At 62.4% G+C, this 111,466-nt stretch carries 115 protein-coding genes, 10 pseudogenes and 1 riboswitch (2 of these 126 running past the window's edge); of the genes and pseudogenes, 74 read left to right on the top strand and 51 right to left on the bottom strand.

All coding sequences use genetic code 11. The features are described 5' to 3' along the window. Together H8F26_RS12255 and H8F26_RS12250 are read right to left on the bottom strand one after the other, a co-directional pair. On the bottom strand, nt 1-76 hold the start of the coding sequence (locus H8F26_RS12255; protein ID WP_197154248.1) for a PilW family protein. 251 nt of this gene lie to the left of the window's left edge; the window shows 76 of its 327 coding nt (coding positions 1-76); its start codon is at nt 74-76; its stop codon lies beyond the left edge, outside the window. A 23-nt stretch (nt 77-99) separates the two neighbouring features. Further along, entirely contained in the window at nt 100-636 is a 537-nt protein-coding gene (locus H8F26_RS12250) for a hypothetical protein (protein ID WP_197154246.1), read from the bottom strand. 362 nt (nt 637-998) lie between these two features. Here H8F26_RS12250 and H8F26_RS12245 point away from each other — a divergent pair, with 362 nt between their 5' ends. After that, entirely contained in the window at nt 999-2,033 is a 1,035-nt protein-coding gene (locus tag H8F26_RS12245) for an IS5 family transposase (protein WP_197154244.1), read from the top strand. A gap of 278 nt (nt 2,034-2,311) precedes the next feature. Next, a complete protein-coding gene (locus tag H8F26_RS12240; protein ID WP_197154243.1) occupies nt 2,312-3,166 on the top strand; it encodes a DUF6444 domain-containing protein in 855 nt (284 codons plus the stop codon). 202 nt (nt 3,167-3,368) lie between these two features. Here the strand turns inward: H8F26_RS12240 and istB (H8F26_RS12235) are convergent, their stop codons facing one another. Further along, the gene (gene istB, locus H8F26_RS12235) at nt 3,369-4,136 is read right to left on the bottom strand and encodes an IS21-like element helper ATPase IstB (protein ID WP_231598236.1); all 768 of its coding nucleotides are present in this window, start codon (nt 4,134-4,136) and stop codon (nt 3,369-3,371) included. Beyond that, nucleotides 4,051-5,646 (bottom strand): IS21 family transposase, encoded by a 1,596-nt coding sequence (istA, locus tag H8F26_RS19465; RefSeq protein ID WP_231605172.1) that lies wholly within the window; start codon nt 5,644-5,646, stop codon nt 4,051-4,053. The genes istB (H8F26_RS12235) and istA (H8F26_RS19465) overlap by 86 nt, the downstream gene beginning before the upstream one ends. A 106-nt stretch (nt 5,647-5,752) precedes the next feature. Here istA (H8F26_RS19465) and H8F26_RS12230 point away from each other — a divergent pair, with 106 nt between their 5' ends. Further along, a complete protein-coding gene (locus H8F26_RS12230; protein ID WP_197154233.1) occupies nt 5,753-6,436 on the top strand; it encodes a transposase in 684 nt (227 codons plus the stop codon). An 877-nt stretch (nt 6,437-7,313) separates the two neighbouring features. Here H8F26_RS12230 and H8F26_RS12225 read toward each other — a convergent pair. The 3 genes from H8F26_RS12225 to H8F26_RS12215 form a co-directional block, all read right to left on the bottom strand. After that, nucleotides 7,314-8,828 carry an IS66 family transposase gene (locus H8F26_RS12225; RefSeq protein ID WP_197154224.1) on the bottom strand — a complete coding sequence of 505 codons (1,515 nt, stop codon included), beginning with the start codon at nt 8,826-8,828 and terminating at the stop codon, nt 7,314-7,316. Nucleotides 8,829-9,154: 326 nt separating this feature from the next. Next, nucleotides 9,155-9,517: a PilZ domain-containing protein gene (locus H8F26_RS12220; RefSeq protein ID WP_197154216.1), complete on the bottom strand. Its 363-nt coding sequence runs from the start codon at nt 9,515-9,517 to the stop codon at nt 9,155-9,157. Nucleotides 9,518-9,591: 74 nt separating this feature from the next. Continuing rightward, nucleotides 9,592-10,260 carry an SOS response-associated peptidase gene (locus H8F26_RS12215; RefSeq protein WP_197154214.1) on the bottom strand — a complete coding sequence of 223 codons (669 nt, stop codon included), beginning with the start codon at nt 10,258-10,260 and terminating at the stop codon, nt 9,592-9,594. A 90-nt stretch (nt 10,261-10,350) separates the two neighbouring features. Here H8F26_RS12215 and H8F26_RS12210 point away from each other — a divergent pair, with 90 nt between their 5' ends. Then, nucleotides 10,351-11,307 carry a class I SAM-dependent methyltransferase gene (locus tag H8F26_RS12210; protein ID WP_197154212.1) on the top strand — a complete coding sequence of 319 codons (957 nt, stop codon included), beginning with the start codon at nt 10,351-10,353 and terminating at the stop codon, nt 11,305-11,307. Nucleotides 11,308-11,490: 183 nt separating this feature from the next. Here H8F26_RS12210 and ltrA (H8F26_RS12205) read toward each other — a convergent pair whose 3' ends face one another. After that, a complete protein-coding gene (gene ltrA, locus H8F26_RS12205; RefSeq protein ID WP_231597922.1) occupies nt 11,491-12,741 on the bottom strand; it encodes a group II intron reverse transcriptase/maturase in 1,251 nt (416 codons plus the stop codon). Between the two features lie 286 nt (nt 12,742-13,027). On the opposite strand from ltrA (H8F26_RS12205), the gene H8F26_RS12200 reads away from it, so the two are divergent. Then, complete coding sequence (locus H8F26_RS12200) at nt 13,028-14,164, top strand: IS5 family transposase (protein ID WP_197153730.1); 1,137 nt, start codon at nt 13,028-13,030, stop codon at nt 14,162-14,164. A 34-nt stretch (nt 14,165-14,198) separates the two neighbouring features. On the opposite strand, the gene H8F26_RS12195 is transcribed toward H8F26_RS12200, so the two are convergent. Then, a complete protein-coding gene (locus H8F26_RS12195) occupies nt 14,199-14,636 on the bottom strand; it encodes a hypothetical protein (RefSeq protein ID WP_197154210.1) in 438 nt (145 codons plus the stop codon). 119 nt (nt 14,637-14,755) lie between these two features. On the opposite strand from H8F26_RS12195, the pseudogene H8F26_RS12190 reads away from it, so the two are divergent. Both H8F26_RS12190 and H8F26_RS12185 read left to right on the top strand, forming a co-directional pair. Then, a pseudogene (locus H8F26_RS12190) lies at nt 14,756-15,931 on the top strand (IS256 family transposase). A gap of 300 nt (nt 15,932-16,231) precedes the next feature. Beyond that, nucleotides 16,232-16,879, top strand: coding sequence for a hypothetical protein (locus tag H8F26_RS12185; RefSeq protein WP_197154208.1), 648 nt, complete (start codon nt 16,232-16,234; stop codon nt 16,877-16,879). Nucleotides 16,880-16,884: 5 nt separating this feature from the next. Here the strand turns inward: H8F26_RS12185 and H8F26_RS12180 are convergent, their stop codons facing one another. Beyond that, nucleotides 16,885-17,571, bottom strand: a complete 687-nt coding sequence (locus tag H8F26_RS12180; RefSeq protein WP_197154206.1) for an ATP-binding cassette domain-containing protein — start codon at nt 17,569-17,571, stop codon at nt 16,885-16,887. 14 nt (nt 17,572-17,585) lie between these two features. Here H8F26_RS12180 and H8F26_RS12175 point away from each other — a divergent pair, with 14 nt between their 5' ends. Further along, nucleotides 17,586-18,722 (top strand): IS5 family transposase, encoded by a 1,137-nt coding sequence (locus H8F26_RS12175; protein WP_197153730.1) that lies wholly within the window; start codon nt 17,586-17,588, stop codon nt 18,720-18,722. 34 nt (nt 18,723-18,756) lie between these two features. Here the strand turns inward: H8F26_RS12175 and H8F26_RS12170 are convergent, their stop codons facing one another. Genes H8F26_RS12170 through H8F26_RS12160 form a run of 3 tightly spaced genes read right to left on the bottom strand, consistent with a single transcriptional unit; the run spans nt 18,757 to nt 21,184 of the window. Beyond that, entirely contained in the window at nt 18,757-18,930 is a 174-nt protein-coding gene (locus H8F26_RS12170; RefSeq protein ID WP_197154197.1) for a hypothetical protein, read from the bottom strand. Between the two features lie 14 nt (nt 18,931-18,944). Next, nucleotides 18,945-20,093, bottom strand: coding sequence for an ABC transporter permease DevC (gene devC / locus H8F26_RS12165; RefSeq protein ID WP_197154195.1), 1,149 nt, complete (start codon nt 20,091-20,093; stop codon nt 18,945-18,947). After that, nucleotides 20,090-21,184, bottom strand: coding sequence for an HlyD family efflux transporter periplasmic adaptor subunit (locus H8F26_RS12160; protein ID WP_231605170.1), 1,095 nt, complete (start codon nt 21,182-21,184; stop codon nt 20,090-20,092). Before H8F26_RS12160 ends, devC begins: the two co-directional genes overlap by 4 nt. Before the next feature lie 44 nt (nt 21,185-21,228). On the opposite strand from H8F26_RS12160, the gene H8F26_RS12155 reads away from it, so the two are divergent. Together H8F26_RS12155 and H8F26_RS12150 are read left to right on the top strand one after the other, a co-directional pair. Continuing rightward, entirely contained in the window at nt 21,229-21,900 is a 672-nt protein-coding gene (locus tag H8F26_RS12155) for a TetR/AcrR family transcriptional regulator (protein WP_304623223.1), read from the top strand. A gap of 101 nt (nt 21,901-22,001) precedes the next feature. After that, nucleotides 22,002-22,385 carry a hypothetical protein gene (locus H8F26_RS12150; protein ID WP_197154191.1) on the top strand — a complete coding sequence of 128 codons (384 nt, stop codon included), beginning with the start codon at nt 22,002-22,004 and terminating at the stop codon, nt 22,383-22,385. A 96-nt stretch (nt 22,386-22,481) separates the two neighbouring features. Here H8F26_RS12150 and H8F26_RS12145 read toward each other — a convergent pair whose 3' ends face one another. The 4 genes and pseudogenes from H8F26_RS12145 to H8F26_RS12130 form a co-directional block, all read right to left on the bottom strand. Beyond that, complete coding sequence (locus tag H8F26_RS12145; protein WP_231597808.1) at nt 22,482-22,688, bottom strand: hypothetical protein; 207 nt, start codon at nt 22,686-22,688, stop codon at nt 22,482-22,484. A 16-nt stretch (nt 22,689-22,704) separates the two neighbouring features. After that, the gene (locus H8F26_RS12140) at nt 22,705-22,974 is read right to left on the bottom strand and encodes a high light inducible protein (RefSeq protein ID WP_197154189.1); all 270 of its coding nucleotides are present in this window, start codon (nt 22,972-22,974) and stop codon (nt 22,705-22,707) included. Between the two features lie 96 nt (nt 22,975-23,070). Next, the gene (locus H8F26_RS12135) at nt 23,071-23,724 is read right to left on the bottom strand and encodes a class I SAM-dependent methyltransferase (RefSeq protein ID WP_197154187.1); all 654 of its coding nucleotides are present in this window, start codon (nt 23,722-23,724) and stop codon (nt 23,071-23,073) included. Between the two features lie 3 nt (nt 23,725-23,727). Then, nucleotides 23,728-25,039, bottom strand: a pseudogene (locus H8F26_RS12130) (cytochrome P450). 320 nt (nt 25,040-25,359) lie between these two features. Here H8F26_RS12130 and H8F26_RS12125 point away from each other — a divergent pair. Continuing rightward, complete coding sequence (locus H8F26_RS12125) at nt 25,360-26,064, top strand: peroxiredoxin-like family protein (protein ID WP_197159183.1); 705 nt, start codon at nt 25,360-25,362, stop codon at nt 26,062-26,064. A gap of 40 nt (nt 26,065-26,104) precedes the next feature. Here H8F26_RS12125 and H8F26_RS19455 read toward each other — a convergent pair whose 3' ends face one another. After that, nucleotides 26,105-27,316, bottom strand: coding sequence for an SHOCT domain-containing protein (locus H8F26_RS19455; protein WP_231605168.1), 1,212 nt, complete (start codon nt 27,314-27,316; stop codon nt 26,105-26,107). Between the two features lie 452 nt (nt 27,317-27,768). Then, nucleotides 27,769-27,936: a hypothetical protein gene (locus tag H8F26_RS12115; protein WP_197154185.1), complete on the bottom strand. Its 168-nt coding sequence runs from the start codon at nt 27,934-27,936 to the stop codon at nt 27,769-27,771. Between the two features lie 573 nt (nt 27,937-28,509). Here H8F26_RS12115 and H8F26_RS12110 point away from each other — a divergent pair. Next, nucleotides 28,510-30,000, top strand: coding sequence for an IS66 family transposase (locus H8F26_RS12110; RefSeq protein WP_197153750.1), 1,491 nt, complete (start codon nt 28,510-28,512; stop codon nt 29,998-30,000). Between the two features lie 178 nt (nt 30,001-30,178). Here H8F26_RS12110 and H8F26_RS12105 read toward each other — a convergent pair whose 3' ends face one another. From H8F26_RS12105 to H8F26_RS12095, 3 genes are all read right to left on the bottom strand, one after another. Next, nucleotides 30,179-30,679 carry a linear amide C-N hydrolase gene (locus H8F26_RS12105; protein WP_231597806.1) on the bottom strand — a complete coding sequence of 167 codons (501 nt, stop codon included), beginning with the start codon at nt 30,677-30,679 and terminating at the stop codon, nt 30,179-30,181. A 184-nt stretch (nt 30,680-30,863) separates the two neighbouring features. After that, the gene (locus H8F26_RS12100; protein WP_197154183.1) at nt 30,864-31,400 is read right to left on the bottom strand and encodes an isoprenylcysteine carboxylmethyltransferase family protein; all 537 of its coding nucleotides are present in this window, start codon (nt 31,398-31,400) and stop codon (nt 30,864-30,866) included. Continuing rightward, complete coding sequence (locus H8F26_RS12095) at nt 31,394-32,065, bottom strand: methyltransferase domain-containing protein (RefSeq protein ID WP_197154181.1); 672 nt, start codon at nt 32,063-32,065, stop codon at nt 31,394-31,396. Before H8F26_RS12095 ends, H8F26_RS12100 begins: the two co-directional genes overlap by 7 nt. Before the next feature lie 204 nt (nt 32,066-32,269). Here H8F26_RS12095 and H8F26_RS20185 point away from each other — a divergent pair, with 204 nt between their 5' ends. The 6 genes from H8F26_RS20185 (at nt 32,270) to H8F26_RS12065 (ending at nt 37,078) form a co-directional block, all read left to right on the top strand. Further along, nucleotides 32,270-32,596 carry a hypothetical protein gene (locus H8F26_RS20185; protein ID WP_370594619.1) on the top strand — a complete coding sequence of 109 codons (327 nt, stop codon included), beginning with the start codon at nt 32,270-32,272 and terminating at the stop codon, nt 32,594-32,596. Nucleotides 32,597-32,686: 90 nt separating this feature from the next. Next, nucleotides 32,687-33,391 (top strand): HD domain-containing protein, encoded by a 705-nt coding sequence (locus H8F26_RS12085; RefSeq protein WP_197154179.1) that lies wholly within the window; start codon nt 32,687-32,689, stop codon nt 33,389-33,391. 100 nt (nt 33,392-33,491) lie between these two features. Continuing rightward, nucleotides 33,492-34,205: a superoxide dismutase gene (locus H8F26_RS12080; RefSeq protein ID WP_197154177.1), complete on the top strand. Its 714-nt coding sequence runs from the start codon at nt 33,492-33,494 to the stop codon at nt 34,203-34,205. Between the two features lie 559 nt (nt 34,206-34,764). Further along, entirely contained in the window at nt 34,765-35,016 is a 252-nt protein-coding gene (locus H8F26_RS12075; RefSeq protein ID WP_197154175.1) for a hypothetical protein, read from the top strand. Between the two features lie 84 nt (nt 35,017-35,100). After that, nucleotides 35,101-36,246, top strand: a complete 1,146-nt coding sequence (locus H8F26_RS12070; RefSeq protein WP_197154173.1) for an HlyD family secretion protein — start codon at nt 35,101-35,103, stop codon at nt 36,244-36,246. After that, the gene (locus tag H8F26_RS12065; RefSeq protein ID WP_197154171.1) at nt 36,239-37,078 is read left to right on the top strand and encodes a class II glutamine amidotransferase; all 840 of its coding nucleotides are present in this window, start codon (nt 36,239-36,241) and stop codon (nt 37,076-37,078) included. The genes H8F26_RS12070 and H8F26_RS12065 overlap by 8 nt, the downstream gene beginning before the upstream one ends. 610 nt (nt 37,079-37,688) lie before the next feature. On the opposite strand, the gene H8F26_RS12060 is transcribed toward H8F26_RS12065, so the two are convergent. Together H8F26_RS12060 and H8F26_RS12055 are read right to left on the bottom strand one after the other, a co-directional pair. After that, entirely contained in the window at nt 37,689-38,069 is a 381-nt protein-coding gene (locus H8F26_RS12060) for a VOC family protein (RefSeq protein ID WP_231597805.1), read from the bottom strand. Then, nucleotides 38,066-38,332 (bottom strand): CDGSH iron-sulfur domain-containing protein, encoded by a 267-nt coding sequence (locus tag H8F26_RS12055; RefSeq protein ID WP_197154167.1) that lies wholly within the window; start codon nt 38,330-38,332, stop codon nt 38,066-38,068. Before H8F26_RS12055 ends, H8F26_RS12060 begins: the two co-directional genes overlap by 4 nt. A 161-nt stretch (nt 38,333-38,493) precedes the next feature. Between H8F26_RS12055 and H8F26_RS12050 the strand changes: the two genes are divergently transcribed. The 3 genes from H8F26_RS12050 to H8F26_RS12040 all read left to right on the top strand — a co-directional run bounded on the left by H8F26_RS12050 (nt 38,494) and on the right by H8F26_RS12040 (nt 39,915). Beyond that, on the top strand, nt 38,494-39,099 hold the full coding sequence (locus H8F26_RS12050; RefSeq protein WP_197154165.1) for a HupE/UreJ family protein: 606 nt from the start codon (nt 38,494-38,496) through the stop codon (nt 39,097-39,099). 130 nt (nt 39,100-39,229) lie between these two features. After that, entirely contained in the window at nt 39,230-39,514 is a 285-nt protein-coding gene (locus tag H8F26_RS12045; protein ID WP_197154163.1) for a hypothetical protein, read from the top strand. Then, complete coding sequence (locus tag H8F26_RS12040; RefSeq protein ID WP_197154162.1) at nt 39,511-39,915, top strand: PPC domain-containing DNA-binding protein; 405 nt, start codon at nt 39,511-39,513, stop codon at nt 39,913-39,915. Before H8F26_RS12045 ends, H8F26_RS12040 begins: the two co-directional genes overlap by 4 nt. Here the strand turns inward: H8F26_RS12040 and H8F26_RS12035 are convergent. From H8F26_RS12035 to H8F26_RS12025, 3 genes are all read right to left on the bottom strand, one after another. Next, nucleotides 39,893-40,081: a hypothetical protein gene (locus tag H8F26_RS12035; RefSeq protein WP_197154160.1), complete on the bottom strand. Its 189-nt coding sequence runs from the start codon at nt 40,079-40,081 to the stop codon at nt 39,893-39,895. The genes H8F26_RS12040 and H8F26_RS12035 overlap by 23 nt on opposite strands. A 120-nt stretch (nt 40,082-40,201) precedes the next feature. Next, on the bottom strand, nt 40,202-40,567 hold the full coding sequence (locus tag H8F26_RS20180) for a cation:proton antiporter (protein WP_197154158.1): 366 nt from the start codon (nt 40,565-40,567) through the stop codon (nt 40,202-40,204). Continuing rightward, nucleotides 40,564-40,725: a hypothetical protein gene (locus H8F26_RS12025; RefSeq protein WP_197154150.1), complete on the bottom strand. Its 162-nt coding sequence runs from the start codon at nt 40,723-40,725 to the stop codon at nt 40,564-40,566. The genes H8F26_RS20180 and H8F26_RS12025 overlap by 4 nt, the downstream gene beginning before the upstream one ends. A 74-nt stretch (nt 40,726-40,799) precedes the next feature. On the opposite strand from H8F26_RS12025, the gene H8F26_RS12020 reads away from it, so the two are divergent. The 4 genes from H8F26_RS12020 (at nt 40,800) to arsJ (ending at nt 46,069) form a co-directional block, all read left to right on the top strand. After that, nucleotides 40,800-43,475, top strand: coding sequence for an HAD-IC family P-type ATPase (locus H8F26_RS12020; protein WP_197154148.1), 2,676 nt, complete (start codon nt 40,800-40,802; stop codon nt 43,473-43,475). A 35-nt stretch (nt 43,476-43,510) separates the two neighbouring features. Continuing rightward, complete coding sequence (locus H8F26_RS12015; protein WP_197154146.1) at nt 43,511-43,714, top strand: hypothetical protein; 204 nt, start codon at nt 43,511-43,513, stop codon at nt 43,712-43,714. 79 nt (nt 43,715-43,793) lie between these two features. Continuing rightward, the gene (locus tag H8F26_RS12010) at nt 43,794-44,819 is read left to right on the top strand and encodes an ArsJ-associated glyceraldehyde-3-phosphate dehydrogenase (protein ID WP_197154144.1); all 1,026 of its coding nucleotides are present in this window, start codon (nt 43,794-43,796) and stop codon (nt 44,817-44,819) included. Continuing rightward, complete coding sequence (gene arsJ, locus H8F26_RS12005; protein ID WP_197154142.1) at nt 44,819-46,069, top strand: organoarsenical effux MFS transporter ArsJ; 1,251 nt, start codon at nt 44,819-44,821, stop codon at nt 46,067-46,069. Before H8F26_RS12010 ends, arsJ begins: the two co-directional genes overlap by 1 nt. A 1,657-nt stretch (nt 46,070-47,726) precedes the next feature. Here the strand turns inward: arsJ and H8F26_RS12000 are convergent. Then, the gene (locus H8F26_RS12000; RefSeq protein WP_231605167.1) at nt 47,727-48,158 is read right to left on the bottom strand and encodes a MerR family transcriptional regulator; all 432 of its coding nucleotides are present in this window, start codon (nt 48,156-48,158) and stop codon (nt 47,727-47,729) included. A gap of 130 nt (nt 48,159-48,288) precedes the next feature. On the opposite strand from H8F26_RS12000, the gene H8F26_RS11995 reads away from it, so the two are divergent. The 7 genes and pseudogenes from H8F26_RS11995 to H8F26_RS19915 all read left to right on the top strand — a co-directional run bounded on the left by H8F26_RS11995 (nt 48,289) and on the right by H8F26_RS19915 (nt 51,755). Beyond that, the gene (locus H8F26_RS11995; protein ID WP_197154140.1) at nt 48,289-48,540 is read left to right on the top strand and encodes a DUF3721 domain-containing protein; all 252 of its coding nucleotides are present in this window, start codon (nt 48,289-48,291) and stop codon (nt 48,538-48,540) included. 14 nt (nt 48,541-48,554) lie between these two features. Then, nucleotides 48,555-48,980: a hypothetical protein gene (locus H8F26_RS11990; protein ID WP_197159179.1), complete on the top strand. Its 426-nt coding sequence runs from the start codon at nt 48,555-48,557 to the stop codon at nt 48,978-48,980. A 33-nt stretch (nt 48,981-49,013) separates the two neighbouring features. Continuing rightward, nucleotides 49,014-49,636 (top strand): annotated as a pseudogene (locus H8F26_RS20175) (HupE/UreJ family protein). Beyond that, the gene (locus H8F26_RS11980) at nt 49,633-50,184 is read left to right on the top strand and encodes a phosphoglycerate kinase (protein ID WP_197154138.1); all 552 of its coding nucleotides are present in this window, start codon (nt 49,633-49,635) and stop codon (nt 50,182-50,184) included. The pseudogene H8F26_RS20175 and the gene H8F26_RS11980 overlap by 4 nt, the downstream one beginning before the upstream one ends. A 19-nt stretch (nt 50,185-50,203) precedes the next feature. Further along, nucleotides 50,204-50,368, top strand: a riboswitch (cobalamin riboswitch). A gap of 23 nt (nt 50,369-50,391) precedes the next feature. Then, nucleotides 50,392-50,997, top strand: coding sequence for a HupE/UreJ family protein (locus H8F26_RS11975; protein WP_197154137.1), 606 nt, complete (start codon nt 50,392-50,394; stop codon nt 50,995-50,997). Between the two features lie 13 nt (nt 50,998-51,010). Further along, the gene (locus H8F26_RS11970; RefSeq protein WP_231597802.1) at nt 51,011-51,589 is read left to right on the top strand and encodes a GNAT family N-acetyltransferase; all 579 of its coding nucleotides are present in this window, start codon (nt 51,011-51,013) and stop codon (nt 51,587-51,589) included. Nucleotides 51,590-51,620: 31 nt separating this feature from the next. Beyond that, complete coding sequence (locus H8F26_RS19915; RefSeq protein ID WP_255518569.1) at nt 51,621-51,755, top strand: hypothetical protein; 135 nt, start codon at nt 51,621-51,623, stop codon at nt 51,753-51,755. A gap of 82 nt (nt 51,756-51,837) precedes the next feature. Here H8F26_RS19915 and H8F26_RS11965 read toward each other — a convergent pair whose 3' ends face one another. Next, the gene (locus tag H8F26_RS11965) at nt 51,838-52,335 is read right to left on the bottom strand and encodes a hypothetical protein (protein WP_197154135.1); all 498 of its coding nucleotides are present in this window, start codon (nt 52,333-52,335) and stop codon (nt 51,838-51,840) included. After that, the gene (locus H8F26_RS11960; RefSeq protein ID WP_197154133.1) at nt 52,319-52,921 is read right to left on the bottom strand and encodes a hypothetical protein; all 603 of its coding nucleotides are present in this window, start codon (nt 52,919-52,921) and stop codon (nt 52,319-52,321) included. The genes H8F26_RS11965 and H8F26_RS11960 overlap by 17 nt, the downstream gene beginning before the upstream one ends. A gap of 359 nt (nt 52,922-53,280) precedes the next feature. Between H8F26_RS11960 and H8F26_RS11955 the strand changes: the two genes are divergently transcribed. After that, nucleotides 53,281-53,526, top strand: coding sequence for a hypothetical protein (locus H8F26_RS11955; protein ID WP_231605164.1), 246 nt, complete (start codon nt 53,281-53,283; stop codon nt 53,524-53,526). Nucleotides 53,527-53,576: 50 nt separating this feature from the next. Here the strand turns inward: H8F26_RS11955 and H8F26_RS11950 are convergent, their stop codons facing one another. Beyond that, nucleotides 53,577-54,029: a hypothetical protein gene (locus H8F26_RS11950; RefSeq protein ID WP_197154129.1), complete on the bottom strand. Its 453-nt coding sequence runs from the start codon at nt 54,027-54,029 to the stop codon at nt 53,577-53,579. Between H8F26_RS11950 and H8F26_RS11945 the strand changes: the two genes are divergently transcribed. The 5 genes from H8F26_RS11945 (at nt 54,003) to H8F26_RS11925 (ending at nt 56,916) form a co-directional block, all read left to right on the top strand. Beyond that, nucleotides 54,003-54,287, top strand: coding sequence for a hypothetical protein (locus H8F26_RS11945; protein ID WP_197154128.1), 285 nt, complete (start codon nt 54,003-54,005; stop codon nt 54,285-54,287). The two genes, H8F26_RS11950 and H8F26_RS11945, sit on opposite strands and share 27 nt — an antisense overlap. Beyond that, complete coding sequence (locus tag H8F26_RS11940; RefSeq protein WP_197154126.1) at nt 54,284-54,721, top strand: hypothetical protein; 438 nt, start codon at nt 54,284-54,286, stop codon at nt 54,719-54,721. Before H8F26_RS11945 ends, H8F26_RS11940 begins: the two co-directional genes overlap by 4 nt. Nucleotides 54,722-55,182: 461 nt before the next feature. Continuing rightward, nucleotides 55,183-56,118, top strand: coding sequence for an ArdC family protein (locus H8F26_RS11935; RefSeq protein ID WP_197154124.1), 936 nt, complete (start codon nt 55,183-55,185; stop codon nt 56,116-56,118). A 202-nt stretch (nt 56,119-56,320) separates the two neighbouring features. Continuing rightward, nucleotides 56,321-56,554, top strand: a complete 234-nt coding sequence (locus H8F26_RS11930) for a hypothetical protein (RefSeq protein ID WP_197154122.1) — start codon at nt 56,321-56,323, stop codon at nt 56,552-56,554. Between the two features lie 110 nt (nt 56,555-56,664). Next, the gene (locus H8F26_RS11925; RefSeq protein ID WP_197154120.1) at nt 56,665-56,916 is read left to right on the top strand and encodes a hypothetical protein; all 252 of its coding nucleotides are present in this window, start codon (nt 56,665-56,667) and stop codon (nt 56,914-56,916) included. 64 nt (nt 56,917-56,980) lie between these two features. Here H8F26_RS11925 and H8F26_RS11920 read toward each other — a convergent pair whose 3' ends face one another. Continuing rightward, a complete protein-coding gene (locus tag H8F26_RS11920; RefSeq protein WP_197154118.1) occupies nt 56,981-58,168 on the bottom strand; it encodes an FAD/NAD(P)-binding protein in 1,188 nt (395 codons plus the stop codon). Further along, the gene (locus H8F26_RS11915; RefSeq protein ID WP_197154109.1) at nt 58,153-58,386 is read right to left on the bottom strand and encodes a hypothetical protein; all 234 of its coding nucleotides are present in this window, start codon (nt 58,384-58,386) and stop codon (nt 58,153-58,155) included. Before H8F26_RS11915 ends, H8F26_RS11920 begins: the two co-directional genes overlap by 16 nt. A gap of 159 nt (nt 58,387-58,545) precedes the next feature. Here H8F26_RS11915 and H8F26_RS11910 point away from each other — a divergent pair, with 159 nt between their 5' ends. After that, nucleotides 58,546-59,529: a GTP-binding protein gene (locus H8F26_RS11910; protein WP_197154107.1), complete on the top strand. Its 984-nt coding sequence runs from the start codon at nt 58,546-58,548 to the stop codon at nt 59,527-59,529. A 7-nt stretch (nt 59,530-59,536) separates the two neighbouring features. Continuing rightward, nucleotides 59,537-60,487, top strand: coding sequence for a WD40 repeat domain-containing protein (locus tag H8F26_RS11905; RefSeq protein ID WP_197154105.1), 951 nt, complete (start codon nt 59,537-59,539; stop codon nt 60,485-60,487). 165 nt (nt 60,488-60,652) lie between these two features. On the opposite strand, the gene H8F26_RS11900 is transcribed toward H8F26_RS11905, so the two are convergent. Next, nucleotides 60,653-61,789, bottom strand: a complete 1,137-nt coding sequence (locus tag H8F26_RS11900; protein ID WP_197153730.1) for an IS5 family transposase — start codon at nt 61,787-61,789, stop codon at nt 60,653-60,655. Nucleotides 61,790-62,263: 474 nt separating this feature from the next. Between H8F26_RS11900 and H8F26_RS11895 the strand changes: the two genes are divergently transcribed. The 7 genes and pseudogenes from H8F26_RS11895 (at nt 62,264) to H8F26_RS11870 (ending at nt 67,064) form a co-directional block, all read left to right on the top strand. Continuing rightward, nucleotides 62,264-62,710, top strand: a complete 447-nt coding sequence (locus H8F26_RS11895; protein ID WP_197154103.1) for a hypothetical protein — start codon at nt 62,264-62,266, stop codon at nt 62,708-62,710. Between the two features lie 168 nt (nt 62,711-62,878). Next, a pseudogene (locus H8F26_RS20170) lies at nt 62,879-62,962 on the top strand (hypothetical protein); the annotation flags it as partial. 485 nt (nt 62,963-63,447) lie between these two features. Continuing rightward, nucleotides 63,448-63,669, top strand: a complete 222-nt coding sequence (locus tag H8F26_RS11890) for a WD40 repeat domain-containing protein (RefSeq protein WP_197159367.1) — start codon at nt 63,448-63,450, stop codon at nt 63,667-63,669. After that, a complete protein-coding gene (hisI, locus tag H8F26_RS20165) occupies nt 63,666-64,295 on the top strand; it encodes a phosphoribosyl-AMP cyclohydrolase (protein ID WP_197154101.1) in 630 nt (209 codons plus the stop codon). The genes H8F26_RS11890 and hisI overlap by 4 nt, the downstream gene beginning before the upstream one ends. Before the next feature lie 67 nt (nt 64,296-64,362). Further along, on the top strand, nt 64,363-65,370 hold the full coding sequence (locus H8F26_RS11880; protein ID WP_197154099.1) for a metal ABC transporter solute-binding protein, Zn/Mn family: 1,008 nt from the start codon (nt 64,363-64,365) through the stop codon (nt 65,368-65,370). Between the two features lie 6 nt (nt 65,371-65,376). Beyond that, nucleotides 65,377-66,174: a metal ABC transporter ATP-binding protein gene (locus H8F26_RS11875; protein WP_197154091.1), complete on the top strand. Its 798-nt coding sequence runs from the start codon at nt 65,377-65,379 to the stop codon at nt 66,172-66,174. Then, nucleotides 66,171-67,064: a metal ABC transporter permease gene (locus H8F26_RS11870; protein ID WP_231605163.1), complete on the top strand. Its 894-nt coding sequence runs from the start codon at nt 66,171-66,173 to the stop codon at nt 67,062-67,064. Before H8F26_RS11875 ends, H8F26_RS11870 begins: the two co-directional genes overlap by 4 nt. Here the strand turns inward: H8F26_RS11870 and H8F26_RS11865 are convergent. From H8F26_RS11865 to H8F26_RS11840, 6 genes are read right to left on the bottom strand one after another with little or no spacing between them, the layout of a single operon-like run. Then, the gene (locus H8F26_RS11865; RefSeq protein WP_197154089.1) at nt 66,973-67,326 is read right to left on the bottom strand and encodes a hypothetical protein; all 354 of its coding nucleotides are present in this window, start codon (nt 67,324-67,326) and stop codon (nt 66,973-66,975) included. The two genes, H8F26_RS11870 and H8F26_RS11865, sit on opposite strands and share 92 nt — an antisense overlap. Before the next feature lie 50 nt (nt 67,327-67,376). Next, nucleotides 67,377-67,736 (bottom strand): alpha/beta fold hydrolase, encoded by a 360-nt coding sequence (locus H8F26_RS11860; protein ID WP_197154087.1) that lies wholly within the window; start codon nt 67,734-67,736, stop codon nt 67,377-67,379. Continuing rightward, nucleotides 67,733-68,443, bottom strand: coding sequence for a phosphoesterase (locus H8F26_RS11855; RefSeq protein WP_197154085.1), 711 nt, complete (start codon nt 68,441-68,443; stop codon nt 67,733-67,735). Before H8F26_RS11855 ends, H8F26_RS11860 begins: the two co-directional genes overlap by 4 nt. After that, nucleotides 68,443-69,261: a metallophosphoesterase gene (locus H8F26_RS11850; protein ID WP_197154083.1), complete on the bottom strand. Its 819-nt coding sequence runs from the start codon at nt 69,259-69,261 to the stop codon at nt 68,443-68,445. The genes H8F26_RS11855 and H8F26_RS11850 overlap by 1 nt, the downstream gene beginning before the upstream one ends. A gap of 5 nt (nt 69,262-69,266) precedes the next feature. Next, nucleotides 69,267-70,052 (bottom strand): GTP-binding protein, encoded by a 786-nt coding sequence (locus H8F26_RS11845; protein ID WP_197154081.1) that lies wholly within the window; start codon nt 70,050-70,052, stop codon nt 69,267-69,269. Then, nucleotides 70,049-71,161, bottom strand: coding sequence for a GTP-binding protein (locus H8F26_RS11840; RefSeq protein ID WP_231605162.1), 1,113 nt, complete (start codon nt 71,159-71,161; stop codon nt 70,049-70,051). Before H8F26_RS11840 ends, H8F26_RS11845 begins: the two co-directional genes overlap by 4 nt. A 164-nt stretch (nt 71,162-71,325) precedes the next feature. On the opposite strand from H8F26_RS11840, the gene H8F26_RS11835 reads away from it, so the two are divergent. From H8F26_RS11835 to H8F26_RS11825, 4 genes are all read left to right on the top strand, one after another. Next, nucleotides 71,326-71,523 carry a hypothetical protein gene (locus tag H8F26_RS11835; RefSeq protein WP_197159366.1) on the top strand — a complete coding sequence of 66 codons (198 nt, stop codon included), beginning with the start codon at nt 71,326-71,328 and terminating at the stop codon, nt 71,521-71,523. A 94-nt stretch (nt 71,524-71,617) separates the two neighbouring features. Then, nucleotides 71,618-71,743 carry a hypothetical protein gene (locus H8F26_RS19910; protein ID WP_255518568.1) on the top strand — a complete coding sequence of 42 codons (126 nt, stop codon included), beginning with the start codon at nt 71,618-71,620 and terminating at the stop codon, nt 71,741-71,743. A gap of 113 nt (nt 71,744-71,856) precedes the next feature. After that, nucleotides 71,857-72,168 (top strand): DUF1778 domain-containing protein, encoded by a 312-nt coding sequence (locus tag H8F26_RS11830; protein WP_197154079.1) that lies wholly within the window; start codon nt 71,857-71,859, stop codon nt 72,166-72,168. Nucleotides 72,169-72,249: 81 nt separating this feature from the next. After that, entirely contained in the window at nt 72,250-72,462 is a 213-nt protein-coding gene (locus tag H8F26_RS11825; protein ID WP_197159365.1) for a hypothetical protein, read from the top strand. Here H8F26_RS11825 and H8F26_RS11820 read toward each other — a convergent pair. After that, nucleotides 72,435-73,364 (bottom strand): DMT family transporter, encoded by a 930-nt coding sequence (locus H8F26_RS11820; RefSeq protein ID WP_197154072.1) that lies wholly within the window; start codon nt 73,362-73,364, stop codon nt 72,435-72,437. The two genes, H8F26_RS11825 and H8F26_RS11820, sit on opposite strands and share 28 nt — an antisense overlap. A 64-nt stretch (nt 73,365-73,428) precedes the next feature. On the opposite strand from H8F26_RS11820, the pseudogene H8F26_RS11815 reads away from it, so the two are divergent. Then, nucleotides 73,429-73,941, top strand: a pseudogene (locus H8F26_RS11815) (CHC2 zinc finger domain-containing protein); the annotation flags it as partial. A gap of 283 nt (nt 73,942-74,224) precedes the next feature. On the opposite strand, the gene H8F26_RS11810 reads toward H8F26_RS11815, so the two are convergent. Continuing rightward, nucleotides 74,225-75,460, bottom strand: coding sequence for an IS256 family transposase (locus H8F26_RS11810; RefSeq protein WP_197154071.1), 1,236 nt, complete (start codon nt 75,458-75,460; stop codon nt 74,225-74,227). A gap of 158 nt (nt 75,461-75,618) precedes the next feature. Between H8F26_RS11810 and H8F26_RS11805 the strand changes: the two are divergent. Beyond that, nucleotides 75,619-76,905 (top strand): annotated as a pseudogene (locus H8F26_RS11805) (DNA primase); the annotation flags it as partial. A 232-nt stretch (nt 76,906-77,137) separates the two neighbouring features. Here the strand turns inward: H8F26_RS11805 and ltrA (H8F26_RS11800) are convergent. Then, entirely contained in the window at nt 77,138-78,388 is a 1,251-nt protein-coding gene (gene ltrA, locus H8F26_RS11800) for a group II intron reverse transcriptase/maturase (RefSeq protein ID WP_231597922.1), read from the bottom strand. A gap of 562 nt (nt 78,389-78,950) precedes the next feature. Here ltrA (H8F26_RS11800) and H8F26_RS11795 point away from each other — a divergent pair. The 4 genes and pseudogenes from H8F26_RS11795 to H8F26_RS11780 all read left to right on the top strand — a co-directional run bounded on the left by H8F26_RS11795 (nt 78,951) and on the right by H8F26_RS11780 (nt 82,725). Continuing rightward, a complete protein-coding gene (locus H8F26_RS11795) occupies nt 78,951-80,162 on the top strand; it encodes an IS256 family transposase (RefSeq protein WP_197158927.1) in 1,212 nt (403 codons plus the stop codon). Between the two features lie 284 nt (nt 80,163-80,446). Continuing rightward, a pseudogene (locus H8F26_RS11790) lies at nt 80,447-80,743 on the top strand (DNA primase); the annotation flags it as partial. Next, complete coding sequence (locus H8F26_RS11785; protein WP_231605161.1) at nt 80,743-81,480, top strand: arsenic resistance protein; 738 nt, start codon at nt 80,743-80,745, stop codon at nt 81,478-81,480. The pseudogene H8F26_RS11790 and the gene H8F26_RS11785, both read left to right, overlap by 1 nt. A gap of 147 nt (nt 81,481-81,627) precedes the next feature. After that, entirely contained in the window at nt 81,628-82,725 is a 1,098-nt protein-coding gene (locus H8F26_RS11780) for a transposase (RefSeq protein WP_197154070.1), read from the top strand. A 50-nt stretch (nt 82,726-82,775) separates the two neighbouring features. Here the strand turns inward: H8F26_RS11780 and H8F26_RS11775 are convergent, their stop codons facing one another. Beyond that, a complete protein-coding gene (locus tag H8F26_RS11775) occupies nt 82,776-84,266 on the bottom strand; it encodes an IS66 family transposase (protein WP_197153750.1) in 1,491 nt (496 codons plus the stop codon). 121 nt (nt 84,267-84,387) lie between these two features. On the opposite strand from H8F26_RS11775, the gene H8F26_RS11770 reads away from it, so the two are divergent. The 8 genes and pseudogenes from H8F26_RS11770 to H8F26_RS11735 all read left to right on the top strand — a co-directional run bounded on the left by H8F26_RS11770 (nt 84,388) and on the right by H8F26_RS11735 (nt 94,787). Beyond that, complete coding sequence (locus tag H8F26_RS11770; RefSeq protein WP_197154069.1) at nt 84,388-84,879, top strand: transposase; 492 nt, start codon at nt 84,388-84,390, stop codon at nt 84,877-84,879. A 101-nt stretch (nt 84,880-84,980) separates the two neighbouring features. After that, nucleotides 84,981-85,235, top strand: a pseudogene (locus tag H8F26_RS11765) (arsenic resistance protein); the annotation flags it as partial. Next, entirely contained in the window at nt 85,228-85,485 is a 258-nt protein-coding gene (locus tag H8F26_RS11760) for a hypothetical protein (RefSeq protein ID WP_197154068.1), read from the top strand. The pseudogene H8F26_RS11765 and the gene H8F26_RS11760, both read left to right, overlap by 8 nt. A gap of 330 nt (nt 85,486-85,815) precedes the next feature. Continuing rightward, nucleotides 85,816-87,825 (top strand): hypothetical protein, encoded by a 2,010-nt coding sequence (locus H8F26_RS11755; RefSeq protein ID WP_197154067.1) that lies wholly within the window; start codon nt 85,816-85,818, stop codon nt 87,823-87,825. Nucleotides 87,826-87,923: 98 nt separating this feature from the next. Further along, the gene (locus H8F26_RS11750) at nt 87,924-88,298 is read left to right on the top strand and encodes a hypothetical protein (RefSeq protein ID WP_197159175.1); all 375 of its coding nucleotides are present in this window, start codon (nt 87,924-87,926) and stop codon (nt 88,296-88,298) included. Between the two features lie 181 nt (nt 88,299-88,479). Further along, the gene (locus H8F26_RS11745) at nt 88,480-89,226 is read left to right on the top strand and encodes a response regulator transcription factor (protein ID WP_197154066.1); all 747 of its coding nucleotides are present in this window, start codon (nt 88,480-88,482) and stop codon (nt 89,224-89,226) included. A gap of 98 nt (nt 89,227-89,324) precedes the next feature. After that, complete coding sequence (locus H8F26_RS11740; protein WP_197154065.1) at nt 89,325-93,212, top strand: DUF1996 domain-containing protein; 3,888 nt, start codon at nt 89,325-89,327, stop codon at nt 93,210-93,212. Nucleotides 93,213-93,650: 438 nt separating this feature from the next. After that, entirely contained in the window at nt 93,651-94,787 is a 1,137-nt protein-coding gene (locus H8F26_RS11735; protein WP_197153730.1) for an IS5 family transposase, read from the top strand. Nucleotides 94,788-95,248: 461 nt separating this feature from the next. Here the strand turns inward: H8F26_RS11735 and H8F26_RS11730 are convergent, their stop codons facing one another. The 5 genes and pseudogenes from H8F26_RS11730 to H8F26_RS11710 form a co-directional block, all read right to left on the bottom strand. Continuing rightward, a complete protein-coding gene (locus H8F26_RS11730; protein ID WP_197159364.1) occupies nt 95,249-95,473 on the bottom strand; it encodes a hypothetical protein in 225 nt (74 codons plus the stop codon). Next, nucleotides 95,470-95,958 (bottom strand): annotated as a pseudogene (locus tag H8F26_RS11725) (recombinase family protein); the annotation flags it as partial. The gene H8F26_RS11730 and the pseudogene H8F26_RS11725, both read right to left, overlap by 4 nt. Nucleotides 95,959-95,994: 36 nt before the next feature. After that, the gene (locus tag H8F26_RS11720; protein ID WP_197154063.1) at nt 95,995-97,053 is read right to left on the bottom strand and encodes a transposase; all 1,059 of its coding nucleotides are present in this window, start codon (nt 97,051-97,053) and stop codon (nt 95,995-95,997) included. Between the two features lie 268 nt (nt 97,054-97,321). Further along, entirely contained in the window at nt 97,322-97,423 is a 102-nt protein-coding gene (locus tag H8F26_RS11715) for a recombinase family protein (protein WP_231605160.1), read from the bottom strand. Nucleotides 97,424-97,842: 419 nt separating this feature from the next. Next, nucleotides 97,843-99,054 carry an IS256 family transposase gene (locus tag H8F26_RS11710; RefSeq protein ID WP_197158913.1) on the bottom strand — a complete coding sequence of 404 codons (1,212 nt, stop codon included), beginning with the start codon at nt 99,052-99,054 and terminating at the stop codon, nt 97,843-97,845. A gap of 580 nt (nt 99,055-99,634) precedes the next feature. On the opposite strand from H8F26_RS11710, the gene ltrA (H8F26_RS11705) reads away from it, so the two are divergent. The 7 genes from ltrA (H8F26_RS11705) (at nt 99,635) to H8F26_RS11680 (ending at nt 106,365) form a co-directional block, all read left to right on the top strand. After that, the gene (gene ltrA, locus H8F26_RS11705; protein WP_231597922.1) at nt 99,635-100,885 is read left to right on the top strand and encodes a group II intron reverse transcriptase/maturase; all 1,251 of its coding nucleotides are present in this window, start codon (nt 99,635-99,637) and stop codon (nt 100,883-100,885) included. 668 nt (nt 100,886-101,553) lie between these two features. Continuing rightward, nucleotides 101,554-101,841 (top strand): transposase, encoded by a 288-nt coding sequence (locus tag H8F26_RS19435; protein ID WP_231597691.1) that lies wholly within the window; start codon nt 101,554-101,556, stop codon nt 101,839-101,841. Nucleotides 101,842-101,851: 10 nt separating this feature from the next. Further along, entirely contained in the window at nt 101,852-102,724 is an 873-nt protein-coding gene (locus tag H8F26_RS11700) for an IS3 family transposase (RefSeq protein ID WP_231598222.1), read from the top strand. Between the two features lie 154 nt (nt 102,725-102,878). Beyond that, complete coding sequence (locus H8F26_RS11695; RefSeq protein WP_197159174.1) at nt 102,879-104,732, top strand: carbamoyltransferase; 1,854 nt, start codon at nt 102,879-102,881, stop codon at nt 104,730-104,732. Nucleotides 104,733-104,734: 2 nt separating this feature from the next. Beyond that, nucleotides 104,735-105,127, top strand: coding sequence for an SxtJ family membrane protein (locus H8F26_RS11690; protein WP_197154062.1), 393 nt, complete (start codon nt 104,735-104,737; stop codon nt 105,125-105,127). Between the two features lie 3 nt (nt 105,128-105,130). After that, complete coding sequence (locus H8F26_RS11685; protein WP_197154061.1) at nt 105,131-105,292, top strand: DUF5989 family protein; 162 nt, start codon at nt 105,131-105,133, stop codon at nt 105,290-105,292. Then, complete coding sequence (locus tag H8F26_RS11680) at nt 105,292-106,365, top strand: hypothetical protein (RefSeq protein WP_197154060.1); 1,074 nt, start codon at nt 105,292-105,294, stop codon at nt 106,363-106,365. The genes H8F26_RS11685 and H8F26_RS11680 overlap by 1 nt, the downstream gene beginning before the upstream one ends. A 650-nt stretch (nt 106,366-107,015) precedes the next feature. Here the strand turns inward: H8F26_RS11680 and H8F26_RS11675 are convergent. Continuing rightward, on the bottom strand, nt 107,016-108,041 hold the full coding sequence (locus H8F26_RS11675) for an IS256 family transposase (RefSeq protein WP_231605159.1): 1,026 nt from the start codon (nt 108,039-108,041) through the stop codon (nt 107,016-107,018). 125 nt (nt 108,042-108,166) lie between these two features. Here H8F26_RS11675 and istA (H8F26_RS19430) point away from each other — a divergent pair. Together istA (H8F26_RS19430) and istB (H8F26_RS11665) are read left to right on the top strand one after the other, a co-directional pair. Continuing rightward, nucleotides 108,167-109,045, top strand: a pseudogene (gene istA, locus H8F26_RS19430) (IS21 family transposase); the annotation flags it as partial. Between the two features lie 622 nt (nt 109,046-109,667). After that, nucleotides 109,668-110,462: an IS21-like element helper ATPase IstB gene (gene istB / locus H8F26_RS11665; RefSeq protein WP_231597868.1), complete on the top strand. Its 795-nt coding sequence runs from the start codon at nt 109,668-109,670 to the stop codon at nt 110,460-110,462. A gap of 213 nt (nt 110,463-110,675) precedes the next feature. Here the strand turns inward: istB (H8F26_RS11665) and H8F26_RS11660 are convergent, their stop codons facing one another. Further along, a protein-coding gene (locus H8F26_RS11660; RefSeq protein WP_231598221.1) for an IS3 family transposase crosses the window boundary here: on the bottom strand, nt 110,676-111,466 show its 3' portion. It continues 43 nt past the right edge of the window; 791 of the gene's 834 nt are visible here — the last part of the coding sequence; the start codon falls outside the window, past its right edge; its stop codon occupies nt 110,676-110,678.

The raw sequence follows: 111,466 nt of genomic DNA, 5'->3' as shown, positions 1-111,466 counted from the left end.
CCGATTCAACTGGTTGAACTTTTTGGTCATAAGCAAAAGCATCTGTTCGACGGCTTAGAGAGTGCAATGTTGCCATAGATGTATTCTGAATGTGATAATCTAATAGTTTGAAGAGTATCGAATACCTCGGGCTACCCAATCGTACGCTTCGACTGGGAAGCTGCCAAAACCATTGCCAATAGCATTGGAAGAAGAATTAGGAACTCTTATGGTAACATTGCCATTGGCCCTGAAATTGTTTGATTGAGTGACTCCTAAAAATGTTGAATTTCCAAGAATCTCAACAGTACCTGCTGGAGCCAGAATTCCCATGGACAAGCCTCCTGTTCCTTTAATGTTAACTGTCTTATTTCCGGTCGCGAAAAGAAGTAACTTGTCGAAGTTTGCTAATGTGGCATTCGTTCCACATGCCCCCCCGTTATCAGCCAGTGGAGCAGTACATCTGACATGCTGAATTGTGCCGTTGCCACCTAAGTCAATTACGTCTCCAGTATTTGTGTCGTCAAAGTAAAATCTAATGCCGCCTGGAGAATTTGTACTGTCAATAATTAAGTCCTTATTGCTATTATCAATCTCGCGTAGTCGGCACCAATGACTGACAACAGACGTAACAGCGTCAGTGACCTGTTCGCACATGGTTAGGCTTGAGCAGTTTGTAGCGTTGCTTTGGCAGATTTGAACAGTCCCAGACGTGTTGACACGAATATATCTAGAATTATTTGATGTTGTAATTGTTCCCTTGGTTGTGATTGACCCTGGGTAGGTTGGAACAGCCGGTGCTGGGTCTAGAGCCACGGGGACGATGTCTACATTTCTTCCAATATTTCCAAGAGTATCATTATCACATGCCGATGTTCCTTGGAGGCAAAGAGCGGTTGTTACATTGTTACCGGATTCGTCTCTGATGTCTAAGACATTAGGGCACCTCGAAAAATCAGCAAGCTGGTTGATTACGATGAAATAGCGATAGAATCAGGAAGTCAGACTGTATGCCAGCGGTGGGCCAAAGAGGTTTTTGGGACGAACAGCAAAGGGTCGCAAAGCTCCAGGAGAAGAAGCCGGTTCTCAAGCGGCTGTCTGATTCGATCCCATGGGATAAATTCCAGCCGATACTTGACCAAGGATACGCGCAGGATCGCAAGAGCAATGCAGGGCGTAAGCGGATTGATCCGCTGATCCTTTTCAAGATGCTTGTTCTCCAGCAGCTATTTAACCTCAGCGATGACGAGCTTGAGTTCCAGGTGAATGACAGGCGTTCCTTTGAGGAGTTTGTGGGACTGGGTGTGATGAACAACATTCCTGACGCAACCACAGTCGCCTTGTTCAGGGAGAGGCTGCGCAAAGCAGGAGTGATTGGGGAGCTCTTCGAGATGTTCGAGGCATACCTCCGCTCACAGGGACTCCAAGCCCGTGGTGGTCAGATTATTGATGCGACTCTCGTACCTGTTCCCAAACAGCGCAACACCCGTGACGAGAACAAGGAAATCAAAGCTGGTAGGCTGCCGGAAGGCTGGGAAGAAAACCCAGATCGCCTGCGGCAGAAGGATCTAGACGCTCGCTGGGTTAAAAAGAACGGCATCAACTACTTCGGTTACAAGAACAGCATCTGCATTGACGTCGACCATGGCTTTATCCGCCGATATGCTATTACACCTGCCAATATTCATGACAGTCAGATGCTTCCACGGCTGCTGGATCCGGAGAATGAACATGATTATGTCTGGGCAGACTCAGCTTATTCAGGTGAGTGCTTTGAAGATCTGCTGAGCTTGGGGCGCTTCGAAAGCTTGATCCACGATAAGGGCGCTCGCAATCACCCGCTCAGCGCCGCCGCCAAGGACCTTAATCGCGTCAAGTCAGCCATTAGAGCTTGTGTGGAGCATGTCTTCGGCTGCATGACAATGTCAATGGGTGGGAAGCTGACGCGAAAGATTGGGCTGGCAAGGAACGAGGCATGGTGGGGGCTCAAGAATCTGGCCTTCAACTTCCTTCGCTATCTTCAGCGCATCAGCCATGCACCAGTGGTGGCATGAATCCTCGAAGGAGTATCCGATAGCGCAGTAAAAAGCTCAGTCGCCGATACAAAATTCTGCTGCCTGCCGCCATTGGCGGCTTTTTGCATGCCTGCAGAACACTGGGAAACAGCTAATTTTTCGAGGTGCCCATTATTACTAGTATTGATTGTTGGATTTGAGCCAAGGCCAACTGTATCCGTTCAGGGGGCGTGACAGCTCGCGGCGAACATCGGCCCTGCTGAACCCTTGACGACAGCTTGATTTCCGGTTGCATCTCAGGTAGAGACCCGCCTGTGATGACCGCACATCCGGCTGGAATTCCAGAAGCCGACTGGCTGGAAACTCCCGCCAGCGTCAGAGCGCTGATCAACGCCCAGCAGCAGGAGATCGAGCTGTTGCGCGGCCAACTCACCTCCTTGGCCACCGAGTTGGCAAACCTGCGTGAGCGGATCGGACGCAGCTCTCGCAACTCATCCAAACCTCCCTCCAGTGATGGTCTGGGTTTTAAGCCGCCAGAACGGCGCAAGGGCAGTGGCCGCAAGCGGGGCGGCCAGCAGGGCCATCCCGGATCCGGACCAGAGCTGCTGTCGATCGAGCGGGTGGATCAGGTGGTGGATCACCACCCTGATGCCTGCCGCCGCTGTGGCACCTTGCTCCAGGGAGAGGATCTCGATCCCCTGCGCCATCAGGTGATCGAGATCCCGCCGATTACCCCGCTGGTGATCGAGCACCGGCTGCATCGCCTGGTCTGCCCCTGCTGTTCCACCAGCACCTGCGCCTCGTTGCCGGCGGATGTGGAGGCCAGTCACTACGGCCCAAGGCTCAGTGCACTGGTGGGCCTGCTGGGCAGTGCCTTTCCGTTGAGTTTCAGCAAGACCCAGGCCCTGCTCCAGCAGCTGGTAGGAGTGGAGATGAGCCGCGGCGCGATTGCACGGGTCCGCCAGCGCTTGAGTGCAGCACTGGAGCAGCCCATGCAGGAGGCCCTTGCTTTTGCCCGCGTGCAGCCGGTGGCCTACGTAGATGAAACTGGCGCCCCCACCGGCAATGCCGACGGCAACAATCCCACTGGAAAGCGGGGCTGGCAGTGGGTCATGGTCACCTGTCCCGTGTCAATCAGGTTGATGGCTTGTGCCAATCAGGTTGACCGGTGAGCCGGTTGAATTTTGCTGCGGCACCAGGCCTGAAATCCTGATGGGGCCTCGATCGTGCCCATGGCTGTCGTGGCGCGTCAATCAAGTTGTGGTTCTGGCCTCAATCTCATGGCGAGAGGGCCAGTTTTCGTGTCGCCGCCTTGGTTTTGCCGGGCTGGGCCGGTGTTGCCGTTGATCGTGGCGGCCATGACGTCCGCGTCAATTACGTTGGCGGGTTGCTGGAATCCTTGGAAACCCTTGCGGCAGCTGCCTTCTGCCGGTAGCTCTCGCCCTTGATCCCGATGATGTGGCAGTGGTGCACCAACCGGTCCACCGCGGCCACGGTCATCGATCCGCTCGGGAAGATGTCGTCCCACTCCCGGAACGGCTGGTTGCTGGTCACCAGCAGGGATTTCCGCTCGTAGCGGTGGCAGATCAGCTCAAACAGCACCGAGGTCTCCAGTTCGCTGCGGCGCACGTAGGAGATGTCGTCGATCACCAGCAGGGCATAGCGATCGAGCTTCTGGAGCATCGCCGGCAGGTCGTAGGCCGCCTTGGCCTTCTGCAGCAGCTGCACCAGCGTGGTGGCCGGGAAGAAGCGGCAGGCCTGGTCCTGCGCCGCCATTGCCATCGTGATGGCAATGGCCAGGTGGGTCTTGCCCACACCGCTGGGACCAAACAGCAGCAGGTTCTCCGCCTGCAGGAGCCAAGTGGTCTGCCGCGTCAGGCCTTGGAGCTCCTGCCAGTGGTGGGGCTCGAGGTGCTGGTGGTCAAAGCCATCGAGACCTTTCTGCCACGGGAGATGGGCACCGCGCAGCAGGCGTTGCTGGCGGGCAATCTGCCGTTGTTCCAGTTCCTGCTCACAGAGGGCGTAGAGGAACTGGCCCGGGCTCCAGCCCTGGGCATCAGCCTGATCGGCCAGCGGCTGCCAGTGACTGCGGAAGCGCGCCAGTTTCAGCTGTTTGAGCAGGAGCGGCAGCGCCGCTTCCACCGCCGCAGAGCGCGGGCATGGGGACGAGGTGGTCATAGGTAGCCAGCAGGTGTTGGGGGATGGCGGGATCGGGGAGGCTCTGGCAACGGGGAGGAACGCGGAATCGCTGCTGCAGAGCCGACAGCGAAAGGGTCTGGCGGCGTTGGGCCTGCTCCAGGAAGGCGAGCACCAGCGCATAGGAGGCCACCCGCACCGCCACATACAGGGCCTCGACCATCAGCCGGGCAGCGGCGTCACGGTCACCGCCGACCAGGAGTTGCTGCCAGAAGTCCCACCAGCGGGAATCAGGGAAGAGGTAGCGCTGGTAGCGGCAATGGAGCAGGGCCCGGGGCTTGGCCCGCAGGGCATCGATCAGGTGCTCCAGATCGATGCACCAGGCCCGCTTGCCACCAGAGGCGCCATAGAGGCGGGGGAGCTGGCAGACCCAGTCGCTGCCCAGGAACACCACCAGCCGGTCGTGGTGCAGCCGCACCATGACCTGGCGGCCGATCAGGGTGGGCGGCACTGAGTAGATCACCTGCCGCACCTCGATCGTGCTGGTGCTGCGCACCCGCACTGTGAGCAGCTCGTAGTCGGCAAAGCGGAAGGCCGGCAGGGGCCCCAGGTGCTCCAGCTCCTGCTCGTAACGCTGCTGCCGGGGGGCGTTGAGGGCACAGAACACCTCAGCGAGCAGCTGGGCGTATTCGGCGGGCTCCTCGAAATCGCAGCTGCCCCGCAGGATCAGCTTCTGCTCCAGCCGACGTTTCACATGGCCATGGGGAGCCTCGATGATGCCGTTCTCGTGAGCCACGCCGCGGTTATTGCGGCTGGCACTGAGGCCGTAGTGGGCGCAGAGCGCCTGGTGGCGGGGGGTGATGTCGAGGGCGTAGCTGCCATCCCGATTGCGGCTGGCGGCCGACAGTCGATCGGTGCGCAGCTCCTTGGGCACCCCACCGCAGGCGGCCAGGGCGTTCTGCAGCCCTTCTGAAAGGGCGACAAAGCTCTCGCCACCATGGATGAGTTGCCCATAAGCCCAGCCGCTCCAGGCCAGGCGGTAGTGGAACAGCAGGTGGGGAAATGGTTCGCCGCGCAGGGTGATCGTCACCCGTTTCAGCCGGGTGAAATCGCAGAAGCCGATCTCTCCAGGCTGGTAGGCCAGCGGGAACATCACCTCCGGCGCTGGACCGTGCAAGGCCTTCCACTGCTGCACCCGCCGCTGCAGGGTGCGTTTGAGCGAACTCCAGTCTTGATCTGGCTTCTGCTCCTGCAGGTGCTCCAGCAGGGTGGTGGGCGTCAGGGCTGGATGGCGCTCCAGAAGCGGCAGCAACAGGGGCTCCCAGACCTCAGCCAATGGATCGGGCCGCCGCCGGCCACGGGGCTTGGCGGCTTTGGGTTGGAGGCGGCCAGCATCAATGCGGTGGGCACTGCTCACCGAAATGCCCGCCGCTGCGGCAGCCACCTCCTGGCGGCTGCCGGCTCGTCGTTTGGACATGTACAGCGCAATCTGTTGAGCGGTGAGGGGAGCAGGCATGAGCCGGTGCCCTGCGCATGGCAACCGGATTCAGCAGAGCCCCTCAGGAGCGGTCAACCTGTTTGGCGCGACCCCTCAACCAGATTGTCGCCGGATAGTCACCGCCGTGGTGACGGTATTTGTGCAAGGGCTGAGTCGATCGACGACCGCTGCCATCGAGCTGCTGGGGAACGCCTTTGGCGGGATTGTGGTGAGCGATCGCTTCTCGGCCTACAACCACCTGCCCACCAAGCAGCGCCAGCTGTGCTGGGCGCACCTGATCCGCGACCTGACGGCCATCGCCGAACGCCCGGGCGCCAGCGCTGAATTCGGAGCCCAGCTGCTGGGCCTGCAGCAGCAGCTGTTTGGCCACTGGCACCGCTACAAGGAGGGAAAGATTGACTGGCCCGCCTTGCAGCAAAGCTGCCGGCCGATCCGCCAGACCTTTGAGACCACGCTGCAGCGGGTAGTAGAGCTCGGCTACCAGCGCGGCGAGCGAACGCCTTGGGCCAGCACAGTGCGCACGTGCCAGCAGCTCCAGAAGGTGACAGGTGGGTTGTGGACCTTCCTGGAGAACGAGGGAATAGAGCCCACCAACAACGCCGCAGAACGTGCCCTGCGCCAATCGGTGATTCAGCGCAAGATCAGTCAAGGAGTCCAATCCCGCCAAGGTGCGATCTGCCGGAGCCGCCTGCTCACGGTCACCACTACCCTCAGGCAACAGGGGCGGGATGTCTGGGAGTTCCTGGAGCAGGCCTGGATCGCCCATCACCGCGATGGGGTGATGCCGTCACTGCTGAGCGATCCCTGAAGGCAGAAGAAAGGACAAGGAAGAGTCTCTGATCGCTCAGCGGTGAGCGATCAGGCTTGCATTCGTGCGGTGGGGCGTCCCGACCCCTGAACGCATACGGCCAACTAAAATGCCAATTGTTCCTCCGCCACCCGTAGACAAGCAAGGCCTCGTATCCCTTCCCCAGTCTTTGCCAGTTGTATTGCTAAAAGATCGCTTACAGCACTTAGGGACAATCTCAAAGTCTCTTGTTATTGTTGCTCTCGAAACAACATCGCCAGAGGCATTTAGTGCTAGCCCCTCAACGGACAAGCGAAGTAAACCTTTTTGATTCCCTTTCCTTGTGTTCTCTAGGCTTCCGCTTGGACCGGTAGTGTAGGGAGAGCGAGACAAATCGGTATATGATATATTGGTTATTCTGAACTGTCTTGAGTTGTCAATTGTCACCGGATTGGATGTGCTTGTGAAAGTCGAGATAGCTCTCGAAGTTGGCGACAGGGCAGGATTACCTGTTAATGTACCATTAGCATTGTACAAGGTGCATCCATTGGTGTCGGATGAACTCCAGCTTGTATATGCTTTGTTGGCAATTAAGAGGGCGCGATTCTGTTCTTTGTTCAATTCTGAAATTATCTCGGTCATCCCAGTCTCGGCTGCTTCGCGAGCATCTCGATTCTTGGAGGAAAGAGCAATCCCCAGCAAGCCTGATGTGCTGCGGCTAGCAATGGCAACCGAACCTAGGATAACGGTAAGTACTAGGATCAATACCATAGCCATAGAATAGCCATCTTCACTCTTGGTAGTATCCGTTCAGGGGCCGTGACGCAGCAGCGCAGCATTCCACCCCTGATCGTTGATCAACGAGCAACCACAGACACCACGATCGATGACGGCCGGCTCAGGGATTCGGCAACAGCGATGGCATCTCACCGCCGCGATGATGGGCGATCAAGGCCTGCTCCAGGAACTGCCAGATATCACGGCCCTGTTGCCGCAGGCTGGTGGTGACCGTGAGCAACCTGCTGCGGCAGATTGCACCCTGGCGGGATTGGACGCCATGGCTGATCTTGCGCTGAATCACCGAATGGCGCAGGGCACGCTCGGCTGCGTTGTTGGTGGGCTCGATCCCTTCAATCTCCAGGAAGGTCCAGAGGCCATCGCTCACTTGCAGCAACTGATGGCAGGTACGCACCGTCTTGGCCCACGGCGTTCGCTCGCCGCGCTGGCAGCCCAGCTCCACAACCCGCTGCAGCGTGCCCACAAACGCCTGGCGGATCGGCCGACAGCCCTGCTGCAACGTGGACCAGTCGATCGTTCCGTCTTTGTAGCGGTGCCACTGGGCAAACAGCTGCTGCTGCAGGCCCAGCAGCTCCGCTCCAATCTCACCGCTGGCGCCCTGACGGTCAGCGATGGCGGTGAGATCGCGGATCACGTGCGCCCAGCACAGCTGGCGCTGCTCCAGCGGGAGATGGTTGTAGGCGGAGAAGCGATCGCTCACCACAATTCCGCCAAAGGCATTCCCGAGCAGGTCGATCGCGGCGGCAGCCGAGCGGCTCAGGCTCTGCAAGAACACTGTCACCCCCATGGCGGTCACCATGACCCACTCCCAGCCGCGCCGGCCATCGGGGTTGCCCCCATCGGCATTACCGGTGGGGGCACCGGTTTCATCGACATAGACCACCGACTGCTGACGGGCAAACGCAAGGGCCTCCTGCATGGGCTGCTCCAGTGCTGCACTCAAGCGCTGGCGGATAGTGGCCATCGCTCCCCGGCTGATCTGTACCCCCAGCAGCTGATCCAGCAGCGCCTGGGTCTTGCTGAAACTCAACGGGAAGGCACTACCCAGCAGACCCACCAGAGCACTGAGCCGGGGACCGTAATGGCTTACTTCCACCTCCGCCGGTAACGAGGCACAGGTGCTGGTGGAACAGCAGGGGCAGACCAGGCGGTGCAGCCGGTGCTCGATCACCAGAGGCGTGATCGGTGGAATCTCGATCACCTGGTGCCTCAAGGGCTCGGGATCCTGACCCTGTAGCAACGTGCCGCAGCGGCGGCAGGCCTGGGGGTGGTGCTCGACCACCTCATCCACCCGCTCGATCGGCAGCAGCTCCGGCCCAGATCCGGGATGGCCCGGCTGGCCGCCGCGCTTGCGGCCACTGCCCTTGCGTCGTTCGGGCGGCTTAAACCCCTGGCCATCACTGGAGGGAGGCTTGGAAGAATTGCGGGAGCTGCGGCCGATCCGCTCGCGCAGATGGGCCAGTTCGGTCGCCAGGGCGGTGAGCTGGATGCGGAGCTGCTCGATCTCCTGTTGCTGCCTCTGGCACTGACTGACCAGCTCAAGAAATCCAGCCTTCACTCCCACCGGGGTGGCGGCCCAATCGGCTTCTGAAATCCCGGCCGGTGGGGTGGTCATCGCAAGGAGTCTCTTACTGAGATGCAACCAGGAATCAAGCCACCGTCAAGGGTTCAGCAAGCCCGATGTTCGTTGCGAGCTGTCCCGACTCCTGAACGGGTACTCTTGGTAAGAGGCTGAGAAAGCCGAAGAGAACTCTGGATCAAACCGGTTCTCTGCCTTGCCTTTATCAATGGGTTAATGGCGAACTTCATGTAACCACTGCCTGCTTTTTCTATGCATTTTTACATCTAGCCTGAGCCAGGGACTTGCGTCTCCCTAAATCAGACGATAAGACCACTCCTATGCCTATTTTAGCGCGAGACGGATAACACTGTAAGATTTATTCATCTCTTCTGCTCATATACCGACAAAAACGTCCCCTTCAGCTCAATCGGCTTGTCATATTTGCAGCCGACAAAATACGCTGATCCCACATGATCCATCCACATCACGGTAGCGTTGCTCACCAGAGGATCACCCGGACTGGGATTGCGGATGAGCACCTGGCCATGATCCCCGGGCACAGGGGATCCCTCCTTGTCAGGAATGGCGATGCAGCAGCCTGAAAGGCTGACATCCCATAGGCGAGCTTTGTACTGCTGGCCATCGATCTCTAAAATCGCAGCAATCTGAACCGAGAACGCCGGCACACTGAAGCGGGGCTCCTTGCGTGGGGAAAAACCTTTCTTTTCGCTCCTGTTGGCCACGCCCGATCCTCTTGATTCAGCGCTCCTCCACATTGGCATTTCGCTGGTATCCCCCATCACGCTAGCGGGTTACCTCAGAGATGGAAGAGGGTCATCTGCTGATCCGGTCCAAGCGCCCGGCCCCTGGCAGGTCCAGGGTCCGCCTGCCACGAGTCGCCCTGCTCCACGGGCTCCAGAAGGGGTTCGAGGGCCCGCAGGGCAGCTCCATTCGCCGGCTGCAGCCAGGCGTCTTCCAGTCCGTCCGGCAGGATCACCGGCATGCGGGGGTGGAACGGAGCCACCAAGGCATTGGCGCGGGTGGTGAGCACGCAGCAACTCTCCACCTCACTGCCATCCGGGCCGATCCAGCGGTCCCACAGACCCGCCAGCCAGAAGGGCTGCCGGTCGCGGCGGCTCACCCACACACAGCGTGATCCGCGACCTTCGCGATAGGCAGTCGCCGGCAGCAGGCAGCGGCGATGGCGCCAGGCGCCTCGGAAACTCGCCTTCTCGGCCACGGTTTCACTGCGGGCATTGATCGGCCGGGGGGTAACCAGCGGTTGTTTCTGCCATTCCGGCAGCAGGCCCCACAGGGCCAGCCCCACCTGCAGCTGGCCATGCTCCTGCCGCTGAATCAGCACCGGCTCCCCTGCCACAATCTCCTGCCGCGGTGCGTAGTGGGCCGCCAGGCCTTGCGGCAGCGGACCCTGCAGACGCAGCAGCAGCTGGTCGATGGGGCTGGTGAGAGAATAACGACCACACATCGGTCAACTGTGGCAGTCAGCGTCGCCGGCAGCCGCTGGATCTCCCATTCTGGTGCGATTCTCCAAGCGGTAGCAGGTATCTCCTGAGTCATGGATTACCGCCAGGACCGACTGTACCCAGCTTTTGTGCACCGGGAACTGGCCGTCTCCTGGCTGGCAATCGCCAGCCTGCTTGGCGGTCGCCATCGCTGGGATCTGCGGCAGGGGCGTTTCACCGTTCTTGAGTTCGGCTGCGGCCACGGTCTGAACCTGATCTTCAACGCCGCCGCCCATCCCGATGCCCAGTTCTTCGGCATCGATTTCCATCCCAGCCATGTGGCGCGGGCCACCACACAGGCCAGGGAGCTGGGTCTGAGCAATGTGCAGTTCGCCGTGGCGGATCTGCGGGATTTCACCGAAGGACCGCCGGATCGCGGCCCCTGTCGCCTCTGGCCCGAGGCCTACGACCTGGTGCTGGCCCATGGCATTGCCTGCTGGGTGGACGCGGACACCCGCCAGGCCTTGCTGGAGGCGGCAAGCCACAACCTGCAGCCGGGTGGACTCTTCTACTGCTCCTACAACACCTATCCAGGTTGGTTGTCACGCAGCCCTCTGCAGATGCTGGCTCTGGAGCTGGGTCTGCTGAGTGGTCACAACACCAGCGAGGCCTCACTGCAGCAGGCCACGGCCTGGCTTCAAGAGCTGCTCGGGGATGGGGACACCCACACATCGCCCCTCGGCAGGTTCCATCCGGAATTACGCACTGCTCTGCAGGCGTTGAGCAAGGCACCGGGCACCTACCTGCTGGGGGAGTACCAAGCCACCCATGAACCGCTCTATGTGGGGCCCATGCATCGAGCCTGCGCTCAAGCAGGCCTGACCCACGTGGGCTCGGCCACCTTGCCGGAACTCTTCCCGCAGATGCTCGATCCGATCCGGACCGCCTGGGTCGCACAGGCCCGACATCCAGCACTGCAGGAGATCCTCTTCGACCTGGCCATCAGTCAATCGTTTCGCTGGCGTCCCAAGGCTTGGTGTAAATCCCCCGGCACCCCCACCCCGGCGTAGCCGGGGTGGGCCGCGCACCTCAGGTGGCTGGCCCAGCGGCTGGCGTTGCAAGGGGTGGGCAGGCCCGTTTCCCTGGTTCGAGAACCACCTCAACCAGACGAACCATGTCGAGTCACCCCGGGGAACTTCCCCCCGAGGTGCTCACAGAACCGTACGTGACACTCTCGCGTCATACGGCTCCCATCATCCACATGCCACTTCACTGACTCGACGCCAGTGCGCGAACAGATCACGATGTCCAGACCTGATCCTGGCAAGTACTCGCCAGCTTTGGAGCCGACGACCCCGCAGCCTTTTGTACTTCTGCCGTAACCAGGCTGCAATTCTGTCATCCAGGTAGCGATACAACTTCCTGATCAGTTCTGTCCTATAGAAACGACCGTAGTACTGAATCCAGCCACGAATCACTGGATTCAGCACTTTAGCGATCTCCTCAAGCGACAGATACACGAGCGATGGAAGCCCTATCGACCTAATCCTCTCCCGCATACGCTGGAGAGCCTGCGGACTCACTGCCGGCAAAAAGCCTGTGTAGATGACTCCGCGAGAATTGCGAGACACACGTGGCCGAAACGCGAAACCAAGAAACGTGAACGTGACATCAGCAAACGGTGCCCGGCGGTTGCTATCCCTGCAGTAGACCACCTGGGTCTTCTGGGGATGAAGCTGGAGGCCACAGGACGCAAAGCGATCCTGCAATGCCTCCAGCAACCGCCGAGCTTCCTTCTCGCTGTGGCAATGACAGATCACATCATCTGCATAGCGCTCAAAGGCAATGGCCGGGTGGCTCCGGCGCATCCACACATCAAACGCATAGTGCAGGAACAGATTGGCCAGCAGTGGACTGATGACACCACCTTGCGGTGTGCCCCGGTCCCTGGGATGGAGCGTGCCATCCGGCAACAGAACCGGTGCCTGCAGCCATCGTTGCAGGTAGAGCACCACCCAGCGCTCGGAGGTATGGGCCTTGATCGCGCGCATCAACAGGTCGTGATCGATAGCATCGAAAAACCCCTTGATGTCGAGATCGAGAACCCAGTTGGACCTCCAGCAGCGCTGACGGCAGACCTCTACTGCCTGATGCGCTGACTTGCCCGGTCTGTAGCCGTAGGAATCCTGATCAAAGATCAGCTCCAGCTCTGGCTCCAGCACCTGCTTGACCACCATCTGTGCGATGCGATCAGCAACCGTCGGGATACCCAGCGGCCTGACGCCTCCACCGGATTTGGGAATCTCCACACGCCGAACTGGTGGCGGAAGATAACTTCCTGATGCCATCCGATTCCAGAGTTTGTAGAGATTATTCTCCAGATCCTTGTTGAAGTCGTCCAGGCTTTGGCCATCCACACCGGCCGCCTGTCCGTTCCGTTTCACCTGTTGATAGGCCTTCCAGACCATCACCTTGGTAATCGGTAGCGGCTTGTCTGTTGTCATCCCATTCCTCCTGCCGTAGGCAGTTGATGGGAGACTCCAAACGGGATGATGCAACCCCTTGGCTCCGAGTCCGTTACAGACCCATCATCGCTACTACGGGTTGCTCCGCCCCTGCCACAGACATCGGTATTGACCCTCATGGTGGTGACCACTTGGGATGTTCCCTTGGCATTCCATGGCAGGTTCTCACGTTCCGCATCAGGGCCTGCGATGAGCTCGTGCCGTCTATGAGTTTGCTGAAAAACCCCGCCGCCTCTGCGAAAATAGGGCAACTGCCCCAGGTTTGATGCGAGGTCAGCAGGAGCGCAGCGGCTCCTTGTTCTCCTACGTCTCGATCGAGGAGCGGATCCCGACCAGCCATCCACTCAGGCGGATTCGCAAGCTGGCGGATCAGGCCCTCGATCGACTCAATCCCACCTTCTGCAGGTTGTATGCCTCAGAAGGGAGACCATCGGTGCCGCCAGAGCAGCTGCTGCTGGCCTCGTTGTTGCAGGCGTTCTACGGCATCCGCTCCGAGAGGCTGCTGCTGGAGCAGGTCCACTACAACCTGCTGTTCCGCTGGTTTGTGGGCTTGAGCCCTGACGATGCGATCTGGCATCCGACCACATTCACCAAGAATCGTGATCGGCTCCTCACTGACGACGTCATGGGGCTGTTCCTGGAGAAGCTGATGGGAGCACCCGAGGTCAAACCGCTGCTCAGTGACGAGCACTTTTCGGTGGACGGCACGTTGCTCCAGGCCTGGGCGTCACACGCTTCCTTGGAGCGGATCGATGGCCAGGAGGATCCTCCGCCTCCGCCCACAGGTCCTGGCGAAGGATTCGGTGCTCCCAAAGAGGGAAAGAAGCGCGCCAAAGGGGACTTTCGCGGCATCAAGCTCAGCAACGAGACCCACCGCTCCAGCACCGATCCTGAGGCACGGCTGGCCCGGAAATCGAATGCCCATCCAGCGCAGCTGAGCTATCGGGGCCATGTCCTCATGGACAACCGCCACGACCTGATCGTCGATTGCCGCGTCACCCAGGCCACGGGCACCGGTGAGCGGGATGCCGCCAAAGAGATGGCAGCAGACCTCACCGGTGCCCACCAGAAGACCGTCGGCGCCGACAAGAACTACGACACCAAAGGGTTTGTCGCTGAGATGCGGCGGATCGGTGTCACGCCCCACGTGGCCCAGAACACGGCCCGCAGCGGTGGCTCAGCCATTGATGGCCGCACCACCCGTCACGTGGGCTACTCCAAATCGATCAACGCCCGCCGGGGGATCGAAAAGGTGTTTGGTTGGATCAAGGCGTTCGGAGGGCTGCGCCAGTTCAAACTGCGCGGTACCGAGAAGGTCGGCGCCGTGTTTGGCCTGCATGTGATCGCCTACAACCTGATCCGCCTGGGCAACCTGCTCAAGCCCGCGATGGAGGCGGCATGAACAGCCCGTTGTCCAGAGGTGTGCCCAATAGGCCTCAACCAATGCCTTGCAGAGAGGCCAACGATGCCGAAATCGGGCTGTTTGCGGCTCTGATAGCCGCCGATCCGTCTTTTTGAGCCGGAAATCCACTGATGCCTGTGGAAAACTGGCTCGTGGGTTGGTTTTTCAGCAAACTCCTATACGCCGGCTGCCGTGTGGTCCATAGACAGGCTCTGTCCACACTGATCCAGGAGATTTGGGCCGCCTCCCGTTTTGGCAGCGTCTGAAATAGATATCGGCGCGTCATCAACGGTTCGCTTGCGCTCACCTTCTCGTCGCACACCTGACGGATCCAGTCCGCCGTTTCCCCGTCGCTCACCACCACGTCTTTTGAACGCAGCAGCACGGGGTGGTTTGGTACCAGCCCCTGCAGGCCGATCCCGGGAGGCCACACTCCCATCCCCGATGCAGTTTCATCAGCCTTGGCTTTCACCTGCTGACTCGTGACACACGCCCAAGACCCATCGTGCCGCAGTTGACCTGGCGCCGCTACTGGATGGCAGCAGTGCCGGCGAGCTGATCCCGGAGCTGGCCCGCCACGGCCTGCAGCAGCTGATCGAGCTGGAGGTTGCCGCCGTTCTGGGTGCCGACCGCCATGAGCGCAGCGAGGAACGGCTCGGCTACCGCAACGGCTACCGGCCCCGCAGCCTCACCACCCAGGTGGGCGACATCGACCTGCTGATCCCCAAACTGCGGGCCGGCAGCTTCCTGCCCTCGATCCTTGAGCCCCGCCGCCGGGTGGATCAGGCCCTCTATGCCGTGATCATGGAGGCCTACATCGGCGGCGTCTCCACCCGCAAGGTCGATGCCCTGGTGGGGGCCCTGGGATCGCAGAGCGGCATCTCCAAATCCCAGGTCAGTCGCATCTGCCAGGAGATCGACCAGCAGGTGCAGGCGTTCCTGAGCCGGCCCCTGCAGGAGTCCGGCTACGCCTACGTCTACCTGGATGCCACCTACCTCAAGGGCAGGCTGGGCAAGGCCCTGCAGGTCTGCTCACGGGCTGTCGTCGTCGCCATGGGGGTGAACGCGGACGGCCGCCGGGAGTTGCTGGGTCTCAAGGTGGGCGACAGCGAAACCGAGGGCTTCTGGAGCGAGTTCATTGCCTCGCTCTAGCCGAAGGCTTCTGCGAAGCAGTAGGAGCGCGGCCTCACTGGCGTCAAGCTGGTGATCAGCGACGCCCACGTGGGCCTCACCAAGGCCATCAGGCGCCAGCTGCAGGGCTGTGTGTGGCAGCGCTGCCGCGTCCACTTCGCCCGCAACCTTCTCCAGCGCGTCCCCAAAGCCCACCAGGGCATGGTCACCGCCGCCCTGCGCTCGGTGTTCGCTCAGGAGGATGCCGGAGAGATCCTCAGCCGATGGGATGACCTGGCCGCCTCGCTGGCGGAGCGCTTCCCCAAGGCCACCGAGCTCATGAACGAGGCCAGAGAGGACGTGCTGGCCTTCCGTCACTTCCCGCAGCCTCACTGGAAGAAGGTCTGGAGCACCAACCTGCTGGAGCGGGTCAACGAGGAGATCAAGCGCCGCACCAGGGTGGTCGGCATCTTCCCTAACGACGCGTCGATCACCCGCCTGGTGGGCGCGGTATTGCTGGAGCAGCACGAGCACTGGCAGCTGGAGGGACGCCGCATGTTCTCAGCCGAGAGCATGGCCGCCATCCCGGAGCTGGAGGATCTGCCGGCCCTGCTCAGCGCCGCCGCCGCAGAGGTGCAAGACGCAGGCCCCAGGTGATTGAGGTGGCAGCGCCCCCACAGGGCGCAGCGGCCTCAATCGCCGCCCGGGGGCCGGCGCTGTAACCCCTGGGCTGCATAGAAGACCCCTGCCGCTCACAACACAGCCGCGATCAGACGAGAGACTTGACAAGTCAATCGCCTCATTTCATCGTGGAAAAACGAGGTGCATCTGCGCCTCAGGAATGACAGCCCGTCATTCCACCCTGTTCACCCTCTGAGTCAGGGCATTCGGGCCTCGGGTTTTACACCACGCAAAGGGACGCGGCCATCGTTTCGGCGCGATCTCTTTGCCCGTGGGGTGGTTCCTCCCAATTCCTCCGACACCCAGGTCGAACTGGCTTCCCTGCCTCTGATCCTGCGACAGGATTCCCTGAAAGCCCGCCAGGGATTCCCCACCAGCATGGGAACCATGGCCATCAATGCCGCCATTCTCCAGACTGTGGATCGGGTCCTGGCTGATGGGCCCCGCAGCCTGGGTGAACTGGCCCAGGAGTTGGGGAAGGCACCCCGCGATCTCTTGCCCCAGCTGGCACTGCTGCTGGATCAGAATCGGGTGGGCACCGATCCATTCGCAGCCCTGGCCGCAGGTTCCCAGCCAGGCCTCAAGGCGGCCGAGCCGGCCGAAATCACAGCCTTCAACCAGAAGCTGGTCGAGCTGGCATCTCGGGGGAAGGGGGCCGGTGGACTGCTGGCACCGGATCTGCGACTTCCCATCCCTCTGGGAGACGCCCAGATCCTGCTGACCCAGGTGGAGGGGCTCGGACTCAAGGATGCCGATCGGGTGCAGATGGTGGCAATGGGAATACTGAGGGCTGGCCTCACCCTGCACGATCAGAAGGGTCAGGCCGTTCGTAACAAGCAGGGGATTTCCGATCTGTTGGCACAACTCTGGCAAGAGTTACAGGGAGCAGGGATGGAAGATCTCAGGCGGCTGGGGCTGTTCTGATCCGCTCAACGCAGCCGGCCGTCTTCCATCGACACGGTGCGATCGGCCACGTCGAGGATGCGGCTGTCGTGGGTCACCAGCAGGATCGTGCAGCCCTGCTCGCGGGCCAGCCGCTGCATCAACGTCACCACCTCGCGGCCGGAGCGGCTGTCGAGGGCGGCCGTGGGTTCATCGGCCAGCAGCAGCGGCGGCTCGCCCACCAGTGCCCGGGCCACCGCCACCCGTTGCTTCTGGCCGCCCGAGAGCTGGTCGGGTTTCATCTCCAGGTGATCGCCCAGCCCCACGCTCTCCAGGATCCGGCGGGCGCGGCGGTCCATCTCGGCGGTGCTCAGGGTGCCGCGCATCTCCAGCGCCATGCGCACGTTCTGGGTGGCGGTGAGGCTGCGGTGCAGGTTATGGGCCTGGAAGATGTAGCCGTGTTCGCGCCGCGCCAGGGTGAGGGCCCGGTCCGATCCGCCCATCAGCTCGCGGCCCAGCACCCGTAACGAGCCGCTCTGGGCCGCGCGCAGCCCGCCGATCAGGGTGAGCAGCGTCGTTTTGCCCGAACCGGAGGGTCCGGTGAGCAGCACGATCTCGCCCTTCTCCACCTCCAGCGCCACATCGAACAGCACCTGGCGCCGCACCGCTCCGCGGCCGAAGCTGTGGTTAAGAGTTTGCTGAAAAACCCCGCCGCCTCTGCGAAAATAGGGCAACTGCCCCAGGTTTGATGCGAGGTCAGCAGGAGCGCAGCGGCTCCTTGTTCTCCTACGTCTCGATCGAGGAGCGGATCCCGACCAGCCATCCACTCAGGCGGATTCGCAAGCTGGCGGATCAGGCCCTCGATCGACTCAATCCCACCTTCTGCAGGTTGTATGCCTCAGAAGGGAGACCATCGGTGCCGCCAGAGCAGCTGCTGCTGGCCTCGTTGTTGCAGGCGTTCTACGGCATCCGCTCCGAGAGGCTGCTGCTGGAGCAGGTCCACTACAACCTGCTGTTCCGCTGGTTTGTGGGCTTGAGCCCTGACGATGCGATCTGGCATCCGACCACATTCACCAAGAATCGTGATCGGCTCCTCACTGACGACGTCATGGGGCTGTTCCTGGAGAAGCTGATGGGAGCACCCGAGGTCAAACCGCTGCTCAGTGACGAGCACTTTTCGGTGGACGGCACGTTGCTCCAGGCCTGGGCGTCACACGCTTCCTTGGAGCGGATCGATGGCCAGGAGGATCCTCCGCCTCCGCCCACAGGTCCTGGCGAAGGATTCGGTGCTCCCAAAGAGGGAAAGAAGCGCGCCAAAGGGGACTTTCGCGGCATCAAGCTCAGCAACGAGACCCACCGCTCCAGCACCGATCCTGAGGCACGGCTGGCCCGGAAATCGAATGCCCATCCAGCGCAGCTGAGCTATCGGGGCCATGTCCTCATGGACAACCGCCACGACCTGATCGTCGATTGCCGCGTCACCCAGGCCACGGGCACCGGTGAGCGGGATGCCGCCAAAGAGATGGCAGCAGACCTCACCGGTGCCCACCAGAAGACCGTCGGCGCCGACAAGAACTACGACACCAAAGGGTTTGTCGCTGAGATGCGGCGGATCGGTGTCACGCCCCACGTGGCCCAGAACACGGCCCGCAGCGGTGGCTCAGCCATTGATGGCCGCACCACCCGTCACGTGGGCTACTCCAAATCGATCAACGCCCGCCGGGGGATCGAAAAGGTGTTTGGTTGGATCAAGGCGTTCGGAGGGCTGCGCCAGTTCAAACTGCGCGGTACCGAGAAGGTCGGCGCCGTGTTTGGCCTGCATGTGATCGCCTACAACCTGATCCGCCTGGGCAACCTGCTCAAGCCCGCGATGGAGGCGGCATGAACAGCCCGTTGTCCAGAGGTGTGCCCAATAGGCCTCAACCAATGCCTTGCAGAGAGGCCAACGATGCCGAAATCGGGCTGTTTGCGGCTCTGATAGCCGCCGATCCGTCTTTTTGAGCCGGAAATCCACTGATGCCTGTGGAAAACTGGCTCGTGGGTTGGTTTTTCAGCAAACTCTTAAGCCCCTGAATCGAGATCGCGCTGGCCATGGCGGGGCTCCTGCTCAGAACAACTCAGCCGGGTCGGCCGCCTGCAAGCGCCGCGTCGCGATCGCCCCCGAGGCCAGACACATCACCAGCGTCAGCACAAACACCGTGATCGCCCGTTCAACGGTCATGGCGATCGGCAGGCGCGTGGCATTGGCGGCCAGCGCATACAGCCCCACCGGCATCACCGCCCCGGGGATGAAACCGAGCGCCGCCAGGATCAGGGCCTGCTCCATCACCACCAGCAGCAGATAGCGGTTGCGGAAGCCCATCGCCTTGAAGGTGGCGTATTCGCGCAGGTGGGCATTCACATCCGTCGACAGCACCTGATACACGATCACCACCCCCACCACAAACGCCATGGCCGTGCCCAACCCGAAGATGAAGCCCACCGGGCTGGCCACCCGCCAGTAGTTCTCCTCGAACTGGATGAAATCGGCGTCGCTGAGCACCTTCACATCATCGGGAAGATGGCGTTTCAGGGCCTCCACCACCGCGGCGGTGTCCTGATCCGGCGCCAGGGTGAGCAGCCCCACGCTCACACTGCCGGCGCTCACCCGCGGAAACATCCGCAGGAAGGTCTGGTCGCTGGCCATCAAGGTGCCATCGGCACCAAACGAGGCCCCCAGCCGGAACAGACCCGCCACCGTGATCGTGCGCCGCTCGATCTCCGTGGTGACCCGCTCACCCCGATCGATCCGATCGATCACCTCGGCGTACTGGCCCCGTGCGCCCCGGTCGAACAACACCGTATCGGGCAGTTTCAGCGCATCGGCCTGGGCCATCACCTCCGGCAGCCGCAGCACAGCAGCGTCGGGATTGAAGCCCAGCACCTGCACCGTGGCGCTGCGCAGGGTCTGGGGATTGCGCCAGGTCACGGTGCGGATGTACAGCCCCTGGGCATCCACCACCCCGGGCACATCCAGGGCCTGAAACAGGCGGCGGCGGGGAAAGGTGGAGAGGTTCTGCAGGTTCAGCGCCTTGGGGCTGATCAGCACCACATCGGCGTTGAAGGAACGATCCAGCCGGGTGTTGCTGTCGTACAGCGCCGCCTGGAAGCCCAGCTGCATGAACATCAGCAGATCGGCGAAGGCGATGCCGGCCAGCGCCACGATGAAGCGGCCCCGTTCGTGGCGCAGCTGCAGCCAGCCGAGGGGGGTTCTCATGGGCCGATCACCGCGCGCACCTGCAGGTTGGTGAGGCCCGAGGCCCGCAGGTTGCTCTCCGGCGTCAGCGGCGCCCGCACCTCCACCACCCGGCTGTCGCTGTTGGCGCTGGGGTCGGTGTTGATCACGCTCTGGCGCAGCACGATCGCGCCGATCAGACCGACCCGCCCCTCCAGCGGACGCGGCAGGGCCGGGCTGCTGATCCGCACCGGCTGGCCCGGCTTCACCCGCGGCAGGTCGCTTTCATACACCTCCGCCACCACCTGCATGCGCCGGGTCTGGCCGATCTGAAGGATCCCGGCGTTGCCGGGCGATTCGCCGGCGCGGGCGAACACCCGCAGCACGCTGCCATCGATCGGGGAGCGGATCAGGTTGTCGTCGCGCGCGGCCTCAGCCTGTTGCAGGTTGGCCTGGGCCTGTTCGAGGCCGCGCTGGGCCGCTTCCACATCGAGATCGGTGCCGCCGGAGCCCGCCGTGCTGCGGGCCCGCTGCCGCTCCAGCAGCACCCGGGCTTCCTGCAGCGAGGCGCTCACGGTGTCGAGGGTGAGCTGGCGCGCGTCGCGCTCCTCGGCCGACACCGCCCCGCTGGCGAACAGGGCCTGGTACCGGCGGGCTTCTGTGGCCGCCGTCCGTTGCTGGGCCTCAAGCGAGCGCACCTTGGCCAGCTGGCTGGCTTCGCCGCTGCCGGCATCGGCGCGGGCGATGGCCAGCCGCGAGCGCAGCAGGTTCACCTCCGCCCAGGCGGCGGCCACGGACGCCTCGAGCTGGGCCTGGTTGTCGAGCACCGCCAGCAGCTGACCGGCCTTCACCCCATCCCCCTGATCCACCAACAGCCGCTGCAGCCGGGGCTGGGCGCCGCTGGCCGTGGGCGGGGCAATCGTGCGCACCTCACCGATCGGCTCGAGCCGGCCGAGGGCCGTCACGGTGCGGATGGGTGGCTCGGCGGCAACCGGTGGGGGAGGCGCCGCCCGCCGCACCAGCGCCTGCCGCCCCACCAGCACCGCCGCCAGGAGGCACGCCCCACCGCCGAGGAGCAGCAACTGGCCGCGGCGCGTGCGGAGCCAGGTGGCCTGCATGGATCCGTCGTCCAACTTCTATTACTATACGGTTTAGTTCAGTTTTTGGTTCTGGATTGGTGCCGTCTCCTCCCGCCAGTTCCGCCCGGCGTCAGCGCTCCCTGCGCAAGCGTGACGCCATCCTCGAGGGGGCCCGCGGCGAGTTCCTGCGCCACGGCTATGCCGCCGCCTCCATGGACCGGATCGCAGCAGCGGCAGCCGTGTCCAAGGCCACCGTCTACAGCTATTTCCTAGACAAAGAAGCCCTCTTCCGTGCCCTCACCGAGCAGATGGTGGGCCATCGCCTCTCCGGCCTGTTCGGCGCTTCACCCCAGCAGGCCCTGCCCGCCGAGCCCGCCGCCGCCCTGCGCGAACTGGCCAACCGCTGCCTCGCCAGCCGCCATACCCATCCGGAGTTCCTCTCCTTCCTGCGCCTGGTGATCGGCGAATCGGAGCGGTTTCCCGAGCTGGCCAAGACCTTCGTGAGCCAGCTGGAACGCACCGGCGTGGGTCAGGTGGTGCAGTTGTTTTCTGCCACGCCCACCAGCCAGCCCGACCTGCGCGCCCGCATCTTCATGGGTGCCCTTGTGCATCTGATCCTCATGCAAGACCTCCTGCATGGCAGCGAGGTTGCCCCCGTCGACCGGGATCAGTTCGCCGACCTGCTGGTGCATCTGATGAGCGCGTCGGTCGGTGGAGAGGCCACGGCGGAGGGCACAGCAGAGGTCGATCGGATGGCCAACGAGTGCTGAATGGAGCGACAAGCGCCTCGGCACATCGGTTGCTCAAGCCCAGGGCAACCTCACGAGCAGCAAGGGGATTGCGTCATCCTGGCGATCAATGCACCGGTGCCGTGACTCAGCTTCTGGCCCTGCTCCTGGCGGTGTTGCTCGCCGTGCCGGGCGCCCATGCCGCCGAACAGTTCAGCTGCGCAGGTGATCCGCTCAGCGCGGAGGTCTTTCAAGGAGCCGTGGATGCCACAGGCATCCCCAACAGCAATGGCGGCACTGTGCCTGGTGCGTTCATCGTGATCCGGTGGCGGGGCGTCAGCCTGCAGCTGCCACGCACCAATAACGCCGGTCCCCTCAGTTACACCGACGGGCGCTGGTGGTGGCAGGCGCTCGATCCCGACCGGCCTGAGTTCTCACAACGACGTGGAGACCTGGAGCGCTACAGCTGCGAGCGGCTGCCTCAGGCCATGGGCGCTGGCACGGGTGACGATGCTGAGGCTGTGTGAAATCGTGACCTCTGGCCCGAGATTGGACCTGTGTGTTCAAGAGAGAGCCGAACAACAGGGATCTGTCCAGCGATGGTGGCGACGGACCCAGAATGTTCAGGGCCTGGGGATACCGAGCAATTCAGCCCCATACTGCTCACTGAACATGGCCTGAAGCTGCCATGCTCTCAGCAGTGACTTGGAAACCCTGCGGAGGTCTTCCAGTTCGGTGCAGCTGTCGATGGCTCGTGAATGAGCCTCGACAAAGAACTCTCTGTTGATGGAAAGAGACTCAGTCATGGCAATGGCGATGGGGTTGGGCAACCGAATCGGCTCAGCGTCAACCGATGCCCAGCAGGCCGCGGGTGAAGGCTTCGCCTCCCAGGGCGAATTCGGTGGCCAGCAGGGCGATGAAGCCGAGCATGGCCATACGGCCATTCAGCTTTTCGGCGCGCTCGTGGAAGCCCCAGCCGCGCTCGGCGCTCACCACTTCCATGCGGGGTTCCGTGGCGAAGGCATTGAGGCGACCACCGTCTTCGGTGGTGACAGTGGCACCGCGGATGGCGGCGCGATCAAGGGCGTTGGGAGCAGAGAGAGTGGCCTGGGTCATGGGTGGAGCGATCTGAATGAGAGAACTGTAACAGATTATTACGGGTTCCCATCGATCTGCCGTTTCGCGGGCGTCTGCTCGATCAGCGACAAGCCGCTAAGCGCTCGGCTTCTCGGCGACCACCGCAAAGAACGGATCCCCCTTGCCGCCCAGCCAGCCCAGCGGTCCTGCCGCCCGGGTGGCTTCGGCGATCAGCTTCGGCATGGGCCAGCCCTGCGCCACCAGCACCCGGGCGACGATCTCGAGATGGTCCCGGTCGTCGCCATCGGTCCAGATCCGCGTGGCCTTCTGAGCGAACATGCGGTTCGAGAAGGACACGATCAGCTGGCCGCCGGCTCGCACCACCCGCAGCAGTTCGGCCGCCACCTGCTCGGGCTGCTGCAGGTATTGCCAGCCGGCCACGATCAGGGCCGCATCAACGCTGCCTGACTCCAGGGGCAGGCGCTGATCGACGTTGAGGTTCTGCACCCAATGGCGGCTCAGCCGTGGGTTGGCCTCCAGCTCCCTGGCATTGAGGCCATGACCGATCACCTCGACGGCGCTCAGGGTTTCGGGCAGATGGCTGACCCAGCTGCTCATCAGATCCAGCACCACCGCCCCCGGCGGGATCCTCTCCTGGTAGAGCGCCGTGAGCCGGCTGCGAAACGCCCCATCGAGATGGTGCACAAAGCGGGGTTCGGCATAAAACAGGCCGTCATCGGAGCGATCCTGTTTCCAGCGGTCCTGCGCGCTCAGCACGGGATTGGCCATGGTTCACTCCACTCCAACGGGATCGGTACTGCAGGCCCTGGGACGCGGACAGACCAGCAGGCCGTCCTTGGGCGAGGGGCTGGGGATGATCGCCAGCGTCAGGTTCTGATCCGGCTCCAGCGCCAAGGTCAGCGGCTTCAGCAGCCCCACGATCAGCAGCCGGATCTCCAGCTCCGCCAGCGCCTTGCCGAGGCATACCCGCTCACCACCGCCAAACGGCAGCAGGGTGGCCGTGCAGGTTCCATCCAGATGCCGCTGCGGCCGGAAGACCTCCAGATCCTCCGTGGCGGAGCCGTGGCGATGGCTGGCGACGATGCTCACCTGCACCACCCGATCCGCCGGCACCAGCACCCCATCCAGGGCAATGGGCTGCCGGGTCAGGCGAAAGAAGCCCCCCACCGGCGGGGTGAGCCGCATCACCTCCTGCACCACCGCATCGAGCCACGGAGCCCGAAGGGCGTCGTAGGCGGTGGTGGCCTCCCCCGGTGGAGGGGGCCAGGGCAAGCTGTCGAGCTCCTGCTGCAGCCAGGCCAGCTCCGCTGGATGTTGCAGCAGGGTCAGCACCAGGCAACTCAACGCCGAGGCGGTGGTTTCGTAGCCGGCGAACAGCAGCAGGAGCAGCTGCTCCGCCACGTCGTCGTCGCCCAGGGGCAGGCCGGCCTCATCCAGACCTCCGGCCAGCAGATCGAGTCCGCCGGCAGCGAGGGGCGCTCCGGAGGCAGCGGCGGCCTGCGCCTTGTCGAGCACCGCGCCCAGGCGCCGCAGCAGCCGCTGCCGGGCCTGGCGGGCCCGGGCAAAGGGGCTGCCGGGCAGGGCGAACGGCAGAGAGAAGAGGCCCTGGCACCAGGTTTCGAAATCGACGAAGGGCATCGCGATCGTTCGGATCGAGCCCCAGCACCGTGCTGGCGATCACATGGAAGGCAAACCGCCGCAGCCTGGGCACCAGGGCCAAGGGTGCTTCGGCGCTGAGCAGCTCCTGGCTGAGCGCATCGACCAGGGCCACGATCGCGGGGCTGTAGCGCTTCAGGGCCGCGGAGGCGAACAGCTGACCCACCACCCGACGGCGGGCCTTGTGATCGGCCCCGTTGCGGTTGGCCAGCGACAGGGGCCCCAGCAGCTGCCGCACACTGTCCGGCCACCAGCCCTCGATGGATTCGCTCTGGGCGAACAGGTCGCTGATCGCCCGTTCCCCCCGGATGAAGACGGTGCGCTGCCCCAACAGGGTGGTTTCGTGGACATCGCCATAGCGCTCGAAGTTCGAGCGGGCGAAATCAGGGTCGCGAAAGAAGGCCAGGGTCTCCAGCACTCCGCTCACCGCTGGCGTGCGGGGCAGGGGCCGAAGGGTGTCGGGATCGGGGGGCAACCAGCGTCATCCGCAGTGGTTCCCAGGCTGGCAGCCAGCAGAGGGCATCGCGACGCCGGGGCCTGCAGACCAGGGGTTGATCGCTGGCACGGAAGCCTGTCAGGAACGCGCCACGATGGTCACTCCGTGATTGCGCTGTGACCTTGCCCGGCCCTGATCCCTCCACCACCGATTCCGCTGGCCCTGATCCAGTCGGCGCTGCTCCAGCTGGCAGCGAGGCGCGAGAGGCTGCACCCGCTGCCCTGCTCGAGCGGCTGGTGGGGGTGGCCGGAATGGAACGGGGACACCGCCGACTGGTGCTGCTGCTGCCCCAACTGGGGGATTTCGACAGCCTCGAATACGCCCAGGCCGTGGTGGCGGCCCTGCCGCAGCTGGAGTCTGCCGGCATCGCCGTCCTGGCGATCGGCATCGGCCATGAGGACAGCCGCCAGCGGTTCTGCTCCTTCACGGGGTTTCCGCTCGAACGACTCCAGGTCGATCCGGATCCCCAGCTGCATCGGGCCCTGGGGCTCTATGGGGGCTTACGGGGGATCGGCGGGCCCTGGCCGAACCTGCTGCTGATGTGCGCCGGCATCGGTTCGCCCGGCACCCTGGCCGAGGTGCTGCGCGGCTACACGGGCGATCGAGGAGCTCCCCAGCGGATCGCCGACGACGAGACGATCCGGGCAGGTCTTTTGCCGCCGATCAAGGGGTCGTTCTTTGCCAGAGCTGGTGGAACGGGATTCCAGCGACCCTTCGAGCTGGCCACGGTGCGCCTGCGCAACATGACCGAAGTGCTGGGCCACTGGCGCACCTACGTGCCCTCCGACGACCACCTGACCCAGAGGGGCGGCACCTTCCTGCTGGAGGCCGACGACACCCTGCTCTACAGCTACCGGGATCGCGGCATCCTTGGCTTCTCGGCAACCATGGCCAGGCCGCTCAGCTTCCTGGATCCTTTCCTCACGCCATCAGGCGGAGAACCTCAGCAGCCGTGAGATCCTGCGCGGCCCGAGGCGGTTCATCCCCTGCGAGGGATCAGAGCCGTGCCAGCAACTCGGCCTTCTTGCTGCTGAATTCCTCTTCGGTGAGGATTCCCTTGGCCTTGAGATCCCCGAGGCGCTCCAGGGCAGCGTAGGGATCATCAGAGCCGCCGGTTGTCGCGGTCGCGGCAGGGGCGGTGGCGTTGGCGGGGGCAGTCGCGGCGGTGGTGTTGGGGTCCGTCGCGGCAGTGGCGGTGGTCTGCGCCGGGCCTTCGGGGGCCAGTTCGCTTGCCAGGCTGATCTCCGGGAACTGGGACAGGGGCCGATCGCCCTCCGGTGTGGAGAGGATCAGATCACCGGTGCCGCTCTGAAGGGAGACGCCGCGGATCGCCTGGCCGCCCACATCAAACACCCTGCAGTGGCCGCTGTGCTCCACCGCCAGCCGACCTGCAGCGGGGAACACGGCGTAGCGCAGCTCGTTCTGGGCACCGCTCGAAGCAGGAACGCCGAGCTCAGCCGGCCACCAGCTCGGCTGCTGCTGCATCATCGCCATCGGCTCCATGGAACCCATGGGCTGCATGGGGCTCATGGGTTGCATGGGGCTCATCGGTTGCATCTGCATGGGAGCCATCACCGCGGCCTGATGCTGTGAGCCCGAGCCACTGCTGCTCTGCTGTTGAAGGCCGCCAGCGTGGCTCTGCTGCTGCTGGCTGAAGCCGCCGGCGGGCGAGAAGCTGCTGAGACTGACGCTCCCAGCCGGGGTGGAAAACACCATCCCACCGCCACCTTGCTGCTGGGAGAAACCAGCGATCTGGTGGCTGCCGGTGTCGTAGACGCTGACCTGACCGTTGACGTCCACCGCAAGCCGCCCCGCACTGGGGAAGACGGCATAGCGTACGCTGTTCTGCTCACCGGTGGCTGAAGGGGCACCAAGCTCGGCGGGCCACCAGGACTCGCGGGGGTCGGGAACGAACAGTGGTGCTGCCGATGCCGCCGCTATGGGTTGAGACGCAATGGCCGCCGACACATCACGGCAGAGGCCATCAACCCGGGCCTTGAGTGCGTTGTTGAACATGTCGCCGATCATCAACATGCCACCTGGCATCCACTGACCGGAGCCACCGAACTCGGGGTGGTTGAACTGAGCCATGCCACCACGACTGCGGAGCATGGCCTGCATCATGTGGACGACGGCGGCATCGCTGAAGCCGTGACGCTCGCCGAGTCCCCGGGCGACCTGGACGCCTTCCTGGGTGATTTGTTCCATGGTGAACTTATTTGAGCCTCAATGTTCAGTGGTCGAGCCTCTGGTGCCAGAACTCTCTGCTGCCAGAACCCTGGATCGCCAGGGGGAAGTGCCAGGGAGTTGTGTCAGGGGCAGGAATGGCTGTCAGATCACCTTATGCAACCAGCGGCTTGGCCCTGCCAAGCCTGACCCGGTGCTGACTGACTGACATATCGGCGAGAACCTCTGCACCAGAAAGACTTTCAGCTCATGCCCCGGGCCAGAGGGGCTCCCGGAAGGGTCCGCGAATCCCATCCAATCGGGCAGGCATCCCAGGGCCCCGCTCCTTGCCGAGCGGCTCAGCCGGCTGCTCCCTGGCTGCGCGTCCAGCCATCTGCTGGTCTTGCCCTCATGGTCGCCATCGGCGTGCTGGTGGACAGACCCTGCCCGGGAGCCGGGTGCCGATGGGAGACGCGACAGCCGAAACAGCAAGATCAGGTGGCAATGGTGACCAACTGATAGATGGCAGCGTCGAGCTCTGGCGAGACAATCGTACCGTCATAAAGCTGAACAGATCCAATATAGGCCTCGCCATACACTGCTTTTTCGCCGGAGTCGTAAGACTTTTTTATGACTTTGAGAGTGCCGATATCCAGCGACATGAACGTCCAGTATCCACGGCTTAGCTTATCCTTGGAAATTTCTGTGCCGGTGATTTCGTCCAGCTTGGCGATGAAATCATGATTGCTGCTTGCTTGGTCAGCACTGGATTCCTCGTCAGGGAATCATGTCTCCCCCTTTCAGATTGCTTGACCAGCAGCAGCACCCAAAGGGTCTGCCTCAGAGATAAAGCAGATCGTATCCGACGTGTGAGCTGGCAGGGCCTGGATCGCTGCTGGCCGCCATGGGGATCCTGAGTGATGTCCAGAGCAAGCGCTGGGAGCCTGGACAGGTCTCGCCCATGGTTCTGATCAACAGTACGCACAGTCCGCCCCGAACCCTTGCAGCACTGGGCCTTTCAGCAAGCCAAGCAACTCGCAGTGCACAGTCATGCGACGATCACCGGGCTGCGATTTCTTTCAGCGCCCGATAGATTGCCGAGTAGGCAACAGCATGGGACGCGCCTTCAAGGTATCCGTTCAGGGGGCGTGACAGCTCGCGGCGAACATCGGCCCTGCTGAACCCTTGACGACAGCTTGATTTCCGGTTGCATCTCAGGTAGAGACCCGCCTGTGATGACCGCACATCCGGCTGGAATTCCAGAAGCCGACTGGCTGGAAACTCCCGCCAGCGTCAGAGCGCTGATCAACGCCCAGCAGCAGGAGATCGAGCTGTTGCGCGGCCAACTCACCTCCTTGGCCACCGAGTTGGCAAACCTGCGTGAGCGGATCGGACGCAGCTCTCGCAACTCATCCAAACCTCCCTCCAGTGATGGTCTGGGTTTTAAGCCGCCAGAACGGCGCAAGGGCAGTGGCCGCAAGCGGGGCGGCCAGCAGGGCCATCCCGGATCCGGACCAGAGCTGCTGTCGATCGAGCGGGTGGATCAGGTGGTGGATCACCACCCTGATGCCTGCCGCCGCTGTGGCACCTTGCTCCAGGGAGAGGATCTCGATCCCCTGCGCCATCAGGTGATCGAGATCCCGCCGATTACCCCGCTGGTGATCGAGCACCGGCTGCATCGCCTGGTCTGCCCCTGCTGTTCCACCAGCACCTGCGCCTCGTTGCCGGCGGATGTGGAGGCCAGTCACTACGGCCCAAGGCTCAGTGCACTGGTGGGCCTGCTGGGCAGTGCCTTTCCGTTGAGTTTCAGCAAGACCCAGGCCCTGCTCCAGCAGCTGGTAGGAGTGGAGATGAGCCGCGGCGCGATTGCACGGGTCCGCCAGCGCTTGAGTGCAGCACTGGAGCAGCCCATGCAGGAGGCCCTTGCTTTTGCCCGCGTGCAGCCGGTGGCCTACGTAGATGAAACTGGCGCCCCCACCGGCAATGCCGACGGCAACAATCCCACTGGAAAGCGGGGCTGGCAGTGGGTCATGGTCACCGCCGTGGTGACGGTATTTGTGCAAGGGCTGAGTCGATCGACGACCGCTGCCATCGAGCTGCTGGGGAACGCCTTTGGCGGGATTGTGGTGAGCGATCGCTTCTCGGCCTACAACCACCTGCCCACCAAGCAGCGCCAGCTGTGCTGGGCGCACCTGATCCGCGACCTGACGGCCATCGCCGAACGCCCGGGCGCCAGCGCTGAATTCGGAGCCCAGCTGCTGGGCCTGCAGCAGCAGCTGTTTGGCCACTGGCACCGCTACAAGGAGGGAAAGATTGACTGGCCCGCCTTGCAGCAAAGCTGCCGGCCGATCCGCCAGACCTTTGAGACCACGCTGCAGCGGGTAGTAGAGCTCGGCTACCAGCGCGGCGAGCGAACGCCTTGGGCCAGCACAGTGCGCACGTGCCAGCAGCTCCAGAAGGTGACAGGTGGGTTGTGGACCTTCCTGGAGAACGAGGGAATAGAGCCCACCAACAACGCCGCAGAACGTGCCCTGCGCCAATCGGTGATTCAGCGCAAGATCAGTCAAGGAGTCCAATCCCGCCAAGGTGCGATCTGCCGGAGCCGCCTGCTCACGGTCACCACTACCCTCAGGCAACAGGGGCGGGATGTCTGGGAGTTCCTGGAGCAGGCCTGGATCGCCCATCACCGCGATGGGGTGATGCCGTCACTGCTGAGCGATCCCTGAAGGCAGAAGAAAGGACAAGGAAGAGTCTCTGATCGCTCAGCGGTGAGCGATCAGGCTTGCATTCGTGCGGTGGGGCGTCCCGACCCCTGAACGCATACCCTTCAAGATAGGTAAGATCGAGTTTATCGCCACCGATTCTCCTTGCGACCATCATGCCATGGTCATGGACTTCCACCAATCACAGTGTCTTATCGTCCGCCGAGAGTACACCGATGAGCGGCTCGGAAGCCTGAAGCACGCTCTCATCTTCGACATAACCGGGATTATCGGTCTTCGCTTTCCAGACATTGGAACCTTGAACGACCGAGCCCTGGACTGAATCGATGACGACCGAAAGGGAGCGCGGCACCTTGACGATCTTGCCATCCGACTCCAGGATGATCGTGGCCTGACCCGGCGGCAGGTTCTGAAATCTGGCGCAGCCTGCGAAAGACAAAAGCCCACCAGCCAGGCCCATTTCATTCATGCCATCAGGAACGACATCCTTCAGACCCAGGGCATTCAGTCCCACCACGCCATAGCGACTGGTCCACTGCAGGCCACCACCGGACTTGCCATCGGGACCATTGCCCTGGATCGCCGTCCCCCGCTGAATCAGTACCGCATTGCTGTTCAGCGGCTGACCGAACTCCATCGTGCGGCCATCAAGGCGACCGCCATCGTTTCCCTGCAGGGTCAACAGGCAACGCTCTCCCTGATTAGCTCAGGAGGAATTGGCAGAACCAATCAGAATCACGATGCAACAGAGGAAACGCATGAATCGAGGGATCTGCCCAACAGAGAAGAGCAGAGCGCGATCCCATTGCATCAAAACTGCATCAATGACCATTCTCAGCGCAATGTCCAACCATGAGAGCCATGGGCTACCGCCAGTCGAGACCTGGCAGAAAGGGAACAATCGCCGGGGTGGACGTCATGTAATCGGCGTAGCCACTGTGCATGGAACACAGACGCTGCTCTTCTCGCCGGGCCTTGAGGCTGAGCACGGTCGCCAGCGCCAGCAGCAGGCCCAGGTGCAGCAGGCTGCCGAGGGCCAGGGTCACCCCCAGGGAACAGAGCAGCAGCGACTGGTAGAGAGGATGGCGGCAACGGCCGTAAGCGCCCTCGGTGACCAGAGGCGCTCCGGCAATCGGCTCCGGCAGCGGACTGAGACTGTCCCCGAGGTTCAGGACTCCCTGGCCGCCGATGATCAGGCCGATCAGGACGATCAGCCCTCCGATCAGGCGCAGGATCAGAGGCCAGTGAATCCCCAGGTCCAAGGGGGCCGGCGTTGGTGGCAGCCAGTGGGCGGCGATCAGGCTCATCTGCGCCAGGACCCACCACTCCCCATGGCGGTTGTCCCGCAGCCCCTCCCAGGAGAAGCCCCACTTCTGCATGCGTTCGTTCAGTTGGCTCAGCATGATCCGATCTCTACAGGTGCAGGGGGTTGGCCTGGCTGGCGCCACAGGCCCAGCCATTCGTCGTTGCGCTTGTCCACCGAACCAGTGGCCGGCTGCCAGATTTCCGCCACCAGGCCCGCCTGGCGCAGCAGCGCTTCCACCAGCTGCGGGTCACTGCCCCAGGGAGGACCGCCTTGCCGGCCGTGGCACCAGAACAGGCCCAGCAGCCAGCCTCCAGGGGCCAGCAGTCGGCAGACGGTGGCGATGTAGTCCTGCCGCAGGCCGGGATCGATGGCGCAGAAGCAGGTGTGCTCCACGATCCCGCTGAGGCTGCCGGGAGCCAGGCCCGCCTCCGTCAGGGCCTGTTGGTCGAACAGATCGGCCTGCAGCCACTGCAACGTGGCCCGGGCCTCGCCATGGAGCCTGCGGGCCTCGCGCAAGGCCTCGCCACTGAAATCCAGGCCGATGGCGGCGAAACCGAGGTCTTCGAGCAGGGCGGCCTCATGGCCACGGCCGCAGCCGGGCACCAGCACCCTGCCCGGTGACTGGGGCGCCAACGGATGGGTTCTCAGGAACTGGGCCAGCGGTGGGGCGGCCTGACCCAGTTCCCAGCCGTCACCGCCCTCTCGGTAGCGCTGATCCCAGCGGCTCGGATCAGCGATGGGGGCCGGCCTGGGGATGCTCATGATTCAAGTCTGCCTCGCCCAATCACGGCATGCGGTTAAGGGCATGGAGGCATTGCCGTACCTTGACCTTCTCACGCCCTGGTTCGCTGGGGGGCAGGGGTTTCCTGTTCCCCATCGCGAGACGGTATCGGAGCGATCGCTTCCGTCACCGCAGGCGTGGCTGTGGCTCAGGTGGGGCCCTGGGGGTTGATGCCTGAGCAGGGGATGGGCCAGTCCAGCTCGGCTCCGACAGACGATCCCGGCGTTCTGAAGAATCGGGTCTCCTGGCAGTGCGAGAGGCACCGCCAGGATGGATGGATGAACAACGAGGCCCCTGGCACCGCACCGCAGTTGATTGACGGTCCCGACGTGGCGGCAGCCACCGTGCTCCTGGCCGATCTGCACCCCCCCACCCTGATCCTGCAGGGGGAGCGCGACACGTTCGGCCGCCCGGAAGAGGTGGCGACCACAGCTTCAAGCCCACCCGCAGCTCCGGCCTCAGCGAGGAGCAGAACCTGGCCACGGCGGTGGCCTGTAGCCACGCCTTCCTGAGTGAGCGACTGGAGCGCCTCAGCCAGGCAGCCGATTGATGCCACTGCGTCACAACCCATCAGCACCGGATCCACCCATCCGGATCCACCCATGACGCATCAACCCCCAGCCCACAGCGAGCGCTACGACGAGGCCCTGCTCTGGGCCGCGCAGCTGCACCGCAACCAGACCCGTAAAGGCAAGGGGGTGCCCTACATCTCCCACCTGATCGCGGTGAGCAGCCTGGTCTGGGAAGACGGGGGCAGCGAAAACGAGGCGATCGCCGGCCTGCTGCACGACGCGATCGAAGACGCGGGCCAGACCCACGGCTCGATCGCCGAGCGCTTTGGCGAGGAGGTGGCCGGGATCGTGCGCGACTGCACCGACACCCAGTGGCCAGTGGCGCAAGGTGCCCCAAAGGAACCCTGGCTCTTGCGCAAGACCCGCTATGTGGCGGGCCTGGAGCACAAGAGCGATGGCTCCCTGCGGGTGACGGCGGCCGACAAGGCCCACAACGCCCGCGACATGGTGCTCGATGCCCGCCTCGATCCCCACAGCTGGGAACGTTTCAATGCCGGCCTCGATGGCAGTGCCTGGTATCTGCTGCGGATCCACCAGACCCTGAGCCACCGCCTGCCCGGCAGCCGCTCCAATGAACTGCTCGGGGAAGCGGTGAAGGAGATCCTGGCCAGCGAGGCCTACCGACGGCTGGTGCCGGCCGGCATTGCCCCGGCGGTGTGGGCAGCGGGGTATGAGGAAAGGGTGAAACGGCCATCCTTGGAGCCAACGGCACCCATTCCGGCGTCGGATTCCTGAACCGGAGAGCAGCCAACTCCCGGCTATGGCGATTTCCTTCCGGAAGGGCCTACGCCAAATCCGTCAGGCTGACCGCCTCGCCAGACACGTCTCGAATTCCATGCTCCCTCAGTTCCTGGGCCAGGCCCTGCTGGCCTGCCTGACACCACTTCTCCTGCTGCTGGGATTCGTGGCCCCTGCCTGGGCTGCGTTCTCACTGCCGTCGCTCCCCTATCCCGTGGATGCCCTGGAGCCGGCGATCGACGCGACCACCATGACCATCCACCACGACCGCCATCACGCCGGATATGTGACCAACCTGAACGCGCAGATCAAGGCCAATCCGGCTCTGGCCAACCTCAGCCTGGATGAGCTGCAGGGGCAGATCTCGCGCTTTCCCGAGGCGGTGCGCAACAACGGCGGTGGGCACTGGAACCACAGCCTGTTCTGGGCCGTGATGGCACCGGAGGGCCAGGGAGGAGAGCCATCCGAGCAGCTGCTGACAGCGATCCAGGCCGGTTTCGGGTCGCTGGAGACCATGCAGGCCCAGTTCAACCAGGCGGCAGCAGGGCGCTTCGGCTCGGGCTGGGCCTGGTTGATCCGCAGGCCCGATGGCCGCCTGGCGATCACCAGCACCCCGAACCAGGACAACCCGTTGATGGATCTGCCCGGCATCGAACAGGGAACACCGTTGCTGGGGCTGGATGTGTGGGAGCACGCCTACTACCTCCACTATCAGAACCGCCGGCCCGACTACATCAAGGCCTGGTGGTCGCGGCTGAACTGGTCTGAGGTGAACCGCCGCTACGAAGAAGTATCGGCAGCCGGCCTGTGATCCTGCCTCCAGGCACGTTTCCAGGCCTCCACGACCTCACATTCATGACCGGCAATCTGCGGGCGGTCGGCACCATGGCAGCGTCCCATGGGCTGCTGGGTCTCGGCCAGTTCGCGGCCAGGGCGACACCACCTTGATGCTCACCCCTCGGGGCATCCCCAGCGCTGCGGCCCGCGTGAACGCGTCGAGGCCGGCGTTGACCATGCTGATCAAGCAGCTGTCTGGAACTGGATTCCGAACCAGCACACCGCTTGTCAGTGTGAGCGAGCCTGCATCTGAGAGCAAAGCCAGACCCAGACGGAGGAGATGGACCTGCCCCATCGACTTGCTGGTGAGAGCCAGTTGAAGGTCGTCATCGGACCAGTCTGCGAGCGTCGAACGTCGCCACCGCTTCGAACAACGCTCAGATGGAATCCGGCTGGGACCCATCCCCCTGACGATCACCGTTGGTTTGCCCGACGCCGGCGCGGCAGGGCGTCAGCATGAGCGGGTTCACCCGAGGCAGCTTCTCACCAGCCTCCAGCTAGGGATGGTGTTGCTCAGGGATGGCAGGACATGCGTGATCGACAGGCCGCCGGGCATCGGCCAGCGGCTCGCCTTCCATGGCTTCAGCGGCAACATCCCGGGCTTCCTCAGGGCTCTGATTGCTTGTGCCAACAAGTCGTTCACCACCCAGGTGGTGGTTCACCGCCTCTTCGAGGTGCTCGATGGCACGCTGAAAGTCCCAGCGCCGACGACGAGCCCTGGGTGGCTCTGCCGCCAGGGTGGAGCGGCTGGCTGGGGCACCGTGCCGGCTTCACCACGATCATGATCAGCCACAGGCCCATGTGACATTGCAGGACCCGACCTCGGATCTGATCCACACAGAAACCCTGGCTTCCGACTTCTTGCCGGCATGAGCGAACCCTTGAAACTGCCGGAGTCACCCCTGCCTGGAACAACGCCCCTGCCGGAGTTGCCGGTTGTGGCCACACGCCGCGGCGGCCTGGCGTCGCGGCCGCTGGATGCTGGCCTGGTGCTGCGGCAGACCACCAGCGAGGAGTTTCTGCCTTCGGTGCGGCCCTGGGTGCGCAGTGCCGGCCTGGTCATGCTGGGCAGTTTCGCTGCCGGTGTGGCCTTGATGGCCGTCTGGCCCTACCGGGTTGTGGTGCGCGGTAGCGGTGTGGTGCGGCCCAGCGGTGAAACCAGCGTGATCAACGCCCCCTTTGCTGCGCGGGTGCGTCGGGTGCTGGTGCAGCCCAACGAGCGGGTGCAAACCGGCCAGGTGTTGGCGTTGCTCGATCCCACGGATCTGGAGGGCAAGCAGCAGCAGCTCAGCCAGAGCCGAAGGGCCCTGGCCCAGCAGAGCCAGGCACTGGTGAACCAGGGGCTGGCGGCCCTGCAGGCGGCCGAGCTGGAAGTGGAGAAATCCGAGGCAGGGCTGCGCTTTGCGGAAGCCGAATATCGCCGCTTCCAGCAGCTGGGCGGCACCGGCTCCATCACCGTCACCCAACTGGAGGAGAAGGAGGAGAGCTACAACGTGGCCCGCGCCCAGCTGGCCAAAGCCAGGCAGGCGGTGGCGGAGCAGCGCTCCCGCAACAGCAGTGATCAGGCGCAGCTGAAGAGGGAGCTGGTCACCAACAGCGCCGACAAGAGCCAGATTGCTCGGGATCTGGCCCAGACGTCGCTCACCGCACCGGTACCAGGGGTGCTGTTCTCACTCAAACTGCGCAATCCCGGCCAGATGCTGGCTGCCGGCGAGGAGCTGGCCCGCATTTCCCCCAGCCAGGCCGGTCTGCTGGTGAAGGTGCTGGTGCCCTCCGAGAACATCACCAAGGTGGAAGTGGATCAGCGAGCCGACCTGCGCATCACCGGCTGCCCCTATCCCGACTACGGCACGCTCAAGGCGAGGGTGGTGTCGATCGCGCCGGAAGCCAGCCTGCCTGGTTCAGCTGATCCTGAGGCGGGCCGAAACGGCACGGCACAGCCGGCCCCCATCCCTGGTGGGTATTACGAGGTGACGCTGCAACCCCCTCCCCCCTGCGCGGTCCTTCATGTGTGAGCTGCTCGCCCTCAACGCCAACACGCCCACCGACATGGGGTTTTCCTTTCGGGGCCTCAGTCGCCGCGGTGGTGCGACCGGCGAGCACGCCGATGGCTGGGGGCTGGCCAGCTTCACCCCCGGTGGCCATGGCCTCACCCTGCTGCGGGAGGAGGCTCCAGCGGCCTTTTCCGTCCTCGCCGATCAGCTGGCGGAGCGCTCACCCAAGGCGCTGGTGAGCATCGCCCATATCCGCAAAGCCACCCGCGGCGTGGTGGCGCTGGAGAACTGCCATCCCTTCTCCCGCTGCTGGGGCGGGCAGACCTGGGTGTTTGCCCACAACGGCGACCTCCAGGGCGCCATTCCTCTGGGGGATCACCACCGGCCATTCGGCAGCACCGACAGTGAAACGGCCTTCTGCTGGATTCTCGAGCAGCTGGAACAAGCTGGGGTGAATCCGCAGAATCCTGGCGCGCTGTTTGATCAGCTGCACCATTGCGCTGCCCAACTGGCGGAGCGGGGCACCTTCAATGCCCTGATCAGCAACGGCCAGTGGCTGTTTGCCACCGCCACCAGCAAGCTGCACTGGCTCACACGCCGGGCCCCCTTCTGCAAGGCCACCCTGGCTGATCTGCCGTTGCAGGTGGATTTCTCCGCACTCACCACCGCAAACGATGTGGTGACCATCCTCAGTACCGAGCCGCTCACCACCGACGAGCACTGGCAACCGTTCCAGGCCGGTGAATCGCTGCTCTTTTGCGGGGGGCAGGTGATTCACCGCAGCCGTCATGGGGTCAGGCCAGTCCCAATCCCGGCGCGTTCCCAACCAGCACCAGCGCACGAAGTCCCCTGAAGTGAACCGGATGCAGGCCGCCTATCCCTCGCCCGTGTCAACTGGGAGGCCCAGCTCCGTGAGCCTCGCTGAAGCCTCCTGCTCCCGGCTGCAGCGGGGTCTGGTGGAGCGGCGGCGTTGGAGCCTTCTGCCGCACAACAAAGCCCGGAGCCTGGGCCCCGGGCTTTTGTCTGCTCAGCCGTGGTGCCGACCCGAGGGGGTGGGGCGCAGCTGCGCGAGTTTTTTGCTTGGCAATCGCCGTGATCGTTGTCAGATCAGGGTGTTTTCAGTTGTGGTCGGAGCTGCGGGCGCTGGCACCTGGGGCCAGGTGTCGATCGGGACGTTCCGTTGGGTCCGGGGCACCTGAGGCGGTGCAATGGACGGCGCCAGGGTTGTTTCAGCAAAACAGCCGCGACACGCCAGGAACGTCAGTGATCCATTGAGAGTGTTGGAGCAGGGGCCGGATCGTCAGCGCACTCCTGACGGTTGCTCAGGTGGGGTGTCTTCCATGTGCTGGAGCCTCCCGGGTGTCGATGCAGTCACGATCGGACGGCTGGCGGCTCAGGACAAGAGCTGGAGCGCGAACGAAACCGCTCTTCACCAAGGGCAATGGGGCTTCATGAAGGGGACTTCACGCTGCTGGCATCACCAGCAACAGCAACCGGTTGCCCTCCGGATCCAGCAGCCAGGCTTCTGCGCCAAAGGGTTCCAGGCGTGGCGGTTCCTGCAGCGAGGCGCCCAGGCCCAGCACCGCGGTGATCCAGGTGTTGAGCATGGCAACGGCGCCTGTGCCATCCGACTGGCGTTGCAGGCACAGAGCCAGCCGTGCCAGCTGCTGCGGCTGGGGACGGCTGCGCGATGGCGCGTAGATCTCCAGCCAACCTCCGGCCGGCCAGGCCACCCGCCAGTGGGTGGCACTCAGCCCCGGCTGCGGCTCCACCTGCAGCAGTGCGCCGTAGAAGCGGGCCAGGCCAGCCGGATCATCGGCGGCCAGCACGATCGAGGCGCTCATCGCCATGGCCGCCACCAGGGCCCGCGGGGCTGGGCGGTATGGCGGCCGTCGCAGAGGGGATAGCGGTGCGAACGGCCGCAGCGGCACAGCAGCATCGTGGCCGCCTCGCTCAGGCGCAGCTCGTAGGACACCCGGCCTGTTCCCAGATGGGCGCCATCGCAGAACCAGCCCTGACGGCTGCGACCACAACCGCACAGCTGATGCACCCCGGCGGGCAGTTCCAGCGGTTCCGGCCCTGGGGTGGCGGCAGTGGGCTCAGGCATCGGTTCCGCTCTCCCATTGAGGCCTGAGCCCAGTCTGGAGCAGCTGCATCCTTGGTCAGCAGGGGCGATCCTGCTGGTGTGGCTGGATACGGGGCACCAGCTCAATCCGCCACGCTCGCCGTGCCCAACCCCTGCATCTCCGGCGCGGACCGGACCTCTCGATGACCCAGACCTTCTCGGCCAGAACCCTGGCCCTGTTCGGCGGTGCCGCAGCCCTGGCGCTGCTGCTCGATCAACCCGCTCAGGCCCATGGCATCGCCCACGGCGGCATCGCTGCGGGCTTCCTGCACCCCATCAGCGGCGCCGATCACCTGCTGCTGCTGATCGGTGTGGGAGCCGCCGCCTCCTGCATCTCCTCCCAGCTGTTGCTCTGGGCCCTGGCTGGTGCGGTGGGCGGCGCCGTATTCGGGGCGATGGGCGGCACGTTGCCGGGCCAGGAGTTCCTGGCAGCCCTGGCGATCAGCGCCGTGGCAGTGCTGGTGCTGCGATGCCTCCGCTCGCAGCAGAGCCCCCAGTTGGGTGCCTGCGCCGCCCTGGTGGCCTCAGCGGTGGCTGTTCACGCCATGCTCCACGGCCTGGAGGCCCCGGTCGACGCGTCTGCCGCTCTCTGGTGGCTGGGGGCCTTTGCAGGTTCGGTGCTGGTGAGCGGCGGCAGCGTCCTGCTGTTGCGGCGCCTGCCCCTGGCCTGGACCCGAGGGGTGGCCCTGCTGCTCGCGCTCTGCGGTGGGGTGGCAGCCCTGGGGCCAATCGGGATGCTGATGCGCTGAGCCGGAAGCGGAGAGGCTTCGCCCGATGGGGGGAAGAGAATCACCACCATCCCCCCGATCCCCCTCGCCGCTGGTCGCGCCCACAACGCCACTGCAGATCCGGCCCTGCGAGCCGGCCCACTGTCCGGCAATGTCGGTGCTGCTGGAGCCGGTCTTCCGCTCTGGAGACACCTTCCCCCATGACCCGGCGATCGACCTGAGGCCACATTCCGTGGTGGCCGGGCACCGCCGCAGGCAGGGCATCGGCAGCCGCCTCTGCCAGCCCTCGCATCAGGCGGCCCGGCGGCTGGGCCTCCGGGCGATGCGGTTCAGCCTGGTGGTGAGCACCCTGCCGGGGGCATTCCGCCACCAGCGACTCGGGTACGTGGGTGCCCCGATGATGGTTCAGCAGCTGGTGGAGGAGCCGCGGCCGTGAGGGTGGTGCCGCTGCGGCTGCAGCCCGGAGACGACTTGCGCGCTGCCTTGGAAGCCTGGATGGGTGAGCAGGAGACGAAGGCGGGCTGTGTGATCAGCGCCATCGGCAGCCTGACGGTGGCGCAGCTGCGCTTCGCGGGAGCGGCCGAAGCCACGACGATCCGCTGCGATCTGGAGATCCTCAGCCTGGCCGGCACGCTCTCAAGCGATGGCGCCCACCTGCACATCACGCTCGCTGATTGCAGCGGAGCGGTGATCGGCGGTCACCTCTGCGTTGGCTCGCTGGTGCGCACCACCGCGGAGGTGGTGCTGGGGCTCCTGCCGGAGTGGGACTTTCGGCGGGAACTGGATCCGGCCACCGGCCACGCTGAGCTGCAGGTCATTCTTCGGAGTTCGGACTGAGGGGCGGCAGCCGCCGCTCCACCTGCAGGAAGACGAGCCAGGCCACGCCGGCGCTGATGCCGCCGGTCCAGTCGTTGCGCAGCAGTTCCACGATCGACACCGTGCTGGCACCGATGCGCAGGCCACGCAGCAGAAAGCGGCCCAGCTTCTCCATGTTCACCGCCATGGGCTGGAGCCAACGCAGAGGTGATTCAGTTTGGGGGAAGGGGAGGGGTCATGGACAATCCTGCCTCTCGCTGCACCCTGAGTCGGAACGAATCAAGGTGCAGAACGCTTCACTGTCTGCCTACACCTGCGGCAATGTCCCAGCAGCATTTGGCTTCGGGCAGGGCGCCAGGGGCGGAGCGAGTCCGTGAAGGTTCACAGACCCACACACCAACAACACCAACCCGTGGCCGATCCGCTTCCGTCCTGGTCGCTCACAATGCCGTCCGCCTCTGGCATCCCTTCTGAGGGTGCAGAGCCAAGGCCGAGGCCCGTGGCCAAGGCCACCGGGCCCACGGAGCGGATCAAACCCGAGCTTGAGGCCTACCACAAACAGCAGCACTGAGATCCCGATGCTGGAGAGCAACTTGAGCTCCCTGCCTCCGGAGGCCCCCCAATCCAACACCGCTGGCCCCACCAGGATCCCGGTGAGGATGTAGCCAATCATCCAATGATTTGCGGCTGGCGCAGCTTCAAGGCCAGCACACCGATCACACCGGCAATCACCAGGATCGTGGCCAGCTCGTGAAACACGGTGCTGAAGGTCCTGCGGGGAATCAGCTCTGGGGCCCATTGGTTGTGGGGCTCAGTGACGTCACCATCCAACCCCTCTGATGTGTTGAGCGGGCTCAGGCGCTGGGAAATGCGCTAGGGCTTGATCCCAAGCACTGAGCCGCCCCATGCAGCCCTTGCCCGCACCAGCCCACGCCCGGCCAGCAGCCGATGTGGTGGCGGCCTTGCAGAGCGATAGCAGCTCCGGCCTGAGCGAGGCGGAAGCCAAGCGGCGGCTGCATGCCCATGGCACCAATACGCTCACGATCCGCGGCGGCAAGCCCGGCTGGCTGAAGTTTCTGCTCCAGTTCAACAATCCCCTGCTGATCACCCTGCTGGTGGTAGGGGCTGTGAAGGCGCTGCTGGGACACCCCCGCGATGCCCTGGTGATCTGGAGCGTCACGGTGATCAATGCCGTGATCGGCTTCGTGCAGGAGAGCAGGGCCGAGAACGCCATCGCCGCCCTGGCGCGATCGGTGCGCACCGAGGTGGAGGTGGTGCGCGGTGGCACGCGCCAGCGCCTGGCCTCGGAGCAGCTCGTACCGGGCGATCTGGTGCAGCTGGAGGCTGGGGCGCGGGTGCCGGCCGACCTGCGGTTGCTGGAGGGGCGCCAGCTGCAGACCGATGAATCAGCCCTCACCGGGGAATCGCTGCCGGTGCACAAGGGAACCACCGCCGTGGAGGCGTCCGCCCCCCTGGCCGAGCGCATCGGCATGGCCTATGCAGGCAGCTTCGTGACGAAGGGTCAGGGCCTGGGGCTGGTGGTGGCCACCGGGGATGACACCGAGGTGGGGAGCATCTCCAGCTCCCTGCAGGATCAGGTGGATCTCACCACCCCGCTCACCCGCAAGTTCGGCCGCTTCAGTCGCCGCTTGCTGCAGGTGATTCTGGTACTGGCCGGGCTCACGTTTCTGGTGGGGCTGGCGCGAGGGCGCGGCGCCGATGAGATGTTCGATGGGGCCGTGGCCCTGGCGGTGGGCGCGATCCCGGAAGAGTTGCCGGCGATCGTGACGATCACCCTGGCCATCGGCGTGAATCGCATGGCCAGGCGGCAGGCCATCATCCGCAAGCTGCCGGCCGTGGAAACCCTGGGCAGCACCACCGTCATCTGCTCCGACAAGACCGGCACCCTCACCCAGAACCGGATGACGGTGCAACACCTCTACGGCGGCGGCCAACTGGTGGCGATCGAGGATCTCTGGCCTGGGAATGGCCTGTCTGGGACATCGAATGCGGCCCTGCAGGAAACCCTGCTGGCCGGCCTGCTCTGCAACGACGCCCGACCCAGCAACCGTGAGGGGCTGGTGGGCGATCCCACTGAAACGGCCCTGCTGGTGGCCGCTGATGCGGCTGGAATCGACCGCCAGGAGGCTCTGGAGCGCCATCCCCGCCGGGATGCCATTCCTTTTGCTTCCGAACATCAGTTCATGGCCACGCTGCACGGCAGCGAGCGGATCCTGCTCAAGGGCTCCGTGGAAGCCATCCTGGATCGCTGCAGCCGGCAGCTGGATGCCCAGGGCCGGCCGCAGCCGCTCGACCGAGCGGCGATCGAAGCCGCGGTGGCGGCGATGGCGACCCGGGGCGAGCGGGTGCTGGCCTTTTCGATCGCGCAGGCCGAGGTCTTCCAGCAGCAGCTGGAGCACCACCATGTGGCGGCTGATCTCGACTTTCTCGGTCTGCAGGGGATGCTCGATCCACCACGACCAGAGGCGACCCGGGCCGTAGCGGCCTGCCAGGCGGCGGGCATCACGGTGAAGATGATCACCGGCGATCACCTGGAAACCGCCCGGGCCATCGCCCGCCAGATGGGCATCGGCAGACCGTCTGATGGGGGGGCGGGTGCAGAGGCGGTCGATGGCCGCCAGCTGGCGGAACTGAGCCCCGATGCGATCGCGGAGCTGGTGGATCACGTGGATGTGTTTGCCCGGGTGGCGCCGGCCCAGAAGTTGCAGCTGGTGCAGGCCCTCCAGGCCAACGGGGAGGTGGTGGCGATGACCGGCGACGGCGTCAACGACGCGCCCGCCCTCAAGCAGGCCGACATCGGCATCGCCATGGGGCAGGGCGGCACCGAAGTGGCGCGCCAGGCCGCCGACATGCTGCTCACCGACGACAACTTCGCCACCATCGAGGCGGCGGTGGAAGAGGGCCGCACGGTGTACCTCAACCTGCGCAAGACCCTGGCCTTCGTGCTGCCGGTGAACGGCGGCGCCTCGATGACGATCCTGCTGGGAGCGGTGCTGGGTACTCCCCTGCCCGTTACGGCCCTGCAGGTGCTCTGGCTCAACATGATCTGCTCGCTCACCATGTCGATCGCCCTGGCGTTCGAGCCGGTCGCCCCCTGGCTGATGCAGCAGCCGCCCCGGCCGCCGGAGCAGCCCCTGCTCACCGGCGGCCTGATCCGCCGGGTGCTGCTGGTGTCGCTGTTCAACTGGGCGGTGATTTTCGGGCTGTTCTTCTGGAGCGAGCAGCGACTGGGGGATCTGGCCCTGTCCCGCACCATGGCGGTACAAGGACTGGTGCTGGCCCATCTGGTGTATCTGGTGAGCATCAGCCAGTTGCGCACCGCTCTGATTTCCCTGCCGCGGCTGGGCTGGCGTGCTTTCACCCGGGCACCGGCGGTACTGCTGGGCATCAGTGGCACGGTGGCGGTGCAGTGGATCTTCAGCCAGACGGCGGAGATGAACCGCTTCTTCGGCACAGCACCCCTCAACCTGGAGCAGCTGGGAGTGTGCGCCCTGCCGATGGTGCTGATGCTGCCGGTGGCCTGGCTGGGAGAGCGGCTCGATCCCACCGATGGCAGGTGAGCGCCAACTCCCGCTCGGCCAATGGCGGGGGGTGCATGGACACATCACTGGGCCTGCGCACCGCCCACCTCTGCCGCCGCGTTTCAGCCTGGCCGATAGGGAAACAGGCGCTGGTTGCGGTTGGCGATCGCCCTGGCCCTGAGGAGATCCCTGGCCTGATCAGCGGAGAGGGGCTGCGCAAGTGGCGGCCCAGCGATCCTGGGACCATCGACCTTCGGACCGTGGTGGGAAGCATGTGATCTGCAACACAATATCCATCAATTCTAGTTGATCTAAGGTTGGCGCGAGCCCTGTGCCCTGAGGCGGGCTGCTGCAGCCATGAACATCGGCATCAACGGCTTCGGCCGCATCGGCCGCCTGGTGTTCCGCGCCCTCTGGGGGCGGCCCGGCATCGAGCTGGTGCACGTCAACGACAGCGGCGGCGATGCCCACACCGCCGCCCACCTGCTCGCCTTCGATTCCGTGCACGGCCGCTGGCAGCAGACGGTGCAGGGCAACACCTCGGGGTTCCTCGTGGGCGGCCGGGAGGTGCGTTACACCCAGGAGAAGGACCCCACCGCCGTTCCCTGGCGCGAAGCAGGCGTGGAGATGGTGCTGGAGTGCAGCGGCAAGATCAAGACACCGGAGACGCTGCAGCCCTATTTCGACCAGGTGGGCCTCAGACGCGTGGTGGTGGCCTGTCCCGTCAAAGGCGAAATCGCTGGTGCCGAAGCGCTCAACATCGTCTTCGGCATCAACCAGCACCTCTACGACCCCACACGCCACCGGCTGATCACCGCCGCCTCCTGCACAACCAACTGCCTGGCGCCGGTGGTGAAGGTGGTGCACGAGCGCTTCGGCATCCGCCACGGCTCGATCACCACCCTGCACGATGTGACCAACACCCAGGTGGTGATAGACGGTTTCAACAGCGATCTGCGCCGCGCCCGATCCTGTCTCCAGAACCTGATCCCCACCAGCACCGGCTCGGCCCGGGCGATCGGCCTGATCTTTCCCGACCTCCAGGGCCGCCTCAACGGCCACGCCATCCGGGTGCCTTTGCTCAATGCCTCGATCACCGACGCTGTGTTCGAGCTGGAGCGCATCGCCACGGCTGAGGAGGTGAACGGCGCCTTTGAGGCCGCCGCCAACGGTCCCCTGCAGGGCATCCTCGGCTACGAGAGCCGGCCGCTGGTGTCCAGCGATTTCCTCAATGACAGCCGCAGTTCGATCGTGGATGCTCTCTCCACCCTGGTGGTGAACGGCACCCAGCTGAAGGTATACGCCTGGTACGACAACGAGTGGGGTTACAGCTGCCGCATGGCCGATCTTGCCTGCCACGTGATTGCCCGGGAGGCAGGCTGATGCGCAACCTCACCGCCCTGCAGCAGTACGGCATCGTGACGGCCAACTACTGGGCCTTCACCCTCACCGACGGTGCCCTCCGCATGCTCGTGGTGTTCCACTTCCACCAGCTGGGTTACACCACCCTGGAGATCGCCTTTCTGTTTCTGTTCTACGAATTCTTCGGCATCGTCACCAACCTCTACGGCGGCTGGCTGGGGGCCCGCTTCGGGCTGCGGCTCACCCTCTGGGCGGGCACGTTGCTGCAGGTGGGTGCCCTGCTGATGCTGATCCCGGTGGCCGACAGCTGGCCCCGCTGGTGGAGCGTGGCCTACGTGATGGTGGCCCAGGCGATCAGTGGCATCGCCAAGGACCTCAACAAGATGAGCGCCAAGAGCGCCATCAAGACGGTGGTGCCCGAGACCCCCGACGACCACAGCCGCGGCGAGACCCAGTTGTTCCAGTGGGTGGCGATCCTCACCGGCTCCAAGAACGCCCTCAAGGGGGTGGGCTTCTTCCTGGGCGGGGTGTTGCTCACCAGCATCGGTTTCAACGCCGCCGTGGGCGCCATGGCTGCCGCTCTGTTCCTGGCCTTTCTGATGACGCTGGTGCTGCCCGGAGACATCGGCCGCATGAAGGAGAAACCCGCCTTCACCGAGCTGTTCTCGAAATCCACAGGCATCAACATGCTCTCGCTGGCGCGCTTCTTCCTGTTCGGTGCCCGGGATGTGTGGTTCGTGGTGGCCCTGCCGGTGTTCCTGCAGGCCGCCCTGGGCTGGCAATACTGGGAGGTGGGCGGCTTCATGGGCCTGTGGGTGATCGGCTACGGGATCGTGCAGGGATTGGTGCCGGCCCTGCGCCGCAGCTGGGGAAAGAGCGCGCCACCCGGTGTGTCTGCGGTGCAGTTCTGGAGTGCGGTGCTCACCGCCATCCCGGGCCTGATCGCCATCAGCCTCTGGCGGCAACTGGGCAATCCCGGCATCGCCGTGGTGGTGGGACTGGCGGCATTCGGGGTGGTGTTCGCCATGAATTCCTCGATCCACAGCTACATGATTCTGGCCTACACCGAAGCCGAAGATGTGAGCCTGAATGTGGGCTTCTATTACATGGCCAATGCCGCCGGCCGCCTCGTGGGCACCCTGCTCTCGGGCGCTCTTTTCCTGGTCGGCGGGCTGCAGGCCTGCCTGTGGGCTTCGTGCCTGCTGGTGGCGCTGGCCTTCCTCTCCGGCACGCGTCTGCCCGCACCACCACGTCAGCTGCAGCCGGCATGAACCCGGACCAGGAGCTGTTTGCATCCGCTGTGAGGCATCTTCGCCGGTTTTCCTGTCCACTGCTGGAAGCCCTTACCCAGGGCTTCCGCATGCGCTTCTCCATCCCTGATACGGCCGCGACGATCGCCGATCGAATTGTGCAGAAGCGCCACCATGACTGGATCGAGGCGTTTTTCGCGTCGCACCGATACGTGTGCTCAGCCATTCGGCCCAGCCCAGTCGGGCTGCTGGGCCCCGCACCTGCTGCGTGATGGCCGGCATCTGAGGATCGCCTGGCCTGGCACATCCGTGGCATCACTGCCCTGGCGATCGGCTTGGTGGTGGTGGGTGCCCTGATCCGGCTGGGTGGGGTGCTCTGAACTCGCTCGATCCCCACAACAAAGCCCGCAGCCGTGATAGTTTTCAGATCAGCTGTTTTTCAGTCTCTCGCCTGCGGGGGATCTCCTTCTTTCCGGCTCCCTCCTTGGCCTGCCCAGTCGTTCTGGCGGGTGCGTGCGGATACGGGGGACCGGCCCTGCGGACACCTGCCTTGGCCCTGTCAGAAGAGCCAGGCCCCGCCCAGCGGCCAGTCGTGCCGTCTCCTGCACGGCCGTGATGCAGCGCTGGGCCAGGCGTTTGGCATCGTCCTGGCCCTGGGCGCGCAGCAGGTAACCCTCCAGCGCCTCCGGGGTTTCGATCAGTGCCAGCAGGCCAGCGGGGCGTGCAGAGAGGGAGCCATCCGCAAGCAGGCGGCTCACCAGGCCGTGGGTGGTCCCACAGCTGCTCCCCTGCGGAGCCGGCTGCCAACAGATCCTGGCGAAGCACTCCCAGCAGCGATTGCTTGAGGGCATCGAGCTGGCCCGGCCGCAGCCGGCGGCTGTTGGGCAGGCCCACGGTGGTGCGGGGACCGCCCCTCGGTTTCACAGGGACATTGAACGCGGCGCCACGGCCGCCAACGGAGATCGAGCTCAACCCGCCCCTGGTGAAAGCGAAAGCTCATGGCGATCCGCGGCTGTTCTCGCGGGTGGTGCCGGAGCAGGTTTCAGGTTGCCCTGCTGATGCAGCAGTCCGCAAATCCATGCACCCAGCGCGTAGAACCGTTGGCTCTGCAGACTCCAGAGAAGGAGGGGTCCGCCTCAGAAGCAGCGTTGCGCTGTCTGGGTGGCAAAAGGTACGGGAACAGGTACTCCAGCAACCCCCCACAGCCGCAGAGAAGGCGTACTTTGAACTTGAGGGGAGGCCCGGTAGCCAACCCGACCCTCACCCTCCAACAGAGTCCGGCCAGGGATCACCCGAGCCGGTGTGCACAAAGGAGGTGCGCCAACGATGCGACACACAACAGGTGAACGTGATGGCGCGGCGCGAACGCCATCCCGTAACCGCAGAGAGCCATACGCCAGTTCTGATTCCCGCGTGATGAACCCCCGGGCTGCATAACCCGAGCCGGGATCACAGCCGAGAAGGTCAAGCCCCGAGCATCTCTTCTCCCAGACGTGATCTCCTTCCCTTCCCTGCCAGGCCCCAGACAGGACATGCATGAACCACAGACACCCGATCGGCCGTTCCTGGTGTGAGGACGTGACCGCCACAACCGGTGCTAAGGCGCCCCCCACGGGGCGCCTTCCTGTTGGGCATGGGGTCCTCACGCTTCAGCGGAGCGACAGGGCAAGTCCATGGCTCAGCGTTGCAGCCTGGAGCCCCCACAGTCCTGCCAGCTGCAGAGCAGACGAGCCAGTTCATCCTTCATGGCACTGAGCTCGGAGATCCGCTGGTCAATCGACGCCATCCTGGTCGCAATGCTGTCTTTCAGGACAGAGCAGTTGCAGACACCAGCTCGCCGGACCTCCAGGATCTTCGCCAGCTCGGGAATCGATACATCCATCGCTCGCAGCGCCCGAATGATCGTCAGCTCAGCGAGATTCTCCTGATCAAACAACCTGTATCCCGCTGCGGATCGAGCCTTGGGCTGGAGCAGTCCCTCGTCGCAGTAGTAGCGGATCGTCTTGACGGAGAGGCCTGTTCGCCTGGCCACCTCGCCGATGCGCAGGCCCGGCATGGGCACCGATGACAGCGATCCCCGCAAGGGCACAACCTGAACCCTCCAGTCCATGGAAGCTGCTCAAGCGTAGGCACCGGCAAGCGACAGCAGCCCTGTCAGCAACTGTCCATTGATCACGGATTACTGGAGACTTTCGCTAGGCTGCCGGTCCAGCAGGCGCTCTGCGCTCATCACCCGTCCCATGTCGCACCGTTTCAGTCCGTGGGGCGTGCAGGCGGCCGCCGCGATCGGAGCCAACCTCCTGTTCTCCGCCGCCGCTCTGGCCGCTCCAGCCGCAGGTTCGGGCGGCGTCCCGGCGATGTACGCCACTCAGGCAGAAGCGGAGAAAGCCGCCAAGCTGCACTTCAACTGCACGGGCGCCCACAGGATGGGCAACCAGTGGATGCCCTGTGCCGAGCACGGTGATGGCCAGGGCTCCGGGCCCTCCCACTGAGGATGAGCACTTCCATGGCCCAATGTGGGGACAAGCCCAAGCGGATCGCCTTCGGGGTAGCGCCCCTGGGCATCATCTCGATCGGCATCGTGCCGATGGGGGTGGTGAGCATCGGCGTGGTGCCGATGGGCGTCATCAGCATTGGCGTGGTGGGGATGGGTGTGCTGAACGCCTGTGTGGTGGGAATGGGCGTGCTGGTGGCGGGAGTGAATGTGATGGGGGTCTGGTGGGCAGGCCTGGAAGGCATGGGCCCGCAGCGCCTGGGGGCTCCTGCCGGTGCCCTGCATCAGCACCACCACGGCTCCGATAGCCAGTTGCCGGCCAACCTGTTGGCTTACCCCACCCGAGAGGAGGCCCTGGAGCAAGCCCGCAAACTCGGCTGCAGCAGCGTCCATGCCATGGGCTCCCTCTGGATGCCCTGCTCCCAGCACCCGCAGTAGGGGAAGTCCTCGGTGACCGTCAGCCGATTGAGGATGGAAGGCAACGGCCTGAGATCAATGGCGCGAACCACCTGGCCATGGGCCTGGCTGGCCGGGGTCGCCCTGGCCCTGGTGCCGATGTCTGTCTGGGCCCATGCCGATGCACACCCCGGTGGTGGTTTCGTGGCCGGCTTGCTTCACCCCATCTCGGGCCTCGATCACGTGGTGGCGATGGTGGCCGTGGGCCTCTGGGGTGCGGTGCTCGGCCCACCGGCCCTGTGGGTGCTGCCGGTGGCCTTCCCGATGGTGATGGCCCTAGGGGGCTGCTCGGTCTACTGGGCATTCCGATTCCGGGGGTGGAGATCGGCATCGCCGTCTCGGGTCTGGTGATGGGGCTGATGGTGCTTTTCGAGCTCCGACCGCCCCTGTGGCTGGCGGCGCTGATCGTTTCCGCCTTCGCGGTGTTTCACGGCCATGCCCATGGCGAGGAACTGCCGGCCGGCAGCAACGCCCTGCTCTACAGCCTGGCCTTTGTGATCGCCACGGGGCTGCTGCATCTGCTCGGGATCCTGCTGGGAGAAACGCGCCGCTGGCCCGGTGGTCGGCGCTTTGTGCAAGGGGCCGGTGGGGTGGTGGCGCTGGTGGGGCTGTGGTTCCTGGAGCAGGCCCTCACGTGATCGCGCTCCTCGCCCATCTCACCCCCACCGGCTTCGGGCCCTGGGGTGATGGCATGGCGCGGCTGCTTCTGGAGCCCACCGAGCTGCTGCTGGTGATCGCCCTGGTGCTGCTGGGCGTGCAGGCCCGCCAGCCCTGCAGCGATCGCCTGCCCTTGCTGCTGCCGCTGGCCTGGCTGCTGGGGGGCCTGATCGGCCTGCGCCTGCCATCGCCCCTGCTGCTGGCCGTCGTCTGCACAGGCCTGTTGGCGGCCCTGGGTTTGCTGGTGGCCCTCGGTCTGCGGCTGCGGCAGGCGCAGCTGCTGCCCCTCGCTGCTGGCCTGGCGGGGCTGTTCGCCCTGGTCGCGGGATCGGCCCTGGCCGGTCATTCAGGAGCGCTGGCGGCCCTGCTGGGGGAGACCGTGGCGATCGCGGTGTTGAGCCTGCTGCTTGCGCAGGCTCTGGCACCGCCGCATCCGCGCTGGCTGGCGATCGGCCTGCGGGTGGGCGGCAGCTGGATCACCGCCGCCTCGTTGCTGATGTTCGGTTGGCTGGTCCGCCACCCACAGTGATGCCTCTGCAGCCAGCCGGACCCACAATGGAGATCACGGTTCCAGTGGGTCACTCCCTGGAGGCAACGAGGAAAGTCCGGTGGGGCGCAGGGTTCTCCTGAGCCGAGTCCGGCGCTGTCCCGCAGCTGTGATGGGGGCCATGGCCCTCTCAGCCAGAACGCTCGCCGTGTTGAGCCCCTTCTTCGCCGGCGCGGACCGGATTCCATCATGACCCTTTCTGCTTCTGCCCGATCTCTGGCCCTGTTTGGCGCGGCCTCAGCACTGGCATTGCTGCTGGATCAGCCCGCCCAGGCCCATGGCATCGCCCACGGCGGCATCGCCGCCGGCTTCCTGCACCCGATCAGCGGTGTCGATCACCTGCTGCTGCTGGTCGGCGTCGGGGCCGCCGCCTCCTGCATTTCTGCGCAGCTGCTGCTCTGGGCTCTGGCTGGGGCGATCGGCGGTGGTGTGTTTGGAGCGATGGGCGGCACCCTGCCGGCCCAGGAATTCCTCGCAGCTCTGGCGATTACGGCGGTGGCCGTGCTGGTGCTGCGCAGTCTCCGCTCGCAGCAGAGCCCCCAGCTGGGGGCCTGCGCCGCCCTGGTGGCCGCAGCGGTGGCGGTACACGCCATGCTGCACGGCCTGGAAGCTCCGGCCGACGGCTCCGCCCTGCTCTGGTGGCTGGGGGCCTTCAGTGGCTCAGTGCTGGTGAGCGGCGGCAGCTTCCTGGCGCTGCGGCGTCTGCCCTTGGCCTGGACCCGTGGCGTGTGCGTGCTGCTGGCTGTCTGCGGCGGGGTGGCAGCCCTGGGGCCGATCGGCTTGCTGATGCGCTGATCGGAAAGGCGGGTTGGTTCACCAGCTGGAGGGGGACGAGGATCACCATCCCCTGGATCCCCCTTCCCTGGCTGCGCTCTCCTCGCCCCTGAAGATCCGCCCCTATGCGGCGGCCGACTGGCCTGGGGTGTGGGCCCTGCTGGAGCCGGTGTTCCGCGCTGGTGAAACCTTCCCCCACGACCCAGGCATCACAGAAGAAGAGGCCCAGGTGGCGTGGGTCGGGCAGAGCAAGGCGGTGATGGTGGCGGTGGATGTGGCCGGGGCCGTGCTGGGCACGTACTACCTCCGGCCCAACTCCCTGCGCCTCGGCGCCCATGTCGCCAACGCGGGCTACGTGGTGTCGGTGCACTGCCGCCGCCAGGGAATCGGCAGCCGCCTCTGCCAGCACTCCCTGCAGCTGGCTCGGCGGCTGGGGTTCCGGGCGATGCAGTTCAACCTGGTGGTGAGCACCAACAGCGCCGGCATCCGTTGCTGGCGGCGCAACGGCTTTCAGCTGGTGGGAACCCTGCCAGGGGCGTTTCGCCACAAGCAGTTGGGTTACGTCGATGCCTTGGTGATGTTCCAGGGGCTGGTCGAGGGGCCGAAGCCATGAAGGTGGTGCCTCTGCGGCACCCATTCATCTGATGGGTCTCCGAAGCCGTCAGGCCCAGCTCGGCGCCGAGGGCCGCATCGGTAGGCGCGGGGCCTGGATCCAGGGCCAGGCGCAGCAGCACCACCAGATCCTGCGGACGCAGCACAAGCTGGGGATTGGAGGGTGAGCGGGCCAAGGCCTCAGGGGCTATGTGGCATTCGCAAATAGCGAATCAAGCGCCCCCAGGCCCGCTGGGCTTCCTCGCTGTCTCAGGCTTCCGAAGCCGCCGGCGGCAACAGCCGCTCGATTGCCTCCGGGGGCACCCCTACCTGCTGGGCGATCAGCAGCACCAGTTGCTCCAGCCGATCGAGTCGTTGCTCGAAGACCTGCAGCTCTGCGGAAGCTGCCTTGGTCCCCGGCTTGCCCGCACCGGCACCGCTCTTGCTGCCCTTGGCGGCCTTGACGGGGAGGGCGCTGCGCAGGGGCGGTCCATCGGGGTGACTGAGCAGGGATTCCACCTGTTTCGACACCGGGCCCCTGCTGAGGCCCTTGATACCCCGCTGTTTGCACAACTCCCAGAGCACCTTGATCGAGAGACGCTCCAGCTCCTCCCGACTGGCAGGGGCGTCCCCTTCCAGCACCGGTGGTGGCTGGCTGGTGGCCTGGGGTGTGTCGCCCAGCTCCTGCTGCAGCCCGCGGTAGAGGCGGGCGTCAGACTGGGCCAGGTCCCGCAACGTGGCCCGCAGGGTGTCAGTGAGTTGTCCCATCAGCCTTGGCCTCCCGGACCTGCTGGACCGCTGCGCTGTCCACGATCTCCACCTTGGCGAGTGGGGTCGGCTCCGGCTGATTCACGGGGCCGTTGTGGCCATTGCCTCCAAGGCTCGGTGGGGGTAGATCCTTGGTCTTCTCGATGAACTCCTGGCGCTTCTGATCCAGTTGCACCACCCGCTCCTTGGTGTGGGTCCAGCGGTTGATGAAGCGGATCACCGCCTGCACCAGGCCACCGAGAAAGGAACCGCCTTGAAAGTTCTTGCGGCCGAGCTTGTAGCGGCCGAATTCATTGACGATGTCATCACCCGCATCTTCCAGATCTCCGGCAATCGCCGTGACGATTTCCAGCATCTGATAGATGTCGCTGCGCACGGAAGCTTCCCGGGCAGCGAGATCCAGCAAGTTCTGCCTGAGCGTGGCGGTTTCATCGCGCGCCTTGATCGAGCGGCTTCTGTACTGCCCGCGGCTGATCATCAAGCTCTTATAGGAGTTGCGCAGCTCGAGGTAGACGCTGTTGAGATCCTCCCGGCTCAGGGGCTCGGGATCAGGCGGAAAATCAGAGGTGGGGGGTAGGGAAACCATACGGCTGGCCAGTCAGGGTCAATCCTGCCTCCTGCGGCACCCAGCCCCAAAGCGAATCAGGCTGCAGAACTATGCGCATGCTGCATAATCCTGGCGTGAGGGCTTGGCAGTCCTGGGTTCTTGGGCCGGAGGCTATGGGCTGCGCCTTCCCGGAAGGTTCACAGACCCACACACCGACAACGCCAGCGCGCCCCCCGTTTCGCTGCCGCCCTGGTCGCTCCCCATGCTGTACGCCTCTGGCATCCCTTCTGTGGGACAGGGTCTCGGCCGAACCCGCGGATGGTCTTGATGACGGATGTGCGCACCTCTACTGCTTCTTCGCAGGAGAAATGATCCAAATCTCGAGAGGCGGTTGAGGCTTGAGTCGTTCTTTCGCGGAGACCTTCCGTCCCATGGCCCAGATCGACCTGCTCCTGGCCGCTGAACTGGTGGTTGTCCTGCTGCTGCTGGCCACCCTCGACCGTCCGCAGCGCAAAACCTCGTTGCCTGAGTCGCCGCTGGATGCTCCACCGCAGACGGGATGGACGCCGGAGAACGACCTCCACGCCCAGCGCATCCTGCGGCTGGAGCGCCGTCGCGGTGTGCCTCGAGCACCCCTGTCCTGAGAGTGCGGAGCGATGGGGCTACTTAGGATCGACGGATTAACGATCGTTCGTCAGGCAGGGCCGTGATGTTCGGAAGTCAGGACCAGAAGGACGAGTTCGACTACTGGTACGGCCAGGTTCACCTCAGGAACCTCCCGCTGATTGGTGCCCAGAACCATGTACCCACCCAGGAGTTGCGGCACGAATGCACCAACTATGACGAGCTGAGGTGACTCAAGTCGGTTCAGGATCTCGATGAGCTGGAGCGCTGCCGTGTCATCACGATCATCAAGTATCAGTGCACCGCCAAGGTTCTGCAGCGGCGCACGGGCCTGCTGAGGGAATACGCCCGCCTCTGCGAAGACAATGCTCTCGATCAGAAGAAAGAACGCTCGCGTCTTGGTGCGCTCCTGCACAGGCTCAAGCAGGCCCTGCAGGGCAAGCAGGTTGAGGTCGATCGACTCAGCAATCGCATCAAGGTGCTGGAGGCGGAGGCCGTGGCCCTGCGCTCCGAGCAGCAGCAATCCAAAGCGGAGCTGCAGTTGCAGAAAGAGCTGGATGATCTTCGGCGTGCCTATGGGGCTGAGGTGGAGCGCCGCAAGCAACTGGCCAAGAACGACCAGAGCCTCGGCGGCCGTGTCGCCCACTCCAACCGCTATCGACGCGAGCGCGACGAGCTGCAAGAAGCCCTCAGAATCGAACGTCAGACCAGCCAGGCCCTGCGCCGAGAGCTGGAGCAGCTGCGGGGCGGTGAGCAGCTGGGCCTGGACCTCGTTGAGTGAGCACCATGGCCCGCAAGTCTTCCCCACGGCAGAAGCAACCGACGCTGGCCGACCTCAGGCGGCAGGTGTTTGCCCTGGCAACAGTCACCAGCACCAAGGAGCTCAAGCGAGCCAATGAGGATCTGCGCCATCTCGATTTCCGCTTCAAGGCCAGCTGGTCCTCAGCCCTGACGGTGTTGCAGCAGGCCGCTGCGGCCTATCCCGACTGGGACACCAATCCACCCGAGGAGTACAGGGAGTTGTTCACCGAGATTGATCAGGCGGCTGCGGCCTACAGCGCCTCGATTGATCAGGGGCTCAAGCTGAGTGCCCAGCTGCGGCATGCCGCCGACGATCTCGAGGCCCTCTCCGGTGAGCTGCTGGAGGAGGCCGAGGAGCTGAAAGCCATCGAGCAGGCCTCCCGCAAGCAGCGCCGGGCCCGCTCGCTCAACTGAGGTTGCCGCAGTGGTGCAGCGACAGCTCCAGCGCTCGCTGCGGCGCAGGGCGAGGCGATCAATCCGTTCGGTGCGAATCAAGCCCTCTTCTCGGCCCATGCTGTCTTCCTCATCGACGAGGGCGGTCCTCCAGGGCCTTGTGCTCAAGGGCTCTCGCTTTGGTGAGGGTCAAGTCACCCACCGCGAAATGGAGGACGGGCTTTCGCTGTTCCCAGTCGAGTCGTCGCGCAGGAGTCCTCAGCCTGCGCGACCGCGCAGGGGCTGGCCCAAGCCAGCCCGCCGCAGGAAATGAGACGCCTGGGGGCATTGGGTTCTATGAGCGCTGCGGCCGGCCCTTGTCGCTGGCCGCGCTGGCGCTTGCGGTCCTGCGCTTGCCACCCGTGGCTGTTGCTTCCCCATCACGATCCACCTCCATACCGAAAGGCACGTCCGGCCCCAAGGTCTCGCCAGAGGAGAAGCTGGTGGCCTCCCTGCTCGCCCTGCTGGAGGCGGGCACCACTCCCTGGCGGCGCGAGTGGGATGCCGCCGCTGGCGGGCACCACGTGAATCTGCTCTCCGGCCGTCGCTACCGCGGTGCCAATCCGGCGCTGCTCACCCTGGGCATGCACCTACGGGGTTCAGCCCTGCCCTATTGGTGCGGCTTTGCCGAGGCCAAGGCGCTCGGGGTCTTCCCCCGCAAGGGCAGCAAAGCCGTGCACGTGCTGCGGCCCCAGGTGCATCAGCGCAGCGAAGGCCAGCTGGCCGAGGCTGTTCCAGTTGATGCGGCAGGCACGGGCGGAAGTGGGGGTGCTGGCCAGGAAGCCGCCGGGCCTGGGCGCAGCTGGGTGAGCTATCGGCCGGTGCCGGTCTTCAATGCCGCCGATCTGGAGGGCGAGGCCCTGGAAGGGCTCATCCTGAAGCGCCGCCAGGTCGAGGGAGTGATCCAGCGCCCCGAGCCTGAGCGGCTGGCGTCAGCTGAGGCCGTGCTCAGCAGCTGGCCGGTGCGGGTGCGCTTTGGCGGCGATCGGGCCTGCTACCTGCCGCTGCCGGATCGAATCCAGCTGCCGGAGCGCGTGGCCTTTCATTCAGCAGCGGCCCTCTATGCCACCTGGGCCCATGAGGCGATTCACTCCACCGGCCATGGCTCCCGGCTGGCCCGGGATCTCTCCGGCGGCATGGGCGCCGAAGGCGATGGCGGCAGGGCCTATGCCCGTGAGGAGCTCGTCGCCGAGCTGGGGGCGGTGCTGCTGGGCGATCGCCTGGAAATCGGCAGTGCCATGGCCAATCACGCCGCCTATCTGGGCCACTGGATCGAGCTGCTACGCGAATCGCCCCGGGTGTTGCTGCAGGTGCTCAGCGATGCCCGCAGGGCGGCTGATCTGATCTGCCCCGAGGCGCCAGAAGTGCTCAGGAGCTGAGGCCAGATGGGCAAGGCGGGCCTTGGGGCCGGCGATCACGCCACCCGGCCTGCCCCGGCTTGCGCACCGCGCAAGGGCTGACCCGAGTCGCTGCGCGACCCTTGCGCAGCGCAGGCGGCACCGGGGCTCAACGGCAATGTCGTTCGGCTATCACCGCGACTGGTGTGCCATCTGGGTTGGTGCTGGTTCTGCGGAGCACCAAGTGGCTGCCTTACTGGCGGACATCTTCAAACCCCAGACGCCGCGGGACCGGCACCGGCTGATGCTGAGCCGCTACGACATCGTGCTAGTCGCCTTCCCATTCACGGATGGGCCTGCGGCCAAGCCTCGACCGGCCCTGGTGATCACAGCCCGTGAGCGCCATGGGGATGTGTTGCTGGCCTTGCAGACGGAATCCCAGCAGGTGCTGCAGCGGGTGATCTGCAGCCAAGGCTGAGCGTTCCCCTGTTGGCCATGGCAGCTGCAATGCACGGCAGCTAGACGAAGGGACCTGACTGGCACAGGAACGATCTGCCTGAGCCTGTCTCCACCACGGGCCAAGAGAGGGTGTCGCTCGCGCACGGACACAGCTATGGCGAGGGCCATACACCACAGCCCCAGCCAACTGACCGCGACGCGCGCATGCGCCGGCTGGTGGTTTTCACGGATCCCGATGAAAGCAAGATGCTGGATGCCAAGTGCCTCCAGGCCATTCATCACCCTCGAGGCCGGCCATCCAGAAGTCCCGCGTCATTCATTCAGCCCGAACTGGCCAAGCAGCCGGCCTGCAAGCTGTACGGCAACCTGCCCGTGAACTGAGTGCGGAATCTTGTGATCGCGGGAACAGCACAGCCCTGCTGGTGCACCGTTCTGGTGGTGCTGATCATTGTTTGATCACAGCCCGGCAGATGCGCAGGGCTGCCTCCCTCCCACCGAAGAGATTCCGGGCTGCGGGCCCGATCTGCAGGGCGGTGAGACCACCCATCACATGCACGGTGCTGCCTGGCCAGCTCAGGTCAGTCTTCAGCACGGGCCAGTCGTTGACCAAGTCGATCGGACGCTGCTCCTGGAGCTGCCGCAACAGCGGGTGCTGGCTGACGCCCTGGCGGTGCCCTGTGGCAAGCCAGATCCGATCGGCCTCAAGTCCATGACCATCGGTGCAGAGCACAGACCACTGATCGGAGCACCATCGCGCTGAGCGCACCTCGCAGTGTTCGTGGAGCTGCAGTGCTCCGGCGCGTTGGGCCTGCCTCAGTTGGGCGGCAGTCTCCGGCGTGACGGAGCCACCGTCGCGGGCCTCCAGCACCTGCTGATGTCGCCGCTGCATGCAGGGTTCAGCACGAAAGGCCTTGAGGTATTTGGGCCCGAGCCAGCCTGGATCAGCATCGAAGGGCCTGTGCTTCAGGGTCCTGCGACACAGCAGATGCACCAGCGCACCCCGCCGAAGCGCTCCCAGGGCCAGATGGGCGCTGGTGAGCCCGCCTCCCACGATCAGGATCCGTTGGCCCTGCAGTGGGTGCAGCGAAGGGAGATGGATCCTGTCGCTGTGCTTCAGCGCCTCGGGCGGATGGTTGCCTGCGATCTCCCCGACCCAGGAGGGCATCTGAGGCGTGCCACTCCCCGTGGCGAGCACCAATCTGCCGGCTGTCATGGTTGTGCCATCGCTGAGTGCCAGCTCCATCGGGCCGGTGCCCACCTGGGGAAGCCGGATGCGCTCCACATGGGCGGCCTGCACTCCCTCACTCAGCTGGTACTCGGCGATCACCTGGCGACAGAACTGCGCAAACAGATCGGTGTGGGGGAGGCCATAGGGACCCTCCAGCTGGCGGCTGCGCTGCTGCCTGTGCGCAAAGTTCCGCAGGGCATTGGGGTTTGGATGGGGGTGATGGGGCGAGGGTGAGCGCAGCCAGGGGATCTCGTAGCGCTCCATCTGTCGCTGCCAGCGGCTCAGCCAGCGGCCGCTGGGGTCCACGATCCGCAGGCGCCGATGCAGCCGCGGTCGTTTCTGGAGCAAGAGACAACTGAGGGTGAGAGCCTGGGGCCCGGCCCCGACAATCACGATGTCAGCCATGGGTCGAGAGGTTTGCCCTGCTGGCAGGAGCTGCAGAGGCCGTGGGGCTTGAAGGTGTGGAACACGGGCTTGAACCCCTGCAGCAGCACCTTGGTCAGGCCGAAGCCGCCGGTTCCCGCCAGGCAGATCGGCATCGGTTCGCTGTGGCCACAGCTCACGCAGGTGAGGTGACTGTCGTCGCGCTCCAGGGGGGCATCAACGCTCTCCCCGTTGGGCAATTTGCGGCAACGGACCAGGCCTGCTGCCGGGGCCCAAGGGCCTGCCGGGCCTGATCGGATGGATGGGCGTGGTGAGCCTTGGGCATGACACCAGGTGTGCAACCTGCTAAAACGAGAACCATTCTCATTATATGGGGGCACTGCCTCCCCTGCCCCTCCATGGTCTTCTCCAGCCCTGTTCCCGCTGCCGAGCGGCTGCCGGTGACCGTGCTCACCGGTTACCTCGGTGCCGGCAAAACCACCCTGCTGAACCGGATCCTCACCCATGAGCACGGCCTGAAGGTGGCGGTGATCGTGAATGAATTCGGCGAAGTGGGCATCGACAATCAGCTGGTGGTGGATGCCGATGAAGAGATCTTCGAGATGAACAACGGCTGCATCTGCTGCACCGTGCGCGGTGATCTGATCCGCATCATCGGCAACCTGATGAAACGGCGCGACCGCTTTGACCATCTGGTGATCGAAACCACTGGCCTCGCCGATCCAGCGCCTGTGATTCAGACGTTTTTCGTGGATGAGGATCTGCGCGACGAGCTGCGGCTGGATGCGGTCGTGACCCTGGTCGATCTCAAGCACGTCGAGCACCATTGGGACACAGAAGAGGTGCAGGAGCAGCTGGCCTTTGCCGATGTGCTCGTGCTCAACAAACGGGATCTGGTCGACGAACCGGCACGCCAGGCCATCGAGCGCCGCGTGCGTGCCATCAACCCCGTGGCGCGTCTGCTCACCAGTGAGAAGGCGGATGTGCCGATGCAGGAGCTGCTGGGCGTGGAAGCCTTTGAGCTGGAGCGTGCCCTGAGCCTCGATCCGGGCTTTCTGGCCGAGGAGCACGACCATGAGCACGACGATGCCGTCGGTTCGCTGGCCCTGGTGGAGGAGCGCCCCATGGACCTCGAGAAGCTGGGCGGCTGGATCTCCGATCTGGTGGCCAGCCGCGGTCCTGATCTGTTCCGGATGAAGGGCATCATCCAGCTGGACGGCAAGGACGAGCGCTACGTGCTGCAGTCGGTACACATGCTCATCGACGGGGATTTCGATCGCCCCTGGAAGCCGGGTGAGCGGCGCCGCACCGAATTCGTGATCATCGGCCGCGATCTCGATGCCGATGGCCTGCGCGCCGGCTTCCACGCCTGCGTGGCCTGAATTGGCGATGGCACCGACAGCACCCCTGGTGAGCGAACGGCTCTGCGGCGATCTGCAGCAGCCGATCACGGCCCTGGCCTGGTCGGCCGATGGCGAGTTTCTGGCGATCGCCAGCGCCGGTGGCGAACTGCTGCTGCTCGATTTCCGCGCCGGCTGTGAGGAGCTGCTGCGGGGCGAGCGCGACAGCAGCCTGGATGTGGTGGGCTTCAGCGACGACGGCCAGTTCCTCATGGCCACCGGTCAGAGTGGTGTGCTGTTGCTGTGGGAGCTGGGCGGCACAGGCGTGCGCCCCCTGGCCTTTGCACCGATGCCGCTGGGGGGCGGCTGGATCGACGCGGCGGCCTGGCAGCCCGGTGGCCTGCTCCTGGCGGTGGCGGTCGGGCGGTCTCTGCGGCTCTGGGATGGGGCCAGCCGCCGCTGGCAGGAGCCGTCCATGAATCTCCCCGGCACGATCCAGGCCCTGGCCTGGAGTGCCGATGGGATGCAGCTGGCGGCCAGTTGCCATGGGGAGCTGGTGCTGTGGCAGCCGGCTCGGAGTGCTCCATCCGAACCCCCGGCGCGCAACCCCATCGGCTCGGCCGGACTGGCCCTGGCGTTTTCGGCGCCAGGGCACCATCTGGCCTGCGGGATGCTGGATCGTTCCCTGCTGGTGTGGCCGGAGGATTGCCACGGTGAGCCCTGGCAGTTCAGTGGCTTCCCGGCCAAGGTGCGCCAGCTGGCCTGGAGTGATCAGCCGGGGCGCTTGGCGCCGTTGCTGGCCAGCGCGGCGGCAGAGGCTGTGATCCCTTGGACCCAGGTGAGGCAGGGCTCGAAGGCCTGGCAACCGGAACCGCTGCTCTGGCATGAGAAGCGCGTCAGTGCCCTGGCCTTTGCGCCCGGGAGCACCATGCTGGCGAGCGCCTCCAGCGATGGCACGGTGGCGCTCTGGGATGGGCGAGGTCAGCTAAGAGTTTGCTGAAAAACCAACCCACGAGCCAGTTTTCCACAGGCATCAGTGGATTTCCGGCTCAAAAAGACGGATCGGCGGCTATCAGAGCCGCAAACAGCCCGATTTCGGCATCGTTGGCCTCTCTGCAAGGCATTGGTTGAGGCCTATTGGGCACACCTCTGGACAACGGGCTGTTCATGCCGCCTCCATCGCGGGCTTGAGCAGGTTGCCCAGGCGGATCAGGTTGTAGGCGATCACATGCAGGCCAAACACGGCGCCGACCTTCTCGGTACCGCGCAGTTTGAACTGGCGCAGCCCTCCGAACGCCTTGATCCAACCAAACACCTTTTCGATCCCCCGGCGGGCGTTGATCGATTTGGAGTAGCCCACGTGACGGGTGGTGCGGCCATCAATGGCTGAGCCACCGCTGCGGGCCGTGTTCTGGGCCACGTGGGGCGTGACACCGATCCGCCGCATCTCAGCGACAAACCCTTTGGTGTCGTAGTTCTTGTCGGCGCCGACGGTCTTCTGGTGGGCACCGGTGAGGTCTGCTGCCATCTCTTTGGCGGCATCCCGCTCACCGGTGCCCGTGGCCTGGGTGACGCGGCAATCGACGATCAGGTCGTGGCGGTTGTCCATGAGGACATGGCCCCGATAGCTCAGCTGCGCTGGATGGGCATTCGATTTCCGGGCCAGCCGTGCCTCAGGATCGGTGCTGGAGCGGTGGGTCTCGTTGCTGAGCTTGATGCCGCGAAAGTCCCCTTTGGCGCGCTTCTTTCCCTCTTTGGGAGCACCGAATCCTTCGCCAGGACCTGTGGGCGGAGGCGGAGGATCCTCCTGGCCATCGATCCGCTCCAAGGAAGCGTGTGACGCCCAGGCCTGGAGCAACGTGCCGTCCACCGAAAAGTGCTCGTCACTGAGCAGCGGTTTGACCTCGGGTGCTCCCATCAGCTTCTCCAGGAACAGCCCCATGACGTCGTCAGTGAGGAGCCGATCACGATTCTTGGTGAATGTGGTCGGATGCCAGATCGCATCGTCAGGGCTCAAGCCCACAAACCAGCGGAACAGCAGGTTGTAGTGGACCTGCTCCAGCAGCAGCCTCTCGGAGCGGATGCCGTAGAACGCCTGCAACAACGAGGCCAGCAGCAGCTGCTCTGGCGGCACCGATGGTCTCCCTTCTGAGGCATACAACCTGCAGAAGGTGGGATTGAGTCGATCGAGGGCCTGATCCGCCAGCTTGCGAATCCGCCTGAGTGGATGGCTGGTCGGGATCCGCTCCTCGATCGAGACGTAGGAGAACAAGGAGCCGCTGCGCTCCTGCTGACCTCGCATCAAACCTGGGGCAGTTGCCCTATTTTCGCAGAGGCGGCGGGGTTTTTCAGCAAACTCCTAATGCAGCCCATCGAAGGGCAGGGCAGCGGGTTCAATGTTTTGGCCTGGCGACCGGATGGACGCCATCTGGCCGCCGGCGATGCCCAAGGGCGCTGGTGGTTGTGGCCGGTGTCTGTGCCGGCGCGGGAGCGGGAGCGCGGTTCTATCGGTCGTGGCTTTGGCGGATCCGCACCAGTTGCCACCGGGTCGTAAGCCCTGTCTGGCAAGGAGGGGACGGGGCCTGGAGAGCCACGGGGACAGCACGAGCGCGGTCACTGCTGGTGCGATGGCTCCATGTCCCCCGGCTTGCGGGTGCTGCGCCGCATCGCAGGACGGATCGACCCCGGGACCGTAGCCTGCGAGAATGATTCTCGTTCGCTGGCAAAGAGTCATGTCGCTGCTCCTGTCGCCGGGGCCTGACCCTCTGCTGATCTGATGGCCTTGGATGCGCGGGACGCTGCTGGGCAGGACCCCTGGGAGCAGGGACCCTCAGCCGTAGAGCAGATGCGTTTCCAGCGGATGCACGATGGGCTGCTGCGCCGCCGGGGCAGCCTGAGGGGTCAGCAGGAGCAGCTCTGGGCCTGTCTCCAGTCGATGCAGAGCCTGACGACGGCCGTTGTTCACCAGCTGGCCGGAGAGCTGCCATCCGTGGAGCGGCAGAGCATGGGCAGGCAGCGGGTTCTCCGCGACCTTCGGGTGTTGCAGGCCTGGTTGCTCTCGGTGGAGGTTCTGCTTGAGCGCACCGATGAGGTGGAGTGGCCGCAGATGGTCGAGCGCCTGGCCCGGGAGCTGGTCGGCGAGCTGGCACCCGATCCCCATGAGGCGCAGCGGTGGCAGCTGAATGAGTTGCTGGAGCACAGCAGGAACAGCCGTGATGACTGAAGGCTCAGGCCCGCTGCGGCCGACGACCAAGGGGCCGGTGAGCCAGCAGCTTCGCGGCAGGGTGCAGGGCTGCGTCACCGGCCTGGCCTGGGGACCCTGGGCAGCCCAACTGGCCATAGCCAGCGCTGCGGGTGAGTTCATCCTTGTCGATTTCGCAGCCGGCGTGGATTGGCCCTGCTCCAGGCCAGTGAAACCGGCGGTCAGGGCTTCGATGCCCTGGGATTCTCCAGCTGTGGCCGCTGGCTGGCCGCAGGCGGCGAAGACGGCGTGCTGTCGCTCTGGCGCCTGGACGGTGAGGTGCCGGTGCAGGTGATCGTGCCAGCAGTCGAGGGCTGGATCGACCAGCTGGCCTGGCAGCCGGATGGCCCCCAGTTGGCCGTGGCCAGGGGAGCGGAGGTCTGGATCTGGCACAGCGAGGACCAGGTCTGGTTGCCGCCGCTCTGCAGCCCGGGCGGAGCGGTGATGGCCCTGAGCTGGAGCCCAGCGGGCGATCAACTGGCAGCGGGCACCGGCCAGGGGGTGTGGATCTGGAGCCTGTCCCTGGCATCACCAGCCAGCGCGGAACCTCTGCGACTGGAAACGGGCTCGGCCGTGCTCCAGCTGGTGTGGGGCGTGGATCCGCCTTGGCTGGCGGCGGGTCTGCTGGATCGGCGCTTGGTGCTGTGGCGGGATCTTCAGCAACCGATGCTGGGGGTCGCTGACCTGCCGGGCAAGATTCACGCCCTGACGCTGGGGCGATGGCCTGTGGTCCTGCCGAGGCCCCGATCGTCACGGCATCGCGGGATGGCACCGCGGCGTTCTGGAGCGCAGCCGGCTCCCTGCTGCAGGTGCTCGAACTCGATGGCCAGCCGCTCACCAGGGTGGCCTGGCGATCCGACGGCAAGGCCCTGGCCGCTGGTGGAGGGGAGGGTGACTGGGTGCTGTGGCCCCTCGATCCGAACGAGGAGGCCAGGCCATGAGCGCGAGGGAACAGTGGCCCGTCGCCTGCATCCACCACCTGCGTTTCAACAGCGATGGCTTGATCCCTGCCATCGCCCAGGACTGGCTCGATGGTGCGGTGCTGATGCTCGCGTGGATGAACCGGGCCTCGCTGCTGGCCACGTTTGAGACCGGCCAGGTGCACTACTGGAGTCGCTCGCGCCAGGAGTTGTCGCACAAGGGAGCCAGCAGTGGTCATCTCCAGCTGCTGCAGGGATTTCGCTACGACTGCGACGCAGACGCCCTGCTGCTGAGCGTCGAGCAGGTTGGCGACGTGGCCTGCCATACCGGGGCGCGGGGTTGTTTCTACGAGACCGGTGCCACCCCAACAGCAGGTGGTCCGGCGGCACTCGCTCCACCGGCGGATGCCCTGAGCGAGCGCGCCCAACAGCGCCGGCTTGATCCAGCCATCAACCCCATGCAGGAGCCGATGGCGAAGCTGCGGCAGGCATCCGAAGCGCTGGCCCGGCAGTGGCAGCAGCCACCAGGGAGAGACGACACGGCCTGCGCACTGACGTTGCTGGATGCCCTGCAGGACAGCCTGAGCGCGCGCGGAATCCCATGGCACGACGTCCTGCGGCAGGCCCTTCGCTCACCGCTACTGTGAGAATGGTTCTCATCCTTAGCAGCCCGCTGCCCGCCGAGCTGCCCCGTTCTCTCCGTCGTTTCTCTTGATGGCACCCATCCACGCCCTGTTGATCCGCGCAGGCGCAATCTCCCTCTCGCTGCTTCTGGCGGCCTGTGGAGCGCCGCAGCAGAAGGTGGAGAGTTCCTCAAGCGGCGCCAAGCTGCCGGTGGTGACCACCTTCCTGCCGATCACCCTGTTCACCAGGGCCGTCGCCGGGGACTGCGCCACGGTGACACCGCTCATCCCTGCCAATACCGGGCCCCATGAGTTCCAGGGCAGGCCCAGCGATCTGACGGCCTTGCGCCAGGCCCGGGTGCTGGTGAAGAACGGGCTGGAGATGGAGAGCTTCCTCGACAAGCTGGTGGCCTCAGTCGGCAACAGCCAGCTCGCCGTGATTGATTCCAGCCGCGGCATTGCCACCATCGACTCTCCGGAAGGCGAAGCGGAGCACGGTCATGAGCATGGCTCTGACCATGACCAAGGCTCTGGCCACGAGCATGGAGAGGACAAAGGGCATGGTCATGCCCATGGGGCGGTCAATCCCCACATCTGGCTGGATCCGCTGCGGGCCGTGCAGCAGGTGGAAACCATCCGCGATGGCCTGGTCAAGGCAGACCCCAGCTGCGCCGAGGGGTACAAGCGCAATGCAGCTGCGTACATCAACCAGCTGCAGAAGCTGAACAGCGACATCGCCGCTCAGCTCAAGCCCTACAGCGGCAAGACCTTCATCGCCTTCCACGATTTCGCCCCATACTTCGCCCAGCGCTACGGCCTGAAGGCCGAGTTCCTGGTGGATGTGCCGGAACTGAACCCCAGTCCCGCCGATCTGCAGCGGGTGGCGGCTGAGGTCAGGACAACGCAGCTCAAGGCCCTCCTGAGCGAGCCCCAAGAAGGTCAGCGCTCGTTCAACACCCTGGCCCAGGATCTTGGCGTGAAGATCGTTGTGTTTAACCCGCTGGAAACCGGCAGCCTGGATTCCGTCAAGGATCCGGGAACCTATCTGCAGGTGATGCGACAGAACGCAGCCGGTCTGATTCAGGCCTTCGGTGGTTGAGGGCTGATGGGATCCTCCCCGGTGGTGCAGGTTCATAACCTGAGCGTTCGGCGTGACGGCCTGCTGGCCGTCGATGGGGTCAGCTTCTCCCTGGCCCCGGAAACCGACACCGCCCTGGTGGGGCCCAATGGGGCGGGCAAAAGCAGCCTGGTGGCGGCCCTGCTTGGACTGTTGCCCAGGTCAGGCGGTTCGGTGCAGATCCTGGGCCAGGAACTCGGTCCAGCCGGAGAGCTTCCCCGCTCGGTTCGCTCCCAGATCGCCTATCTGCCCCAGACCCTGGCCTTGCAGGGTCGGTTTCCCCTGACGGTCTGTGAGTTTGTCGGGTTCGGCTTTGATCTGCCGGGCCTGAACCTGGCCTGGCTGGGTGGAGGCCGCGAGGGCCGCCGCCAGGCGATTCAGCAGGCCTTGCAGCGTACGGGCTGCGGCGCTCTTGGCGAGCGGCTGCTGAGTGAACTCTCCGGTGGCCAGCTCAAGCGGGTGCTGCTGGCGTTCTGTGTGGTGCGCCCCCGCCAGTTGCTGGTTCTGGATGAGGCCCAGGCTGGTCTGGATGTCCCCTCAATGGAACAGTTTCACCAGTTGCTTCTCGAGCTGCGCCGTCAGGAGGGCTGGACCGTGCTGCAAGTCTCCCACGATCTCGAGATGGTGCGACGCAGCTGCGATCAGGTGCTCTGCCTCAACCGCCGTCTGCGCTGCAGCGGCAGCCCTGATCACACCCTCAGCCCCGAACGGCTGCTGGAGCTGTATGGACCGAACGTGGTGCCCTACCGCCACCAACACAGCAACGCAGGTCCGCAGCAGCCATGACGCATCTCACCGTCATCCCGGACATCCTGGCGGAACCCTCGATGCAGCGGGCCCTGCTGGGGGGACTGCTCACCGGCGCTCTTGGCGGGCTGCTGGGCAGTTTTGCCGTCTTGCGGCAGCTCTCCTTTTTCAGTGATGCGCTGGGGCATTCGGCCCTGCTGGGCATCAGCCTGGGCATCCTGCTGGGGATCAACCCGACCTTGGTGTTGATTCCCTTTGCGGTGCTGTTCGCTCTGCTGGTGAACCAGTTGGTTGCCCGCAGCGGTCTGCCCGCAGACGCCCTGCTCAACATCGTGTATTCCACCTCCCTCGCCTTTGCGGTGGTGGCCCTGAGCCTGGTCGAGACCTACCGCGGCGGCATTCAGCAGCTGCTGTTCGGTGACATCCTCGGCATCAGCCGCAGCGATCTGACGGTCATCGGCCTGTTGCTGGTGGCGGCCTTGGTGTATCTGTCCCTTAGCCTGCGGGCGCAGGTGCTGCTCACCCTCAACAGCGACCTGGCGGGGGCCTTCGGGGTGGGGGCCAGCCGACACCGCCTGGCCTTCATCGTGCTGCTGGCCGTCGTGGTGGCCGTGTCGATCAAGGCGGTGGGCGTGCTGCTGATCAGCGCCTTCGTCGTCATCCCGGCCTGCGCTGGGCGGCTTGTCAGCCGCCGCTTTCCGGTCTATGCCCTCGTCTCGGCGGGCCTCGGTGGCGGCTGTGCCCTGCTCGGTCTGCTGGGTTCAGGCCTCACCAACCTGCCCTCCGGCCCCTGTGTGGTCATCGTGCAGTTTGGGGGATTCCTGCTGGCCCTGATGGTCAGCCAAATGACCCGTCGCCCGACAGCAACTGCCGAACCAGCAGGGCGCCGAATTCCTGATGCAGGCCCAGCCGCCCCGGGATCACGCTGAGCTGATCCGCCACCCAGGCCAGGGCCTCCATCTCCATTCTCGAGCGCGGTGGTGCCTCCGCCGCCAGGACCACCTGCAGCGGGCAGTGGAGCATCCGGGCCTGGTGAAGCCACCAGTCGCTCTCCTGTGCTGGATCGAGGCCGCCTGTCACAAAGGCCGCACTGGCGAAGCGCGCCCCCGGGCGGCGGGCCAGTTGCTGCTGCTGCCGAACCGGCTCTGGGGACAACAGGTCAGGGTCCACCCAGACGTGACGGCGCAACATCAGCTTGAGAACGGCCTTGCTGGTGTTGAGCCGATACAGCGCGGGGCCGATCAGCGGTGCGGCGACCAGCTGCCGCAGCCAGCGGAACCGTTGTGGCGGCCTGGGTGGATGGTGTGGAGGTAGGAGAGAACAGCCCGGAGTGCCGAACGCAGCAGGGAGGCGTCGTAGCCGATGGCCGGTCGATCGCTGTCGCCGAAGCCCGGCCAGTCAAGACTGGCGAGCTGGCGCTGATCACCGACGGCCTCCGCCAGGGGCTTCCATTCGCTGCGGCTGGAGACGGTGCTCAGCGCCGGCAGCAGCAACCAGAGTGGTGCCGTTCGGGGCCCGGAACGCTCCAGCATGATCCCCAGCCGGTGTCCGGCCAGATCCAGCTGCAGGCGTTCCACGGTTCCCCCGAAAGCAGGCGTCACGCGAACCCCCGTCCTCTCGATCCAGCCTGTTGGCCCACCGTCCTGAAGGCGATCCTGTCGCTGCCTGGGTCATAGAGGGTGTAGCGGAGGCCGGAGCCGATGCCGATCACCTTGCGCTGTGGCACCACCTGCTGAAGCTGCTGTTCGCCGGCCAGATCCCGCACGGCGGAGGCGATCCCCCCACCCGAGAGCTCCACGCTGAACTGCTCGCCGCTGCGGGCGGTGAACAGGCGGTTAACATCCATCCGGGTGAGCCGGTCCAGCAGCAACAGCGGCGAGCTGTCTGGACCCAGGTTGTCGCCCACATCGGCAGAGCTGCCATGCAGCAGGGCGCAATCCAGTTCGATGAAGCCGAACTGCAGGGCTGCTAGCCAGGCCAGATGTCCTGGATCAACGGCCTGCTCCAGCGCCTCCACGGCGGCCTGGCCGAACTGCTGACGCAGAGGGTCAGCCCGCCGCTCCCCGCGATAGCCGCGTTCGGCGAGCAACTGCTCTTCCCACCAGCCATAGATGCACTGAGGCGCCAGCTCTCCGCGGCGGGGATCCTGTAGCCGAGCCAGCAGAGCATTGGCATCCCTGTCGGGACCAATCAGATCACCCAACACAAACAGGGTGTCGACTCGGCCCAGCTGGCGCAGATCCCGTTGAAGCGCCTCGTAGAGCGCAAGGTCGCCCTGCAACCCACTCACCAGTGCCCAGCGTGCCATCAGCGCTCACACACGTGGCTGGCGTCATCGGCCCGCTCGGCGTACTCAAAGCCATGGCGCAGACGCCAGGCGAACACCGGCGGCAGTCCAACCTCAACAATCGCCCTGCAGGTGCGCTCTACGTCGTAAGGCACTTCGCGGATCTCGACGTTGCCGGTGACCTCGTCGTGAATCACATAGGTGGCGTGGGTGTTGCCATGGCGCGGCTCACCCACAGAGCCGGCGTTGACGATGCGGCGCACGGGCAAGGCCATCTCCCGCTCGGCTGGTGACTGCGGATCCGTCGACGCCTGCACGCGCACACGGATGACGCCATCCCGCAGCTCACGAACGTAGGGGCGGTGGGTATGGCCGCAAAACAGGGTGTCGGCATCGGCCGTCTGCACCCGCTCCAGAGCGGCAAAGGCATCCATGTCGGGCAGCAGGACTTCGTGCTGACTGTTGGGACTGCCATGCACAAACAACAGCCGATCGCGTCGCAAGGACATCGGCAGGCTGGCGAGGAAGGCCTTGTTCTCCTCGCTCAGCTGCTCGGCAGTCCATTGATGGGCCTGATGACCGCGCCGTTCCGCCAGCTGCGAGGGGTAGCTGCACTCACAGGAGTTGAGCCCCTCGATGATGTCCTCATCCCAGCAGCCCTGGCAGCAGGGGATGGCGCGCTCTCGAACCAGGGTCACGACTTCATTGGGCTGGGGGCCATAGCCCACCAGATCCCCCAGGCAGGTGATGGTGGCGATGCCGAGCTGATCGATGTCCGCCAGCACCGCCCCCAGAGCGGCCAGGTTGGCGTGCAGACACGAGATCACAGCGTGGGCCATGGCGATCAGGCGGAACGGGTTGGTTGGGTGTAGCGTTGGCGCAGAGGAACCTGCTGCTGCTCCAGCACGGCATCGCTGAGCAGGCAATTGGCGACCGTGGCCTCGATGGCCGCAGGGTCAAGGTCCTTGCCCTGCACCACCAGGCGGGACAGGCGATCAGGCCGGCCGTTGGGCAGGGCGATGGTCTGCAGGGGCAGAAACTGGGATCCCTCCTGGCTCACCATCCAGTTGCAGAAGAACGCCCGGCCATCGGGCAGGTTCATCAGGGCCTTGGCGCGGTAAACATCGCCATAGGCCCCATTCACCAGTTCGAACCAGAAGCTGCTGAGGCTGGCGGGATCCCAGACGGCGGCGTTGAGGTTCAGGCTCCAGACCTGCAGATGGCTGAAGTCGAGCGTGTCCTGCTGGGGCAGCTCAGGGTCTCGGCCGAAGTGCAGATGGCGATCGGGAGTGAGATGGAGGGCTTGCAGCTGGGGCATGACCCGCCGATCCACGCCCGCCAGGCCGGCCTGCGCCGGCGGATGGAACTGGGGCAGCTCGATCAGCGCGAGCAGGCCGGCGGGATGGGGTGCCAGGGCCTGATCCAGGTCACTCAGGTCCAGCAGCTCCGGGCACTGGTCCAGCAGGAAGGCGCGATCGATGCCACCGTCCCTGGCCTGGGCAAGACCTTCGTCGGGATAGCCCGCAAGCCGCAGATACCCGGAAGGGCCGGAATGGCTCTGGATCTGGTTGAGAATCCAGCTGGTTTTGCCGCAGCCCGGAGGCCCAGAGAGCAGGAGGGTCTGGCTCATGGCGCCGCCACGCAGGCCTTGAGCTGGGCCTTGATGGTTGCCTGATCGATCCCTTTGCCGATCGCCACCACCTTGGAGTGGCGATCTGAGCCCTCGGGCCAGTCGGAATCGTCGATCGTGAAGCGCTTGCCGCACAGGTGAAACAGGTGCCGGCGCTGGCTCTCGCGGAACCAGAGCACCCCCTTGGCGCGGAACACCGATGCAGGCAGTTGCTGATCGAGAAAGTGCTGGAAACGGCGCAGGTCGAGCGGGGCCTGCACGGCCAGGCTCACGGAGCTGAATCCCTCCAGCTCAAGGGTATGGGCATGGTGGTGATGCGCATGGTCATGCTCGTGGTGATGGTGGTGATGCCCATCGCCAGGGTTGTGGTGGCTGTCCTGGTGGTCATGGCTGGGATGTCCGGGTTCGTGCTGCTGGCGCTGATCCTCATGGCCCAGCGCGTCGCCCCGGGCCTCCTCCTGGGCCTGCAGTGCGGCCAGCCGGTCGCTCTCGAACAGGCCCACACTCAGCAGCAGACCCAGGGGCACCTCACCGCGGCAGGCCCGCAGGATGCGGGCATCTGTCTTGATCGCCCGCAGTTCAGACTCCACCACGGCCAGGCGCTGCTCATCCACCAGGTCGGCCTTGTTGAGCACCAGGATGTCGCCGTACACCACCTGGGCGCGGGCGATCGGGCTCTCCATCGCGGTGGCACTGAAGTGCTCGGCATCAATCAGGGTGATGATCGAATCGAGCCGGAGCCGGTCTCGCAGGTCGCCGGCCATGAACGTCACAGCCACCGGCAGGGGGTCAGCGAGGCCGGTGGTCTCCACCATGATCAGATCAATCGGTTCGGGGCGCTGCAGCACCCGGTGCACAGCCTCCAGCAGCTCACCATTGATCGAGCAGCAGATACAGCCGTTGCTGAGCTCGACCATCTGATCACTGGTGGCCACCACGAGCTCGTTGTCGATGCCCACCTCACCGAACTCATTCACCAGCACAGCGCTGCGCAGACCCTGCTGGTTGGTGAGGATGTGATTGAGCAAGGTGGTCTTGCCGGCGCCCAGGAAGCCGGTGAGCACAGTCACGGGCACGGGGGCCCGCATCAGCTCCATCGGTTGGGGCATGACCGCGTCAGAGACTGAGAACGGTTCTCATTCTGCCCGATCGGCGGCGGCCTTGAGCGCTCCGCCTACCCGTTGCGGGCAGTCCCTGGGGCGCAGCGCCTGGAACTGGGACTGGGACTGGGACTGGGACTGGAAGACTGTGTGCAAGTGCACAACTGCTTCCCGTGTCCTCGTCCGAGCGTCATTGCACCTCCAGCCGAGAGGGCAAGGTGATGCTGTCCTGCTGGATTCCGGAAGACCTGCGTCAGGAGCTCGATCGCGCGTGGGCCGAACAGGGTCTGAGGCCCCATGGCCGTACGCAGAAGGGCATGGAACAGATGATTATCAAACACTTTCTGGCACACCAGACCGTAGACCAGTAGGCCGAGCCACCGAATTGGATCGTTACGTCTTGGAGGCGCTGATTGCCTGGAAGTTGATCGATTCGCCGTTGCTGCTGAACCTCGACACCTGGGCTTGACGTGGGCATCAAGCACCACCGTGGGTATCGAGGCGTTGCCGCTGGCGAAACGCGGCAGCAGGGCCGTACGGCGGGGCTCTCGCCGGATGATCGCCAGCGGCCATGAAGCCCGCAACGATTGAGTAGCGCTATCGGTGGGCAGGCGTCAGGCCCCGGCGGATTCAATCCTGGAGAAGCTCCAGCGACTTTGCTCGCAAATCTCCGGGACGGCACACTAGCCAATGCGGCTGAAACCTTGGCCGACAGGCAAAGCTTCCAGCTCAATCGGGAGCAGTGGGAGGCATTCGTGGCTGCCCTGGATGCTCCACCCCAGCGGAATCCGCGGCTGGCGCGGTTTTTGCAGAAGCCCAGCGTGCTGGAGGGGGTGTTGCGGAACAGTCGCCTGCTGGCGGCATCCGCGATCGCCGGCATCCGCGTCTTGGCGGTGCATGCCATTGATGAAGGCGCCCGAAGCTTCTACGAGCACTTCGGCTTCCGGCCATCGCCCAGTGACCCGCTGCACCTCTTCGCGCTGCTCAAGGTTCTGCAGGGCATCGCCGGAGGCTAAGTAGTTGGCGAGCAGGAGGCCCAAACGGTGGCACTGGTGAACCAGGCCTACCCATCGGCTTCATCGCCCTGTTGTCTTCCCATGTCCCAATCACCATCTCTGTGGGCTTGTCTGGGTTTTCCCCGTTTCGACTGGCGATTGCCCGGTGGTCGGGTGCGGGTCGACAGCCCCTTCGAGCTGTTCCTGGAGCGGAGGGAACGGGGCGAGAGCTGGGGGCTGGCCCAGCCATTGGGATCCTCCGACGGACTCACACTGGAATGGGTCACCTATCCCTTGCCGCTTGATCCGTCCTGAACAGACCGGGACTTCCTCGCGCTCAGGCTGATCAGGGTGGCGGCGAGCACGCAGCCGGCCCCGATCACCACCGTGCCCGTGATCGGTTCGGCGAACCACAACACACCCCAGAGCGTGGCAAAGACCACCTGCACGTAGTTGATGGACGTGGCGCGTGCCGCCGGTAGTGCGGCCAGGCCCTCCGTGAGCCACACCTGACCCAGTTGGGTCAACAGCCCCACGCCGATCAGCCAGAACCATTCGGTGAGGGTGGGCCAGACGCCCTGCCCCCAGAGCAGTGGCAGGGCCACAGGCACCGAGATGAAGGGGAAATAGAACACGATCACCAATGGGTGCTCACGCACCGAAAGGCGCCGCACGCTCACATAGGAGAGGGCGGTGAGCAGGGCCCCTCCCAGGCCGATCAGCACCGCCAGCACGGGTAGGTTCCGCACCGTTTCTCCCATCCATTCGGGCTGCACCACCAGGGTCACCCCCAGCCAGCCGAGCAGCACGGCGAGGCCGATGCGCTTGCGGAGGGGTTCCCCGAGCAGCAACCAGGCGGTCAGCGCCGTGAGGGTCGGATAGGTGTATTGGATCAGGGTGGCGGCGGCCAGGGGCAGCCGTGCCAGGGCCTCGAAGAACAGCAGCAGGGCGCCGGTGCCCAGGGCCCCCCTGAGCATCAGCAGGGGGTGTTGGTGGCCCCAGGGCGAGATCTGGGCTTGCTGGAGCATGGCGAGGGTGATCGCCAGGCTGATCACGGAACGCACCAGCACGATCTCCGCCACCGGCAGCCGACCGCCGAGATGCTTCACGCACACGGTCATCAGGCTGAAGGCCAGGGCACAGGCCACCAGCAGTCCGCAGGCTCGCCATTCCTCATCCGACTGTCGACCACGCAGGGCCTTGAGCAGGCTCGCCATCCCCATCCAGCGCTGATCGCCTGTCAACCATGCCACCCGGCTCCGGGTCTCGCAGAATGCGGGGATGGCGATGCCCAGGCTCCACCCGCGCACGATTGACGCCGTCAAGGAACGGGCCGACATCGTCGACGTCGTCGGCGAGCACGTGGTGCTCAAGAAGAAGGGCAGGGAGTTCGTGGGGATCTGCCCTTTCCACGACGACAGCAAGCCGTCCATGACGGTGTCCCCGGCCAAGCAGTTCTATTACTGCTTCTCCTGCGGCGCCGGCGGCAATGCGATCAAGTTTCTGATGGAGCTGCAGCGCCGCAGCTTCAGTGACGTGGTGCTGGAGCTGGCGCGCAAGTATCAGCTGCCGGTTGAAACCGTCGAGGGCCCCCAGCAGGAGCGCCTGCGGCAGCAACTGTCCCGTCGTGAGACGTTGCAGCGGGCTCTCACCTTGGCAGCCGGCTGGTTCCGCAGCCAGTTGAAAAGCGCCGGCGGCGCTGAGGCCCTCGCCTATCTGAAGGAGAAACGGGGGCTGCGGGAGGCGACGCTGGAGCAGTTCGGTCTCGGCTATGCCCCGGATCAGTGGGATGGGGCCGCGTCCCTTGGCGTGGTGTAAATCCCGAGGCCCGATTGCCCTGGACTGAGGGAGAACAGGGGTGAATGACGGGCTGTCATTCTCGAGGCGCATGTGCACCTCGTTATTTCACGATGAATCCAGACGATTGACTTGTCAAGTCTTTCGTCTGGATTGCCGATCGGTTGTGGGCTACACCTGCAATCTTGGTCGTGACGTCTGCGGTGCCGGCCCCCGGGCGGTGATCGCCGCCGCTGCGCCCTGTGGGGGCGCTACGGCGCGATCTCCTGGGGCCTGAGGCTCAGGCCGCTGCTTCTTGCAAGGAAGGCTGCGTGGGCAGCTCCGCCAGTGAGGGGATGGCGGCCATGCTCTCGGCGGAGAACATGCGCCGGCCCTCCAGCTGCCAGTGCTCGTCCTGCTCCAGCAGCACAGCCCCCACCAAGCGGGTGATCGAGGCGTCATTCGGGAAGATGCCAACCACCCGAGTGCGGCGTTTGATCTCCTCATTGAGGCGCTCGAGCAGGTTGGTGCTCCAAGTCTTTTTCCAGTGTTGAGGCGGGAAGTGACGGAAGGCGAGCACGTCTTCCCGGGCGTGCAGCATGAGCTCAGCAGCCTTGGGGAAGCGATCCACCAGTGAGCTGGCCAGATCGTCCCAGCGGGCCTCGATTTCGTCCGTTTTCTCCTGGGCGAACACTGAGCGCAAGGCAGCGGTGACCATGCCTTGGTGGGCCTTGGGCACCCGTTGGAGCAGGTTTCTGGCGAAATGGACCCTGCAGCGCTGCCAGCAGCTGCCCTGCAGCATCCGCCGGATCGCCTTGGTGAGGCCCACGTGCGCGTCGCTGATCACGAGCTTGACCCCAGTGAGGCCGCGCTCCTTGAGCGAGCCAATGAACTCGCTCCAGAAGCTCTCGGTTTCGCTGTCGCCCACCTTGATGCCGAGCAGCTCGCGGCGACCATCGGCATTGACGCCCATGGCCACCACCACAGCCCTGGAGCAGACCTGCATCGCCTTGCCGAGACGCCCGTGGAGATAGGTGGCATCGAGGTACAGGTAGGCGTAGCCGGTGGCCTCAAGGGGGCGGTTCAGGAAGGCCTGCACCTGGATGTCGATGTCAGCGCAGATGCGGCTCACCTGAGATTTGGAGATGCCGCTCTGGACTCCCAGGGCGGCCACCAGGGCGTCGACCTTGCGCGTTGAGATGCCGCCGACATAGGCCTCCATCACCACGCCGTAGAGGGCCTGGTCCACACGGCGGCGCGGCTCCAGGATCGAGGGCAGGTGGCTGCCGGAGCGCAGTTTGGGGATGCGGAGATCGATGTCCCCCACCTGGGTGGCCAGGGTGCGCGGCCGGTAGCCGTTGCGGTAGCCGAGCCGCTCCTCGCTGCGCTCATGGCGCTCTGCGCCGAGCACGGCAGCGACCTCCAGCTCGATCAGCTGCTGCAGGCCGTGGCGCACCAGCTCGGGGATCAGCTCACCGGCGCTGCTGCCATCCAGTAGCGGCGCCAGCTCAATTGCGGCACCATTGGACGTGGGCATGGTTCGTCTGGTTGAGGTAGTGCTCAAACCAGGGTCACGGGCCTGCCCACCCCTTGCAACGCTGGCCGCTGAGCGGAACGTCTGAGGTGCGCGCTCAACCCCGGCTACGCCGGGGTTGAGGTCCCCAGGGATTTACACCAACACAGGGGACGCAAGCGTGGGATGGTCTGCTCAAGCATCTCCAGAAGGTGGAGGGACTCGCTCCTGAACTGCTCGAAGCGGCGGGGCTGGTGGTGCCGCGCAAGGGGGGGAATGGCTTTTACGACCGCTTTCGCCATCGGGTGATGGTGCCGATCCACGACCGCCAGGGCCGGGTGATCGGTTTCGGTGGGCGCAGCCTCGATGGCGGCGAACCGAAATATCTCAATTCACCGGAAACGGAGGTGTTTGAAAAAGGCAAGCACCTGTTTGGATTGGATCGGGCCGCCAAGGCGATTCGCAAAGCCGATCGCGCTGTGGTGGTGGAGGGATACTTCGACGTCATCGCCCTTCACGCTGCCGGCATCACCAATGCGGTGGCGTCTCTGGGCACGGCGCTCAGCGGTCAGCAGATCACCCAGCTCTGCCGTTGCACCGACAGCAGGCGCATCATCCTCAATTTCGATGCCGATCGGGCCGGTGTGCGTGCCGCCAACCGGGCGATCGGTGAGGTGGAGCAGCTGGCCCTTCAGGGGCAGCTCGAATTGCGGGTTCTCCACCTGCCCTCGGGCAAGGATCCGGATGAATTCCTCCAGGAGCATGGCGCCGGCGACTACCGCGCCCTCCTGGATCAGGCGCCGCTCTGGCTCGATTGGCAGATCGAGCAGGTGCTGGAGGGGTGTGATCTGGATCGGGCCGACCAGTTCCAGCAGGCGGTGTCAGGGATGGTGCAACTGCTGGGCAAATTGCCCCAGTCCGCACTGCGCACCCACTACCTGCAGCAGGTGGCCGAACGCCTCAGCGGTGGTCAGAGCCGGGTGGCCTTGCAGTTGGAAGACGACCTGCGTCAGCAGGTCAAGGGGCAGCGCTGGCATGGCCGGGCAGCCCGCTTTGAACAGCCGGGCGAGTCGAGTCAGCGGGAGCGTTGCGAAGCCCAGCTGTTGATGCTGTATCTCCATTGCCCGTCCCATCGGCCGGAGATCCGGCGCGAGCTGCGTCAGCGGGAGCTGGAGGATTTCGGCCTTCAGCACCATCGCCTGCTCTGGGCGGCCATCAGTGAACTGGAGGAAACCAACCTGGGTGCGGGACGGCTGGAAGCGATCAGTCGGGGCGATGATCCCGGCGATGCGCTGGCCGATCTTGAATTGGCGCGACTGCTCACCGATCAGTTGTTGCTGGAGAACAGTGCTCTGGTCACCAGGCTGACTCCGCTTCTGGAACCAGGCGAGTTGCAGCGACTCAGCCTGGAGCATCCTCTGCAGCAGCTGCGAGGCACCGCTGCCATGCTCGAGCGCCAGAAAAGGCTTGCGTCCCCTGTGTTGGTGTAAATCCCTGGGGACCTCAACCCCGGCGTAGCCGGGGTTGAGCGCGCACCTCAGACGTTCCGCTCAGCGGCCAGCGTTGCAAGGGGTGGGCAGGCCCGTGACCCTGGTTTGAGCACTACCTCAACCAGACGAACCATGTCGAGTCACCCCGGGGAACTTCCCCCCGAGGTGCTCACAGAACCGTACGTGACACTCTCGCGTCATACGGCTCCCATCATCCACATGCCACTTCACTGACTCGACGCCAGTGCGCGAACAGATCACGATGTCCAGACCTGATCCTGGCAAGTACTCGCCAGCTTTGGAGCCGACGACCCCGCAGCCTTTTGTACTTCTGCCGTAACCAGGCTGCAATTCTGTCATCCAGGTAGCGATACAACTTCCTGATCAGTTCTGTCCTATAGAAACGACCGTAGTACTGAATCCAGCCACGAATCACTGGATTCAGCACTTTAGCGATCTCCTCAAGCGACAGATACACGAGCGATGGAAGCCCTATCGACCTAATCCTCTCCCGCATACGCTGGAGAGCCTGCGGACTCACTGCCGGCAAAAAGCCTGTGTAGATGACTCCGCGAGAATTGCGAGACACACGTGGCCGAAACGCGAAACCAAGAAACGTGAACGTGACATCAGCAAACGGTGCCCGGCGGTTGCTATCCCTGCAGTAGACCACCTGGGTCTTCTGGGGATGAAGCTGGAGGCCACAGGACGCAAAGCGATCCTGCAATGCCTCCAGCAACCGCCGAGCTTCCTTCTCGCTGTGGCAATGACAGATCACATCATCTGCATAGCGCTCAAAGGCAATGGCCGGGTGGCTCCGGCGCATCCACACATCAAACGCATAGTGCAGGAACAGATTGGCCAGCAGTGGACTGATGACACCACCTTGCGGTGTGCCCCGGTCCCTGGGATGGAGCGTGCCATCCGGCAACAGAACCGGTGCCTGCAGCCATCGTTGCAGGTAGAGCACCACCCAGCGCTCGGAGGTATGGGCCTTGATCGCGCGCATCAACAGGTCGTGATCGATAGCATCGAAAAACCCCTTGATGTCGAGATCGAGAACCCAGTTGGACCTCCAGCAGCGCTGACGGCAGACCTCTACTGCCTGATGCGCTGACTTGCCCGGTCTGTAGCCGTAGGAATCCTGATCAAAGATCAGCTCCAGCTCTGGCTCCAGCACCTGCTTGACCACCATCTGTGCGATGCGATCAGCAACCGTCGGGATACCCAGCGGCCTGACGCCTCCACCGGATTTGGGAATCTCCACACGCCGAACTGGTGGCGGAAGATAACTTCCTGATGCCATCCGATTCCAGAGTTTGTAGAGATTATTCTCCAGATCCTTGTTGAAGTCGTCCAGGCTTTGGCCATCCACACCGGCCGCCTGTCCGTTCCGTTTCACCTGTTGATAGGCCTTCCAGACCATCACCTTGGTAATCGGTAGCGGCTTGTCTGTTGTCATCCCATTCCTCCTGCCGTAGGCAGTTGATGGGAGACTCCAAACGGGATGATGCAACCCCTTGGCTCCGAGTCCGTTACAGACCCATCATCGCTACTACGGGTTGCTCCGCCCCTGCCACAGACATCGGTATTGACCCTCATGGTGGTGACCACTTGGGATGTTCCCTTGGCATTCCATGGCAGGTTCTCACGTTCCGCATCAGGGCCTGCGATGAGCTCGTGCCGTCTATACGCCGGCTGCCGTGTGGTCCATAGACAGGCTCTGTCCACACTGATCCAGGAGATTTGGGCCGCCTCCCGTTTTGGCAGCGTCTGAAATAGATATCGGCGCGTCATCAACGGTTCGCTTGCGCTCACCTTCTCGTCGCACACCTGACGGATCCAGTCCGCCGTTTCCCCGTCGCTCACCACCACGTCTTTTGAACGCAGCAGCACGGGGTGGTTTGGTACCAGCCCCTGCAGGCCGATCCCGGGAGGCCACACTCCCATCCCCGATGCAGTTTCATCAGCCTTGGCTTTCACCTGCTGACTCGTGACACACGCCCACGTCCAATCGTGCCGCAATTGAGCTGGCGCCGCTACTGGATGGCAGCAGCGCCGGTGAGCTGATCCCCGAGCTGGTGCGCCACGGCCTGCAGCAGCTGATCGAGCTGGAGGTCGCTGCCGTGCTCGGCGCAGAGCGCCATGAGCGCAGCGAGGAGCGGCTCGGCTACCGCAACGGCTACCGGCCGCGCACCCTGGCCACCCAGGTGGGGGACATCGATCTCCGCATCCCCAAACTGCGCTCCGGCAGCCACCTGCCCTCGATCCTGGAGCCGCGCCGCCGTGTGGACCAGGCCCTCTACGGCGTGGTGATGGAGGCCTATGTCGGCGGCATCTCAACGCGCAAGGTCGACGCCCTGGTGGCCGCCCTGGGAGTCCAGAGCGGCATCTCCAAATCTCAGGTGAGCCGCATCTGCGCTGACATCGACATCCAGGTGCAGGCCTTCCTGAACCGCCCCCTTGAGGCCACCGGCTACGCCTACCTGTACCTCGATGCCACCTATCTCCACGGGCGTCTCGGCAAGGCGATGCAGGTCTGCTCCAGGGCTGTGGTGGTGGCCATGGGCGTCAATGCCGATGGTCGCCGCGAGCTGCTCGGCATCAAGGTGGGCGACAGCGAAACCGAGAGCTTCTGGAGCGAGTTCATTGGCTCGCTCAAGGAGCGCGGCCTCACTGGGGTCAAGCTCGTGATCAGCGACGCGCACGTGGGCCTCACCAAGGCGATCCGGCGGATGCTGCAGGGCAGCTGCTGGCAGCGCTGCAGGGTCCATTTCGCCAGAAACCTGCTCCAACGGGTGCCCAAGGCCCACCAAGGCATGGTCACCGCTGCCTTGCGCTCGGTGTTCGCCCAGGAGAAAACGGACGAAATCGAGGCCCGCTGGGACGATCTGGCCAGCTCACTGGTGGATCGCTTCCCCAAGGCTGCTGAGCTCATGCTGCACGCCCGGGAAGACGTGCTCGCCTTCCGTCACTTCCCGCCTCAACACTGGAAAAAGACTTGGAGCACCAACCTGCTCGAGCGCCTCAATGAGGAGATCAAACGCCGCACTCGGGTGGTTGGCATCTTCCCGAATGACGCCTCGATCACCCGCTTGGTGGGGGCTGTGCTGCTGGAGCAGGACGAGCACTGGCAGCTGGAGGGCCGGCGCATGTTCTCCGCCGAGAGCATGGCCGCCATCCCCTCACTGGCGGAGCTGCCCACGCAGCCTTCCTTGCAAGAAGCAGCGGCCTGAGCCTCAGGCCCCAGGAGATCGCGCCGTAGCGCCCCCACAGGGCGCAGCGGCGGCGATCACCGCCCGGGGGCCGGCACCGCAGACGTCACGACCAAGATTGCAGGTGTAGCCCACAACCGATCGGCAATCCAGACGAAAGACTTGACAAGTCAATCGTCTGGATTCATCGTGAAATAATGAGGTGCACATGCGCCTCGAGAATGACAGCCCGTCATTCACCCCTGTTCTCCCTCAGTCCAGGGCAATCGGGCCTCGGGATTTACACCACGCCAAGGGACGCGGCCCAGAAAAGTCTCAAGCGCTGTCGCCATCTGCTTGAGGCCTGGAGTGGCCAACGGCTGGAAACGCTCGAACGCTGCATTGCCGCCTTGATTCAAGAGGAACAGCAGGACCCCCAGCCCTCGGTCGACATGGAGCAGCGCATTCAGTCGATGTTCGAAACGCTGAATGTGGATGCCTTGCGTTTTCAGCAGTTGTATTACAGCGAGCGTCAACATCTGTCTTTTCTCGATCAACAGCGCTGCGCCGGGTCTGCAGCGCCGACCGTCACCCAAACTGAGACGCTTCCACCGGCAGCTTGATGGGCATCTTTGAGCGGTTTCTCAGTGTGTGGGTGGCCTTGGCGATCCTGGCCGGCGTGGTCCTCGGTGCGGCTGTGCCCGCATGGCCGGAGGCGATCGCTTCCCTGGAGGTGGCTGGGATCAACCTGCCGATCGCTCTGCTGATCTGGGGGATGATCTATCCGATGATGCTGGCGGTGGATTTCGCCGCGATCGGTGGTCTCAGCCGTCAGCCCCGCGGTCTGCTCATCACGGTGGTGGTGAACTGGCTGATCAAACCCCTCACGATGACGGCGCTGGCCTGGCTGTTCATCCGCGGCTTGTTTTCCGCCTGGATCCCTGCCGAGCTCGGGGATCAGTACGTGGCCGGCATGATCCTGCTCGGCGTGGCTCCCTGCACGGCGATGGTGTTTGTGTGGAGCCGTCTCAGCGACGGAGATGCCAACTACACCCTGGTGCAGGTGGCGGTGAACGATCTGATCATGGTGTTCGCCTTCGCACCGATTGCCGCCCTGCTGCTGGGGGTGAGTGAGGTTCTGGTGCCCTGGAACACCTTGATTGCCGCTGTCGGCTTGTTTGTGGTGGTGCCGCTCACGGCCGGCTGGCTCACCAGGGTGTTTCTCAACTCGCCCGGTCGGATTGAGCGGCTGGAACAACGCCTGAAACCGCTCACTGTGGTGTGCCTCATCGGCACCGTGTTGCTGCTGTTCATGGTGCAGCTGGATCAATCCTGGCGGATCCCCTGGCCATCGCCCTGATCGCCGTGCCCCTGATTCTGCAGACCTATCTGGGGACTCCTGAAAAATCCAGATCCATTGCGCCGCAGCTGGTCTCAAGCATGAGAAACCGCTAAAGTAGCCGTGAATCAGGCAATCCGTGATTGCCTTTACTCCTGATCGCTCAATATGTACCGGAGGCACAATAACGGTCAGATCTCAATCAAGGAGTTCCACCTGCCATTTGGCGGCACACTTGATCCCGAGAATCGCTGGGTTCAACTGGAGGGGCTGATCCCATGGGATGAGCTGGAAGAAACCTATGCCCCTCAATTCAGCGCCACAATTGGCGCTCCAGCCAAATCAGTGAGAATGGCCTTTGGTGCTCTCTACATCAAACAGAAGTTAGGGCTCACCGACGAAGAGACAGTCCATCAGATCAGAGAGAACGCCTATATTCAGTTCTTTCTCGGCTTTGCGGGCTACACAGCTAAGGCACCGTTTGATGCCTCGATGATGGTGCACTTTCGCAAGCGTTTTTCTGACGAGGATCTGCGCCGTATCAACGAGCTGGTGGTGCAGCGCGGCAAAGAGATCCTTCTGGAAGCACTTGCTCAGACAGCAGACGATGACGACCATGATGATCGTGATTCCAGTGGAGGAGGCGCTCAGCTAGAACTTGATGCGTTGATCAAGCCTGCTGACTGGCCAGAAGGAAAGAATTGGGGCACTCTCACGATTGATGCCAGTTGCACTCCTGCCGACATCACCTATCCCAGAGACCTCAAGCTCCTCAACGAGGCTCGCACAACGACCGAGCGAGTCATTGATAATCTGTGCAGTCAGTCATCGGGATTCAGGAGACATCGACCGCGCTACGACCGTGGCCTTGCTCGTGCTCATTTCCTCAGAGTCGCGAAGCAGAAACGGCCACGCCGACGCAAGGTGAAGGCTTCCATTAAACATCAGCTTGGCTATGTGCGCCAGAATCTCAAGGCTATTGACGCTCTGATCGACTGTGGGGCAAGGCTTTCCGAGCTCAAGAGGCATTGGTGGCAGAAGTTACTGGCCTGCAGCGAGCTGGAGCGGCAGCAGAGCCTTCTGCTCGACTCTCGGACCAACAGCATTCCAGATCGCCTGGTGAATCTTGTGCAGACCCATATCCGCCCAATGGTGCGAGGCAAGGCACGTGCTGCGGTGGAGTTTGGTGCCAAGATCAGCGTTTCGGTTCAAAACGGCGTATGCGTTCAGGGGTCGGGACGCCCCACCGCACGAATGCAAGCCTGATCGCTCACCGCTGAGCGATCAGAGACTCTTCCTTGTCCTTTCTTCTGCCTTCAGGGATCGCTCAGCAGTGACGGCATCACCCCATCGCGGTGATGGGCGATCCAGGCCTGCTCCAGGAACTCCCAGACATCCCGCCCCTGTTGCCTGAGGGTAGTGGTGACCGTGAGCAGGCGGCTCCGGCAGATCGCACCTTGGCGGGATTGGACTCCTTGACTGATCTTGCGCTGAATCACCGATTGGCGCAGGGCACGTTCTGCGGCGTTGTTGGTGGGCTCTATTCCCTCGTTCTCCAGGAAGGTCCACAACCCACCTGTCACCTTCTGGAGCTGCTGGCACGTGCGCACTGTGCTGGCCCAAGGCGTTCGCTCGCCGCGCTGGTAGCCGAGCTCTACTACCCGCTGCAGCGTGGTCTCAAAGGTCTGGCGGATCGGCCGGCAGCTTTGCTGCAAGGCGGGCCAGTCAATCTTTCCCTCCTTGTAGCGGTGCCAGTGGCCAAACAGCTGCTGCTGCAGGCCCAGCAGCTGGGCTCCGAATTCAGCGCTGGCGCCCGGGCGTTCGGCGATGGCCGTCAGGTCGCGGATCAGGTGCGCCCAGCACAGCTGGCGCTGCTTGGTGGGCAGGTGGTTGTAGGCCGAGAAGCGATCGCTCACCACAATCCCGCCAAAGGCGTTCCCCAGCAGCTCGATGGCAGCGGTCGTCGATCGACTCAGCCCTTGCACAAATACCGTCACCACGGCGGTGACCATGACCCACTGCCAGCCCCGCTTTCCAGTGGGATTGTTGCCGTCGGCATTGCCGGTGGGGGCGCCAGTTTCATCTACGTAGGCCACCGGCTGCACGCGGGCAAAAGCAAGGGCCTCCTGCATGGGCTGCTCCAGTGCTGCACTCAAGCGCTGGCGGACCCGTGCAATCGCGCCGCGGCTCATCTCCACTCCTACCAGCTGCTGGAGCAGGGCCTGGGTCTTGCTGAAACTCAACGGAAAGGCACTGCCCAGCAGGCCCACCAGTGCACTGAGCCTTGGGCCGTAGTGACTGGCCTCCACATCCGCCGGCAACGAGGCGCAGGTGCTGGTGGAACAGCAGGGGCAGACCAGGCGATGCAGCCGGTGCTCGATCACCAGCGGGGTAATCGGCGGGATCTCGATCACCTGATGGCGCAGGGGATCGAGATCCTCTCCCTGGAGCAAGGTGCCACAGCGGCGGCAGGCATCAGGGTGGTGATCCACCACCTGATCCACCCGCTCGATCGACAGCAGCTCTGGTCCGGATCCGGGATGGCCCTGCTGGCCGCCCCGCTTGCGGCCACTGCCCTTGCGCCGTTCTGGCGGCTTAAAACCCAGACCATCACTGGAGGGAGGTTTGGATGAGTTGCGAGAGCTGCGTCCGATCCGCTCACGCAGGTTTGCCAACTCGGTGGCCAAGGAGGTGAGTTGGCCGCGCAACAGCTCGATCTCCTGCTGCTGGGCGTTGATCAGCGCTCTGACGCTGGCGGGAGTTTCCAGCCAGTCGGCTTCTGGAATTCCAGCCGGATGTGCGGTCATCACAGGCGGGTCTCTACCTGAGATGCAACCGGAAATCAAGCTGTCGTCAAGGGTTCAGCAGGGCCGATGTTCGCCGCGAGCTGTCACGCCCCCTGAACGGATACAAAACGGCTTTCCGTTCTTGCACCGCATCAGCTGGAACCCCTACAACGAAGGAGAAGACCTGATCGCTCAGGCGGAAAAATACAAGCTGGATACAGGATCATACCCAGAGCGCATCTGCGCCGACCGGATTTACATCACGGCCAAGAATAGGCATTTCTGCACGAGGAACGGCATTCGCCTCTCCGGCAAGCGATTGGGCCGCCCGCCCAAGGATCCTGATGTCACTACTACACACAAGCAGCAGCTCCGATCTGATCAAGCACGACGCAATGAAGTGGAAGGCGTCTTTGGCTCTGGAAAGCGCAAGTATTCGCTGGATCTGATCAAGGCTCGTCTACCAGCTGGTGCCGAATCCTCCATCTCGATGGCCTTTGTCGTGATGTGCGCGGAGAAGGTCTTGAGGCTGCTGCGCCTCTTTTTTGTCGTTCTTTTTGGGTGGATCTACAGCTTTCTTATGGCCTGGTCAGCGATCAGAGCGCCTGAGGGCATCTGCAAGCCAGCCTTTTGAGATCTGGCCCACTTGATGTCACCGCGCTTGCCGGCCTGATTAACGCGAAGCAAACGGACGAATCCGGCGCCGATGGGCCGAGAATCTTTTTCAGGAGTCCCTATCTGATCTTCTGGATCAGCGCCCAGTGGATGCGCCTCTGGAGGCAACCGCATGCGATTGCTGCGCCTGGAGCGATGATCGGAGCATCGAATTTTTTCGAGCTGGCGGTCGCCGTGGCCATCAGTCTGTTCGGTCTGCAGTCCGGCGCTGCGCTCGCCACCGTGGTGGGTGTGCTGGTGGAAGTTCCGGTCATGCTGTCGTTGGTGGCGATCGCCAACCGCAACCGTCGTCTGTTTCCCACGGGCCATGTCTGAATTTTTTGAAGCGATCTGGCACGGGGAGGGCATCGGCGATGGCGGCGACCTGCAGGAAGCCCTTCAGGCCTACGTGGCGGTGAAGCCCGTCGACAACGACTGGATCGAGGCCTGTGCCGCCGAAGGTGCAGCCCCTCGGATCGAACGCTTTGCCTCCTTCGACGCCTATCTGGACAACGAGGATGCCCTGGAGACGATCCCGGTCACACCGCAGATGATCGTGGTTGCGATCGAGCAGCTCCCGGTCTGATCTGATGACAACGTCGTCGTTTGATTTCGCCAGCTGCACCCCCGTCAACCACCTCTGGCCAGCACCGATCTGCTTCGGGAGCAGACCGACCTCAACAGCCATGGCGAGCGCATGGTGTTGCTGTTCAGCCAGCGCGAGCAGGCTGTGCAGCTGCTGCAGCAGGCTTGGTAACAGTGATTCTGACGATCAAGCTGAGCTATCTATCGGCCATCCATGAGGGTGGCTGCTTCTGGAGTAGAAATGTCACAGTCTCGACATCTTTCGGATCAAGCGTTGACAACGCTATTTTCGATTCGCTAAAAAAATAAAGATTGATCCTTGATCCAAGGCATGAGCTTTTACTTCAGTTCTAATCAGATTTCTGGATTCAAAGCAAATCCAAGTTCGATTACCCTGAATAATCCCTCAGGGTTGATTTTTACACGGGTTGATTCTGGGCAAAGTTCATATGAAATTTTCTTATCACCAGGAAAAGATAATGTAATAGATAATGTCAATAATTTGAATCCCATTGTCTTTGAGAGTCGTGGCGCAGACAGGAATTCCATTGCTCAAGCCAATTTTTCATTGGATAATTGGCTTGAAACCGAGGGTCGATCCATATCAACTTCGCAAATTGCTATCAATTATGATACTGTTAATTCTATTTTTAACCCTGGTGATTACACGCTGAAGATCAGGAAAAAAGGCACCTCCGAAATTATTGAAGCCAAAACATATGAATCAAGTGCCAATACTTTACTAGCTACTTTCGAAAACGGAGTTGAAATTCAGCTTTCATCTTTAAACACTGTCATTCAGCTTTCATCTGATGCCCTAAGTAAATCATGGGCAAGCGACCTGAAATATTCAAATGCCAATTTTCTTACTGCTACTAATACGCTCAGCAGCAATGATCCATCAGGGTATCCACAAATTGAACTGAGTCAGCCAATAACAGACACAAAGGGGCGTATCAAGGTTGCCTATCAATTCAATCAATATGATCCTCTGTTCGGCATTGGTGGCATCCATCCAATCATTGAAATTGACGAGAATGGTCGTGTTATTCCCAAAGCTATCGATGAGATTTCAAGAAATCAACGTATTCCTTCTTATAGCAAGGTGTACAATCATGAGATGCAAAAACCTGGTGGAGATACAACTAAAGCTACAAATGCAGCTAATGCTTTCCCTTGGTACGCTGCAGTTATCAATGATCCCACTTCAACAGCTGAGAACCAACAATCAGCATCATACTTTTACTTAAATGGTAGCCTAAGGAAAGGTTTAACCGATCAATCTGATCAGTATGACTTGAATTTAGTCAATGGAACCAATAACAACCTAGACCCTTATGGTCGTTATCCAGATACTGTTGGAGTGGCTGGAGCAAGCTTTCTAGATTTTCAATTTGTTACCACATTATGGGTGCCAGAAAGCTCAGTCTTTCGCCCTAAAGGAGGTGGCTTTGATCCTAATAATCCGTTTTATACAGACTTTCAAAAGTCTAGTAATACCCAATCCGGCGCTCTTGAAGGGTTTGCAAAGCAAAAAGACGGTAAATATACCTTCACAATCCCTGAAGGTAAAGATATCGAGTTCTACAATCCAGAAATAGGCGAAGGATTGCTCAAAACAGTTTATCCTGATGCAAAGGGCCAATCAACGCTGAGCTTCAGCGATTGGTATAAAAATTGGTGGGAAAATAATACTTTGAAAAACCTATTCCCGTGGACTGGTAATGGTTACACCTATGATTGGTATTATCCGACTGACAAAAATTGGTTTACTAATCCGCAGCTTGGGCCTGGAGTTGGTGAACTTGTGCAATCCTGGGCGCCAGATAACCCCAAAGATAGCAACGATTGGATGTACGAAGTTGTGGATGTTCAGACAATCCCAGAGGCTATGGGTGCAGAGTCAACGGCAGTTGGAGCGAATTGGCAATTAAATATCAAAAGATTGGGCGTTCTCGATGCCACTGTTTACATTTATGAAGCTGACTCTATAACCGGCATGATAACAGATAAAGAGAAGAATCAATTTCTTCCCGATCAAGATTTCTATCTTAGTAAAGCCATCGAAACTGCTACGCTCACATTCGACTCGTCCGAGCTTCCTGCCTATCGTGGTGAAAAAACTTACGCTATAGAGGAACTCGAAACAAATAAAAATTATGGCTTTGTTGTCGAAGTTAATGGAAATACTTTCGGAACTTATGGACCCACATCAAGTCAATTTGTCGGCCTGTCCTCGTTAAACTCCGACAGTTCACTTTCTATTGGCTTTGAGGAAACTGTTAATGGAGACAATGACTTCAATGACTTGATTTTTACTGTTTCAAATTTGATAGCTTAAAAAATTAAAAAATGAAGTTATTACTTAAAACTTTAGTCTAATAATTGAGTTGACAGCCAGAATCGAACCTATGCCGAGGCTTGAATAACCCACCTTTGATGCCAGACCACCCCCGCCGTGACCGTTCTCCAGCCGACGATGGTCTTTATCTTGTTCCCTACTGGGTGCAAGGAGGACGAACCTGGTTAGTGATTCTGGCTGCGCTTCTCGGTGGAGGAGCGATTCTGCTGTCTTCAGCTGCCTGGTTCGGGCGTCGTGGATTCTCAAGCGGTTTTGGCTACGGTGCGGCGGCAACAGTCTGCTCGTTGGTCAGGGACGACAAGGTCCTGGCCCCCGAGGCGGCTTCCACCCAACTTCAGGCATTGAAGGTCAGCTTCGCCAGAACCGGTGTGATCGATATCAGCCCTTTTCAAGATGGAGTCAGCGAGGTGGTCGCCTCTCTCGATGATTGTGCGTTCCTCTCCCCTCGCTGACGTCATGTTCAGGCCCGACCACCGGCACATTGCCAGCTCGGATGTTGGCCTTGGGCAGTCCATGAATGGTTTCCACCCATGCCGCAGCTGATCGCAGCTGATCCCCTTGGGTCACTTCACACCATAGGACGCTTCACTGGGAACGTGGCTTACAGTGATGATTTAATCCACTGAATAGTTGATGGATGGTAGCGCGTTAATTGAATCCACAAGGGAAAGTCTGCACAAGCTTGCCAGCCTTGTCGTTGACTCTCGTTTGATGATTGTGGCTGGTGACCTTTCACCGGGCTTCATGGTTGTTGCCTATGAACGAATCAATCCAGGACTCCGCCTTGTGTCTTTGTGCACATGCGCATCAGAAGCTCATGATTTGATTCTGGAGCATCAACCTAGCCATCTGATTATCTGCAGTGATCTCGAATCCGGAGATGGATCTCAACTTGCAGCAGAAATCAAACGTCAGCATGCTACGAAACGCGTCATGCTGATCCAGCGTTCTCCCCATATAGGAGGGAGCAGAGAAGCGTGGACGGCCGGTTGTGAAGTGATTGTTTTACGCCGGAAGACAGGAGGTGGACGACTATTTGATGCCTACCGTACCCTTTTTACCGACGGAGCCTTTTGTGATCCTGATCTCCAGCGACAATTGCTTCGTAGTGACTGTCATCCTCAAACCGAAAAAATAGAAAGCTTGACCACGCGGGAGGAGGAAGTTCTCGTCGAAATTGTCTACGGTCTCACGAACGGCCAGATCAGCGAACGATTGGGCATCAGTGAGGCGACGGCAAAACGGCATGTGTATAATCTGATGCAAAAGTTAAATGTCAGCAACAGGGCTCACCTTGCGACACGCGCCTTACGTACTGGCCTATGTAGTTGGGGACTGGCTGATAACGGCCCGCCGCGAATGTCACTATCATCAAAATAACGCAATCGCCTGCACTTGGGACTCGTAAATATTCAGATACAGGGCCTACAACTTTTGATGGATGTCTCAGTGCGACTCCAGTCGGACAATGAGGAGGCATGTACATCCTGTGTTCATCAATGAACGACCATTCGAGGATCTTGGCTGGTACCTCCGACTCTCAGCCACCAGTGCTATCGGCCTCAGAGAAGAGTTTCTGGAGTGGCAGAAGCGGCATTGGCTTCTCAGTGGATTCCTTGGGCCGATGGGATGATCAGGCGCGGCTGGAGTCAGCCCTGCAGGAAATCACTCGACTCGGATTCGACACGATTCGCACCTGGGACACCAATGCCTACACGGGTCGGATCCTTGAAGCTATCAGTGACCTGGGCCTCAACCTGAAAGTTCAAGCAGGCATTTATCTCCGCAAAGATAGCGATGCGGAGCAGAAGATTGTCTCTGCCTTGCAAACAATCAACTCCCACCCTGACCTGGTCATCGGAGTCAGCCTAGGGAATGAACAACTGGCCGACTGGAACAATACGGGCTTAACGGTTGCCGATGTGATTCAACACGTTAATTTTTTCAGAGAGTTCAGCGATATTCCGCTGACGTATAATTTTTCGGGAGAAACGCTTCGCGGTAACAGTAGCTTTTGGGCTCAGAATGGCGAAGAGTTGTTGAGAAAGCTTGACTATATTAACGTTCACTCCTATGCAGGCTTTTTTGATAATCGCTGGAACCCAGAGTGGACTCCAGGCAGGCAGCTTGAAGTGCTGAAGTTGGACGAGGCTTTGTTTCGCAAGACTCTCGATAACTTTGGCTTGCATAGCACCCCTCTCATTCTCGGTGAGACCGGGTGGCAAAGCGTTGGAGGTGCCCAAAGTGTTACCAATGCTGAGAATATGGAAACTTACTTTCAGAGCGCGAGGGACTATATTCAAGGAGATCTGGCACGCTTTGATGCCATGTTTTACTTTAACTTGAGTGATGAATCCTGGAAGGGTGGCGATAATCATTGGGGTTTGTTTGAAGAAGGAGGAAGTGACAGTCTTGGAGCGGCGAAGTTTGACATTGATCTCGACGTGGTACCTGAGAGCCAGTTACTGCTGGTTGCGGATTCCGGCTCAGCACGCCTGCTTGTGGATGACACCACAGGACTCGCTTTCATCCAGCAGAACGCTTCTGATCAGCCCCTTCTGATTCGCCGCAACGATTCTTACTGGCAGGGGGATATTCCACTCCAGCGCGACGATGCCGCACTTGTTTCCGCTGCCGTTGATGCAGACGGACAGCTCCGCGTTCTCGATCGCGGGCCTTGGGGCGACTTCAGCTGGATTCTCGATCCCTCTGGTCTGTTCATCGGAGAAGACGCTCCAGGTGTGCTTTCAGTACCGGAAACAGAAGCGCTCTTTCAGATTGACCTCGACGCAGACGGGATCATCCCTGCTCCCCCCAGCCCCGAGTCAGATGCACAAGACGAACGCGATCTCCGTGTGGTTGCGGATTCCGGCTCAGCACGCCTGCTTGTGGATGACACCACAGGACTCGCTTTCATCCAGCAGAACGCTTCTGATCAGCCCCTTCTGATTCGCCGCAACGATTCTTACTGGCAGGGGGATATTCCACTCCAGCGCGGCGATGCCGCACTTGTTTCCGCTGCCGTTGATGCAGACGGACAGCTCCGCGTTCTCGATCGCGGGCCTTGGGGCGACTTCAGCTGGATTCTCGATCCCTCTGGTCTGTTCATCGGAGAAGACGCTCCAGGTGTGCTTTCAGTACCGGAAACAGAAGCGCTCTTTCAGATTGACCTCGACGCAGACGGGATCATCCCTGCTCCCCCCAGCCCCGAGTCAGATGCACAAGACGAACGCGATCTCCGTGTGGTTGCGGATTCCGGCTCAGCACGCCTGCTTGTGGATGACACCACAGGACTCGCTTTCATCCAGCAGAACGCTTCTGATCAGCCCCTTCTGATTCGCCGCAACGATTCTTACTGGCAGGGGGATATTCCACTCCAGCGCGACGATGCCGCACTTGTTTCCGCTGCCGTTGATGCAGACGGACAGCTCCGCGTTCTCGATCGCGGGCCTTGGGGCGACTTCAGCTGGATTCTCGATCCCTCTGGTCTGTTCATCGGAGAAGACGCTCCAGGTGTGCTTTCAGTACCGGAAACAGAAGCGCTCTTTCAGATTGACCTCGACGCAGACGGGATCATCCCTGCTCCCCCCAGCCCCGAGTCAGATGCACAAGACGAACGCGATCTCCGTGTGGTTGCGGATTCCGGCTCAGCACGCCTGCTTGTGGATGACACCACAGGACTCGCTTTCATCCAGCAGAACGCTTCTGATCAGCCCCTTCTGATTCGCCGCAACGATTCTTACTGGCAGGGGGATATTCCACTCCAGCGCGGCGATGCCGCACTTGTTTCCGCTGCCGTTGATGCAGACGGACAGCTCCGCGTTCTCGATCGCGGGCCTTGGGGCGACTTCAGCTGGATTCTCGATCCCTCTGGTCTGTTCATCGGAGAAGACGCTCCAGGTGTGCTTTCAGTACCGGAAACAGAAGCGCTCTTTCAGATTGACCTCGACGCAGACGGGATCATCCCTGCTCCCCGCAGCCCCGAGTCAGATGCACAAGACGAACTCAACAGCAACACAGTCAGCGCTTTTGAAGCGACCGGATTCAACCAGGGTGAATTTGTTTCAACAATCGCCTTCAGCCACCGGGCGACAGTTGATCCGATTGTTGCGCCTGGAAACACAAAGTTCATGCATGCCCATGACTTTTTCGCAAATCCAACAACCGGCGCGTCGTCCACGGTGGCATCCCTGATGGATGCTTCCGACACAGCGGCAATTCCGATCAATAACATCTCCACCTATTGGACACCTAGTCTGATTGATGAGGGCTCCGACGGCGTTGGCGGTGAACAGACCTATGTCACTCCTAAGGCAACATCCATCGCTTACTACAGCGTCCTGAAGCCGAACGAACCCAGTGAGCTCGTGAACATGCCTATCGGCCTGAAAATGATCGCTGGTTCGGCTCGCCCTCAGAATCGCCAGTCGAGGGCCCAGGTGTTCTGGAACTACATCGGCGAATTAGCTTCCTATGACCACATCCCCCTTGGCGATGAATGGCGAGATCTACCTTTGCAGGCAGTGATCATTTTTCCGGAATACTGGACTGGTCAATCCCTGGATAGCCCCGACCACAAAAGCCATGTCGCCTACGGAGATGGATCTGGGGTTGGCCCCAATGAACATCCTTTGCTGATTCCCCAGCTTCAACTCCAAATTCACTACGGCAGAATCAACAACAATCTTCACCTAGTTAGTTCCGACTACATGTCATTGCCAGAAGCAGGCGGTGACCTGGATCTGAGGTTGCAACGCGGCAATCCAGATGATCTCAGTTTCCGAAACGGTGAATCGGGATTTGCGCCGGGATGGAGCATGCATGCTGATCAGATCCATCTTCCGTGGGAAGAGGTTGCACCGAATGGTGAAACGGTGGATGGCTTCGCCAGACGCGAAACTGATGCACTCATGCTGCCATTGTTCGCTGGAACGGACGGCAACTCTGTGCGAATTATCCCAACAGGTATCCAACAACCCTATTCGGCGGAGCGTTCTCCTATGCCGATGCTTGGTAGCCCTGATAATGACGTTCTGACTGGCAGCAGCTCTGATGACCGACTGGAATCACTGGAAGGAGATGACATCCTGATTGGAGGTGGAGGTGCCGACCGCTTGGTTGGAGGTGATGGTGCCGATCGGTTTGTGATTGAGTCAATCAATGAATCTACTGTGCTCCGCCCCGATGTGCTCGTCGGTTTCGCCCCTGAAGATCGCCTGGATCTGAGAGGTCTGAATCTCCAGCGCGACGATCTCATTCTCCAATCCACTGGCCCAAGCTCCTGGCTCTTGACAGCATCAGACACTGATCTAGGCATCCTGATCCGTACCGATTCAATCACCTTCGAACAGATCATGATTGATTGAGGTCAACCCCAGAGGAGCTCCACCAGCTCTCAGGAGGGAAAAAAGCGGCTTCTCAGGTGGTTTTTCCGCAAACTCTTAGTGCCCGGCCGTTCCGCGTCGGGCCGCAGGGCCTGGATCGCCTTGTCACTGAGCATGGCGGACAGCGCCGAAACGCTGGCGCAGGAGAGGATTTCGGCGGTTCAGCAAGCCAAGTGACGGTATAGACCCGGACCCGGCTGGCTATACCGTCAAAAATACCGTCATCCGCAGCGGCTGTAGCCGGTTTTCCCCGGACCTGCCCGAACAACCCAAAAGCTCAGATCGCCTGCCCTGCAGGGGTTTTGGGATTTCCGCGGATCCCTTGGGATCCTGTCAAAACGGAGAGGGTGAGAGTCGCTCTAAGAGTTTGCTGAAAAACCCCGCCGCCTCTGCGAAAATAGGGCAACTGCCCCAGGTTTGATGCGAGGTCAGCAGGAGCGCAGCGGCTCCTTGTTCTCCTACGTCTCGATCGAGGAGCGGATCCCGACCAGCCATCCACTCAGGCGGATTCGCAAGCTGGCGGATCAGGCCCTCGATCGACTCAATCCCACCTTCTGCAGGTTGTATGCCTCAGAAGGGAGACCATCGGTGCCGCCAGAGCAGCTGCTGCTGGCCTCGTTGTTGCAGGCGTTCTACGGCATCCGCTCCGAGAGGCTGCTGCTGGAGCAGGTCCACTACAACCTGCTGTTCCGCTGGTTTGTGGGCTTGAGCCCTGACGATGCGATCTGGCATCCGACCACATTCACCAAGAATCGTGATCGGCTCCTCACTGACGACGTCATGGGGCTGTTCCTGGAGAAGCTGATGGGAGCACCCGAGGTCAAACCGCTGCTCAGTGACGAGCACTTTTCGGTGGACGGCACGTTGCTCCAGGCCTGGGCGTCACACGCTTCCTTGGAGCGGATCGATGGCCAGGAGGATCCTCCGCCTCCGCCCACAGGTCCTGGCGAAGGATTCGGTGCTCCCAAAGAGGGAAAGAAGCGCGCCAAAGGGGACTTTCGCGGCATCAAGCTCAGCAACGAGACCCACCGCTCCAGCACCGATCCTGAGGCACGGCTGGCCCGGAAATCGAATGCCCATCCAGCGCAGCTGAGCTATCGGGGCCATGTCCTCATGGACAACCGCCACGACCTGATCGTCGATTGCCGCGTCACCCAGGCCACGGGCACCGGTGAGCGGGATGCCGCCAAAGAGATGGCAGCAGACCTCACCGGTGCCCACCAGAAGACCGTCGGCGCCGACAAGAACTACGACACCAAAGGGTTTGTCGCTGAGATGCGGCGGATCGGTGTCACGCCCCACGTGGCCCAGAACACGGCCCGCAGCGGTGGCTCAGCCATTGATGGCCGCACCACCCGTCACGTGGGCTACTCCAAATCGATCAACGCCCGCCGGGGGATCGAAAAGGTGTTTGGTTGGATCAAGGCGTTCGGAGGGCTGCGCCAGTTCAAACTGCGCGGTACCGAGAAGGTCGGCGCCGTGTTTGGCCTGCATGTGATCGCCTACAACCTGATCCGCCTGGGCAACCTGCTCAAGCCCGCGATGGAGGCGGCATGAACAGCCCGTTGTCCAGAGGTGTGCCCAATAGGCCTCAACCAATGCCTTGCAGAGAGGCCAACGATGCCGAAATCGGGCTGTTTGCGGCTCTGATAGCCGCCGATCCGTCTTTTTGAGCCGGAAATCCACTGATGCCTGTGGAAAACTGGCTCGTGGGTTGGTTTTTCAGCAAACTCCTAAGCATGACCACTGAGTCATGGCAATGGTTCTTGGCGTCGCAGGACGCTCAAGTTCGTATTCCCACAACACATCCAACAACACTTATGCGCTCGCGCCTCGGGCAAGCAGGACCTCCCAAGCAACACGACTAAGAGTTTGCTGAAAAACCCCGTCAAGGGCCATTCAGCCCGAGAACGCCTGACTTCGAGCCCAGTGTTCACGGGCGCTGCGCCAAAAGGACAGGCCCAAGGCATGACGGCCTCTGGGCTTTTTCAGCAGGCTCCTAACCGCCAGAGCGCCCTTCAAGGGTCAACAAGGTCGATCAAGCGACCATCCCCATCAACGATCCTGAAACGCTTCCCTGTCGCCTTTGCTCGCGCCTTGGCAGTCCTGTAGGCATCGCCCTCGTTGTGCTTCTCCTGGTAGCGATGCCATTTGCCGAACTGATCCTGGTATTGGAGAACGAACTTCATCTGGGCAAGCAAGGGCACAGGGAAAAGGAGCAGCGCCACCAGCAGGAACCTCACGAAGCGACCTCCTGCTCTTTGACGATTCGGGTAATGGTCGCCAGAGCAAGACCCGTCTGCTCCTTGATTGACCTGTAGGACTCGCCCTCCTTCCGCAAACGAAGGACCAGGGACTCCTTCTTGGCATTGGTCCTTGGTCTCCCCCCGAGGTTTCCGCCCGTCTTCCTGCGGTGCTCAACGGACTCGCGGGTGCGCTCTTGGATGAGCGATCGCTCGACCTCAGAGAGACCAGTCAGGAGACCAACGACAAGGGGTGCCATCTTCCCCAGCGCCTGAGTGTCGATCAGACCATCAAGGGTCTTCACATGGATGCCCTGCTGCTGGAGGTCATTCAGGCGATTTATGACCTCGACCTGGGAACGCCCAAGGCGATCCAACTTGGCGACAACCAACTGGTCCTGCTCGCGGAGCATGGACAGGCAGGCGCGGAGTTGATGCCGCTTGTCGAGGGTGGTGGTGCTACTGACCTTCTCAAAGAACACCTCCTCGCCTGGCTGCCCGACACATCTCATCCGCGAGATTCACGCGACAGCCAGCTGCAGCGTTTGCCGGTGAGTTGATCGCGGTTGCCGCGGTAGTTCAATCCGTGAGAACCAAGCCTGGGCTTGTGTTCGTCTGCTCCTGCGGCTGGGGATGCAGGGCTCCAGCTCCTGGAGTGGAATCGGCAGCCAGGCCATCAACCTGGCCGTGGTATCGGAGGCGAGCATCTGCAGGGTCCTCAGGCCAAGGCGCAGAAAGCTCATGCCCCGTTTCCAGTGCGGATCCACCTCTCGCCTGAGCCCCGCCAGGCTGAGGGCATAGCCCTGCAGACTCCCGGCCAGCACAGCGATTGCGATCACCACGAGCAGCCGATCCAGTCGCTGCGGGTTCCGCAGGCCGCTGTCCTCCAGCTGGAAGACTCCGGACTTTTGGTCTCGGAACAGCTGCTCACAGCAGAAGCGCCGGCCGTAGCTCCAGACCAGATCCAGAGAGGGCTTTGCGTTACTGATCAGGTACCAGGGCTCTTCCACGGCCAGGCCGGTGGGATGGGCCAACACCAAGTTGGCGCTGTGACTGCCATCAGCCCAGAGGCGGATATTCCGGAAGCCGCGGCATTGTCCGCGGCGCAGGCGCAGCCGCCTGACCTGGCAGCCCAGAGGTGCTGCGGTGCCGTGGATCTCGGTGTCTCCAGGCAGCCGCATCACATAGGTCCAGCCAGGCTTGTTCTCCAGCCAGCCGAGCAGTTCAGCGCAGGGGAAGGCGCGATCGGCCAGCAGCGTGATCGCCCCGAACCCAGCGAGCCACCGATCGGCTTTCTCCAGCAGAGCAATCGAGACCGCTGCACTGACGCTGGCACTGGGGTGTTCCAGGGCTTGCCAGAGCAGCGGAATGGCTCGGCCATGGCAGACGACCGAGACCACCACCACGCAGATCCGGTTCCAGAGCATGGTGGTGTCAAGCGCTAGATGCAAGGCCTGGTCTGGCTTGTGCCAGCCCTGGATCGCCCAGAGAATCAGTGGGCCATAGAGGCTCTCAGGATCGATCCTGCTGTTGCTCAGCCAGCGCTCTGACAGCGCCGTTGCCAGCTCGATGCCAGGCAACGCCCCAATGGAAGACGGGTCTTCCAGTGATCGAAACAGACCGTCTCACTCAGCAGCAGGCCGGCCACCATCCAGCCCAGGAGCACGAGATGACGCTGGTCGCGAACAGGGCAGTGTTGACGGAGAAAGGCGATCAGCTCACCATGGAGCTGGGCACGGGATGCCACGGGGACTTGGATTGGTTTCGTAGCCCCACGCTCTCATGGCTACCTGCCCACCCAATCAGGTGAGACCCGTTCTGTTGCAACGGGTCTCGCACTTGTGTCGGTCAACCAGCCTCCTCGCACCCCGCTGCCTTGAGGTCGTCCACCTGCGAGTCGGTGGATTGGTGCGCGGTGGAGCACCTTGCGTAACCGATTCTTCGTCCCATCGTTCGGAAAGGCACTGCCTTACGAGAACACTATACAGAAAACCAACCGAACGGGGTTTGCGAACGCGCTAAGCGGTCAAATCGGGGGATCCACTCCAAAACCGAGGGTGTTGGAGGAACCCAAGGGTTTACGAACAGCAGAAAGGAATCGGCCGCGTCCCTTTGCGTGGTGTAAAACCCGAGGCCCGAATGCCCTGACTCAGAGGGTGAACAGGGTGGAATGACGGGCTGTCATTCCTGAGGTGCAGATGCACCTCGTTCTTCCACGATGAAACAAGACGATTGACTTGTCAAGTCTCTCGTCTGATCGCGGCTGTGTTGTGAGCGGCAGGAGTCTTCTATGCAGCCCAGGGGTTACAGCGCCGGCCCCCGGGCGGCGATCGAGGCCGCTGCGCCCTGTGGGGGCGCTGCCACCTCAATCACCTGGGGCCTGCGTCTTGCACCTCTGCGGCGGCGGCGCTGAGCAGGGCCGGCAGATCCTCCAGCTCCGGGATGGCAGCCATGCTTTCGGCGGAGAACATGCGGCGGCCTTCCAGCTGCCAATGCTCGTGCTGCTCCAGCAGCACCGCGCCCACCAGGCGGGTGATCGACGCGTCGTTGGGGAAGATGCCGACGACGCGGGTGCGGCGCTTGATCTCCTCGTTGACCCGCTCCAGCAGGTTGGTGCTCCAGACCTTCTTCCAGTGAGGCTGCGGGAAGTGACGGAAGGCCAGCACGTCCTCTCTGGCCTCGTTCATGAGCTCGGTGGCCTTGGGGAAGCGCTCCGCCAGCGAGGCGGCCAGGTCATCCCAGCGGCTGAGGATCTCTCCGGCATCCTCCTGAGCGAACACCGAGCGCAGGGCGGCGGTGACCATGCCCTGGTGGGCTTTGGGGACGCGCTGGAGAAGGTTGCGGGCGAAGTGGACGCGGCAGCGCTGCCACACACAGCCCTGCAGCTGGCGCCTGATGGCCTTGGTGAGGCCCACGTGGGCGTCGGAGATCACCAGCTTGACGCCAGTCAGGCCGCGCTCTTTGAGCGAGGCGAGGAACTCACTCCAGAAGCCCTCGCTCTCGCTGTCGCCCACCTTGAGGCCCAGCAGCTCACGGCGACCATCGGCGTTGACCCCCATGGCGACGACGACGGCCCTTGAGCAGACCTGCAGGGCCTTGCCCAGCCGGCCGTGGAGGTAGGTGGCATCCAGGTAGACGTAGGCGTAGCCGGACTCCTGCAGGGGCCGGTTCAGAAACGCCTGAACCTGCTCGTCGATGTCCTGGCAGATGCGACTGACCTGGGATTTGGAGATACCGCTCTGGGATCCCAGGGCGGCGACCAGGGCATCCACCTTGCGGGTGGAGACCCCACAGATGTAGGCCTCCATGATCACGCCGTAGAGGGCCTGCTCCACCCGGCGACGGGGCTCGAGGATCGAGGGCAGGAAGCTGCCAGCCCGCAGTTTGGGGATCAGCAGGTCGATGTCGCCTACCTGGGTGGTCAGACTGCGGGGCCGGTAACCGTTGCGATAGCCGAGCCGCTCCTCGGTGCGCTCGTGGCGGTCGGCACCCAGCACGGCAGCGACCTCCAGCTCGATCAGCTGCTGCAGGCCGTAACGGGCCAGCTCGGGGATCAACTCACCGGCAGTGCTGCCATCCAGTAGCGGCGCGAGGTCGGGTGCGGCACAGTAAGTCTTGGGCGTGTGTCACGAGTCAGCAGGTGAAAGCCAAGGCTGATGAAACTGCATCGGGGATGGGAGTGTGGCCTCCCGGGATCGGCCTGCAGGGGCTGGTACCAAACCACCCCGTGCTGCTGCGTTCAAAAGACGTGGTGGTGAGCGACGGGGAAACGGCGGACTGGATCCGTCAGGTGTGCGACGAGAAGGTGAGCGCAAGCGAACCGTTGATGACGCGCCGATATCTATTTCAGACGCTGCCAAAACGGGAGGCGGCCCAAATCTCCTGGATCAGTGTGGACAGAGCCTGTCTATGGACCACACGGCAGCCGGCGTATAGACGGCACGAGCTCATCGCAGGCCCTGATGCGGAACGTGAGAACCTGCCATGGAATGCCAAGGGAACATCCCAAGTGGTCACCACCATGAGGGTCAATACCGATGTCTGTGGCAGGGGCGGAGCAACCCGTAGTAGCGATGATGGGTCTGTAACGGACTCGGAGCCAAGGGGTTGCATCATCCCGTTTGGAGTCTCCCATCAACTGCCTACGGCAGGAGGAATGGGATGACAACAGACAAGCCGCTACCGATTACCAAGGTGATGGTCTGGAAGGCCTATCAACAGGTGAAACGGAACGGACAGGCGGCCGGTGTGGATGGCCAAAGCCTGGACGACTTCAACAAGGATCTGGAGAATAATCTCTACAAACTCTGGAATCGGATGGCATCAGGAAGTTATCTTCCGCCACCAGTTCGGCGTGTGGAGATTCCCAAATCCGGTGGAGGCGTCAGGCCGCTGGGTATCCCGACGGTTGCTGATCGCATCGCACAGATGGTGGTCAAGCAGGTGCTGGAGCCAGAGCTGGAGCTGATCTTTGATCAGGATTCCTACGGCTACAGACCGGGCAAGTCAGCGCATCAGGCAGTAGAGGTCTGCCGTCAGCGCTGCTGGAGGTCCAACTGGGTTCTCGATCTCGACATCAAGGGGTTTTTCGATGCTATCGATCACGACCTGTTGATGCGCGCGATCAAGGCCCATACCTCCGAGCGCTGGGTGGTGCTCTACCTGCAACGATGGCTGCAGGCACCGGTTCTGTTGCCGGATGGCACGCTCCATCCCAGGGACCGGGGCACACCGCAAGGTGGTGTCATCAGTCCACTGCTGGCCAATCTGTTCCTGCACTATGCGTTTGATGTGTGGATGCGCCGGAGCCACCCGGCCATTGCCTTTGAGCGCTATGCAGATGATGTGATCTGTCATTGCCACAGCGAGAAGGAAGCTCGGCGGTTGCTGGAGGCATTGCAGGATCGCTTTGCGTCCTGTGGCCTCCAGCTTCATCCCCAGAAGACCCAGGTGGTCTACTGCAGGGATAGCAACCGCCGGGCACCGTTTGCTGATGTCACGTTCACGTTTCTTGGTTTCGCGTTTCGGCCACGTGTGTCTCGCAATTCTCGCGGAGTCATCTACACAGGCTTTTTGCCGGCAGTGAGTCCGCAGGCTCTCCAGCGTATGCGGGAGAGGATTAGGTCGATAGGGCTTCCATCGCTCGTGTATCTGTCGCTTGAGGAGATCGCTAAAGTGCTGAATCCAGTGATTCGTGGCTGGATTCAGTACTACGGTCGTTTCTATAGGACAGAACTGATCAGGAAGTTGTATCGCTACCTGGATGACAGAATTGCAGCCTGGTTACGGCAGAAGTACAAAAGGCTGCGGGGTCGTCGGCTCCAAAGCTGGCGAGTACTTGCCAGGATCAGGTCTGGACATCGTGATCTGTTCGCGCACTGGCGTCGAGTCAGTGAAGTGGCATGTGGATGATGGGAGCCGTATGACGCGAGAGTGTCACGTACGGTTCTGTGAGCACCTCGGGGGGAAGTTCCCCGGGGTGACTCGACATGGTTCGTCAGGTTGAGGTGGTTCTCGAACCAGGGAAACGGGCCTGCCCACCCCTTGCAACGCCAGCCGCTGGGCCAGCCACCTGAGGTGCGCGGCCCACCCCGGCTACGCCGGGGTGGGGGTGCCGGGGGATTTACACCAAGCCTTGGGACGCCAGCAAGGAATCCAATAACGCCCTGATCACCCAGCACTTCCGTATGCCTGCTGGACACGAAAAAGACCAGAAGCTCAACCTGCAAAAAATCCCTTCCGCAAAAGAAGTCAACCAAATCTGGAAAAGGCATCCGAAGCGAAAATGGACTACCAGCGCAAGAGAAACAGCAACAAAGTCGACATCCAGATCTAGATGGCAAATGCGTGATCAACCGCCGCAACGCATCGAATCACTAAAAACAAGAAATCATCTAACAATAAAGGACCAAAGAAGTGGACTTAAACACTTCATAGAAGGAGTCTTATCAAGACAATTGTCTATGCATGAAACAAATAAACCTTGCCCCAACGCGGGTTTGAGGTGGTCTGGCTTTTCTGGACAGGCCCCATCGTTAACCTCTGAGGCGGGGTACCGCCCCTGAAAGGGGCTCCCACCGATGAGCAAGCGCCGCACCCACAGCCCCGAGTTCAAGGCCAGGGTCGCCATGGAGGCGATCAGTGGCCGCAAGACGATCCAGGAGATCGCCGCCGACCACGCCATCCACCCGATCCAGGTGAGCCAGTGGAAGCGGCAGCTCCTGGACGGTGCCAGCGAGCTCTTCACCCGAGGCAAGAAGACCAAGGACAAGGAGGAGGGGCAGGCCAAGGAGGCGGAGCTGTTCCAGCAGATCGGACGGCTGCAGATGGAGCTGGAGTGGCTCAAAAAAAAGTCTCAACTGCTCTGATGCCTGTGAACTGCGCAAGCTGGTCGATCACGACCACCCCGAGCTCAGCATCAGCAGGCAGTGTGCGCTGCTGGGGCTGCCTCGATCCACGCTGTACTACCGGCCGACACCGGTCCGTGTATCGACGCTGCGGATCATGGCCAGGATCGATGCTCTCTACCTGGAGGATCCCTGCAGCGGCAGCCGCCGGATGGTGGACTATCTGGCCCAAGATGGTATCCCGATCAGCCGAGATCGAGTGCGAAACCTCATGCGGCGCATGGGATTACGGGCGATCTACCAGAAGCCCCGGACGACGGTTCCAGGTGATCCGTCCGTGCGGTTCCCCTGCCTGGTGGACCTCACGCAGGTCACGTCGGTGGATCAGGTCTGGGCGACCGACATCACCTACATCCCTCTGCAGAAAGGGTTCCTCTATCTGGTGGCGATCATGGATCTCCATTCCAGGCATGTGCTCAGCTGGAGGCTCTCCAACAGCCTTGACACGAAGTTCTGTCTGGAGGCCCTGGAGATGGCCTTGGGAGGCGGCCGTAGGCCAGAGATCTTCCACTCCGATCAAGGCTGTCAGTTCACGTCCGCTGACTTTGTGGCCAGACTCAAAGGGGAGCGGATCCAGATCAGCTGGTCCGGCAGAAAGCGGTGCTACGACAACATCCTTGTTGAACGGCTGTGGAGGACTGTCAAGTACGAGGAGGTCTACCTACGGGCATACAGCGATGGCTGGGACGCTGAAATCAGCCTGGCCCGCTTCCTGTGGCGGTATTGCCATGTAAGACCTCACAGTTCCCTTGGAGGCAAAACTCCCCACGCGGTCTACACTGAGGCCGAACCATGTTCCACCCGTCCTGGGTTAACGATGTCAGGGGCCGGAACTGTCCAATAAAAGGCACCCACCTCAGTTCACAACGGTCTTAAAAGAGGTCCACAAGAGATTGAGAGCGATTCCAAGGTATAATCAACCAAACTCCAGCACCTCCAGCACCTCCAGCACCTCCAGCACCTCCAGCACCTCCAGCATATTCACCAATTACTTTCAAATGGATCAATATATTCTTGGATTATCTTGCTATTACCATGACAGTGCTGCAGCACTACTGAAAAACGGTGAAATCGTTGCCGCAGCACAAGAAGAACGATTTTCTAGAAAGAAGCATGATTCGCGCTTCCCCAAGAATGCAGTTTCTTATTGCCTGAAGTCACAGGGAATTAATCTTGCGGACGTTAAAGAGGTTGTTTACTACGAAAAACCTCTACTCACCTTTGAACGTCTTCTGGAGACTTATTTGGGTGCAGCACCAAGGGGAGGCAGGTCTTTTGTGGCGGCAATGCAAGTTTGGTTAAAAGAAAAACTATTTTTAAAGACTGAACTCAAGAAGAACCTCAAAGAGGTTCAAGAATCGTTCGGTACCGATTCAACATATATTCCCAATCTTCTTTTTTCAGAGCACCATCTCTCGCACGCTGCTGCCGCCTTTTACCCAAGTCCGTTTGAGGAGTCAGTGATCCTTTGCATGGACGGCGTAGGTGAGTGGGCAACTACCTCTGCATGGGTTGGCAAGGGTAAGGACATCAAACCCCTTTGGGAAATCAGTTTTCCTCACTCCCTGGGTCTTCTTTACTCAGCATTCACCTACTACTGCGGATTCAAGGTCAATTCTGGCGAATATAAACTGATGGGTCTTGCTCCTTATGGAGAACCCAGATACGTCGATCAGATCAAGGAAAACCTGATTGACATCAAAGATGATGGGACATTCCGCCTCGACATTAGTTACTTCAAGTACCACCGTGGATTCCGCATGACAGGAAGGAGGTTCCACAAACTTTTTGGTCGACCACCACGCAAGGTTGAAACGGAACTCACCCAGTTCCATATGGACCTGGCGGCATCAATCCAGGTTGTGACAGAGGAGATCGTCCTCAAACTGGCAAAGTCACTTAGAGAAGAGACAGGCATCAAGAATCTATGTCTCGCTGGTGGTGTTGCGCTCAACTGCGTTGCCAACGGCAAGATTCTTCAAGAGAAGATCTTTGATGACATCTGGATCCAACCTGCCAGTGGTGATGCAGGTTCAGCACTAGGTGCCGCCTTGGTTGGATGGCATCAACATCAAGAAGAAGAGAGAGTCGTCAACACTAACGACGCCATGAAAGGAACCTACTTGGGTCCTGACTTCAGCAACGATGAGATAACCAAGTATCTAAGGCAGATCAATGCGCCATTCCACACTCATAGTGATCCTGAGTTATTTGAACGCCTAGCAGAAGAACTTGAGAAAGGTCATGTGATTGGTTGGTTCAATGGTCCGATGGAGTTTGGTCCAAGAGCACTAGGTGGGCGCTCCATCATCGGGGATCCACGCAATCAGAAAATGCAGAGCGTAATGAACCTCAAAATCAAGTACCGAGAGAGTTTTAGACCTTTTGCTCCATCAGTCCTTGAAGAAGACGTCAGCAACCAATTCGAGATGAATGCGAAGAGTCCCTATATGCTCCTAGTTGCTCCGGTCAAAAAAGAACTCTGCAGGAAAATGACAGAAGAAGAAGACAAACTCTTTGGAATTGATAAACTGAATATTCCAAGGTCATCACTTCCTGCCATTACGCATGTCGATTACTCAGCAAGAGTTCAAACGGTCAGCAACAATACAAATCCTCGCTATTACAATCTGATCAATGCTTTCAAGCAAAAGGCTGGTTGCCCGACAATCGTCAACACTTCATTTAATGTCAGAGGTGAACCAATCGTTTGCACTCCTCAAGATGCTTACAGGTGTTTTATGCGGACAGAAATGGACATACTAGTTCTTCAAAACCAGATCCTCTACAAAAGCGAGCAACCAAAGGTCGAAAAAGATGAAACCTGGATGCAGGAGTTTGAACTCGATTAATCATGAAAGAAACAATCTCTAAAAAACAACTTCGAGACTTTGGTCTGCTTATCGGACTCGGATTTCCCATCCTCATCGGTTGGTTACTGCCTTCACTTTTCGGGCATGAATTTAGAGCATGGACTCTATGGGTAGGAATTCCAGGACTGATTCTTGGTCTCGCAGCACCTCGACTGCTCCACTATCCATACAAAGGTTGGATGGCACTTGGACATGCCCTTGGATGGATTAATAGTCACATCATTCTTGGACTGGTCTTCATTCTTGTTCTACAACCAATCGCATATATCATGCGCCTCACAGGATATGACCCATTAAGAAGACGACGAAAAGGAGAGAAGACCTACAGAGAAAACCGACAAGACCACCAAACTGACCTCACCCGCATCTTTTAAATCATGGAAGCATTTCTCGACCTAGTCAAAGACATCTGGGATTTTCTGAAAGTCCGTAAGAAGTATTGGTTGACACCATTAATCATCACGATTGTGCTGATGGGGGCACTGATTGTGTTCACACAGGGTTCGGTAGTTGCTCCATTTATTTACTCAATTTTCTGATGAGAGAAAGCACTAGGATTGCAAATCTTTTAATCATGGCAATAGCGATATCTGTTCCCATTGTAGGCACAGATCAGTATTTGCGTTTTGCCAAGTTTCCCAAGGATAACGCAAGAGTAATGCTACTCTCCGGTGGAAGACTTGATTCGTCAGGTTCAGGCATAAGGCGGTACACACCTAATTCCTACTTGCGTCATTCTGCTGTTTATGGCGACGTCCTTGAATACAGTTATGGGTTTAAAACTGATAGAAATGGATTCCGAGTCACATACGAATGCAATACTGGCAACGAAGGAAGTAATTTGGTTGCTATTACCGGTGATTCATTTACAGAAGGTCAGGGTTCAAACTCCTCTTGGGCGGGAAGAATCCAAAAGAGACTATGTGATCAAGGGTATAACTCCATCAATGCATCGGTTGCAGGTTATGGCGTAGAAGGAATGAAAGATTCATTGGATTATGCCCACAAAGAACTGGGGGCAAAGAAGGCGATAGTCGCAATTATTCCCGATGATATTTATAGACCCCGCAGACCTATGATCTCTAATCTCACCTGCTCAATGTACGAATCAAGGCGGTGTGGAGACTCTGCGACGTGGTGGCATCACCCTGAAGAATTTACCCCAAAAGAACTAATCGCATTTGCAAACAGCAAATATGATTTCGGCATTTATCCGGTCCTTACAATTCTAAAAGACAAACTCAAGTTTAAGTTGAAACAATTGATTGATTACCGCAACAATAGCAGCAGTAGTGGCAGTAGTGGCAGTAGTGGCAGGCATGAAATCATAGACAAAAGCATTTCCGCAATGCATTCTATTGCCTCAACATATGGCGCCAAGAATGTATCTTTAATCATTTTGCCAACTAAAAATGACCGCGAGTTAGAAGGTTCATCTGAAGTAAAGGCGAGAAGAAGCACGGATCTCCGCGAATTTCTTAATTCCCTCCATAAAGACATCTCAGTCAAAGACTTGCGAGACTGCCCTCTTGATGCAAGGCATTTTTTCCGCATTGATGGACACCCAAACGAAAAAGGGCATAAACAATTAGGCATCTGCGCTTCTATGTAAAACAGACGTTGCGAATAGTCCTATCAGGCAAATGTTAACGCCTCTGCTTCTCTGCAGTCGCCAATTCCCAGCTACTTTTAAAGGGACTTTATGGGTCTTCAACCTGGGATGTGCTGACCCCTTTCAACGCCCCCCTTCTCGATACAACTCAGTCAGTTGCATCAGATGGAAGGAGTGAGAAGAGATGCATTAAAGACAACTCCAGTCGCTGACCTTTAACAACTCCTTCTCAAGAAACTGAATCAAGCAAGGACGCCTGATGGGTCTTTCGGACTTTTGGAGCGACTCTTGTAAAGAGAACGTCAGTGGGGTGTAGGCGCAGTGATCTCGCCCTCAAAAGCAGGTGATTCACGACGACCTCAATCCGGCCGCGTCCCTTGGCGTGGTGTAAATCCCGAGGCCCGATTGCCCTGGACTGAGGGAGAACAGGGGTGAATGACGGGCTGTCATTCTCGAGGCGCATGTGCACCTCGTTATTTCACGATGAATCCAGACGATTGACTTGTCAAGTCTTTCGTCTGGATTGCCGATCGGTTGTGGGCTACACCTGCAATCTTGGTCGTGACGTCTGCGGTGCCGGCCCCCGGGCGGTGATCGCCGCCGCTGCGCCCTGTGGGGGCGCTACGGCGCGATCTCCTGGGGCCTGAGGCTCAGGCCGCTGCTTCTTGCAAGGAAGGCTGCGTGGGCAGCTCCGCCAGTGAGGGGATGGCGGCCATGCTCTCGGCGGAGAACATGCGCCGGCCCTCCAGCTGCCAGTGCTCGTCCTGCTCCAGCAGCACAGCCCCCACCAAGCGGGTGATCGAGGCGTCATTCGGGAAGATGCCAACCACCCGAGTGCGGCGTTTGATCTCCTCATTGAGGCGCTCGAGCAGGTTGGTGCTCCAAGTCTTTTTCCAGTGTTGAGGCGGGAAGTGACGGAAGGCGAGCACGTCTTCCCGGGCGTGCAGCATGAGCTCAGCAGCCTTGGGGAAGCGATCCACCAGTGAGCTGGCCAGATCGTCCCAGCGGGCCTCGATTTCGTCCGTTTTCTCCTGGGCGAACACCGAGCGCAAGGCAGCGGTGACCATGCCTTGGTGGGCCTTGGGCACCCGTTGGAGCAGGTTTCTGGCGAAATGGACCCTGCAGCGCTGCCAGCAGCTGCCCTGCAGCATCCGCCGGATCGCCTTGGTGAGGCCCACGTGCGCGTCGCTGATCACGAGCTTGACCCCAGTGAGGCCGCGCTCCTTGAGCGAGCCAATGAACTCGCTCCAGAAGCTCTCGGTTTCGCTGTCGCCCACCTTGATGCCGAGCAGCTCGCGGCGACCATCGGCATTGACGCCCATGGCCACCACCACAGCCCTGGAGCAGACCTGCATCGCCTTGCCGAGACGCCCGTGGAGATAGGTGGCATCGAGGTACAGGTAGGCGTAGCCGGTGGCCTCAAGGGGGCGGTTCAGGAAGGCCTGCACCTGGATGTCGATGTCAGCGCAGATGCGGCTCACCTGAGATTTGGAGATGCCGCTCTGGACTCCCAGGGCGGCCACCAGGGCGTCGACCTTGCGCGTTGAGATGCCGCCGACATAGGCCTCCATCACCACGCCGTAGAGGGCCTGGTCCACACGGCGGCGCGGCTCCAGGATCGAGGGCAGGTGGCTGCCGGAGCGCAGTTTGGGGATGCGGAGATCGATGTCCCCCACCTGGGTGGCCAGGGTGCGCGGCCGGTAGCCTGTCCGGCGACGATTAGGTAGGCGGGTCCGCGCAACTACATAGGCGGGTCTCAGGACGCGACAACAGGGTTCCGATTCCGGTCTGGAGCCCTGCCATGCCCGCCCCTCTGTCGTTGCGGATCAAGGAGCGGTACATGGCAAAACGGGCCAATGGGCTCAGCCAACAGGTGGCGGCTGATGCGGCGGGGATTTCGGTGCGCAGCGCGCAACGGATCGATCGGGGTGAGCTGCAGCCCGAGGGGCAACAGCAGCAGCGGGGTCGCCATTGGCGCACCCGAGCCGATCCCCTGGCCGAGGTCTGGGAGAGCGTGCTGGTGCCGATGCTTGAGAAGGCGCCGCAACTGGAACCCCAGACCCTGCTGCTTCACCTGGAACAGCTCAGGCCTGGCGAGGAGTGGTACCGGCGCAAGCGGACCCTGCAGCGCCGCGTCGAGCAGTGGCGGGCCCTGCACGGCCCGGCCCAGGAGGTGATGTTCCTGCAGCAGCACCGGGCCGGTGTACTGGGGATCTCGGATTTCACGTTGCTCAAAGGTGAGCCGATCACCGTGGCGGGGGAGGTGCTGGAGCACCGGCTGTTCCACTTCCGCCTGCCCTATTCGGGCTGGTGCCATGTGGCGGTGATCCACGGCGGCGAAAGCTTTGTCGCCCTATCCGAGGCCCTGCAAAACGCTCTCGCTCTTTGCGGTGGGGTGCCGGCGGAGCACCGCACCGACAGCCTGAGTGCTTGCTTCCGCAACCGCGACGGCAGCTACGCCGGCGATTACACGAGCCGTTACCGCGAGCTGTGCGCCCACCTGGGGGTGATCGCCACCCGCAACAACCGCGGCGTTGCCCACGAGAACGGCGCGATCGAGGGCCCGCACCGGCACTGGAAACATCGGCTGGAGCAGCAGCTGATCCAGCGCGGCAGCCGTGATTTCGCCACCGAGGCCGACTACCGGCAGCTCGTCGCCCAGGTCACCAACACGCTCAACAGCCGCTACCAGGTGCAGGGGAACCTGGAGATTGAGCAGCTGCATCTCCAGCCCCTGCCGGTGGAGCGCTTTGCCGACTACGAGCCGGTGGTGGCGCGGGTGCGGAGCACCAGCACGATCGAGGTGCGCTCGGTCACCTACAGCGTCCCCTCGCGGCTGATCGGCCAGCAGCTGACGGTGCACTTGCGCCATGACCGGCTGGATCTGTTCCTGCGCAGCAAGTTCGTGGAGACCCTGCCACGGTTGCATCGGCGAGCGGGAGAAAGCGGGCCGTTGCGGCGGATCGATTTCCGCCACGTGATCGAGAGTCTGCGCCGCAAACCCCGGGCGCTGCTGCGTGCCCAGCTGCAGTCCGACCTGCTCCCCGGAGAGACCTGGCGTCAGTTGTGGCGCTTGCTTTTGGCGGCCCTGCCGCCGGATGAGGCCGCCAAGGTCATGGTGGACGCCCTCCATGTCGCTGCCCGGACGGACGATCTGGCCGGTGTGGAGCGGTATCTGCGGCGTCAGCTCCGCCGCGGTGAGCTGAACCTCACGGCCCTGCGCGATCACTACGGCCTGCGGCCCCCCCGGGGCCTGGCGGCCATGCCCCAGCTCGACATCCCCGAACACACCCTCAGCAGCTATGACGAACTCCTGGTTGGAACCCCCGAGCAGGCCGGCACTGGAAACGGCTCTGCCATCGGTGTTGAAACAGTTGAAACTGCCCCAGTTCCGCAGCCAGTGGCAGGCGGCCGAGCAGCAGGCCACAGCCGCTGGCTGGAGTCCAGCCAGCTACCTCTATGTGCTGGCAGAGCAGGAACACCAGCAGCGGCATCAAGCCCGTCAACGGCGGCTGTTGCATGAGGCCCAGCTGCCGGTCCCCAAGACCCTGGCGGACTACGACTGGAACGCCATCCCGGATCTTGAGCGTCCTCAGATCGAGCAGCTCGCCCACGACACCGGCTGGCTGGATCGGGCCGAGAACCTGCTGCTATTCGGTCCCAGCGGTGTGGGCAAAACCCACCTGGCAGCAGGCATCTGCCGCAGCCTGATCGCCCTGGACCGCACGGCGCGGTTTTTCTCCGCCACCACGCTGGTGCAGGAGCTGCAGCGCGCCAAAGCCGATTACGCCCTGGCTAAGGCCCTGACCCGACTGGATCGCTTTGCCCTGCTGGTGATCGATGACATCGGCTACGTCCGCAAGGACGAGGCCGAGACCTCGGTGCTGTTCGAGCTGGTGATGCACCGCTACGAGCGCAGATCCCTGTTGGTGACCAGTAACCAGCCGTTCAGCGAGTGGGAGAACGTCTTCTCCACCAGCGCCATGACCGTGGCAGCGGTGGACCGGCTGGTGGACCACAGCACGCTGATTCAGATCAATGGCGAGAGCTACCGCCGCAAACGGGCACGGCGGATTGACCGCTCCAGCGCAGGCTGATTCGTCGCCGCGACCAGGCGTCAATTACCCGCCAACCACAAGCCAACCCCTGGCGCCAGGTGCCGGTGATGAGCTCCGCGCTGCCGTCGGACCGTGGGGTCCGCCGGCTCGTGCGCTCCGCTGCAGCGCTCAGGCGGGACAGCAGCAAGAGCACCGGCCAACGGGCTTGACGCCTGGGGCCGATCAGAAGATCCCGGCTGAGGTGGGTGCCTTTTATTGGACAGTTCCGGCCCCTGACATCGTTAACCCAGGACGGGTGGAACATGGTTCGGCCTCAGTGTAGACCGCGTGGGGAGTTTTGCCTCCAAGGGAACTGTGAGGTCTTACATGGCAATACCGCCACAGGAAGCGGGCCAGGCTGATTTCAGCGTCCCAGCCATCGCTGTATGCCCGTAGGTAGACCTCCTCGTACTTGACAGTCCTCCACAGCCGTTCAACAAGGATGTTGTCGTAGCACCGCTTTCTGCCGGACCAGCTGATCTGGATCCGCTCCCCTTTGAGTCTGGCCACAAAGTCAGCGGACGTGAACTGACAGCCTTGATCGGAGTGGAAGATCTCTGGCCTACGGCCGCCTCCCAAGGCCATCTCCAGGGCCTCCAGACAGAACTTCGTGTCAAGGCTGTTGGAGAGCCTCCAGCTGAGCACATGCCTGGAATGGAGATCCATGATCGCCACCAGATAGAGGAACCCTTTCTGCAGAGGGATGTAGGTGATGTCGGTCGCCCAGACCTGATCCACCGACGTGACCTGCGTGAGGTCCACCAGGCAGGGGAACCGCACGGACGGATCACCTGGAACCGTCGTCCGGGGCTTCTGGTAGATCGCCCGTAATCCCATGCGCCGCATGAGGTTTCGCACTCGATCTCGGCTGATCGGGATACCATCTTGGGCCAGATAGTCCACCATCCGGCGGCTGCCGCTGCAGGGATCCTCCAGGTAGAGAGCATCGATCCTGGCCATGATCCGCAGCGTCGATACACGGACCGGTGTCGGCCGGTAGTACA

Source organism: Synechococcus sp. CBW1006 (assembly GCF_015840525.1).
Classification (GTDB): Bacteria; Cyanobacteriota; Cyanobacteriia; order PCC-6307; family Cyanobiaceae; genus CBW1002.
Note: the sequence above shows the minus strand (reverse complement) of the source record. Positions and strands in the feature narration are given on the sequence as shown.

Bases quoted from the DNA above. Each gene is read 5' to 3' on its own strand.
- H8F26_RS12140 (WP_197154189.1), bottom strand. From the start codon at position 22,974: ATGACCCAGGCCACTCTCTCTGCTCCCAACGCCCTTGATCGCGCCGCC.
- ltrA (WP_231597922.1), top strand. From the start codon at position 99,635: ATGACAACAGACAAGCCGCTACCGATTACCAAGGTGATGGTCTGGAAG.
- H8F26_RS11890 (WP_197159367.1), top strand. From the start codon at position 63,448: ATGGCCTGTGGTCCTGCCGAGGCCCCGATCGTCACGGCATCGCGGGAT.
- H8F26_RS11745 (WP_197154066.1), top strand. From the start codon at position 88,480: ATGGATGGTAGCGCGTTAATTGAATCCACAAGGGAAAGTCTGCACAAG.
- ltrA (WP_231597922.1), bottom strand. From the start codon at position 78,388: ATGACAACAGACAAGCCGCTACCGATTACCAAGGTGATGGTCTGGAAG.
- H8F26_RS12085 (WP_197154179.1), top strand. From the start codon at position 32,687: ATGACGCATCAACCCCCAGCCCACAGCGAGCGCTACGACGAGGCCCTG.
- H8F26_RS20180 (WP_197154158.1), bottom strand. From the start codon at position 40,567: ATGATTGGCTACATCCTCACCGGGATCCTGGTGGGGCCAGCGGTGTTG.
- H8F26_RS12060 (WP_231597805.1), bottom strand. From the start codon at position 38,069: ATGAGCGCCTCGATCGTGCTGGCCGCCGATGATCCGGCTGGCCTGGCC.
- H8F26_RS11995 (WP_197154140.1), top strand. From the start codon at position 48,289: ATGTCGCACCGTTTCAGTCCGTGGGGCGTGCAGGCGGCCGCCGCGATC.
- H8F26_RS20185 (WP_370594619.1), top strand. From the start codon at position 32,270: ATGGGCCAGTCCAGCTCGGCTCCGACAGACGATCCCGGCGTTCTGAAG.
- H8F26_RS11810 (WP_197154071.1), bottom strand. From the start codon at position 75,460: ATGCCCACGTCCAATGGTGCCGCAATTGAGCTGGCGCCGCTACTGGAT.
- H8F26_RS11850 (WP_197154083.1), bottom strand. From the start codon at position 69,261: ATGGCCCACGCTGTGATCTCGTGTCTGCACGCCAACCTGGCCGCTCTG.
- H8F26_RS12065 (WP_197154171.1), top strand. From the start codon at position 36,239: ATGTGTGAGCTGCTCGCCCTCAACGCCAACACGCCCACCGACATGGGG.
- H8F26_RS12240 (WP_197154243.1), top strand. From the start codon at position 2,312: ATGACCGCACATCCGGCTGGAATTCCAGAAGCCGACTGGCTGGAAACT.
- H8F26_RS11750 (WP_197159175.1), top strand. From the start codon at position 87,924: ATGCCAGACCACCCCCGCCGTGACCGTTCTCCAGCCGACGATGGTCTT.
- H8F26_RS12210 (WP_197154212.1), top strand. From the start codon at position 10,351: ATGGATTACCGCCAGGACCGACTGTACCCAGCTTTTGTGCACCGGGAA.
- H8F26_RS12215 (WP_197154214.1), bottom strand. From the start codon at position 10,260: ATGTGTGGTCGTTATTCTCTCACCAGCCCCATCGACCAGCTGCTGCTG.
- H8F26_RS11715 (WP_231605160.1), bottom strand. From the start codon at position 97,423: ATGGGACGAAGAATCGGTTACGCAAGGTGCTCCACCGCGCACCAATCC.
- H8F26_RS11920 (WP_197154118.1), bottom strand. From the start codon at position 58,168: ATGGCTGACATCGTGATTGTCGGGGCCGGGCCCCAGGCTCTCACCCTC.
- H8F26_RS11900 (WP_197153730.1), bottom strand. From the start codon at position 61,789: ATGCGAGGTCAGCAGGAGCGCAGCGGCTCCTTGTTCTCCTACGTCTCG.
- istB (WP_231597868.1), top strand. From the start codon at position 109,668: ATGACGAACTCCTGGTTGGAACCCCCGAGCAGGCCGGCACTGGAAACG.
- H8F26_RS12250 (WP_197154246.1), bottom strand. From the start codon at position 636: ATGTGCGAACAGGTCACTGACGCTGTTACGTCTGTTGTCAGTCATTGG.
- H8F26_RS12110 (WP_197153750.1), top strand. From the start codon at position 28,510: ATGACCGCACATCCGGCTGGAATTCCAGAAGCCGACTGGCTGGAAACT.
- H8F26_RS12045 (WP_197154163.1), top strand. From the start codon at position 39,230: ATGTCGGTGCTGCTGGAGCCGGTCTTCCGCTCTGGAGACACCTTCCCC.
- H8F26_RS11960 (WP_197154133.1), bottom strand. From the start codon at position 52,921: ATGGTTTCCCTACCCCCCACCTCTGATTTTCCGCCTGATCCCGAGCCC.
- H8F26_RS12125 (WP_197159183.1), top strand. From the start codon at position 25,360: ATGGAACGGGGACACCGCCGACTGGTGCTGCTGCTGCCCCAACTGGGG.
- H8F26_RS12070 (WP_197154173.1), top strand. From the start codon at position 35,101: ATGAGCGAACCCTTGAAACTGCCGGAGTCACCCCTGCCTGGAACAACG.
- H8F26_RS19435 (WP_231597691.1), top strand. From the start codon at position 101,554: ATGAGCAAGCGCCGCACCCACAGCCCCGAGTTCAAGGCCAGGGTCGCC.
- H8F26_RS11775 (WP_197153750.1), bottom strand. From the start codon at position 84,266: ATGACCGCACATCCGGCTGGAATTCCAGAAGCCGACTGGCTGGAAACT.
- H8F26_RS12080 (WP_197154177.1), top strand. From the start codon at position 33,492: ATGCTCCCTCAGTTCCTGGGCCAGGCCCTGCTGGCCTGCCTGACACCA.
- H8F26_RS12095 (WP_197154181.1), bottom strand. From the start codon at position 32,065: ATGAGCATCCCCAGGCCGGCCCCCATCGCTGATCCGAGCCGCTGGGAT.
- H8F26_RS11685 (WP_197154061.1), top strand. From the start codon at position 105,131: ATGGAAGCATTTCTCGACCTAGTCAAAGACATCTGGGATTTTCTGAAA.
- H8F26_RS19455 (WP_231605168.1), bottom strand. From the start codon at position 27,316: ATGGAACAAATCACCCAGGAAGGCGTCCAGGTCGCCCGGGGACTCGGC.
- devC (WP_197154195.1), bottom strand. From the start codon at position 20,093: ATGAGAACCCCCCTCGGCTGGCTGCAGCTGCGCCACGAACGGGGCCGC.
- H8F26_RS11820 (WP_197154072.1), bottom strand. From the start codon at position 73,364: ATGGCGAGCCTGCTCAAGGCCCTGCGTGGTCGACAGTCGGATGAGGAA.
- H8F26_RS12200 (WP_197153730.1), top strand. From the start codon at position 13,028: ATGCGAGGTCAGCAGGAGCGCAGCGGCTCCTTGTTCTCCTACGTCTCG.
- H8F26_RS12020 (WP_197154148.1), top strand. From the start codon at position 40,800: ATGCAGCCCTTGCCCGCACCAGCCCACGCCCGGCCAGCAGCCGATGTG.
- H8F26_RS11870 (WP_231605163.1), top strand. From the start codon at position 66,171: ATGACGCATCTCACCGTCATCCCGGACATCCTGGCGGAACCCTCGATG.
- H8F26_RS12055 (WP_197154167.1), bottom strand. From the start codon at position 38,332: ATGCCTGAGCCCACTGCCGCCACCCCAGGGCCGGAACCGCTGGAACTG.
- H8F26_RS12135 (WP_197154187.1), bottom strand. From the start codon at position 23,724: ATGGCCAATCCCGTGCTGAGCGCGCAGGACCGCTGGAAACAGGATCGC.
- H8F26_RS11760 (WP_197154068.1), top strand. From the start codon at position 85,228: ATGTCTGAATTTTTTGAAGCGATCTGGCACGGGGAGGGCATCGGCGAT.
- H8F26_RS12000 (WP_231605167.1), bottom strand. From the start codon at position 48,158: ATGGACTGGAGGGTTCAGGTTGTGCCCTTGCGGGGATCGCTGTCATCG.
- H8F26_RS11990 (WP_197159179.1), top strand. From the start codon at position 48,555: ATGGCCCAATGTGGGGACAAGCCCAAGCGGATCGCCTTCGGGGTAGCG.
- hisI (WP_197154101.1), top strand. From the start codon at position 63,666: ATGAGCGCGAGGGAACAGTGGCCCGTCGCCTGCATCCACCACCTGCGT.
- H8F26_RS11855 (WP_197154085.1), bottom strand. From the start codon at position 68,443: ATGGCACGCTGGGCACTGGTGAGTGGGTTGCAGGGCGACCTTGCGCTC.
- H8F26_RS12010 (WP_197154144.1), top strand. From the start codon at position 43,794: ATGAACATCGGCATCAACGGCTTCGGCCGCATCGGCCGCCTGGTGTTC.
- H8F26_RS11825 (WP_197159365.1), top strand. From the start codon at position 72,250: ATGTCCCAATCACCATCTCTGTGGGCTTGTCTGGGTTTTCCCCGTTTC.
- H8F26_RS12050 (WP_197154165.1), top strand. From the start codon at position 38,494: ATGACCCAGACCTTCTCGGCCAGAACCCTGGCCCTGTTCGGCGGTGCC.
- H8F26_RS11895 (WP_197154103.1), top strand. From the start codon at position 62,264: ATGGCCTTGGATGCGCGGGACGCTGCTGGGCAGGACCCCTGGGAGCAG.
- H8F26_RS11905 (WP_197154105.1), top strand. From the start codon at position 59,537: ATGGCACCGACAGCACCCCTGGTGAGCGAACGGCTCTGCGGCGATCTG.
- istA (WP_231605172.1), bottom strand. From the start codon at position 5,646: ATGCCTGCTCCCCTCACCGCTCAACAGATTGCGCTGTACATGTCCAAA.
- H8F26_RS12225 (WP_197154224.1), bottom strand. From the start codon at position 8,828: ATGACCACCCCACCGGCCGGGATTTCAGAAGCCGATTGGGCCGCCACC.
- H8F26_RS12015 (WP_197154146.1), top strand. From the start codon at position 43,511: ATGGACACATCACTGGGCCTGCGCACCGCCCACCTCTGCCGCCGCGTT.
- H8F26_RS11875 (WP_197154091.1), top strand. From the start codon at position 65,377: ATGGGATCCTCCCCGGTGGTGCAGGTTCATAACCTGAGCGTTCGGCGT.
- H8F26_RS11965 (WP_197154135.1), bottom strand. From the start codon at position 52,335: ATGGGACAACTCACTGACACCCTGCGGGCCACGTTGCGGGACCTGGCC.
- H8F26_RS12175 (WP_197153730.1), top strand. From the start codon at position 17,586: ATGCGAGGTCAGCAGGAGCGCAGCGGCTCCTTGTTCTCCTACGTCTCG.
- H8F26_RS11735 (WP_197153730.1), top strand. From the start codon at position 93,651: ATGCGAGGTCAGCAGGAGCGCAGCGGCTCCTTGTTCTCCTACGTCTCG.
- H8F26_RS11695 (WP_197159174.1), top strand. From the start codon at position 102,879: ATGGATCAATATATTCTTGGATTATCTTGCTATTACCATGACAGTGCT.
- H8F26_RS11690 (WP_197154062.1), top strand. From the start codon at position 104,735: ATGAAAGAAACAATCTCTAAAAAACAACTTCGAGACTTTGGTCTGCTT.
- H8F26_RS19915 (WP_255518569.1), top strand. From the start codon at position 51,621: ATGGGTCTCCGAAGCCGTCAGGCCCAGCTCGGCGCCGAGGGCCGCATC.
- H8F26_RS11845 (WP_197154081.1), bottom strand. From the start codon at position 70,052: ATGAGCCAGACCCTCCTGCTCTCTGGGCCTCCGGGCTGCGGCAAAACC.
- H8F26_RS12115 (WP_197154185.1), bottom strand. From the start codon at position 27,936: ATGTCGCTGGATATCGGCACTCTCAAAGTCATAAAAAAGTCTTACGAC.
- H8F26_RS11780 (WP_197154070.1), top strand. From the start codon at position 81,628: ATGTACCGGAGGCACAATAACGGTCAGATCTCAATCAAGGAGTTCCAC.
- H8F26_RS12100 (WP_197154183.1), bottom strand. From the start codon at position 31,400: ATGCTGAGCCAACTGAACGAACGCATGCAGAAGTGGGGCTTCTCCTGG.
- H8F26_RS12170 (WP_197154197.1), bottom strand. From the start codon at position 18,930: ATGGCCAGCGCGATCTCGATTCAGGGGCTTAAGAGTTTGCTGAAAAAC.
- H8F26_RS11880 (WP_197154099.1), top strand. From the start codon at position 64,363: ATGGCACCCATCCACGCCCTGTTGATCCGCGCAGGCGCAATCTCCCTC.
- H8F26_RS11680 (WP_197154060.1), top strand. From the start codon at position 105,292: ATGAGAGAAAGCACTAGGATTGCAAATCTTTTAATCATGGCAATAGCG.
- H8F26_RS11865 (WP_197154089.1), bottom strand. From the start codon at position 67,326: ATGTTGCGCCGTCACGTCTGGGTGGACCCTGACCTGTTGTCCCCAGAG.
- H8F26_RS11975 (WP_197154137.1), top strand. From the start codon at position 50,392: ATGACCCTTTCTGCTTCTGCCCGATCTCTGGCCCTGTTTGGCGCGGCC.
- H8F26_RS11910 (WP_197154107.1), top strand. From the start codon at position 58,546: ATGGTCTTCTCCAGCCCTGTTCCCGCTGCCGAGCGGCTGCCGGTGACC.
- H8F26_RS11755 (WP_197154067.1), top strand. From the start codon at position 85,816: ATGAGCTTTTACTTCAGTTCTAATCAGATTTCTGGATTCAAAGCAAAT.
- H8F26_RS12035 (WP_197154160.1), bottom strand. From the start codon at position 40,081: ATGGCGGTGAACATGGAGAAGCTGGGCCGCTTTCTGCTGCGTGGCCTG.
- H8F26_RS11785 (WP_231605161.1), top strand. From the start codon at position 80,743: ATGGGCATCTTTGAGCGGTTTCTCAGTGTGTGGGTGGCCTTGGCGATC.
- arsJ (WP_197154142.1), top strand. From the start codon at position 44,819: ATGCGCAACCTCACCGCCCTGCAGCAGTACGGCATCGTGACGGCCAAC.
- H8F26_RS11840 (WP_231605162.1), bottom strand. From the start codon at position 71,161: ATGCCCCAACCGATGGAGCTGATGCGGGCCCCCGTGCCCGTGACTGTG.
- ltrA (WP_231597922.1), bottom strand. From the start codon at position 12,741: ATGACAACAGACAAGCCGCTACCGATTACCAAGGTGATGGTCTGGAAG.
- H8F26_RS11740 (WP_197154065.1), top strand. From the start codon at position 89,325: ATGTACATCCTGTGTTCATCAATGAACGACCATTCGAGGATCTTGGCT.